The organism is Rhizobium rhizoryzae (assembly GCF_011046895.1).
In the GTDB taxonomy this organism is placed as follows: domain Bacteria; phylum Pseudomonadota; class Alphaproteobacteria; order Rhizobiales; family Rhizobiaceae; genus Neorhizobium; species Neorhizobium rhizoryzae.
Genome location: NZ_CP049250.1, coordinates 3,178,161 through 3,290,681, shown reverse-complemented (window position 1 = coordinate 3,290,681; position 112,521 = coordinate 3,178,161). Strand labels below are relative to the sequence as shown.

Below are 112,521 nucleotides of genomic sequence, written 5' to 3'. Positions count from 1 at the left end.
ACATGGGCATGATGACACCGATCATCGATGGGAAAACCCATGTGGACCTCGGTCTTGATCTGAAAACCTCGGGACTTGCCGACAAGCTGGCCGGGATCAAGATGAATCCCGAGACACTGGCAGAACTGAGGGCATTGGGTGTTTCTGCAAATCTTGCGCAGGACGGCTTGACTGCAACCTTCTTGCCCAGTGTGATCCAGATGGCCAATTCGGTTTTCGGAGCCGGGGAGGCAGAAAAGACCAAGCGCGCCCAGTTCACCGAAACAGTCCTTCAGGAACTGCGGCCTCTTATCGGCAGGCTCGATACCGGCATGACCGCCATGGATCTCAATGGTGCGCTTGAACGTGTTCGATTGTCGTTGAAGATGAGAAACAACCCGATGGCAGCCTATGCCAACGAAGTCACGACTGCGTTGAACGGGTTGGTGCGCGGCGCCAATCTCACCGGCAATCATCTCATGATGGGTACCTACGGGGCAGGTACGGGCTATGACCTGGCGAAGACGCAGGCACTCATGTCGCTTGGCGTCGGTTATGAAGGCCGCGGCCTCTCGGCGGGCAACGATCCTCAGGGATCGCTCAGAGATACCGGAACCGATAACAGTGCTCTGGCCAAGAAAATCTTTGGCACCGAAGGCCGTCAATGGGAAGCTGGCCTGATCAAGCGCTACGGCATTGCGACTCTGGAGCCGCTTTCTTCCAAAATGGCAGACGACATCCAGGCAATCCTGCCGAATAGCACCGTCCAGAAGCCTATTATAGATGGAGTTGCGCACGGTCGGAAAGCAATTGACAATATCGTGGAAACCTATGCTACCGCCGTGGCGAAAGGTCTCTATGGGCAAGATGCGGAAGGCGTGAAGCAGTTTTCCACCAACATGGTGCGCATGATGTACAACATGTGGGGAATGAACAAGCCGGGCGGCTCGATGCAGAAGCTCTTCGCCACGGCAACGCAGCTGGCGCAATCGGGAGGTTATACCTTCAAAGGGTCCATCAGTGTCGAGGAGCAGCAGAAGGCTCTGGCGAAAATGGGCACAATGTTCATCAGTGGAACCCGCACCATTCATGGGTCCGTCATGCTGGGACAGGGCAGTACGCCGGAAGGCATTGCCAGCCACGTACTCACGGCAGCGGCAACAAGTGGCCACCTGATGGACTTTGTGTCTTCCAAGATGTCGCCGGCCTTCAAGGGATCCAGGCCGCTGTCGGACAAGGCCATTCTGCTTTCGGCAGGTCTTGTCGCCGATCACGCCAAGGAAGTGGCACGCGTTGGTCTTGCCAAGGGCGGTTCCATGATGGGCGGTCTGGTCGATATCGCCTGGCTACCGGTCGATATCTTCACCTTCGTGCAAGGTCTGAAGGCCGGCAGGCTCGATACGGCGGAGAAAATCTTCCACGGCATCATTATCGGCACTGACATCGGCGTTGCCGTCGATGGCGCGATTTCTCTGACCCGAGCCCTGGTGCCCGCGGCCATCCTCAAGGCATCGCGCTTCGCAACCCTGTTCATGGGTACCAGCGGGGCCATCATGGCCTCGCTTGGAGCTGCCTTCAATCTCGTCAACGCCATGGCGCTCGTCGGTCTGGCGATCTGGCAGAATTTCAAAACCGAACAGGCATTCGACAGGGCAGGCGATCGTCTTGATGAAAACCTCCTCAAATATACCAACAACACGACGAATGATTACCTTCAGGAATTTCCGTTTGCGCCCATCTGGAGCGGCAAGAAGGGAGAGGAAGAGGCCTGGCAGAAACATCTCGACAGTATGTACAAGCACGACATCACGCCGTTCGACTGGGCTGCCGTGCGGGATGCCAACCGCAAGAGGTTCGAGGCCGCGGCATGATCCCCTGCCAAAATGTCGCGGGGGAAAACGCCTGAGCATTGGATGACAGCACGCAGAGCCTGTGGCAAAGCTGCACGCCATGGGGATTGAAGAGAAAGCACCGGCGGGTCTGCTGGGCAGGAGCCTGACGGCGCTTCTGCTCTCCTATGCGCTCGTCCTGCAGCTCTTCATCGGTGCCTATTTCCAGCAAAGCATGGTGGTACAGGCGCTGAACGGCGACTTTACCATCTGTTCCACCCACCTGGGCTCCGCTGCCGGAGAAGATCCGGCAGGCTCCGAGGGGAAAGCGCAATGTCTGGCGCTCTGTCAGCTGGCCTGCGGCATTGCGCCCGGTCTGGCCAGCTTCCTGCGCATTCTTCCGCCGCATGAACCCACGGCTCAGACCATTGTCTGGCAGGCTCAGGCAGAAACACCGCTCTCTGCCAAACCCTTCCATGCGCCGCATGCCAGAGGGCCACCACAGCTTTCATGATGCCTTGAACGCGGGGTTTTCCCGCCTCTTTTCAAGCTCATGGAGCAAATCATGTCATCTTTTCCGTCAGGCGGATGTGCCAGTCCGCGCGCGCAGCTCTGCGCCAGTCTCGTTGAAACCATCTCCCTTTCTGCTGGAGGTCAGCCATGACCGCAGCACAGTCAAAAAAGATAACGCAGAAGCCCGTGGCATCTGCCACAGGAGGCGAGCTTCGCGCCTTCCTCACACGCTTGCATTTCTACATCGGGCTCTTCGTCGGGCCGTTCATTCTGGTCGCGGCCTTGTCGGGCACGGCCTATGTGCTGACGCCGCAGCTCGAGAACTACGTCTACAGAAGCTATTTGAACGGCGTCTCCTCCGGCCAGCCGCAAAGCCTTGAGGCGCAGGTCAACGCGGCCCGTGCCTATCATGGTGCGGACAAATCCCTGTTCGCTGTTCGCCCCGCAACCGAAATGGGCAAGACGACCCGCGTGATGTTTGCTGATCCGACGCTCGGCGAATCCGAAACGCGCGCAGTCTTCGTCGATCCGGTCACGCTGGATGTGAAGGGCGACCTCGTCGTCTACGGTACCAGCGGCGTGCTACCGATCCGCTGGGTCATCGATATCTTCCATCGCAATATGCTGCTGGGGGATTTCGGCCGCAACTACAGCGAACTGGCGGCCTCCTGGCTCTGGATTGCGACCCTCGGCGGCTTCCTGCTCTGGTTCTGGCGCCGTAAGACAGACACTGCAAGAACGCAGTCCAAGGAAGGCGCAACCGCCAGCCTCCGTCGGGTTCATTCCACCATCGGGGTCTGGATCGGAATTGGTCTTCTGTTCATTTCCGCAACGGGACTGACCTGGTCGAAATATGCGGGCGATAACATCGATGCGCTTCGCCAGTCGCTGAACTGGGTCACGCCATCGGTTTCGCTGAAGCTGGAATCGGTTGCTGCGCCCGCCGCTGATCACGCAGGCCATACGGATCATTCCGCCCATGCCGATCATGGCAAGGCAAGCACTGCGCCCACCACTTCAGGTCTGCCGGATCCCGCCACGCAGATCGATCAGGTTCTGGCAACGGCAAGATCCTCCGGCATCATCGACAGTCCGCTGGTGGAAATCCGTCCGTCCAAGTCCGCCGACAAGGCCTGGATGGTACGCGAATATGACCGCTCCACGCCTACGCAGGTGGATACGGTTGCCGTGGATCCACGTTCGATGACAGTGACCAGCCGCGCTGACTTCGCCACCTTCACCATCGTGCCGAAGCTCATCCGCTGGGGCATCGATCTGCACATGGGCATCAAGTTTGGACTGGTGAACCAGATCGCGATGGTGATGATCGGCGCGGCCCTCTCGGTCTCCATCGTCTATGGTTACATCCTGTGGTGGAAGCGCCGCCCCGCCGCCGGTGCGCCAGCCCGCACGCTCGCGCAGTCCTGGCTCTATCTCGGCTGGCCTGCAAAACTCGGCGTGCTGGTCGTGGCCACCGCGCTTGGCCTTGCCTTGCCGCTGATGGGGCTTAGCCTGCTCGCTTTCGTGGTGATCGATCTCCTCCGCTGGAGGCTTGATAAGTCCCGCCGCGCGGGTCGCCGCATGCAAGCTGCTCCTGCGGAGTAGGTTGAGGGAAGGGGCTTCATCAAACTGCTGAGGCCCTGATACCCCCCTCTGGTCTGCCGACCATCTCCCCCTTGAAGCGGGGGAGATTGGCTAGCGTAACCCGCTCGACCTATCGCACCTTATCCGTTCTCCGCAATCGGCAGCTTCGCCAGATGCTGAACGAGAGCCACGAGTCGATCTCCCCCCTTGAGGGGGAGATGTCCGGCAGGACAGAGGGGGGTGAAGCTCCGCGCTCCAAGTAAAAAAAGCGGCAGTACTCAAAGCTGAAAATAAGAAAACCCGCACGGGCTGGACAGCAATCGTGCGGGTCAATTTCTTCATCTAAGCGAAACTCTCCCGGCAGTTACCGCTGTCGGGAGAACTCCTGAAGACTAGCGCGGAACGAGTAATTCCGCAAGATACTAGAGAATTCCCAGGAAAAGTGTATTTGCGGTTTTCCGTCCGGGAATTCGTAGAGCAAAGCCTCACATCTTGCCCGCAACCTTGATGGCGAAGGCATATTCGAAGGCGATTTCTTCCAGCCGCTGGAAACGGCCGGATTTACCGCCATGGCCTGCCGCCATGTTGGTTTTCAGGAGATAGGGTCCAGCCTCCGGAGCTGTCGCCCGCAGCCGCGCAACCCATTTTGTCGGTTCCCAGTAGGTCACGCGCGGATCGGTCAGGCCCGAGATTGCGAGGATTGGCGGGTAGGGCTTGTTCGCCACATTGTCGTAAGGGGAATAGGCGGCAATCCAGTTGTATTCCTCTTCCGACTCGATCGGGTTGCCCCATTCCGGCCACTCCGGCGGCGTCAGCGGCAGCGTGTCATCCAGCATGGTGTTCAGCACATCCACGAAGGGAACGGCGGCAATGATGCCGGCGAACTTCTCCGGCGCCATATTGGCAATCGCCCCCATCAGCATGCCGCCGGCCGAACCACCTTCGGCGATGATGTTGTCGAAGCTCGTGAAACCCTCCTTCACCAGATGGTCGGCTGCCGCGATGAAGTCCTTGAACGTGTTCTGCTTCTTCTCCATCTTGCCGTCTTCGTACCAGGCAAAACCCTTGTCCTTGCCGCCACGAATATGCGCAATGGCATAGACGAAACCGCGATCGGCAAGCGACAGCGCATTGGTGGAGAAGGAGGCGGGGATCGTCACGCCATAGGCGCCATAACCGTAGAGCAGGCAGGGCGCGGAGCCATCCAGAACCGTATCCTTCCGGTAGAGCAGCGAGACAGGAACCAGTTCGCCGTCATGGGCAGGCGCCATGACGCGGCGCGTCACATAATCATCCGGGTTGTGGCCGGAGGGAACCTCCTGCGTCTTCAGCAGCACCCGTTCACGCGTCGCCATGTTGTAGTCAAACAACTGGCTCGGCGTCGTCATGGAGGAATAGGAGAAGCGAATGACGTCGGTATCATATTCCGCCGCACCGTGCAGGCCCAGCGAATAGGCCTCTTCGTCGAAGGCAATGGCATGCTCCGCACCCGTTGCCCGCTCGCGCACCACGATGCGCGGCAGCCCGTCGCGCCGTTCCAGCCATACCAGATGACGCGCATAGGCGGCGTGGGAAAGGATGAGGCGACCCGGCTCATGCGGCACGGTCTCGGTCCAATTTTCCTTGCCCGGTGCCGTCACCGGCGCTTCCACGATCTTGAAATCCTTGGCATCGTCGTCATTGGTCAGGATGTAGAACACATCGCCGCCCTCGGTCATCGAATATTCGACGCCTTCCTCGCGCTCCGCCACCAGCATGGGTTCCGCGGTCAAATCCTTGGTGGAAAGCAGCCGGTATTCGGACGTCTCGTGGTCATGAATGTCGATGAAAATGAAATCGTCGAGCAGCGAGCCACCGACGCCCATGAAGAAGCCGGGATCCTTTTCCTCGTAAACAAGTCGATCTGCTGATTGCGGCTGGCCGATGATATGGTGGAACACCTTCGAGGGGCGGTGGTTCTCGTCCTGCAGTGTGTAGAAGAAGCTCTTGCCATCGGGCGCCCAGACACCGCCGCCAGAGGTGTTTTCCACCACATCGGCAAGATCATCCCCGGTTTCGAGGTTGCGCACACGCAGCGTGAAGTATTCCGAACCCTTGTCGTCATAGCCCCAGATGCCGTGGCTGTGGTCGCTGTTCTGCCCAAGGCCGCCCAGACGGAAGTAATCCTTGCCCGCCGCTTCCTTGTCGCCATCCAGCATCACATGGCGTTCGCCGCCGTCGCGAGGTGTTCGAAAGTAATGCGGCTGCTCGCCACCGGTGACGAACAGCGTACCGTAGGCGTATGGCCCGTCCTTCACCGGAACCGAGCTATCGTCTTCCTTGATGCGGCCCTTCATTTCGGCAAACAGCTGCTTCTGAAGCTCTGCCGTATCACCCAGTGCCGCTTCCATATAGGCGTTCTCGGCCTCCAGATGCGAACGAATCTGCGGGTCGAGAATGGAGGTATCCTTGAACATCGCCTGCCAGTTGTCAGCGCGAAACCACGCGTAGTCATCCGTGCGGGTCAGGCCGTGGCGCGTGTCGGTCTGCGGCTTCCTGGCGGCAACGGGGGCTTGCGGAAGGTTGGAAAAGGCTTTGCGGTTATAGGCCAAGGATCATCTCCGGCATCAATGTGAATGTGCCCCAGAGATAGGCGGAACATCGCGTCATAACAAGCGGGCATCCCGCGTGCTTTCAGCCGACGCCTGCGCCAAAACCTGATCACGATTTACATTTTTTCAGTCTGATGGGTAGCCAAGCGGGGGTCGCTTGCCTAGTTTCCGGCCCGTCCGAGTCATATTGGATGGAAACCGACATGATAAAAACCATGACTGCCGCGGCACTGGTTCTGACCGGTGCGGCGGTCCTGCCTGCCTATGCCCTGGATGATAGCATCATTCGCCAACTGGATCGCCTGACCCCGGAAGAGCGGCGGGAACAGCGCTGCGATATCGAAGCCATGAGCCGGATTGCGAAGCAAGGCGAGGGCTACAAGCCCGACAAGGTAATTGCCTACACCTTTGCCGATACGGAGGAGACCGAAGGCCTGCTGAGAGCCCCCGGTGCCGTGTTCCGCAGCGCGGGCGATTGGTATCGCCTGAAATACAAGTGCAAGACAGCGGAGGATGGTCTGACCATCCAGTCCTTCGATTACAAGGTCGGCTCCAAGGTCCCGCGCGAAGAATGGGGCGAGTATTATCTGTATAATTAGGAAAAGCCGGGGTATGTGTGCCCCGGCATTTTCCCATTTACCAATTCATCCCGGCAGCTGCGGCGCCGTTTTGCGTTCGGGGAAGAGTTCCTGCGCAATCGTCATCACGATCAGCGAGAGTGGCAGGGCCAGCATCGCGCCGATCGCGCCCCACATCCAGGTCCAGAACAGGATGGCGATGAAGACGAGGAACGGGTTGATCTCCCATTGCCGACCCATGACGGCCGGAAACAGCAGGTTTTCCATGATCAGGTGAATGGTGAAGAAGGCAAAGGCCGGAAGAAGCCCGATCAGCAGTGTATCATGCGAAAGAACGCCCGCCACAGCAACGGAAAGCGTCATCAGCGTGATGCCGAGATAGGGCACAAAGCTGGAGAGGAAGGCGAAGATGCCCCACAGGATGGGCATGGATAGCCCGCCGAAATAGGCAATCAGGGTCATCACCACGCCGAGGCCGAGATAGATCAGGCTGGCTGTCGCGAAGTAATAGCCAAGCACTTCCTCCACCGCGTTGAGAATGCGGATCGTCAGCAAACGCTGGCGGCGTGAGGGAAAAGCCATGATGATGGCGCGGCGCAGTTTCAGTCGACCGTATAGAAACAGAAGAAGACCGGCGAAGAAGATGAGCGCCTGAATAATGGCCGGTGTGACGCTGGAAGACAGGACCCCTAATATATTGGTGCTGTTTTCCATCAGCTTTTCCATGGACATCGGACCGGTCTCGAAGGTCGCTGGCGTAATGTTCAGCCAGTGATGCTGCTCGAGAAAGGGCGTGATACGCGCCAGCGCCTGCTCCACGATCGTTGGGCCTGACTGGACGAAGGTGGCGACGGGTTCCGCCAGCGCGTTCACGATCAGGAAGATCGACACCATCACGAGGCTGGAGAGAATGAAGGCGATGCCGAAGCGGGGAATGCCATATTGGCCCATGCGCTCGGCCACCATGCCGAGAATCATGCCCACCACGATGGCGAGCGTTACCGGCTTCAGAATGAGCGAAAGGTGCTGCACGACAGCAAAGCCGATGATCAGGAAAATGCCGATCACCGCCCAGGCCTTGGCCACTTCCAGCGCTTCGCGACCAAGCGGGGAGAACTCGGTTGCATCGCTATTGTAGACCGCAAGCTCGTCCTGGCGCGCAGCCTCGTGTTCCAACACCTGACGCTTGTGCCTGGCATTCTGCCGGTTTTGACCGGCGATCGTCGTACCCATGGAAGACCCCCTGAATGATGGCCGACAACGCGCGAACAGGAGACAGGTTCCAACTTGTGGGTGAGGGAGGATTAGGGTGCAGTTTACCTCAATAATCCGCCGAATAACCCCCTCTGTCCTGCCGGACATCTCCCCCTCAAGGGGGAGATTGGCAAGACGCACTCTCTCTTCCCCTCTCACAACCTCAAAGACTGCGCTTTTCTAATTCGTCGAGAAGGGCAGGTCGGTAACCGCGATTCGATCTCCCCCCTTGAGGGGGAGATGTCCGGCAGGACAGAGGGGGGTGTTGAAAGGGATCGATCAAGACTGGGACATGCCATGTCTTGCGGTTACCCTTAAGCCACGAGATTGAGCCCGATGCCCCAAGGGTCTTTCAGCGCCCAGCCGGAGGCCGTCTTCCGGGTGGCAATTTCCAGTTTTTCAAGCGCAGCCAGAGCCTTTGTCAAAGCCGCCTCATCGGCAAAACGCAGGGTGTAATCGGAAAGGCCGCTCATCGCATCCTGTCGAGCCGCCGCCCCTCGGCTGTTCCAGATATTGGCCGCCACATGATGGTGATAGCCACCCGTGGCAAAGAAGCTGGCACCCGGATAGCGCGCCATGATCTTCAGGCCCAGAACGTCGCGGTAGAAGACATCGGCTTCCGGAATATTGCCCACCTGCAGGTGAATGTGGCCAATGGCCGTACCAGCCGCCATGCCGGCGAAACGCTCCTGGGGTGCGCTGTCGTAAAGCGCCTGGAGATCGAGCCGATCGGTTGCCATTTCGACCGTGCCATCGTCGTGATAGGTCCATTCCAACGGCGAGCGATCCCGATAGATCTCGATGCCGTTGCCCTCCGGATCAGACAGATAGATTGCCTCGCTGACGAGATGGTCGGATGCGCCCTCTAAACGGATACCGCTATGAGCGGCATGTGCCAGCCAGGCGGCAAGCTCCCGGCGGTTGGGCACCAGAAAAGCGGTGTGAAAAAGCCCGGCTGCATTGCGTGGCGCAGCCTTCACCTGCCCACCCGTGGAAAGCGTGAGAAGCGGTGTGCCATGGGCACCGAGAACCACGCCGCTCGTGTTCTTCTCCAGCACCGACAGGCCAATTGCCTGCTGGTAATATCCGCTCACAAGGTCCAGATCGCGCACCACCAGATGCGCCGCATCCACATGCGCGGGTCGGGTCAATGCAAAGGGCAGGGTCGTATCGGACATCGGATAAGCCTTGGGCCGTGTTCAAGATGACCTGAATATGCGCGCACGCGTGCGTTCAAGAAAGATGGTTGGTTGGCGAAACTTCGTTCACCAATAACGAACGATGATCGGCTGTCCGGAGTTTGATTTCCATCAAGGCGCCTCCTGCTTTCAGGCCCGAGAATGGGTTCATCAAATCTCGGGAGATCACGCACATGTACGCATCCATCGTCGTCGCCATCGATATCGCCCAGCTGGACCGTGGCGAGCAAATTCTGAAGAAAGCCGTCGCGCTTCTCGATCAGGGTGGCAAGATCGCTCTCATCAACGTGGTGGAAGAACTGCCGAGCTATCTGGCCATTGATGTTCCCACGGATCTTCTGGGGTCGGCGCGGCAGGAAGCAACGGCGAAGCTTCAGGACCTGCGCGAACGTGTGGGCACCTCAGCCAGCATCGATGTGCGCACGGGCGCACCGGCCCACGAAATTCTGGCCGCAGCGCAGGCTTATAGCGCAGATCTCATCGTGCTTGCCTCGCACAAGCCGGACTTCTCCAACTATCTCATCGGTGCGACGGCGGACCGCGTCGTGCGCCATGCCAAGTGCTCGGTTCTCGTAGACCGCTGATCAGGAGGCCCCCAATGGATACGCAACATTACCAGCAGGTGCTCGAAGCGCGCCGCAACGAACTCGACCGCCGTCTGCACAAGATCGAGGCGGACCTCGATCAGCCCGGCAATCCCGATGATGACGACCGGGCAATCGAGCGCAACAATGACGAGGTGCTCGAAGGTCTGGGTGAGGCGGGTCAGAAGGAGCTTGCCTCCATAGAGGCAGCCCTTGCCCGCATCGAGGCTGGAACCTTCGGTGCCTGCGCCAAATGCGGCGAGCCGATCAGCGAGGCGCGCCTTGCAGCGGTTCCGCATGCGGCGCTCTGCTGTACCTGCATGAAAGAGCAGTGAAAAACGGGAACGACGGCCCTGTTTACATCAAGCTGCTTTTAGACGTCTGAACACCCTATTCCGTCATGCTCGGGCTTGTCCCGAGCATCTACAGCCGCGTGATTTTATTGAACGTCAGCAGATCCTCGGCAGAAGGCCGAGGATGGCGCCGTGTGGCAGGGAAGCTTTGTCCAGATGGGGAGAAACTGACGCTACCGTCAGTTTTGACGATGTTTGAACGCGCATGACACAAAGTGATGCGCGTCTTCATATTTCCTCCGTTGCATCATTTTATGCTCTTCGGCATCTTGAGGGCTGATTTGAAGAGTGTTGGGACGATATGACGGAACTGTTCGCCTTCGGGCGCAGATATGATTTTCATGAAATCGTGGCCGATGGCGTGGTGCACGGCATTGGCATCGTGCTGGCCCTGATCGGGGTCACCGCGCTGATTTTCTATGCAACGCTGTGGGCAAGCCATGGCGAACTGGCTGCCGCCTGGGTCTATGGCATCGGCCTGCTGCTCTGTCTGTCCGTGTCCTTCACCTACAATATCTGGCCGCACACGCGCACCAAATGGATATTGCGCCGGTTCGATCACTCAGCAATTTTCGTTTTGATTGCAGCGACTTATACGCCGTTCCTGCAAAAGGGCGCGAATGATCCGCTGATCTTCGGCATGCTGATCTTTGTCTGGGCGGTGGCGGCACTCGGCATCACGCTGAAATGTGTCTTTCCGGGGCGGTATGACCGGCTCGCCATCCTGCTCTATCTCGGCATGGGCTGGAGCGGCATCGTGGTCGTGGCACCCCTGTCTGAGCTTTTGCCGTCCATCACGCTGTGGCTTATCGTCATTGGCGGCGTCATCTATTCGCTCGGCGTCATCTTCCATGTGTGGGAACGCCTGCGTTTCCAGAATGCCATCTGGCACGGCTTCGTCATCTCCGCCGCCATGGTGCATTATTCTGCAGTGCTCACCTGCTTCAGCCTCACGCCCGCAAGCGCGTGAGGCCTTTGCCAAATTTCATTTGATCAGTAATTTTTTGTATGTACAATAATGCTCAAGATAGTTTGGGACGAGCGCAAGCGTCTCGTCAATCTCGAAAAACACGGTCTCGATTTCGAGGACGTTATCGATTTTGAGTGGAGTTCCGCCAAGATCGTGCAAGGGACAACGGACGATTTCGGTCGTCGTCGTCTTAAGGCGATCGGGCGTTTCAGAGACGGTACGACTGTAGTAATTTTTGCACATCTTGGCACGGAGGCGATTTCCATTATCAGCTTTCGGCACGCAGGTTCGCGGGAAAGGGTCTGGTACAATGGTTACGACACCTGATCGATCAAATCACTTCGTCGAAGGGCGAGGGTATAGCCAAGCTGACTGGGACAGTGTCGACTCCGCGCCTCTGACAGAAGAAGAGCTTGAGGCTATGCGTCCTGCACGCGAAGTTCTCCCTGCTCAGTTTTTTGAGGCGCTCGATCTTGCACGCAAACGCAGGGGCCGGCCCGTTTCTGATAGTCCCAAGATCGCCGTGACCCTTCGTGTCGACGCTGATGTTCTTGAAGAATATCGCAAGCAAGGGAAGGGCTGGCAGACGAAGATGAACGAAGTCCTTCGCAAAGCAGCAGGCCTCTGAGATCCGCTGGACGCGTCCCCACATCATCTGATAAGCGAGACGAAACGTTTATCATAGTGGACAACCCCATGAGTGCTGCGCCCGTCATCCGAGAGGCCACCGAGGCCGATATTCCCGCCATCCTTGCCATCTATAACGATGCCGTGGCGAACACGACGGCCATCTGGAACGATAACCTGGTCGATCTCGAAAACCGGCGCCAGTGGTATGCGGTGCGCAAGGCCAAGGGGTTCCCTGTTCTGGTCGCAGACCGTGACGGGGAGGTCGCCGGTTATGCGGCCTATGGCGAATGGCGCGCCTTCGAAGGCTTTCGCCATACGGTCGAACACTCGGTCTACGTGCACAATCAGCATCGCGGCGCGGGCATCGGTCGGCTGCTGATGACGGAACTGGTGGAGCGCGCGAAAGCGGGTGGCATCCACGTCATGGTCGGCTGTATCGAGGCGGAAAACAAGGCCTCCATCCGCCTGCATGAGGCGCTGGGCTTCCGCCATGTCGGAACCTTTGCGCAGGTCGGCGTGAAGTTTGGTCGCTGGCTGGATCTCACCTGCATGGAACTGAGAACCGGCAGCGGCGATCCGGGCTGAGCGTTTGGAACGCAAGGCGGAGGCCCGAGAGTTTGGCGCGATGCTGAACCCGCCTTCTGCCTTGTCAGGCATCTCCCCCTTGAAGCGGGGGAGATCGGCAAAACGGTTGACGCTCGCTCATCATCTCCTGTCGAGGAAATCTTCCTGCATAATCAAAGCAAAGCTTGGGGACGAAGGGCCAACCACGAGTCGATCTCCCCCCTTGAGAGGGAGATGTCCGGCAGGACAGAGGGGGGTTAGGTCTAGGAGAGGTTCGTGCCTTTGAAAAATCGTGAAACGCCTTAATCGCCATCCTGCCGGTCAAGGATATCTCGCGCCCGACGCAGCGCCTCTTCCGGGCTGCTGCCGCGATGATACTCGTCCGTGATGATCCGGCGAAGCCGGGATTTCAGGTCTGATTGTCCGTCCTCGCCCTGGGTTGCTGTAGGCGCGGGAAGAGAGCGAGTTCCGCCGGAACGCAACCCGCTCTGAAGATCGTTGCGCAGATCGATCAATGCGCCGAGCACCTGCTCGCCAACTGGCTCCCCCGGTGCATAGGCCGCAGGCGGTCGATGAATGGCACCTGTGCCCAAGCCTGTGGCCATGCCTATGCCCAAGCCTTTGACCTGAAGACGATACCACAGTTGAAGAGCAAGAATGCCAATCAAGCTTGCGGGCGGCGTGAGGATTGTCAGCGCCTTGATCCAGTCGGATGATGCCTGCCACGTATCCAGCAGGTCGGCCCAGAAATTGTAATCCGGCATTCCCTCTATCTCCCCAAAATCACCTCGCAAGACGAAGCGACCACCGGAGGCGAGAACCTCTGGTGGCCGGGGAGCTAGAAAAATCGTAGTAGAACGACCGCCCTGACCTTTAAGCCGAAGCTCTGGACATAGTCAGAACCTCCCCGACCATAGAGACTGGTGGGAAGTGGATCTTATAGACATAAGACCACCGCCTCAGCCACGAACCTATGGCTGAGGGGTGTCATTTTAACGGTCGACACCGACCGTCTACCACGGAGTTTTCTAGGCTCCGGGAAAGGCCCGTTACCGCCCTTCCTGCCACAACCATAGGATATACGCGCTCAGCGTGAAAATGAATTTTCCTGACAGCGGGTGCTCGCCAGTTGCAGAACACACGGCGGCTCGAGGCGTAAATTTGTCGATCTGCTTGGGGCCGTAGACCGCTTTGTCGAACCGACCGGAAGACCGGTTGCCAGTTTGTTGACCAAGGGCTTGCCCCACATTTCCGTCATGCTCGGGCTTGTCCCGAGCATCTGCCACCGCTTGATTGTATTGGACGTCAGTAGATCCTCGGCACAAGGCCGAGGATGACGTCGCGGGGCGTAGGCAAGATTGTCACCGGTCGAAAGTGACCGGAAGACCGATCGCCAGTTTGTTGACGAAGGGCTTGCCCCACATTTCCGTCATGCTCGGGCTTGTCCCGAGCATCTGCCACCGCTTGATTGTATTGGACGTCAGTAGATCCTCGGCACAAGGCCGAGGATGACGTCGCGGGGCGTAGGCAAGATTGTCACCGGTCGAAAGTGACCGGAAGACCGGTCGCCAGTTTGTTGATGAAGGGCTTGCCCCACATTTCCGTCATGCTCGGGCTTGTCCCGAGCATCTACAACCGTTTGATTGTATTGGACGTCAGCAGATCCTCGGCCCACGGCCGAGGATGACGTCGCGGGGCGTAGGCAAGATTGTCACCGGTCGAAAGTGACCGGAAGACCGATCGCCAGTTTGTTGACGAAGGGCTTGCCCCACATTTCCGTCATGCTCGGGCTTGTCCCGAGCATCTGCAACCGCTTGATCTTATTGGACGTCAGCAGATCCTCGGCACAAGGCCGAGGATGACGTCGCGGGGCGTAGGCAAGATTGTCACCGGTCGAAAGTGACCGGAAGACCGATCGCCAGTTTGTTGACGAAGGGCTTGCCCCACATTTCCGTCATGCTCGGGCTTGTCCCGAGCATCTGCCACCGCTTGATTGTATTGGACGTCAGTAGATCCTCGGCACAAGGCCGAGGATGACGTCGCGGGGCGTAGGCAAGATTGTCACCGGTCGAAAGTGACCGGAAGACCGGTCGCCAGTTTGTTGATGAAGGGCTTGCCCCACATTTCCGTCATGCTCGGGCTTGTCCCGAGCATCTGCCACCGCTTGATTGTATTGGACGTCAGTAGATCCTCGGCACAAGGCCGAGGATGACGTCGCGGGGCGTAGGCAAGATTGTCACCAGCCAAAAGCGCCCGGAAGACCGGTCGCATCGCTATCGAAAATGTCATTCGGCCCAAGTACAGGCAATGGTCGCTCCCGGCACGACCGGTTCACACCGGCTCGAACACCATGGAATGGCCGTTGATGCAGTAGCGCAGGCCGGTCGGTGGCGGACCATCGGGGAAGACATGGCCGAGGTGCCCGTCGCAAGATGCGCAGCGGATCTCGATCCGCACCATGCCATGCGAGGTGTCGCGCAGTTCACGCACGGCATCGGGCTTCACCGGCTCGAAATAGCTCGGCCAGCCGCAGCCGGAATCAAACTTTGTATCGGAGAGAAATAGCGGCTCATCACACCCGGCGCAGCGATAAAGTCCCGTGTCCTTGGAATTCCAGTAGGGGCCGGTAAAGGCGCGTTCTGTACCCTGCTGCCGCAGAATGCGATATTGCTCGGGCGTCAGCTGCTCGCGCCATTCGGCATCGCTCTTTTCGACTTTCGTCTTGACGTCGCTCATGGGTTTCTCCTTCTCTTTGTCCCTAAGATAAGAAGGTAAAGGGCGATCACAAAGACGCCAGACGGGTGTTTTTTGCCTAAAATCATTGAGCCAGCTGTTTTGTTGCCGTAAGAAGTCTGCTCCCGACCCGAGGGATTCTCGTCAATAGTGTGCCGTCCGGCGCATGCATCGCAGCAATTTCCAGAAAGGAAGCACACACAGTGATCACCCTGTTTTGTCTCCTGCTTCCCTTGCTAGCCGCCGTCGTTGCTTCGCCATTGACCCGGAAGTTCGGACACAATTCTGCGTGGATTCTGGCGCTGGCGCCCGCCTGTTCGTTTTTCTACTTCGCCTCCCATCTGCCGGAGATAGCCAATGGTGAGGTCGTCACGGGTGGCTATGCCTGGGTGCCGAGCCTCAACCTGTCCTTTTCGTGGTTCATCGATGGGCTTTCGCTCACCTTCGCGCTGCTGATCACCGGCATCGGCACGCTGATCGTGCTCTATGCGGGCGGTTACATGAAGGGCCATCCGCAGCAGGGGCGCTTCTTTGCCTTCATCCTGCTGTTCATGGGCTCCATGCTGGGCGTGGTCGTGTCGGATAGCTTCCTCATGCTGTTCGTCTATTGGGAGCTGACATCGATCACCTCCTTCCTGCTGATCGGCTTTGATCACACGCGGGAAGCAGCACGGCGTTCGGCCCTGCAGGCGCTGGTCATCACTGGCGGCGGCGGTCTTCTGCTGCTGGCGGGCCTGCTGTTTCTCTGGAACATCAGCGGCATTACCCAGCTGTCGCTCCTCATCCATGGCGGTGATCTGGTGCGCGAAAGCCCGTTTTATCTCGCGGCACTGCTGCTCATTCTGGGCGGCTGCTTCACGAAGTCGGCGCAGTTTCCGTTTCACGCCTGGCTTCCCAATGCCATGGAAGCGCCAACACCGGTTTCCGCCTATCTGCATTCGGCAACCATGGTGAAGGCGGGTGTCTATCTTCTGATGCGGCTCAACCCGGTTCTGGGGCAAACACCCGCCTGGGAAATCCTCTTGCCCTTCTTCGGCGGTATCACGCTGATTGTGGGAACCTTCCTGTCGCTGCGGCAGACGGATCTGAAGCTGATGCTGGCCTATACAACCATGGCCTCGCTCGGCCTTCTGGTCATGCTGACGGGCTTTGATACGGAGCATGCCATTTCCGCCGCCGTGCTGTATCTCGTGGCGCATTCCCTGTTCAAGGGCGCGTTGTTCATGGTGGCGGGTATTGTCGATCACGAGGCAGGCACACGCGATGTCACGCGGCTTGGCGGTCTGCGCTCGGCCATGCCCATTACCTTTGGAGCCGCGCTTCTGGCTGCCCTTTCCATGGGTGGTCTGCCGCTGTTCTTCGGCTTTCTCGCCAAGGAAGAGATCTACTACGCACTTGCGGGCGGCAATCCTCGCGCCATCCTGTTCACCGCTGTTGCCGTTGTCGGCAATGCCCTGATGTTTGCCATTGCCTTCGCCGTGGCGCTGAAACCCTTCCTCGGCAAGCCGGTGAAGACGCCGAAGCACGCGCATGAGGGTCCGGTTCTGCTGTGGCTTGGCCCGGTCGTGCTGGCGGGCCTTGGCCTTCTCGCGGGCCTGTTTTCCTCAACCGCCCATCGCTTCATTTCGTCACCCATGGCCAGCGCCATTGAGGACAAGCCGGTTCAGGTGACGATGTCCACCGTGCCGCATCTGGGCGTGCCGCTTCTGCTCTCCGTCGTCACCGTGGCGCTCGGCGCACTCGTCTTCTGGCGGCTGGCTCAGGCGCGCTTGCTGATGACGAAATTCATCGATGCGCTGGGACCGGGACCGGACCGCGCGTTCGATGCCTTCATTGCCGGTCTGGTGAAATTCTCCGCGGCCGTCACCCGTTTCGTGCAGCCGGGGCGGATGGATGTCTACGTGACGGCCACCTTCGTTCTGGTTGCCGTAACCCTCCTTGTTCCGCCCATCGTCTATGGCGAGCTTCCGGCGCTGCCGGCATGGCCTGCCGATGTCATGCTGCATGAATGGGTCTTTCTTGCCATTGCCGCCATCGGTGTCGTTGCCGTGCTCACGGCCAGCAACCGCCTCACGGCCATCGTCGCGCTCGGCATTCAGGGCTTTGCCGTCGCCGTTCTCTTCCTGCTGTTTGGTGCGCCGGATCTCTCCTTCACCCAGTTCATGGTCGAAACGCTGTCCGTCGTCATTCTTGCGCTGGTCATGGCGCGGTTGCGGCTGATGCCCTCCGATCATCGCCCGCTCCTTCAGAGGCTGGGGGATGGGACGGTCGCCGTCGCCTGCGGTCTGGGCTTCATGCTGTTGTTGCTGAAGGCAACGCAAGGCACGTTCAACAACAGCCTGACGGAATTCTTCAACGCCTATTCCAAGGTCATCGCCCACGGCGCCAATGTGGTTAACGTCATCATCGTCGATTTCCGCGGCACGGATACGCTGGGTGAAATCGCGGTGGTCATGATCACCGGCCTTGCCATCCTGGCGCTGATCCGCATCCGCACCGGTTCCTCCACCCTCAAGCCGCGCGACAACGATCCCGATGCACCGGAAGGAGAAGGCGCATGAACACGCTGATTTTCCGCACTGTCGCCCCATTCCTGACGGCGCTGATGATTGTGTTTTCGATCTTCGTGCTTCTGCGCGGCCATAACGAACCGGGCGGCGGCTTCATCGGCGGGCTCATCGCGGCATCGGCTTTCGCGATCTACGGCATCGCCTATGGCGTGGCGGCGGTGCGTCGCGCGCTGTGGTTCCATCCGCTGTCGATAGCCGGGGCAGGGCTGATGCTTGCGGTCGTCTCGGGCCTTATTTCGGCTTTCGCTGGCGTGCCCTTCATGACGGGTCTGTGGATCTATCCGCATCTCTTCGGCGTGGAAGTGCCGCTCGCCACCGTCATGTCCTTCGATATCGGCGTCTATCTCGTCGTCGTCGGGTCCATCACCTCCATTGCGCTTGCTCTGGAAGAAAAGGATGATGCGTGATGGAAACACTCTTCGCGGTACTTGTCGGCATCCTGTTTTCCGCTGCCATCTATCTCATGCTGTCAAAGCAGTCCGTGCGCGTGCTGCTTGGCATCGCGCTGCTCGGCAATGCGGTCAATCTGCTGCTGTTCACCTCGGGCAGGCTGACGCGGGAAGTGCCGCCCATCATTGCAGCGGGGCTGGATGCGCTGCCGGGTAACACGGCCAATCCGTTGCCGCAGGCGCTCATCCTCACGGCCATCGTGATTTCCTTTTCCTTCTTCGCCTTCCTGCTGGTGTTGACCTACCGCGCCTTTCAGGAACTCGGCACGGACAATACAGACGAGATGCGTCTGGCCGAACCGAAGAACGAACCCATGCCACCAACCGGTTATTGAGGACGGACCATGGCCTCTCCATCCTCTTTGTCTGTCGATCTGTCGCAAGCCTTCGTCATGGCTCCTCCGGGCCTTGGCGAGTGGCTCGTCATCCTGCCGCCCGCGCTGATGATCACCGCAGGCGCTCTTCTGATGATGATGCGCCACCGCGTTGATCGCCACGGCTTCATTGCCATCCCGGCGCTTGTGGCTCTGGTGCTCATTGATGCAGCGCTGCTGTGGAAGGTTTCCACCGGCGGTCCTGTAACCATGATGATGGGGCGCTGGCTGCCACCCTTCGGCATCGCCTTCACGGTGGATGTGCTGGGGGCGCTGATGGCGCTTGTCTCAGCCCTTGCGGGCCTGGCGGCGGGTATTGCGGCACTGACGGATATCAGCGATAGCGGCCGCCGCTACGGCTTCTTCCCGTTCCTGATGCTGCTGATGGCCGGCGTTTCCGGCGCCTTCCTGACCGGAGACATCTTCAACCTCTACGTCTGGTTCGAAGTGCTGCTCATCTCGTCCTTCGGTCTGCTGATTCTGGGGTCTGAAAAGCAGCAGATCGATGGTGCGCTGAAATACGCCGTTCTCAACCTGATCGGCACCACGCTGTTCCTCATCTCGGTCGGCTATCTCTATGCCATCTTCGGCACGCTCAACATGGCGGATATCGCGCTGAAGGCGCGGGAGATCAACGGTGCGCCGCTGATGACGCTGTCGGCCCTGTTCATTCTCGCCTTCGCCATGAAGGCGGCGGCCTTCCCGGTCAATTTCTGGCTGCCCGCCTCCTATCACACGCCGCGCATCACGGTGTCGGCGCTTTTCGGCGGGCTGCTGACGAAGATCGGCATCTATGCGCTGCTGCGCGTCATGGTCATGCTGTTTCCGGTGCAGCGGGAAGAGTTGAGTCTCGTGCTGGCGATTGTTGCGGTCCTCACCATGGTCCTGTCCGGACTTGGCATGCTGGCCCAGAACGATCTTCGCCGCATGGCAGGCTTCGCCGTCATCCTCGGCATCGGCAACATGCTGGCAGGCATAGCAACCGGCACCATGGTCGGCCTGTCCGGTGCCGTGCTCTATGCGCTGCATTCCATTCTGGCCATGACTGCGCTCTATCTCGTAATCGGCCGGGTGAAGGCGCTGACCGGTTCCTGGACGCTGTCGGCGGGCGGCGGTATTTATAGCATGGCGCCCGGCTTTGCCTTCGTATCGCTGGCGCTGTTCCTGGCGGTGGCAGGTTTACCGCCATTCTCCGGTCTCTGGCCGAAGATCATGCTGGTCAAGGCATCGGTGGATATCGGTGCCTGGTGGCTCGCGGCGGGCATTCTCATCTCCGGCTTTCTAGCCACCATCGCGCTTGGCCGCACCTTTCTTCTGGCCTACTGGCGGCCTGCTCCGGAGAGCGCTGCCTCTGTTATCGCTGGACCGCTCACGCAGGACCGGCTGGCCGCTGTCGCCATTCTGGGACTGGCGGCTCTCATCGTGCTGTTCGGCCTGTTTCCCGAAGCGCCATTGTCCCTGTCGCAACAGGCAGCGACCGGTCTACTCGACCCTCAGTCATATGTCCGTTCGGTCTTCCCGCAAGGAGGTGCGCAATGACGGCGCTTGGCCTCAACCTGCTTCTCGCCGTCTTGTGGATTGCCGTCAGCGGCAGCGCCACCTTTGTCAACTTCCTGTTCGGGTTTCTGGTGTCTGCGCTTGCCATCGGCTTGATCCGCGAACAGGCGGAAGGCGTCAGCTATCTGCGGCGTGTTCGCTTCATCCTGTCCTTGACGATCCTCTTCTTCAAGGAACTGGCGCTATCGGCCTGGAAGGTCGCAACCCTCGTCCTGCGGCGGGATATGGACCTGAAGCCCGGCATCTTCGCCTTTCCGCTGACGGTGGATCGCGATTTCGAGATCACGCTGCTTGCCAACCTCATCACGCTGACGCCGGGCACGCTGTCGGTCGATGTGTCGGAGGATCGCCGCACACTCTATGTCCACGCGATTGATTGCTCGGACCCGGAAGGAACGAAGCGGGATATCGCCGAAGGGTTTGAGCGCAAGATCATGGAGGCGTTCCGCTGATGATGGCAGCAACTCTGTTCAATTTCGCAGTATGGCTGGGTCTGGCGATCTTGAGTGTCGCCTTTCTTCTGACGGTCTATCGGGTGGTGAAGGGGCCGACGCTTGCCGACCGCGTTGTCGCACTGGATATGCTGGTTGGCATCGTCATCGGCTTCATCGCCATCATTGCGGTGAAAACCGGCTTCACGCTCTATATCGACATCGCGATTGCACTCGGTCTCGTCGGCTTTCTGGCAACGGTTGCCTTCGCCCGCTTCATCCTGTCGCGCCAGACGGCGGACGAAGAGGGCGACAAGGCAGACGGGGCACGGGCAGAAACGGCCTCGCACACTGATACAAGAAGGGTGCGCTGATGGCCGACCTCATCAACTCCCTGTTTTTGCTGGCTGTTGGGGCCATCGTTGTTGCGGGAAGCCTGTTTTCGCTGATCGCGGCAATCGGTCTCAATCGGTTGCCGGATGTGTTCACGCGCATGCATGCAGCCTCGAAGGCGGGAACGGTGGGCTCCGGTCTTCTGCTGCTTGCGGCAGGCCTTCACGCAGGCGAACTGTCCATCCTCTTTCGCGCGCTTGCCGGGTTCCTGTTTTTCATTCTCACGGCGCCCATTTCGGCACATCTTCTGGCCCGCGCCGCGCATGAGGTTGGCTACAGGTTGCATGAAAAAACAGTGATGGACGAATTGCGGCGCGACAGACCTCTTGAATAACGTTGTTACCGTTCCAAATAGAGGGACCCTTTGCGCTGCATCGCTTTGGTCAGTAAATACTATAGCCTCTTTATTGAGCCAGATCAGAATAAACACATGCAAATTGTATTTGGACTTTGTTCGGAACGGTGTTATTCGCATTGATGCAGAGTACGAATATTGACGTCCGCTTCGCTCACCCGGCAATCTGCCACTTCCAAGATCTGTATTCATGGTTGTGGCCGTTCTAGTGTTTGTTGAGTCTTGCGGAATGCCAAGTAATCCGATCTCGTTCTATGGTTGTCCCTGTCGAGCCTAGGGGTGGGTTCGGATCATCTTGAAGCAGGTGCAACAGTCGGGCGAGGTCGCTGTGTAAATGGCGAGCGGCTTGCCGTTTGCCGAGCCAACAAAAAACAGGAGATCTACGATGACTGAACTTGCAGCAGGCAAGGCGCCCGATTTTCTGGTGGAATTGACCGCCGATATCGTGGCTGCCTATGTCAGCAATCATGTCGTGCCGGTGGGTGATCTTTCGAACCTGATCGCCGACGTGCATTCCGCCCTCAGCAACACCACGTCGCCTGTTCCGCAGCCGGCTGCTGTCGAAAAGCCGAAGCCGCCTGTTCCGATCCGCAAGTCGATCGAAGACGACTATCTGATCTGCCTGGAAGACGGCCAGAAGTTCAAGTCGCTGAAGCGCCACCTGATGACGCACTACAACATGACGCCGGAAGAATATCGCGAAAAGTGGGGCCTGCCAGCCGACTATCCGATGGTTGCTCCGGCCTATGCGGAAGCCCGCTCCCGCCTTGCCAAGGAAATGGGCCTCGGCCAGCGCCGCAAGCGCGCCAAGTAAGTGTCCTGTCCCCGGGCCCGATCCGTCGGGCGCCGGGAGATATGCCTCGGCCCGCGCGACCTGCGCGTTCACCGCCGCCAGTTTTAGAGGGTGAAGATCCGACCATTGTGCGACCCGCGCAGTGGTCGGGTCTTCACCCTTCGTCGTTTAGAGCTGGGTTCGACCTTGCAACTTCCCATCCTGACTCGAAATAGGAAAAAAATCGTATATCTTGCGCAGAGTTGGGCCTGAAATCCCAGAAAGATGTCAGCGGCCTCTTCCCAGTCCGGGGTGGATGGCGATATGGTATATGAATTAATTCCTAGCTCGAGGAGTTGTTCATGTTATTCGACGATTCAATTTCGGCCTCTGCCTCCGCATTTTTGAGCCACGATCGGTCACAGGCCTTTCATTCGGGCAAGATGGCGCGTTCACGTTTACCATCGCCACCGCGCTCCCGTCTTCTGCACCATTGCCTGCAGATGGAACATACGGTTCTCGCCATCGAGGATCTTCTGCCCATCGTCAGCCGGTCCCGTCATCGCGTCCGCGAGCGCAACAGCCGACTGATCACGCTCTATCTCTGCCATGTCGTGCTGGGCCTGTCGCAGGTCGCTATCGCCCGCATCTTTGGCATCTCCCGAACGTCGGTGCGTGAGGCCTGCCAGGCGGTCGAGAACAGTCGCGATGATCACCATCTGGATGTGGTGCTCGAAATCGTCGGTCGTCTTGGCGCTCGTATTGCCCGACAGCAAGAAGTTTCGTTGGAGGTCGATGCAGATGACTGATGGCGTTCAGTTGCTCAGGCTATTGCGTACTCTGCTGGCCGCGCCGGATGGGCTTGCTGCGGCGCTTGGTGCAGACGGACTTGTTTTGACTGTAGGGCAGGGCGGAAATCGCAGTTTTCCCGGAACGGTCTACGACGTTGCGCTTTCCTCCGGCCTCATCGGGTGGTCTGGCTCCATGCTCCAGGCGCGACCCGAGGCTCGCGCCTATCTGCGCCGCGCCATGGCTGAACGGGAAGAGGAAAGCTTTGCCACCCAGCACCGGCAGGAGGTGCGCGGCGAGGTGGAGATCGGCGGCGAAAGACAGGCGGTGATCCGCAATCTGCTGGAATCGCCGCTCGGACATCTTCGTCGCCTGAAGGATCGCACCGGCGCACCGTTCCTGCCGCAGGAGGCGGTGGATGCGGGCGACCGGCTGGCCGCGGATTTCGAGCGCGGACAATTGCAGCCCAGCATCACCTCCACTTGGGAGCCTCGACTGGCAACGCGCAGCGCAGGACAGGGTGGCGGCAAGCAGGATCTGTCCGACAGCGCAATGATGGCGCGCGACCGTCTTTGGCGCGCGGTGGACGCCATCGGGCCGGAACTTGCCGGTGTGGCGCTGGATGTCTGCTGCTTCTACAAGGGGCTGGAACAGGTGGAACGCGAACGCGGCTGGCCCAGCCGTTCCGCCAAGCTCATGCTGCGCACAGCGCTTCTGGCGCTTGCCCGTCACTACGCGCCGCCACCGGCCAATCCCCGCCGTCACCAGTGGGGAGCCCAGGACTACCGGCCTGCGATCGATCGCTGAAAAGTCATGCTGCCGCGCGGGCTGCCTCGTCGCGAATGCGCTTGACCATGGAGCGCAGTCCGTTTGCCCGCTGGGTGGACAGGTTCTCCACCAGACCGATGCGGTTGAAGATGTCGATCACATCGGTCGCGGCGATCTCGGAGGCGCGCTTGCCGGAATAGGCGGCAAGAACGATGGCCACCAGGCCGCGCACGATATGCGCGTCGGAATCGCCCTCGAATGTCATGAGAGGGTCGGCGCCCCCGTCTGTATGCGAGACGAGCCACACCTGGCTGGCACAGCCGTTGACCTTGTTCTCGGCGGTCCGCTTGTCTTCGCTCAGGTCGGGCAGCGCCTTGCCGAGTTCGATCACATAGCGATAGCGATCTTCCCAATCGTCCAGGAACGCAAAATCGTCGATGATCTGGTCGATGCTGGTCATGCTGTCTCCGCCAAGCCTGTGGTCTTTCCATATAGGAACTTACCCTTGCAACGGAAACGGAAAAAAACGCCGCAGGAACAGGATTCTTGCGGCGTCAGCAAAGCTGAAAGTCAGGGGCAGTAACAACCTTCACCGGGAATGCCCGGTGCCGGGATCAGTCAAAATTCGATGTGAGAACCGAGCATTCTACCGGTCTGGCCGCTTCAGCGGCAGGGGAACCACGGTTCCGGTCACGACGGCATCGGGTTTCGGCGGCATCGGCTGCAGGTCAGGTCTGGCAACCGTGTTCGTCACGGTGTTGCCAGGAGGATTGCCAGCGGCGTTGCCAAGGGTGTTGCCAACTGCATTGGCAGCCAGTTTCGGCTGTCCCGCTTTCTCTTCCGCCAATTGCTTGTCCAGGAATTCGAAGGCAACGCGGGCACCTTCCTTTGCGCGAGCGGTCAGGGCAACGAAAGCCTCTCCGCCTTTCTCGCACACCTCGGGTTTTTCGGTGCAGAGCGAACTGATGTAGCTATAGGCGCCGCTCGCTGCCGAGATGGCTTCGGTCAGCTGGAGCTGGTTCGCTCCGGCTTCACCGGCTTCGGGCGTGTGGGTGCTGAAGTAGGATAGCACCACCAGCCCCATGCCGAAAACCACACTCGTCTTGAAGAGGAACCACATTGCTGTTCATCCGCCCGTTTGCTTGCCACCGGCCTGTTCTCGCCGGATCTGTTCTGACACCCACACTAGAACGCAGGCAAAAACGTCCCGTTGCGGTAAAAGCCAGCATTTGGATCAATATTGTCTCGAATTTTAGTGATCACGTCGCAAGGCACCGATTTCGCCAATTTGAAGCGCATTTTAGGCGTCGGTGTTAAGCATAAATGTGGCAAAGGCTCACAGTTCCCGGGCCTTCCACAGGTCATTGGCGCCCCACTGGTTAACGAAACCGTGAAAATTGAGGGAATTCCGATGCTTACCCTCGGTTAACCACGACCGGAATTGCACCGTTCCGAGACATTCAAAACCGCTTTTCGGGCCTCTTAAAGGGGGTTTTCGGGGTCTGCTTTTATAGTTTCCTTAAACCCCCGGGGCCTATGGTCGCTCCATCGAGATTCGCGATTAGGTATTGGTGTGCGCGTATTCAGAAACATCGGCGGCAAGGCTCTCCAGACGGTAGACCGTGCGGCCCGGCATTGGCTGCATCTGGTGGCCGATCGCGATGACGTGCGCGCAGCCGATGTGGTCGCGCTCAGGCTTCTGGCGTTGGTGTGCCTGGTCAGTCTCTTCGTTCTGCCTGTTCTTTCGGTCCTGCTGTTCAGCCCAGCACTGGCTCTGCCGGTAGCAGCGGCGCTGATGCTCGCCTGCCTCGTCTGCGTCACCGCGGCGGGCCTGGTGCTCGTGCGCGACCGCACGCATTATAATGACACTGCCGAAGAAGCCCTGCCGGAATTCTCTGCTTTCGAATGTGGACCGGGCATTTCCTTCCTCTGCGATATGCAGGGCAGGATCAGCCGCACCGGTGGCCGCGACCGGCATCTTCTGCCCGCCTCGCGCGCGGAACCAAAGGGCTTGACCCTTGCCGAACTCGTGCATGTTTCGGATCGCATCGGCGTGGCCCAGGCGCTGGATCGCCTGCGCCAGGGTGCCGAGAGCGCTACCGTGGAAGCGCGGTTGGAGCATGGCCTGGATCAGCAGGGCGGTCGCCAGTTCCTGTCCACCATTCTCGATATGACGGCCGTCTTCAATGGCGATGGCGAGTTGAGCCAGGTCTATGTCCAGATGCGCGACCAGACCGATGCGGTGACGCTGCGCGAACAGGTCGCCTTGCATTCGGCAGAGGCACAGTCGGCCAATGAGGCGAAGTCGCGTTTCCTCGCGGCCGTCAGCCATGAACTGCGCACGCCGCTCAACGCCATTCTCGGTTTCTCGGATGTTCTGATCGGCGAGTATTTCGGCAAGCTGGAAAACGATCGCCAGCGGGAATATGTCGGCCTCATCCGCCAGTCCGGTCACCATCTGCTCGGCGTCGTCAACGCCATGCTGGATATGAGCCGTATCGAGGCAGGACGCTATGAACTGCTGACGGAAAGCTTCGAGCTCGCAGAGGTCGTGGAAAACTGCCGTGCCATGCTGGATCTTCAGGCCCGCAATCGCGGTGTCACGCTCGCAGCGCGCGTCCCCCGCAATCTCGGCGAACTGGTGGCCGATCCGCGCGCCGTGCAGCAGATCCTCATTAATCTTGCCGGCAATGCCATCAAGTTCACCGAAGCAGGCGGCGTCGTCACCATCGATGCCCTGCGTGAAGGGCGTGAGATCAAGCTCGTGGTCAGCGATACGGGCATCGGCATTCCGGCGGAAAAGATTTCGCTGCTGGGCCAGCCTTTCTGCCAAATTCAGGATGGTTACACCCGCAACTTCGAAGGCACGGGTCTCGGGCTTTCGCTGGTCAAGGGGCTGGTTGGCCTGCACGGTGGACAATTCACCATTGAAAGTCGCCTGGGCGAAGGAACCGTGGTAACGGTGGTTCTCCCGGCAGAAGGTTTATCGATGGACGCCAACGCGCCATCTCATGAAAATGCCGCCCGGGCTGCGGTAGAAGAAGCCGTCGAATTTCCTCCCCGTTTGCATGCAAAGGCAAATGTGGCTGTAACGAGTAGACAGGGAATTGCGCATGACCGCGCGGAAGCGAAAAGCGCCTGATCGCAGAAAGGCGCCGGTAAAACAGCCGGGCCTGCTGGTGCAGGCTCTCACGGCAATCAGCCGTGCGCTCACCCGGCATCCGCGTCGCGTGGCGGGTCTTCTCAGTGTCTGCGTGGCGTCCAGCTTCGTGGCGGCCAATGCGCTGTGGTATCAGCCGGAAGGCCACCCCGCGCCCTTCTTCAGAACGCGCGATGCAACGGACCCGAACGGCATTGCCGGTTATCGTCCGCTGTCCCGTCCGCACGATAGCGATGTGACGACCATCCGCATCCAGCGCGCAACGGATGAGGATCTGCGCCAGATCATCCGCGCAGAAGCGCCGGCTCCGGCAAAACAGTCTGCCCCCGCTCAGGCCGCTCAAGCTCCCGCGACACAGGCACCCGCTGCGCAAGCACCCGCCACTCAGCCTGTCGCGCAGCCCATGTCGATTGCCGCAGCCATCCACGCCGCCGAGCCGCAGGCATCTGTCCAAAATGCACAGGTGAATGGAAGCCCAAATGTGGGGCATCCCGTTCCGGAACAGCCGGTCGGCTCCATCAAGGGCCCCATTGCGGTGCCGGTGCAGCGGCCTTCCGGCAGCCTGAAGGGTGAGGATCCCGTGGCCGCCGCCATTCGTACCGCAGAACGTGGCGCCCCTGCAGCGCAGGCCATGCCGCGACCACCGGCGGACATTCCAGCCGCGTCAAAGGCCGCGAAGCCGGATCAGGCGCCGCTGAAGCCGCAACCGGTCTCAGCCACGCCGCGTGTTCCGGCAGCCAACGGCCTGCCTCCGGCCACGGTGCAATCCCCGGCCAAGCAGGCGGCCAGCGCCCAAAGTCTCGCAGCCCAAACCCAAGCAGGCCAGATGCCCGCATCCCTGCCTGCGGGCGAAAACGCCAATCTTATCATGCAGATCCAGCGTGGCTTGCTGAACATTGCCTATACGGATGTCACGGTGGATGGCGTAGCGGGAGCGCAGACGAAAGCCGCTATCCGGCATTTCCAGAAGCATTACCGCCTGCCGGAAAATGGCGAGCCCTCCGAGCTTGTTCTGCGCAAGCTCAAATCCATCGGCGCGCTTTGAAGTATTTCGTGCAAACTATCCGGTGATCAGGTCTTACTTCGGATGCTCCTGCGCAAACACCAGCAGGTTCCATGTCACAGGGCCGAGTACGATGTGTTCATGATGATGGGTCGGAATAGATTGTCCCTTGCCAAGGGCAATCTCGTTGCCGCAGGCCTTGCAGCGATAGATGCCGCTGTTGAACACGATTTGTCCGGGCTTGTAGGTCTGGTCAAACGCCCCGACATCGCTCTGGCACATGTGGTGGGCATATTTGTACTTCGCCATTGGGTCTCCGTCATGGATTGCGCTCGCCGGTGACAGAAGCTTAAGCGTGTATTTCTTAAGCCTTTTCAAAATCATCCGCTCAATTGCCCCGGATTGGTGCGAATTTACGCTTCCTGAAGCGGAAACCGCCGCGCATTGTCTCATTCCGCGTCGGTGGTATAGAAAGCACCCATGAGACTGAAATCGGAAATCTTCATCGCGGCCTTGACCCGGCGCGTCTTCGGGCAGGGTGGTTTTGCCGCCATCGAGCAGCGGGGCGCGGACGAGGCGGGCGCCATCTTCATTCGCCAGCGCCATCGCGATGGCCGGGAAACGCTCTATGCGCCAGCACCGCAGATGATGGTGGAAGAGCCAGGCGAGCGCCGGTTCGAAAAGCGTCTGGAGAAGGTTGATCCCGCGACGGTCGACGATGCTCTCGCCCGCGAACGCCGCTTCGACAGCGATCTCTGGCTGGTAGAGCTTGAAATAGACGAGATCGGCGATGTCATTTCGTTTGTCGATGGTTCGTAGAACCGTTTATGCCGCGTCCTTTTTCTCATCGAGATAGGGCTTGGCGAGAATGGCCTGCGGTGCGCTGGTGGTCTCGCCGGTCTCTTGCTGCGCACTATCCAGAACCAGCGTTTTCACCACATCTGCCATGGCCTTCAGCTTCACCGCTTCCGGGTCTGGCGTTTCCGCTGCTTCCTTGGCGGCAATGGCGTCATCATAGGCCTTCTGCTTGGCTGCCACATCCTCGGCAAAGCGTGCGAGCTTTACATCCTCGGCGGAAGGTATTGTAACGTGCATCGATGCGCCGTCAGGCAAATTTGTATGGATTTCAAATTCCCCTGGCGGAAAAGCATCTCGATTAGCCATAATGACTTCAATGAGAGCATTATGGCTCGCATTATTGGGATGGATGTGGCTGCCATCCGGGGCAGTCCATTCCATCTGCTTCTTGAACTCCTTGTTGAATTGCTCAACAAAGTTGGGGTTCTCGGCAAAGGCAGTGAGAATGCCTTTGAACACGGCGGGCGAACTCGCCTTGAAACTCGATGAGCCGAGAAGCCCCTCGACGGATGATGCATTCTGCCCCGACCGCAAAACAGTCAGCGCAGCAGTATTATTGACAGTTGAAATGGATGTCATTCTTGTCCCTCCCGGAAGCGCCATGCGCCATTCATGGCAAGACGCCCGAGCTGGGGGAGCGAGCCTCATGCCTCTCCGGTTTTAACCAGACGAGAGTAATAGAGATTCGGATTCGATACAACCGATGAGATGCATCAATAAATTTGAATACTCTATAAGTAGAAACTCATCAAGCGCGGAATGCAAGACACCGCGCGTCAGGCTCGTCTGACTTTGGCAGCCACCTGTTCGGCACCATCGTTGGCGGCTGCCGTGGTGTGTTCGGTCTCCGACATCTCATGCTTGTCCGCATAGGTGTAGCGGTCGGCGCGGCACCAGGCTTCCAGGCGGCGAATGCATTCGTCGTCCTGCAGACTGTCCCACAGGATTTCGCCGCGGGAAACGCCACCGACGGATTCCTTCAGGTGTCCATAAAGCCGTTCGAGAATGAAGAAGGCCTCCTGCGCATCCATGCCCAGCGCCTTCAGCGTCGTCGCCAGTTGCAGGCCGGAAATATCCATCATGATGCGCTCTGCCAGCCAGCGGCTGGCGCTCAGCGTATCGGCAAGGCAGGTGGCGAAGGCATCCGCATCCCGGCTGCGGGCAAAGCGCACCATCAGCGCCTCCTGCACATCGGTTGCCGTGCGAAGCCCCAGCCTGTCGCTCGTCGGGCGCGCCTGCATGGCCGCCAACTGCTTGATCTTCTGGCGCAGCGCCTCATCGCGCTGTGCCGCTTCCGCCGCCTCTGTGGAAAGCGGTTGCTGTGTCGAAGGCACAGCAGCGGGCGTCGCGGGCTGTTCGGCGATCGGTGCCTTGTCCACCGCCACCGGTGTCTTGTCCGCTTTCGCAGGCAGGCGGGCATGGCGCATGCTGACCAGCGCATCGATCACGGCGGGCGAAAGGGCAGGGCGGCGCACGATGGCGCGCGCGTGTTCGGCACCCTGGCAGCGGGCGATCGCGATCAACTGGTCATCGTCGAGACAGGGCGATGCCATCAGAAAGGGCGCGGCAATCGCAATCGGCTGGCTGGCGATGAAAAAGGCAACGCTGGACGGCACCTGCTCGCATTGCGAAAGGGCGGAAACGGCCTGACGCCGCGCCTCTTCGCTGGAGGCGGTGTAGAGCGGCGAGAAAAGCTCGGCGAACTGGCGCAGCTCCGATTTCGTCGGATGTTTCAGGTCCTCGAAACTGGTGACCGTAGCCATCAGCACCACATCCTTTTTACGCAAAGCCTGCGGCTTCTCAAGTTCCCGATAGCGGTCCACGCTCATATCCACCGACGCATGACTAACAACAGACGTTTCAAGCTTATGCCGCAGCGCTTCATGCGCCGGGAAAGTCTCAGGAAGGGCAGGGAAAGGTCGTTGCTCCACCCGCTTCATGGTTAAGGCATCGTAGGGCCAACGGGGTTAATGGCTGGTGAAGATTAGCAAACTGTGCCGAACTGTTGCACATCTGTCTCGCGTTCCCTGTGCGCGAGCGGACACAAGGTCTTGCAACCTGTGGAGGGAAAGTTTCGCACAAGCTGGCAGCCAAATGCTTCTCTACGCTTGTGTATTAACGGAACGTCAACAATCTTATGTCTGAAATGAGACTAGACCGCATGAACCGCCCCTCGGTTGCAGGGGATCGAAAATGTAATTCCGGTTTGAACCCGGCCTTGGCATTTCGGAAAGGTGAAGAAAACCACCTGCGGATTTCCTGCGTAGAAAATATGTCGGTGCCCCGTGAATATGTCAGGCCGACACTGAACAGCTTTGCCGGACGGACCGGCCAAACGGCTCTTTCCGGCAGAACAGAGAACGGCGCAAATGCCTCGCAAGAGGTTGCGTCAGCCCCGATCAGGGGCAGGGTGAAACTGTCTGGTCCTTCATCCGTCTCATCCCCTCAATGGAGACGAGCATGGCAGAGATAGTCGTACTGAAGAAATGGCGTGAAACCCACCCGGGCAAGGCCCCGCTGCGCATGCAGCCGGCGGGTCTGGCTCAAAGCCCGGCGCAACTGGTCTTCTTCATGGGCGTGCGTTACGAGCGTATCGAAGACCTGACCCACCGCAAGATGGACGAGATGGCGCTGGCCTTCGACAAACATTGAAGCGGTCATACGAGCGAAACGGAGCAGCCTCCCGCAAAAGCATGGCGCGCAAAAGTGTGCAGCGGTTTTGCGATAACGACATGCGACAAGAAAACTTAAAGCGTTAGGAGCGAACTTGAAAGATCGCGACGCGCTTTACAGGTCTTCTGTTGCTCGTCCATGAGATGGAATTGTCTATTCCCATTCCATCGGGCTGCAATCAGCCTTGGTCAGGAATTGAAGGGCCGCCTCGCGAAAACTCTGCTGAGGCACAAGTGCGCGCAGCACGGCATAGCCCTCCACCTGCGCCGTCTCCACGATGATTGGCTGAACCTGCGTCGACGCCAGCGCCTTTCGAAGCGCCGTCGCCTGTACGGGCGTTGCCACGATCACATCCAGCGTCCGGTCGGCGGCCGTGCGGTCATTGATGCTGAAGGTCTCGTTGGAGGCACTGTCGAAGGTCGCCATGGACCAAAACGGCACGCCATTGGCAGAGGTCAGGCGAACGGGCTGATCCGTGATGTCGAAAGCGCAGACGGCGATTTCCAGAAACGGATCCTGTTTGGCAAGGCCTGCCCGATCCGGCTTGGCGCCCACGATGTGAAAGCGAAATTCCGGCCCCTCGTTCATCACCTGGCTATGGGCATCCCGCTCGCTGAAACTGGGCAGCGAGAAGATGATGACGAGGTGCAGCAGTGCCGCACCGACAAGTCCGGTCAGGATCGCCAGGAGTACTCTAAGCATGGCTGCAACCGGTCTTTGTCAGCTTCGGCATGGTGAGATCGATCAAGCCCGAGCTTCCCGCCGTTGGCGTGTCCAGAAGCGTCAGCACAAGGCGAAACGGCTGGTTGGGCGTGGTGGAAAGCCAGTTGCCGGGAAAGGCGGACGGCGCAACTGTGACCTCGAAACTGCCATCGGCCCGTCTCAGAACGATGCGCGAATTCAGCGCCTGCGGCCGCTCGGCATCCGGGGAGGGTGGCAGGCGGTCTTCGCCGGTCACGAAAAGCGTCCAGGCACGGGTGGGCGGCGTCTGGCCGGAAATCACATAGGTGCAGTTGCCGTCCAGGCGCGCGCCTGCATCATCCACGCTGGCCGTAAAGCTCAGGCCCTCGGCGCTGCCCAAAAGCAGCTTCCCGCCATTGGCCCGGTGCGCCTTCGCGTAAGGATCGGCATTGATGGTCTGCGCCTGCGGAAAGGCTTCCCACGCGCCAAGCTTGATCGCGCCGAAGCCCACGGTCGCATCAAGCGCGACGAGGGTCGACCATATGCCGCCGCCGAAGGCGATCAAAAGGCTCAATGCGACAAGGAGAGGGAGGCGAAACAAGCGGAAGGCAACCTTTGAATTTCAGGCCTGCATCCTACCACCCATCGCGGGTGAACAAAATGCCTTTTTGGCCGCTGCCCAGGACGGGATGCAGACCCCGATCACGAAATATTGAATGCTACACATTGCCGCCGTTCGAGTGAAGGAGGGCGTCAAGCAAGAGAAAGTCATACATTTTAACACGCGTATAAAGTGTATTTCTTATGTGTTCAAGTATAATTCCTGTGCATGTGGTCACGCCCCTTTTTTCTCAATCCCTTGGTTCTAAAGGTTTGCACGTGACATCTAACGTCAAATATAAAAATATGCTTTTGGATATAATTGATATATAACCGTTTTTACGAAAAATATAACCGTCTATATTTTGGTATACAGATCGTTCACTTTGCGCCTATTGTGCGATTAATACTTATACGATTAGCAGAATTTATTTTTTAAAAAGACCTTAAGGAGAAAGTAATGGCAGACCTTATGTCGCGTCCTGCTTCCGCAGAAGTTGTATTCGAGGGCCTTCAGCCCGTCCTTGGCCGGGGGGATGTTGCAAGCACCTCACTCCTGGCCTCCCTCAACCGGCAGGATCGGCAGCGTTTCCTGTCCTTTGGCTGGGGCGAGGCGGCGTCCCCGCGTTTTCATACGGTGCTGGACGCCATCGCGTTCCAGTTCGCCCACCAGCCGCATGAACGTGCCGTGATGTGGCAGGGACGCGCCATGACCTATGGCGAGCTGGATCACGCCTCGAACACACTGGCTGCGGCGCTGCAGGCAAAGGGCGTCGGTCCCGGCAGTGTTGTCGGTCTTTATCTCAAGCGCTCCATTCCCATGGTGGTCGGCATCGTGGCTGTGATGAAGCTGGGAGCGGCCTATGCTCCGCAGCATGTCGGCGTAGCACCAGATGAAATCCTCACCCACGTCGCAGCCGTTTCGGCAGCCCCGGTCGTACTCACCATGCGCGATTGCTTCGCAGCACTTCCCCCCTTCGAGACGGCAAGCGTCCTTGTCATCGAGGATGTTCTCGAGGCGGAAGCTCTCGCATCTGTTCCGGATCTGGCCCTTCGTCCGAAGCCCGAGGACCGTTGCATCCTCCTGTTTACCTCCGGCACGACGGGACAGCCGAACGGCGTACAGGTCACTCATGCCAATCTGGCCAATGTTCTGTTCACTGCTCCGGGCGATCTCGGCATTCGTCCGGGCCAGAAGGTGGGGCAGATCCTGTCCATCGCCTTCGATATGGCGGCCTGGGAAACGTTGGGCGCGTTGGGCAATGGCGCAACGCTGGTCATTCGCGGCTCTTCCATTCAGGAAACGGCGGAACAGGTGGATGTGCTCATCGCAACACCCTCCATCCTTGGCAAGCTGGATGTGGACCGCTGCCGCCAGATAAAGACTGTGGCCGTGGCCGGCGAGCCATGCCCGCGTCCGCTGGCCGATCTCTGGGGCAGCTTCTGCACCTTCATCAACAGCTGCGGCCCGACGGAAACGACCATCATCAATACCGCCGCCGTGCATCGCCCGGAAAAGCCGGTGCTTTCCATCGGCAAGCCCACGCCCAACAACACGGTCTATGTTCTCGACGAAAACCTCATGCCGCTGCCGATCGGCGAGGTGGGGGAAATGTGGGCGGGCGGCGCGTGCGTCAGCCTCGGCTATCTTGCAAACGAGGCGCTGACGTCAGAGCGCTATCGGCCTGATCCCTTCCGCCCCGGCCATATGATGTTCCGCACCCGCGATCTGGGACGCTGGACGGAAGATGGCGAGCTGGAGCATTTCGGCCGCGTGGACGACATGGTCAAGATCCGCGGCTTCCGGGTGGAGCTGGATGGTGTCTCCCGCGTCATCGAAACGACGCAAGGCTGCCAACAGGCTGTTACCCTCAAATATGATGACCGCAGCCTTGTCGCCTTTGTCACGCCCGCCAGCGTGGATGTCGAGGCCGCGTCCCGCGCGGTTGGCGATCATCTGCCTTACTACTGCGTTCCTGCCGCCATTCTCCCGCTTCCCTCGCTGCCGCTCACTCCTCGCGGCAAACTCGACAAGCGCCTGCTGCTCTCCATGGCACGGGATCATATCGAAGCACAGGCTTCGGAGCTGAACTGATGACCCTCGAACTCTCTGAATCGCCTGCGGCCAGCTTCAACCTGCGCCGCATTACCCGGCATCCGCTGGCCATGGAGTACCACCGCCTCTATGCGCTGGTTGCAATCGTCAATCTCGTCCTCGCCGTTCTCTGGTGGCAGGATGGAAGCCTCCTGCAGAGCGGGGTGGCCAACCTCGAACTGCTGGCGAATATGGCGCTGGTCAATTTCAGCCTCGGTATCCTCATCCGCCAGCAGCGCGTGGTGAACCTCCTCTTCTGGCTCGCCACCCGCATTCCCACCAGCTGGCCGCTATGGATCCGCTGGCGCGCCGCCAAGGTGTTCCACTTCGGCGGCCTGCATTCCGGTGGCAATACGGCCGGCAGCCTGTGGTTTTCCCTGCTTCTGGCGGGCATGGGTTTCAACCGCTTTCAGGGGCAAAGCCTGCCGTCGGATCTGACGCTTGGCCTCACCGGGGTCATGCTGGCGCTCATCGCGCTGATCGTCACCTGCGCATTGCCATCCATGCGCGCCCGCTATCACAACCTGTTCGAAAAAACACATCGCTTTGCGGGCTGGACGCTTCTGGCCCTCTTCTGGGCGCAGACGCTCTCGCTTCTCCACGATCAGGGGCAGCCGGTTCTTCAGCAGCCGTCGATCTGGGCGCTTACCGTCATCACGCTGTCGGTCGTCTCGCCATGGCTCACGCTGAAACGGGTGAAGATCGAGGTGGTGAAGCCCTCGAACCACGCCGTCACGGCGCGCTTCGATTATGGGGATACGCCTTTCCCGGGCTCATCGAATGCCATCAGCCACACGCCCTTCGGTGAATATCATGCCTTCGCAAACGCACCGAAACCGGGTGAGAGCGGCTATCGCCTCGTCATCAGCCGTGCAGGCGACTGGACGGGCCGGTTCATCGATAATCCGCCGAGCCATGTCTGGGTCAAGGGCATCACCACCTCCGGCGTGGCGCGCATCGAAGTGCTGTTCAAGAAGGTCGTCTATGTCGGCACCGGGTCCGGCATCGGCCCCATCCTGCCGCATCTCTTCGCAGGAGAGGTTCCGAACCGGCTGATCTGGTCCACCCGCTCGCCGCGCAAGACCTATGGTGCGCTGGTGGATGAGGTGGAGGCCTCGACCGAAAACCCCCTGATCTGGGATACGGACCTGCGCGGTAAACCCGATCTCGCAGCGCTCGCCCTGCAGGCTGTGCAGGAAACCGGTGCGGAAGCCGTCATCGTCATCGCCAACCAGAAGGTTACCAGACAGGTTGTCTATGCCATGGAATGCCAGGGCATTCCGGCCTACGGCGCCATCTGGGACAGCTGACAGGAGAGAATGCGAACACTGCCGCCGGAGCCAGAACTCCGGCGGATTTTTTCAGATCAATCCATTTTATTGAGGATAAGCCCATGAATGCCCCCCATGTGCCTAACCATGCGCCTAACCATGCTTTGAAACTGAATGGCCAGACGCAACAGCAGCCGGAAGACGACCTGATCGTGTCCGTGGAAGGCCGCGTTGCCACCATCCGCATCAACCGTCCGCAAGTCTTGAACGCCCTGAACAGCCAGTTGATGCACCGCATTCTGGAGCTTGCCACGGGCTTCGATCGTGACCCGTGCATTCGCGCCCTCATCATTGCCGGCAGCCGCAAGGCCTTTGCCGCCGGGGCCGATATTGCCGAACTATCCGAACACACTCACGCAACCATGTATGAGGCCGATGTCTTCCACGAATGGGACCGTTTCGCGGATCTGCGCCTTCCCAAGATTGCAGCCGTCAGCGGCTATGCGCTGGGCGGCGGCTGCGAGCTGGCCATGATGTGCGATATCGTTCTGGCGTCGGAAACCGCAAAGTTCGGCCAGCCGGAAGTCAAGATCGGCTGCATTCCGGGCATGGGCGGCTCCCAGCGTCTGACCCGTCTGGTGGGCCGTGCCTGCGCCATGGACATGATCCTCACCGGCCGCATGGTGGATGCGAACGAGGCGCTGCGCATGGGGCTGGTCAGCCGCGTTCTGCCGGTTGATGAGTTGGAACGGGAAGCAGCGACCGTTGCCGCCACCATAGCGTCTTACGCCCATGACATCGTGATGATGGCGCGTCAGGCAGTAAACGCCGCCGAGGAAACCACGCTTTCGGCGGGACTGCGCTACGAGCGGCAGATCTATCACGGTCTCTATGGCAGCGCCGCCCAGCGCGAAGGCATGGCCGCTTTCCGCGAAAAGCGTGCTCCGAACTTCTGAGGCGGAAAGAAACCAACGGTCCGGAAAGGCGCGGCAATTACTTCCTTAGCGAAGCCGGGAGCCTGTCCGGTATGCGCCGGAAAGGCTCGGAGAATGTTCAGCCTTACGGCAGTCTCTTCACCGTCTGGTTCGGCTTGTCCTCTATGCTTCCGCGAACGCTCGCTTCTGCCACTTTCTGCGCAGAGGGCAGGGGTGCAGCGTCGCTCAAATCCTTCGAGATCCGTCGCAGGATACGGGTGCTGTCGGCAGAAAGCGAACGGGGGCGCACCAGCTGCGCCATGCCGTTCGGCGTCGCGTTCGCGCCGTCCTTGGCACTCGCCAGCGGCAAGCCAGGGGCATGGTTGCCACGCGGAAGCGGGTTGTCGATACCGGGAATAGGCTTCAGTTCGATGCCCTGATGGGCGTAATCCATCAGCTTCTTGAAGGTCATGGCCGGAAGCGACCCGCCGGTCATGTTGTTCATGGAGGTGAAGTCGTCGTTTCCGAACCAGACAGCAGCCGTGTAATTGCCTGTGAAGCCGATGAACCAGGCATCGCGGTAGCTTTGGGATGTTCCCGTCTTGCCGCCGGTCACGATGCCGCCCTCAAGAGCGGCGCGCTTGGCGGTGCCGATCACCGGAATCTGCGTCAGGATGCGGTTCATGGAAGAGACCGCCTGTTCCGAAACAATGCGCTTTGCGGCAGGCTCGTCGCGGTTGAAATCATAGAGGATTTCGCCCTCGTAGTCGCTGACCTGCGCAATGGCATGGCGGCGCGCTTCCACGCCCCCGGCGGGCATCACTGCATAGCCGGTTGCCTGGTCGAGTACCGTGACTTCCGATGTGCCGAGCGGCACGGTCTTGTCGCTGCGCAGGGGCGTTGCAACACCCATGGTTTTCGCCAGTTCGACGATGGGTTTGACGCCCAGCTTCTCCTTGGCAAGGCGAACGGGCACGGTGTTCAGGGATTGCGCCATGGCAGAGAGCATGGTCACGCGGCCCTTGTAGGAGCGGGCATAGTTCTGCGGCGACCAGTTGTTCCAGGTAATCGGCGCATCCGAAATCATGGTATCAGGCGTGAAACCGTTCTCCATGGCAAGCGTATAGGTGTAGAGCTTGAAGGATGAACCGGGCTGGCGCAGTGCCTTGGTGGCGCGGTTGAACTGGCTTTCGCCATAGTCACGCCCGCCGACCATGGCGCGCACATCGCCGCCATTCTCGATCATCACCAGCGCGCCCTGCTTGACCTTGTAGCTCTCGCCATATTCACGAAGCGAACTTTCCACCGCCTCCTGCGCCGCCTGTTGCAGGCCCATGTCGATTGTGGTGCGCACGATGAGCGAGCGTTTCTTGATCTTGCCTTCATCCGCCAGCCGCTGCACTTCGTCAAACGCCCAGTCGAGGAAATAGTCAGGTGCGGCCAGTTCCGCGCGGTCGATCACGCTGGCCGGGTTGCGCCGTGCCGCCACCACCTGTCCCTCGGTCATCATGCCGCTCTGCACCAGATTGGTCAGAACTTCGTTTGCACGGCCGCGGGCGGCAGGCAGGTTCACATGCGGGGCATATTTGGCAGGTGCCTTGAAGAGGCCGGCCAGCATGGCCGCCTCCGCGAGATTCACATCTGTAATGCTCTTGCCGAAATAGAACTGGGCCGCCGCCGCCGCACCAAACGTACCGGCGCCCATATAGGCGCGGTCCAGGTACAGCCGCAGGATCTCCTTCTTGGAAAGGTTTGCCTCCAGCCACAGCGCCAGGAAGGCTTCCTTGATCTTGCGTTCCAGCGAGCGCTCATTGGTGAGAAACAGGTTTTTCGCCAGCTGCTGCGTCAGCGTGGAGCCGCCCTGAACCACGCCGCCTGCACGGGCGTTTTCGCTCATGGCGCGGGCGAGACCAAAGAAATCGATGCCGAAATGGTCGAAGAAGCGCCGGTCTTCGGTGGCCAGAACCGCCTTCACCAGATGATCCGGCAACTGGTCTATCGGAACCGCGTCTTCGTGAATGATGCCGCGATGGCCCACCACATTGCCGTAGCGATCAAGAAAGGTGACGGCAAAATCGCCGCGCGAGCGCCAGTCTTCCTTGGTTTCCTCGAAGGCGGGCATGGCCAGCGCCAGAAGCAGCACAAAGCCTGCGGTGCCGAAGGTCAGGCCCTCATCGGCAATCTCGACAACGACGCGCTTCCAGCCGCGAACCCGGAAACGGCGCGAAAAGATGGTGATCTCTTCCCAGATTTCGCCAAGCTTGAAGCCCAGGTTCCAGACAGTGGAATCGATCCAGCTGTCTATGCGCAGCAGAAGGTGGCGTCTGCGGCGACGCTTCTCTTCTCGCACATCTGGCTGTCTCGGATCGGGATCGTCCTGCACGTCGGAATTCCTGTTGAGCAACCGTTTTGCTTGACGCCTTCCTCATGAAGGACCAAAAGCCAAGGGCAACGCCTTTCGCCAGCAATGGCCGACAAATGGTGAATGCACCCTTAACTCGCCTGTCAAACCGATCCTTATCGGCTAAATTATGCCCGTCGTGGCCAAGAAAAGACAAGATGGAAAATCCTTTCTGGAAAGTGAAATCGCTGGATCAGTTAACGCAAGGCGAGTGGGAAAGCCTCTGCGATGGCTGTGGTCTCTGTTGCCTCAACAAGCTGGAGGACTGGGACACCGGCGAGGTGGCCTTCACCTCCGTCGCCTGTCGCCTGCTGGATGGCGACAGCTGTCGTTGCTCGGACTATGAAAACCGTCAGGCGACCGTGCCGGACTGTATTCAGCTCACACCCCAGAGCGTGCGCGAAATCCACTGGCTGCCACCCACCTGCGGCTATCGGCTCGTGCGCGACGGGCTGGATCTCTACTGGTGGCACCCGCTCGTCTCCGGCGATCCGGAAACGGTGCATCAAGCTGGCATTTCTGCTCAAGGCCGCACCATTTCCGAGGAGGACGTGGATGTGGACGATTTCGAGGACTACCTCGTGGAATGGCCGCTGACTGTGGGCGAACACGCCAAGACGAATTGAGGGGGAGAGGGGGCTTGCGTCAAGCCGTGGCCCCACCAGACCGCAACCATGTTATGATAGAGACGGGTACGCTGCACCCTGTGCAAGGCGCCGTTAAAAAGGCGCGTCTGAAGGACGCCACCGGAGTCAGATTTCGGTTGACGTGAGTGAAAATCAGGTTGTACTCATTACGTGAGAAAATCAACCTTTAGTTTAAATTCTCATTGATTAGCATGTCTGAAAAACCTGAGAAAACTTTCGCAGGGTGTATCTCAAATGGCTTTGGCAGCATCGATCTACCTCGCGACACACATCCTGTTGCAGGCTTCGGCTTCTCCATCCGCATTGCTCGGCGAGGGGGCAGCGCAGACCCTTATGGAGACATCAGGTGGAAGCCCGGTTGCACCTGCACCGCCCCCCGGGAGTGGTTTACCCTCAGCGCCGGTCCAGCCGATCCAGATTGCGCAGGTTCAGCCCCAGCAACAGGCCGAGACGCATGTGCAGGCCCCCGCGCCGCGCGATCTCTTCATTGAGGATTGTTACGAGATCGATGCCGAAGGCCGTGGCCACATCGACTGGTATGGTTTGGGAAGCGAAGCCGAAGCCGAAGAGTGTTTCAAGCAACTGGCCACAAAAGCGGGCACTCCAGATGCATTTGCAGAGATACTGCGCAGTAATGGGTTAAAAGTTTATGCAGGAGAATTCTTGCAAGGTCCTGTTGTAGAAGGCTATAAATTCATACCCAATTATATCGAAGCTGGGCAATATTTCGGCTACTTCTCTTATCTTGCACTTAGAATGTTTCATCCGGTCGCGCTTATCGCTACTTGGCTTACTGGCCATAAGTGGACTCTCCGGGTGCAAGTTAGCTACAAAGTATCGCCGGAGGTTAAGCCTGATGAAGTCAATTTCAGGTACGATATATCATTTAAATAGCATAATAAATTAGGAGAGGAAGGAATGGGTAAAGTATTTCTTGCAGCAAATTACGTTAGCGCCAGTGGTAGCTTGTTTACGCCAGCAGAACTCGAAAATTCCGGTCACCTGCAGATTGTTTATCTTCAGGACTCTGGTGTCTATGAAGAGATAGAGGTCCAGGCGCGCATGATTTCTAAGGAAGAGGTGGGCGAATACGCCAAGACGAATTAAGGTGGACCTGAGAGTTGTCCTAAAATATTTTGTAGCATCAGGACTCTGCTAGAACTCAGTGCTAGTTACCAACGCACGGAATGATTCTGAATGGGTCTGTCCATCCGTGAACCACGCCCTGAATCGCAATAGCTTGTTTATTTGCCTGTTTCAGTTTCAAAACCAATGGCCTATCCGGTGTGATGGCTCCACCCATCGGCGCTATTGAGAATCCGTTTGCTTCTATTGCGGGGAACGGCCGTTTGTAAAATCCATTCAACATTGACTGCCCACCATTTAGTTCGAACCTGACGTCAGGTTCGTCATTAGCTAGCATTATTACAAAATTCGGGTTGGGTTCCATTAGATGTGACGCTTGGATTTGAATCGTGATTTCTTCCTTACCGGCTTTCAAGAACTTCCAAGTAAGATTACTGAAGCCTTCATGTGAAGGAGTAAAAGAACTGTTACCTTGGACTACATTGACGATCTGGTTGAGGCCAGCTTCAATTCCAACGGAATAGAGATCAATATAAAGATTTTGTTTCAATACTTCTGGCATAGGGACGTTGCCAATTCGAACAGGAACAAGTCGAGTTTCTCCTCGGCTTGATTTTAAGAGTGCGTTCTGCCATTCCATTCTTACAAGGCCACTTTGCAAGGCCAGTTCGGAAACAAAGAAAAAAACAAATTTTGGAGCTGTCAGGCCTTCATTCATCTTTTCGATGATGCCGTCACCGGGTTTTATTGACCAGGAGTCATAAAAAATGGCCTCCTCGCCAAAGATTTCTTTGAGGCGGATTGCTACCGGCTCAACAACCGGCTTGTCCTCATGTTTATGGCTAAGAAAAATTTGATGAGCCATGATCTCTTGGTTGCTAGATGATTGAGAATGCCTCCATTAGATGCATTCTAATCGAATTTGCAATCTATTTCATTGCGGTCACGTTTTACTAAAACAGGTGCTTTTGCGTCGAGCAGAAGCACAGTTGGAATAACAAGGCAGAATAACATTCGGTCGTTTTTGCAATCCCACCCCCGCCACAACTTCGCCCATAAACCTGATCACTGCTCCCATCGCAAATGGGAGTATGAAACATGCACATAAGTCGTCTGGCGTCGGTCACTCTTGCCGTGGCCTTTACCTCGGCGCCTTTCGCACAAGCCGATGACTTCAAGGCAAAGGCGGCAGCTGCGTTCCAGCCGGTCGTGAAGCAGTATGATATCCCCGGCCTCATCGTCGGGATTACCCGCAACGGCACTCACGAATTCTACGCGACCGGTCTTGCCTCCAAGGCCGACCGCCGCGACGTGACGCCGGAAACACTGTTCGAGCTCGGCTCCATCAGCAAGCTGTTCAATGTCACGCTGGCGGCTCTGGCGGAGCAGCGCGGCACGTTGAAGCTGGAGGATAAGGTCGCGCATCATCTCTGCGCCGATAAATGCCGGATCGGCGATGATCTGACGCTGATGGATCTCGCCACGCACCACACCGGCGGCATGCCCTTGCAGGTGCCGGATTCGGTTTCCGATGTGAACGGCCTTGTGGACTGGATGAAGGACTGGAAGCCAACCAACCCCGGCGCGCGCAGCTATTCCAATGTCAGCATCGGCATGCTGGGCCATATCAGCGCGAAAGCCATGGGCATGCCTTATGCGAAAGCCGCCGAAGGCACGCTCTTTCCCGCATTGGGGCTGAAGAACACCTTCGTCACTGTTCCGAAGAGTGAGATGAAGCTCTATGCCTACGGGTACAACAAGGCAAATGAACCGATCCGGGTCGGCAAAGGTGTGCTTGATGCAGAAGCCTATGGCGTAAAGTCGAGCGCGAGCGACATGCTGGCCTTTCTGGATGCGGAACTCGGCACCCGCTCCGTTTCCGGCGAGCTGCAAAAGGCGTTCGAGCGCACCAGGACCGGGCAGTTCAAGACAGCCTATTTCTCGCAGGCCATGGTCTGGGAAGAATATCCCTGGCCGGTGAAGCTCGATCAGATGGTTGCGGGCAACAGCCCCGATTTCATCCTGAAGCCGCAGCCGGTCGAGAAGATCGCTGAGCCCGCAAAGCCGGGTGAAAGCACTATCCTCAACAAGACCGGTTCCACCAATGGCTTTGGCGGCTATGTGGCCATGATCCCGCAGAAGAAGCTGGGCATCGTGGTGCTCGCCAATCGCAACTATCCGAACGAGGCCCGGATCCGCGCAACCTATGCGCTGATCACGTCGCTGGGCGAGTAGCCGCACCCTCGGCAGCGGGCACCGCAATCCTTAAGGACCGCAAGGCGTTGAGGATTGTCGCAACGTCGATTGCCTCCTGCAACAAGGCACCCTGAACCGGCCGGAGATAGCCGAAACCGGCGGCCAGCATGGCCAGAACGGAAAGGCCTATGCCCACCACCACGCTTTGCAGCGCAATGGCGCGGGCGCGTCTTGCAATCACAAAGCCGGTGCGCAAGCGGTCTATCCGGTCCACCAGCAGCACCACGTCCGCGGCTTCGGCAGAGGCTGCGGCACCCCGCGCGCCCATGGCAACCCCCACCTCCGCAACGGCAAGGGCGGGCGCATCATTCACGCCATCGCCCACCATCATCACCGGACCCAGCTTGCGCTCTTCCAGCACCACGTGAACCTTCCGATCAGGCGAAAGCTCCGCGTGAATGGCGTCGAGCCCCAATCCGCCTGCAATGCGCTCAGCCACGGCGGCGCGGTCTCCGGTCGCGAGAACCAGCCGCTTCACACCGTCGCGCCGAAGGCCCGCCAGCATCTCGCCCACATCGGCCCGCACCGGATCGGCCATCAGAATAGATCCGGCGAACTGTTTTTCCACACCCACGGCTACCAGAACGGAACCCGCTTCCGTTGCCGCAATGGCAGAGCCCGCATCCCCCGTTCGCGCCGTCACGAAACCATGGCCGCCTACGAAAACGGTTCTGCCTGCCAGCATGCCCGCTACGCCTTCGCCCGGCACTTCCTCCGTCTGCGCGGGCAGGTGAAGCGCCAGTCCGCGTGCCTCAGCGGCCGCCACCAGCGCCTGCGCCATCGGGTGTTTTGAAAGCTGATCCACCGACGCGGCAAGCTCAAGGAGCTCGGCCTCGCTGAACCCCGGTTCTGCATGAATACGCGTAATCTGCGGGCGCCCGTCGGTCAGCGTGCCGGTCTTGTCCAGCACCAGCGTGTGAATGCGCGCCATGCTTTCCAGGGGTTTCGCGCCCTTGATGAGGACGCCGAACTGCGCCGCGCGCGAAAGCCCCGCCACCAGCGCCACCGGAACCGCGAGAATGAGCGGGCAGGGCGTGGCGACAACCAGCACGGCGACGGCGCGAATGGGGTCTCCCGTGGCCCACCAGGCGGCAAATGCAATCAGAACCGTCACCGCCAGAAAGCCGATGGAGAACCGGTCGGCCAGACGCGACATCGGCGCCTTCGAGCGCTGGGCCTGTTCCACCAGCCGCACAATGCCCGCATAGGTGCTGTCCTTTGCGGCCTCTGTCGCCAGCATGTCGAAGGCATCGCCCGCATTGGTGGAACCGCTCAACACCTCGGCACCCGGTTCAAGCGAAACAGGCAGCGATTCCCCGGTCAGCGCGGCCATGTTGAGATAAGCCGAGCCTGTCTCCAGCCGTCCATCGACGGGCACCACATCGCCCTGGCGGATCAGCAGCCGGTCTCCGGGGGTCACCTCCTCGACGGGAAGCTCCTGCAGGCCGCCATCGCGGTGGCGGGTTGCCGTGCGGGGTGCGCGTGAGAGAAGACCGCGCATCTCGCGCCGCGCCCGTCCTTCGGCAAAAGCCTCCAGAAACGTGCCGCCCGTATACATGATGGCGACAATAGTGGCCGCCAGCGCCTCATCGAACAAAAGCGCCGCCGACATGGAAAGGGCTGCCACCACATCCAGCCCCACTTCGCCGCGGGCAAGGCTGCGGGTGATTTCCACCACAAGCGCCGCCAGCACCGGAAGCGTGGCGGCGCTCCAACAGAGCCGCGCCAGATCCGCTCGGCCCAGCAGGAACTGCAAGGCCAACCCGCCGATCAGGCCCGCCACCGCCACGCACAGCAGCAACACCTTCATGCGGTCTTCTGTTGTGCTCTCCATGCGCCTTGGTCCCCTCATCTATGCTGAGGCTCACCCTAGCGGCCATGCGAACCAAAGCACATTGATTTCCGTCATGTGGGGCGCGGTTGCTGATATCATCCCTCGCAGGAGACGATGTAGAATAAATCCGCAGATCACCCCCCTCTGCCTTGCCAGGCATCTCCCCCTCAAGGGGGGAGATTGGCAGAGCGGCTAGCCGCTCGACCTCCTACTCAAGGTGGTCAATTAGGATTCAGACGGTGCGGCAGGTCGATCTCCCCCTTGAGGGGGAGATGGTCGGCAGACCAGAGGGGGGTCTAAAGCGCTACACAATCTGACTAACACCCCCATTCCAATTCCGCCCGCCACACCCTATCTCTGTCCCCGCATATCAGCGGAGGATTACTTATGGGCAAGCGGATCATCTTCACCGGCGGCAGTGGCAAGGCGGGGCGGCATGCCATTCCCTATCTGCTTGAGCAGGGCCATACTGTTCTGAACCTCGATCTGAAGCCATTTCCGGACGGCTCCGTGCCGACGCTGATCACCGATCTCACCAATTCCGGCGAGGTGTTCAACGCGCTGTCGCAACATTTCGGCTTCGAGGGGCTGGAGACGGGTGAGGGCGTGCCGAAGGTGGATGCGGTGGTGCATTTCGCCGCGGTCCCTCGCATTCTCATCCAGCCGGATAACACGACATTTTCGGCCAATGCCGTTTCCACCTACAATGTCATTGAAGCGGCCATGAAGCTCGGCATTCGCAAGGTCGTGGTCGCCTCCAGCGAAACCACCTATGGCGTCTGCTTTGCGGAGGGTGACAAGGATTACCACGAGTTTCCGCTGACCGAAGGCTATGACGTAGACCCGATGGATAGCTACGGCCTCTCCAAGGTGGTCAACGAAAAGACGGCTCGCGCCTTCGCCATGAGATTCAAGGCGGATGTCTATGCGCTTCGTATCGGCAATGTCGTTTCGCCAGAAGATTATGCCAAGTTCCCGGAATATCTCGCCAATCCGCCCATGCGCAAACGCAATGCCTGGAGTTATATCGATGCGCGCGATCTCGGCCAGATCGTGCATCTGTGCATCGAGAAGGACGGCCTGGGCTTTCAGGTCTTCAACGCCGTCAACGATACGATCACCGCCAACGAGCCGACACGGGAATTCTTGCGCAAATACGCGCCCGGAACGCCCATCACCGGCGAGTTGGAAGAATTCGGCGCGCCCATCAGCAACAAGAAGATCCGCGATCTGCTGGGCTTCAAGGAGCAACATGACTGGCGCAAGTATGTGAAGGTCTGAGGTCTAGCCTTGCCGCCTTACGCCGCACCCCGCTCCAGAACCTGCCAGCTTTTCTCATCCGCCATCTGCGCCACGTTGAAGCGCATGAAGCGGCTGGCGGTCTGCGCCGCGCTGAACACATTGCCCGGCGCCATCACCACGCCTTCAGCCATCGCTGCCTGCGCGAGGGCCGTAGATGAAACACCTTCCGGCAATTGGCACCAGAGGTAAAAGCCGCCGCGTGGTTCAAGCCATGGCTCGATGCCGAGCGTCGTCAGTCTGGCGATGACACTGCGGCGGGTGCGGTTCAGGCGGCGGCGCACCTCTTCCATGTGTTTGCGATAGCTTCCGCCGGTCAGAACCTCGCCGATGACATGGGTGACGATAGGGCTCGGGCCGCCAAATTGCGCCGCGATCTGCAGGTCCACCAGCCCTTCGATCCACTCAGCACGCGCCGCAATATAGCCGCAACGCAAGGAGGCAGACAGCGTCTTCGAAAAGCTGCCGATGCGGATGACCCGGTTCAGCCCGTCCAGCGCCGCCAGCCTGACGGAAGGTTCCGGTTCGAAATCGGTGAAGATGTCGTCTTCCAGGATGAGCAGATTATGGGCTTCCGCCAGTTTCAGCAGCCTGTGCGCTACAGGCGGCGAAAGCGTGGCCCCGGTCGGGTTATGCAGAGCGGAATTGGTGAGGTAGAGCCGCGGCGCGCTTGCCTCAAGTGCGTTTTCGAATGCGGTGAGATCCGGACCCGTGGGCGTCATGGCGACGCTGATCACCTGCACCTGATGCGCCTTCAGCAGAGCGCGGAAATTGAAATAGCACGGGTCGTCGACGAGAACCGTATCGCCGGGTTTCAGCAGCAGCCGGCAGATGAGATCGATCGACTGGCTGCCGGAGCCGGTCAGCATGATATTGGCAGGGTCGAGCGCCAGCCCTTCCTCCGCCGCGCGCCGTGCCAGAAGCCGCCGCAGATCGAAATCGCCCTGCGTGCGGCCATAGTTCAGGAGCACGGCATCCTCCGCGCGCGCCACATTGCGAAGAGCACGCCGCAGTGCCGCCTGCGGCATCCAGTCGGCAGGCAGCCAGCCGCATCCGGGCTTCGGGCTTTCGTCATCGGCATCGAGAGACTGGCGCGAAACCCAGAAAGGATCCACCTCCCGCGGGCCGGGCAGGGTAGCCCGCGCGCCAAGCGGCAGGGATGCAACCGAACTTGCCTGCACGAAAAAGCCGGACCCGGCACGCGCCCGGATCAGCCCCTCTGCCGCCAGCCGGTCATAGGCTTCCACCACGGTGGATGGCGATACGCCAAGGCTTGCGGCAAACCCGCGAATGGAGGGCAGGCGGTCGCCATTGGTGAGCGCGCCAGAAGCGATGCGGCTGCGGATCTGCGCCATGACATGCGCGGTGCGGCCTGAAGCTCGGGCGTGTGTTTCAGCGGTCATCGGTTCATCCGTATGGGTGACGCATTCAGTACAGTTTGGTTGAATTGTATGGCTGTGTGCCTGTCTGCGCCAGCCCCGCCGACCTATGATCCAAGCAAAAAGGATGAGATGATGAAAGCAGCAGCGCAGACAATTCGAACTGGAAGCATGGATGGCCTCGTCAGCGGGCTGATCGGCGTCATCATTTTCAGCGGCTCCCTGCCTGCCACCCGTCTTGCAGTGCTGGGCCTGCCGCCGCTCTTTGTCACCTCGGCGCGTGCCGCCATGGCAGCCGTGCTGGCGGCGGTACTTTTGCTGATATTGCGGCAGAAGCGGCCGCAACGTTCGGATCTCCTGTCGCTTGCCGTCATCGCGCTCGGTGTCGTGATCGGCTTTCCGCTGCTGACCGCGATGGCACTGCGCTCCATTTCCTCGGCCCATTCCATTGTCTTCATTGGCCTTCTGCCGCTCGCCACCGCCGCCTTCGGCGTACTTCGCGGGGGAGAAAGGCCAAAGCCTCTGTTCTGGCTGTTCTCCGTGCTCGGCAGTCTCCTTGTGGTGGGCTTTGCCCTGTCGAATGGCGGGCAGGCTTCTCTGCAAGGCGATCTTCTGATGATCGCCGCCGTCATTGTCTGTGGCCTTGGCTATGCGGAAGGCGGCAAGCTGGCCCGCAGCCTGGGCGGCTGGCAGGTCATCTGCTGGGCGCTGGTGCTATCCATGCCGCCCATGGCTTTGCTTTGCCTTTTCACCTGGCCGCAAGAGCTGGCAGCCGTACCCGTCACGGCCTGGGCCGGGCTCTCCTATGTCACCGTGTTCAGCATGCTGGTTGGCTTTATCTTCTGGTATCACGGGCTGGCGAAGGGCGGCACAGCCTCCGTCGGTCAATTGCAACTTCTGCAACCCTTCTTCGGGCTTCTTCTGGCGGCACTGCTGCTGGGCGAGGCGGTGTCCTGGTCCATGCTTGCAGCAACCACCGGTGTGATTTTGTGTGTTGCAGCAGCACGTTATTTCGCCCGGCCGCAAAAGCTTCCAAAAAGATGAGCTCAATCAAGGGTATAAAGGCAGGAGCGCGATCCGGAAGATCTTTCTTATTTTATGTTATATAACAGGTAGATATCCTAGACGAAAAGTGAGACTATTCGAATTAATGGAAAATTTAAAATGCGCTGCAACTTTGAGGTATTCCCTGGAGGTTGGTAATGCGCTTTTCTGATTTGTCCATCGCGGTTCGACTTTGCATCTGTGCGTTGATCCCGCTTGTCGCCGTCACGGCCTTGGCATGGCATCTTGTGGTTGATCAATATCAATCTTATCTGCTGTCGAAACAGATTGCCGCAGCGACGATCGACATCGAAATCATCAGTCGCAATGTACAAAAGCTCCAGGTGGAGCGGGGCCAGACAGCCGGCTTCCTGGGCTCCAAGGGCAAATCCAACCGCGATGAGGTTGCGGAGGCCCGTCGCGGCACGGATCTGGAACTGCCCAGGCTTGCGGAAATTGCCGGAAACCTCGGCGCCTTTGGCGTCAAGGCAGAGACGGTCTCGCAGATCAGCCGGGCGATTGGCGAGATCCACACGTTTCGCAGCGGCATCGATCAATTGACGACGGCACCGCCGCAATCCTTTGCCTTCTATACGGGGTTCATCACCAACCTTCTGGATGTAACCCGCCGACTGTCACTCTCCGGATCGCAGGGCAGTCTCGTCAGCCGTCTTCAGGCATCGCTCAATCTTGCACTGGCGAAGGAACTCGCCGGTCAGGAGCGCGGCATGGGCAATGGCTTCATTGCCGCAGGCAAGATTCCGCCTGAGCAATATATGACCTTCGTTCGCTTTTCCGGCGCGGGTGACATTCTTCTGCAGGAATTTGCAAAGCTCGATCCGGATCTTGCCAGCTCGGCGCTGACGACATTCCGGGAGAGCGCTGATGGGGCGCAGATCGAGCGCTTCCGCCAGCAGATGCTGCAGGCCAACGGCGAAAACGTGCTGAATGGCCTTGATGCCAAGCTCTGGTTCGGAAAGACGACTGCCCGCATTCAGGTGATCCACGATGCCGAGATTGCGGAACTGGCGGTCATCCGCAAGATGGCCGAAGAGGCGGCGTCCACCGATCTTTCGGAACTCAGAGTGGCGAGTGCCATCGCCATTGGTTCTGTGGCGCTGACCCTCGGTCTGGGTGGCGTGACGCTGGTCAGCGTGGTTCGCCCCTTGCGCAACATGGTGAGGGTTGTCGAGCGCCACGCGCGCGATGAAGATGGCGAGATGCTGCAACCGACCCAGGGTCGCGACGAGATTGGCCAGCTGAGCCGTGCGATCGTCATCAGCATGGAAAATCATGCCCGCAAGGCAAGGGAGGATGCGCAGGAGCGCCAGCGTCAGGCCGAGCAGCGCTGGAAGGAAGATCAGGAACGCCATGCCATCGATGCAGAGCGCGCCAAGGCGGTGGATTTCGCCGTGTCGGAACTCGGCCGCGCGCTGAACGAGCTCTCCGCCGGCAATCTGACCTATCAGATTTCGGCCCGGTTTGCTGCGGAACTTCAGCCGCTCAGTGACGCCTATAATCGCTCGGTGCAGGCGCTGGGGGCCACAATGCATGGTGTCGGTTCAACCGTTCTAACGGTGTCCAACGGCGTCAGCGAGCTGCGCTCCGGTGCAGAAGAGCTGGCGGAGCGCACGCAGCGCCAGGCGGCCTCCCTTGAAGAAGCCTCTGCCGCTCTGAGCGAGGTCACCACGACACTGGAGGAAACCACCAATCGCATGCGCACCGTCACAGGCATGACGACCGGTGCCCGCAAGAGTGCCGAAATGTCGGAAACCATCATGCAGGATACGGTCAACGCCATGCAGCACATCGAGGCCTCTTCCGGCCAGATCGTGCAGATCATCGGCGTTATCGACAATATCGCGTTTCAGACCAACCTTCTGGCCCTGAATGCAGGTGTCGAGGCGGCACGTGCGGGTGAGGCGGGCAAGGGCTTTGCGGTCGTGGCACAGGAAGTGCGCGAACTGGCCCAGCGTTCGGCGGCCGCCGCCAGCGAGATCAAGGGGCTCATCCAGAATTCGGCAGATGCTATCCAGCGCGGGGTCGATCTGGTGCAGAGTTCCGGTCGCTACATGACGGAGATCCGCAGCCATATCCAGACGATCGATCAGGAAATCGGCACGATCACCGAAGGCGCACGTCAGCAGGCCACCGCGATTTCGGAAATTTCCGTCGCCGTCCACGACATGGATCAGCTGACGCAGCGCAATGCGGCCATGGTGGAGGAAAGCAATGCCGCCACCTACGCCATCGAACAGGAAAGCCATGCCCTGCGCGAAACGGTCAGCCAGTTTCGGGTGAGCGCGAATGAGGAAGGTTTCCGGCGCACCTCCCGCGCTGCCTGAACCATCACACCCCGATATGGCGGATGACGATGAAATTCATAGCCGCATGGAAAAAGATGGGCAGCCCGATGCCGCCGCTGAAATAGCGGATGAGGCTGAAAGAAAGGCCCATCATCAGGTAATGCGTAAATAGAATGAAATTGTCCGGTGTATGAGCTGCGGCAAAAAGGAGGGCTGTGCATATGGTGACGAGTCCATCGCCATATCCTCGCGCCTGAAGCCTTGCCCAGAGATAGCCACGCCAGAACAATTCTTCGACAATCGGAGCGGTCAGGCAGATATCCACGGTCACTAAAATGGCGCTGAGGGAGAGATCCAGTCCGACATAGGATCTGCCTTGCACCGCCGCAAATTTCATCACCAGCCATAGGCCGCCAATCGTTAAAGCAGCAATCATCGAGCGAGGAGAGCGAATTGATTGTTTGATTGGCTGAAGACGTATCAGGCACGCGGCCAGCATCGCAGAATAGGCTACAACACCGACAGTTACGGACGCGCCGCGCTTGCTGACCACGGGCCCCAGCTTCTCGCCGGTGAGAATGATACCCATGAATGCACCCAGCGTTTGGGCGACAACCGCAACGATGACGATGAACACAATCGGCACCGCGCAATCGATGAAGATCATGCGCAGAAGCGTCAGCATATTGCGGGGAATGCTTTTCAGGGCGGGGAAAAGGTACTGCATCGCGTCTCTACCGCTGTACCGCTTCACACGCCGATATGACGGATAACGATGAAATTCATTGCTGCATGGAAAAAGATGGGCAGCCCGATGCCACCGCTGAAATAGCGGATAAGGCTGAAGGAGAAGCCCATTCGCAGATAGTTGAAGAGCGAAGCGAAGTTATCGGGCAAATGTATCGCTGCAAACAGAAGCGCGGTGCAGATTATGATCGAAACCTCGCCGTATCCCCGCGCTTGAAGCCTTGCCCAGAGATAGCCGCGAAAGAACAGCTCCTCGACAACAGGCGCAAGAACGCAAGTAGCGACGATTTTTAGGATTGCGCTTAGTGAAAACTCAAGACCGACATCGCTTACTCCGAGTTGTGCAAGCAAGTTCACACCAAGCAGGCAGACGCCGATTGCTAGGGCTATTTTTATTGATCGGGCGGAGCGAAATGACTGCACGATGGCCAAGCGGCGGCTGAGGCATATTGACAGAAGCGGAAGCTTTGCTGCCGCCATGGCAACTGTGTAGCCAATTCGATGATTAACTACCGTCTCAAAGCTCCATCCAGCGAGTATGATAGCCGTTAATACCTTGGCAATTTGTGCAATGAAATCCATCGCAAACAAAAACAGGATCGGCACCGTGCAATCGATGAAGATCATGCGCAGGAGCGTCAGCGCAGATGATAGGAAGTATTTTAAGGAGTAAATCATTATTTATATTCAACATACGATAACCAGATATAAATGGACATAGCCTCCGAATAGCATTGGAGGCTATGGTTGTTTCAGTTTTGGCTTAATTTTCAGTCGTACCGCTGACCGGGCTGGCCGCCGTAATCACCCATTGCTGTATAATTATCGTAGTCTGGATGAATGCCGCTGTTCATGCTGTTATTCCAAGCATCCTCAGCAGCGCGACCCGCAGCAGCCCCGACCTCACGGGCCGCCGCGCCTGCGATGGGGCCACCTAATCTTGTTGCGGCGTAATCGAAGACATCCGCGCCAATTCTTTCTCCCCAGCCGCTATTCCCGGAATCGCTAGAACCACCCATAAAACACTTTGAAAAAATAAACTGCGGTAGACCGCGAGTTGCATTTACGCAAAAATTTTCAGTGACGCAATTTAAAAGTGTATATTAGATGAAAAATCCATCTGTGGGTGAAAAGCCCGCTGCTTTTTCGTGGTTTACCCAGACAACAGGCCGGTACACCGGGCATATTGCCGAAATCGCAGTCATATCAGTGGTTCTGCGTCTTCTTGGTTTGGTGCAGCCTTTCGTTTTTCAAGCACTCATAGATCGAATCCTGCCATATCAACGGCAGGAAAGTCTATATATTGTTGTCGGGCTTCTGACTCTGGTAGCTATATTTCAAGGATCTTTCAAAGCTATTTCAGTTTATCTTGGAGGCGATTTGGTAAACCGGCTGACCCGCGAGTTCAGCAATCGAATATATCAGCATGTACTTCACCTGCCTCTGCGTACATTGCAGACATGGCAGGCTGGCGAATTGTTCGCACGCATGCGAGAAATCGAAGTGGTTCGGCGGTTCCTGACCGGTACGGTTTCCGGCGTCGTGATTGATATCCTGTTTTCATTCATTTATCTCGCCGCGCTCTTTTCGATCAGCCCGTCACTGACGTTGATTATCATTATTCTACTACCCAGCCAGATGGCGGCCATGGCTGTTGTCGGCCCCTTTCTGCGCCACCGTCTCAAGCAGTCTTTCGTCGCAAACTCGGCGCATCAATCGCGACTGATCGAGACCTTCCGCAACGTGGAAACCGTGAAGGCGCAAGCCGGAGAGCATCGCTATGTCCGAAGGCTGGACGCCACTATGGCCGCCTCATTGGCCCTGAGTTTCAAGATTACCAGACTGCATGTTGTCAATGGCTTGATTCGCGATGCATTCAGCAATGCCTTCGACATCATGATTCTGTTTTTCGGTGCGATGCTGGTTCTCGAAAACAGCATCACGCTTGGCCAGTTGGTGGCTTTTCATCTTCTGGCGGGGCATGTCTCTGGCCCGATCCTGGGCCTCGCGTCCCTGTGGGAGCATTGGCAGGGCATCCAGGTATCTCGCATGCGGCTTGGTGATGTGCTGAATGCTGCGTCCGAGAATGAAGCGGGCAAGCAGACGCTCTCGCTGATGAAGCCAGCCGTTCTGCGCATGGAGGCCGTGTCCTTTGGATATTCCGCTGACCGACAGGTCATTCATAAGTTGAGCCTGATGGTTTGTCCCGGTCAGCCTACGGTGATTGTCGGGCGATCCGGCTTCGGCAAGTCCACGGTCGCGAAGGTTTTAGCAGGACTTTATCCACCGGATGCCGGAAGCGTTCTGATCGATGATCAGCCGATGACGAATTTTTCACCTGGCAGTGTCAGGGCCGCCATTTGCTATCTTCCGCAGGAGCCTGCTCTTTTTAGCGGGACGATCCGGGAAAATCTCCTTCTGGCTAATGAGAATGCGACAGAAGACGAGATAGAACGGGCGCTGGAGAATAGTGCCAGCGTCGACATCATCAAGCGCCTTCCAGAGGGGCTCGATACGCAAATCGGTGAACACGGCTCATCCCTTTCGGGCGGCCAAAGACAGAGATTGGCTCTCGCTCGTCTGCTGCTTTGCAATCCGAATGTTTTGATTGTCGATGAACCGACAAGCGCCCTGGATGAGGTTTCTGCATCCATCGTCACGCACACATTGATGCGGCTTGCTCAGTCCCGGGCCGTTGCGATCATCACGCACCGACCAGACGTGTTCGGCCCTGACGCGCGCATCCTTGATCTTGAACAACTGCAGGGACAGAAATGACCTCTACAATACCTGCGAATGAAAGCGCGGTTTCGCCCACACTACGCATCACTGTCTGGCTTCTCCTGCTTCTCTTTGCTGCCATTCTTGGCGGTAGCATTCTAGCGAAGACTGAGGTGGTTGCTCGCGGTGCCGGAAAGTTGGTGCCGGTCGCGCGCGTTCAAATCGTGCAGCCGCTTGCTGATGGCAAAGTCGTCGAGTTGGCCGTAGCCGAGGGGCAGTCTGTGGCCAAAGGCGACATTCTGGTGCGCCTTGACCCCACATCTGCGCAGAGCGACATCCAGCGTATACAGGCCGAAATTGATCAGCAATCACTCGATGCCAACGTTGCAGCAGCCGTTTTCTCGTCGCTGATGGCGCGTGATCCTGCTGCGGCAGGGTTCATGGAGTATGGGATCGCGGAGTTCCGGGGAAGACGCGGTATCAATCCGGACGGAAGTGCAGTCGGCGAAGATCTGGTGCGCGCTGCGCTAGGGTCAAAACTCAATCAGGTTTCGGGCGTGGCGCGAGCGGATTTTGTTGGCGAACAGGAGAAGAGGCTGCCGTGGAGCACTACTCCACAAAGCCTTTTCGACGCCTTCGCAGAGAAAATCCGCCGCGTCCCGAAGGGATATGGCGAAAATCGCTCATTTCTGCGTCGCGAAACCTTGATGGATATCAGATCCACCTTCGGCTTCGCTTCTATAACTGAACGATTTTCTCTCATACCACGCTCCAAATCCTGATTGAGTTTTGACCCTAGCATCCCTGCGCGACCAGGTGCTGCAGCTCGACGCCAAGCAAAAGCAACTGGAGTTTCAGCAGCAGGCACAAGGAGCGCGGGTAGACAAGGCAAAAGTTGACCGCGATATCGTTTCGCAAAACCTCGCAACTGCTGAAAGTCTGATGAGCCAAGGCATTCTCAGTCGAACCGCTCATCTTGAAAGGCTGCGCGAGCTTAGATCCATTGATGGAGACGCGGAGGTCAGCGCGCGCGAATTGTCGGCACTTGTAGCGTCGGGAGAAGCCACCAGGCGCCAACGTATCTCAATCATTTCCGACAACCTTGCAACACAAAGTCGGCGGCTGCGTGAGGCGGAGATTGCCTTGAGTAGTTCACATGCTTCGCTGAGAGCGGCAGAAGACAAGTTGCGGAATCTCACGCTCCGTTCTCCTGTCCATGGTCGGATCGAAAACCTCAGCATTCACACCATTGGTGGATTCGTATCAGCAGGAGCAAGTCTGATGACTGTTGTCCCGACCAACGGAGGTCTGGAGATCGAAGCATTTTTCGATAATCGAGACATAGGCTTCCTCAGAAACGGACAAAGCGCCTACGCGAAGCTAGACGCGTTTCCCTCTGAGCGTTTCGGGGTTATTCCCGCTACCGTGATAAATTTGGGAGCGGACGCGCGCCAAAGCGGCGGCACGAACTGGGTATATGCGGTTCGGCTGAAGGCAAACAGATCCCACATGCTGGTTGATGAAGCGCCGGTGCCATTTTCTCCCGGCATGACTGCCACAGTTGACGTGGTTACATCCGAGCGACGCCTGATATCATACTTTTTTGAACCGATCACCAAAGCATTTCAAAATGGTCTCAAGGAGCGATGAAGCATTATGAACGACACATTGGCCGTAAAGAAGCTCGGTGCCATGGAGGCCCTCGGGAGCATGACAGCTCTGGCGCTCCAGTCTCCGCTGCATCGATATTGGCGCATTAGTGATATCCAAGCTAATTTTCTGCCTGCGCTAAAATCGGGGCAGTGCAAAATCTACTTTGATGGACCGAATGACCCAATTGCCTTCGTCACCTGGGCGCTTCTGGATGATGCTGCACATGAGAAATTACTAAGCGATGGGGTAACCCCCAATGCCGGGCAATGGTCATCGGGGAGTTATCTTTGGTTCATTGATATCGTAGCGCCATACGGTGACGCAGCTAAGGTGATCAGAGATATGCGTGAGAACTACTTTAGCGGGAAAAATGGCTACTCTATAAAGCGTAATCTCGATGGCTCGATCAACCGTATTAAGCAATGGCGAAACATCCGCTGATTGGGCCTGCCCCTTCAAGCGCATAGCAGCGAAATAACCGTAGCTCACCTCTTGACCTTCCCATGATGGGAAGCCCTATCTGTGGATGGAAGACAAGGATTCCATCCCATGAACCAGACCGTCAGAACCGACCATCTCCATGAGCCGCTCATCATTCCGGTAGAGGGCATGAGCTGCGCTTCCTGCGTGAAGCGCGTGGAAAAGGCTGCGGCAAAGGTGCCGGGCGTGGCGACGAGTGCCGTGAACTTCGCGACCGAAAGCCTGACGGTGGAGCCATCGGAGGGCTTTTCCGCAGCAACGCTGGCCGAGGCGATCCGCAAGGCAGGCTATGAGCCTAAGGCGGATATGTTTGCCTTCACGCTGGAAAAGCCACTGAAGGAAGGGGATGCGGAGCGCCTCAACGCGGCGCTCTCACATGTTGCCGGGGTCGTGTCCGTCACGACAAGTGAGGGCGAAAGGCATGTGAGTGTGGAAGCCTTCGGACGCGATGCGAAGCGGCTGGTTTCCGCTGCCATCCGCTCTGCAGGCTTTGTGCTGGAAAAGCCGAAGCCTTCCACGGGGCATGATCATGAGGGTCACGAAACCCATAATCATCATGAGGAGGATGCGGGCGTCCTGAAGCGCGATCTGGCGATTGCCGCGGTGCTGACGTTGCCGCTCTTCGTGCTGGAAATGGGCGGTCACATCTACGCACCTTTCCATCACTGGCTGATGGGCGCGGTGGATATGCAGTGGCTTTACTATGGTTACTTCGCGCTTGCGACGGCGGTGATCTTCGGCCCCGGTTTCCGCTTCCTGAAAACGGGTCTACCAGCGCTTTTGCGCGGCCACCCGGAAATGAATGCGCTGGTCGCCATCGGCGTTCTGGCCGCCTATTCCTATTCCACCGTCACCACCTTTGCGCCGCAGCTTTTGCCGGAAGCCGCCCGCTTCGTCTACTTCGAAGCCGCCACGGTGATCGTCACATTGATCCTGCTGGGCCGCCTGCTGGAAGCCCGCGCACGGGGGCGAACGGGAGCGGCCATTCGCCGCCTGCTGAACCTTCAGGCCAAGACCGCACGGGTGGAACGTGGCGGCCAAGCCATTGATATTCCGACCGATGAGGTGGAAGTGGGTGATGTGCTGATCGTGCGTCCCGGCGAGCGTATCGCAGTGGATGGTGTGGTGCTCGACGGCTCTTCCAACGTGGATGAGTCGATGATGTCCGGCGAGCCTCTGCCCGTGGAAAAGCATGCGGGGTCTCAGGTCGTGGGCGGCACCATCAATGGCAGCGGCAGCTTCCGGTTCCGGGCGGAGAAGGTGGGTGCCGATACCATGCTCTCGCAGATCATCCGGCTGGTGGAACAGGCGCAGGGCGCAAAACTGCCCATCCAGGCCGTGGTGGATCGTGTGACCGGCTGGTTCGTGCCCGCCGTCATGGGGGTCGCGCTGCTCACTTTCCTTGTCTGGTATGTTGTCGGGCCTGAGCCGGTTCTGCCGCATGCTCTGGTGGCAGCGGTTGCGGTTCTCATCATTGCCTGCCCCTGCGCCATGGGGCTGGCAACGCCCACCTCCATCATGGTCGGCACCGGTCGCGCGGCAGATCTGGGCGTGCTGTTTCGGAAAGGCGATGCGCTGCAGGCCCTTCGCGATGTGAAGACGGTGGTGCTGGACAAAACCGGCACCGTGACCAAAGGCCAGCCGGAACTCACCGATGTGCTGACCGCGCAAGGCTTTGACGAAACGGAGCTTCTGCCGCTCGTAGCCGCCCTGGAGGCGCGCTCGGAACACCCGGTGGCGGAAGCCATCGTGACATCCGTGAAGGCGCGGGGGCTTTCCATTCCCGCCGCCGAGAGCTTCGCGGCTCGCGTGGGTTACGGCATCGAAGGCAAGGTGAATGGCAGGACAATTGCTGTCGGCGCAGACCGGCTGATGGTGGAACTTGGCCTGTCGGTCGAAACCTTCGCGGGCGATGCGGCACGGCTGGCGGATGAGGGCAAGACCCCGCTTTACGTGGCACTCGATGGCAGGCTTGCCGCCATTCTGGCCGTCGCCGATCCGCTGAAGGAAACGAGTCGGGACGCGATCCGGCAGTTGAAGGCCATGGGCCTCAAGGTGGCCATGGTGACGGGCGACAATGCCCGCACGGCAAAAGCCATTGCCGCGCAGGTGGGCATTGACGAAGTGGTGGCCGAAGTGCTGCCGCACGGCAAGGTGGAAGCGCTGGAACGGTTGAGAGCGGCGGGACCGGTAGCCTTTGTCGGCGATGGCATCAATGATGCACCGGCACTGGCAAGCGCTGATATTGGCATCGCCATTGGCACGGGCACCGATGTGGCGATTGAAAGCGCCGATGTGGTTCTCTCTTCCGGCGCGCTGACAGGCGTTGCAGATGCCATCGCGGTGAGCCATGCGACAATGAACAATATTCGCCAGAACCTGTTCTGGGCCTTCGGCTATAACGTGGCGCTCATCCCGCTGGCGGCCGGCGCGCTTTATCCCGCATTTGGCATTCAGCTTTCGCCAATGATCGGGGCGGGCGCCATGGCGCTGTCCAGTGTTTTCGTTCTGACCAATGCGCTGCGGCTGCGCAGCATGAAGCTGGGAGCAGTCTGATGAACATTGGCGAAGCGTCCAAGGCGTCCGGCGTCTCATCCAAGATGATCCGCTACTATGAGCAGATCGGCCTGATCCATCCGACCGCCCGTTCGGACAACAATTACCGGCTTTACACGGAGGACGAGGTGCATGTGCTGCGCTTCATCCGCCGCGCCCGTTCACTCGGCTTTTCGCTGGAGGAAACGCAAAAACTGCTGGCGCTCTGGCAGGACAAGGCACGCGAAAGCGCTGCCGTGAAGGAGGTTGCCACCCAGCACATCGCGGATCTTGAGCGACGCATTGCCGAAATGCAGGGCATGGTGAAGACGCTGAAGCATCTTTCCCATTGCTGTTCCGGCGATGGCAGGCCCGATTGCCCCATTCTGGAGGATCTGGCGACAAGCGCTGCGCCGCCGGTGAAACCAAACCGTCGAAGACACTGAATTATCAGCATAAGGAGACTGACCATGACCACATTCCACGTTCCCGACATGACCTGCGGCCATTGCGAAAAGACCGTGAGTTCCGCGCTTAGCAAAGCGCTGCCCGGTGTGCCGGTCGCCATAGATCTTGCCAACCACCGCGTCACGCTGGATGGCGGCGATGCGGCAAAGGCGGAAGAGGCCATTCGCGATGCAGGCTATTCGCCGGAGAAGCTCGGCCTGGCGTGAGGGCTTGCATTGGCGAAGGCTGTGCTTGACGGATTCTTTTCGAGTGAGGAGTCTGTCAAGTCTTCGGATGCGCCGGTACTTGATCGGCCAGCGTTCGCAGTCCATAATGGGTTGCAAGGAGACATCGGATGGTTCAGCGTAAAATTGATACTGCGTTTGCATACGCTGCGGGACTTTCTGCGACGCGGAAGGCGCAAAAGCGCGCTCCGGGTCCATCTGCGTGCGACGAAGATTTCGTATCTGCCGATGTCCAGCGCGCCAACAGCTTTGGACCCGACTATGATCCGGCCTATTTCGCGAAGCTTGACGCCTTGATCGAAGAGCATTACGGGCCGATTGTGGACTACAAGATCGTCAATAATTGATCTCGCGGGCAAGCGTGAAACTGCTGCCTCCGTATGACCTTGACGAGTTGCCGCTTCCTCTGAAGTGGGATTTTGTCTGGTGCAATTTTCCCCACGCGGAAACACCTTTTAAGCCGGGGCCCTATTTCAGGCCCGGTCTTGTGCGTAATGCGGGATTTGTGCGGACACAGGATGATCGAGAATTTCCATTTGTCAGCGTTGTTTACTGTACAACGCAACTCGATCTTTTGAACGATAAGAGTTTCATTATCGACAATCCGGCGCACCTGCAGCAATGCGGGCTGTTTCTTGAAACCCTGGTTGTAACGAACCGCATCATTCGTCTGCCCTGGTCTCCCTCGTTCTTTACGCGTCGGCAAAGAGATAATAGGGGCCCTGTGGTAGGGCAGTTGCCGGAAGAACTGAAGCCAAGGGTCTTGGGACTCGTTTCCGAGTTCTGAGCAATGAAAACAAAAACCCCCTCCCGTTGCCGGGGGAGGGTTTCTTCAGGCAGCCAAAACTGTCGATGATCAGAACTTCACGCCGATGCCGACATTGACGACGTGCTGGTCGAAATCGGCATTGATGCCGCCGATCGTCTTGTCGCCGTAATCGTTGTAGCGATATTCCAGACGGCCAAACACGTTGTCTGTGAAGGCATAGTCGACGCCAGCGCCGAGCGTCCAGCCATGGAAGGTCTTGCTGGTATCGCCAATCGGCGTATCGACGTAACCGTTTGTGCCGGTATAACCGCCTGCCGCAAACAGCAGGGCGCGGTCGAAGGCATAGCCGACGCGGCCACGAACGGAACCAGACCAATCGGTTCCGGCATCGATGCCACCCGCATAGGAATTCTCATTCCAGTCATAGTTTACATCGCCTTCGATACCGACGACGAAGCCGCTCGCCATGGCCCAGTTATAGCCGACGAAGGCGCCCATGCGGCCACCATCGAAATCATCGCTGGCGCTGATGCCCGGTGCGGACGCATCCGCATTGCCCCAGCCGTAACCGCCGAGCAGACCGACATAACCACCCGTCCAGGTGAAGGACGGTACGGCAGCCTCAACGGCCATGGGCGCTTCCGGAATTTGCTCCACGGCATCTGCAGCAAGCGCCGCAGAAGAGCCTGCGAAGCCCAGAGCGGCGGCGAGAAGAAGAACTTTTTTCATGGATGCACTCCTTTAATTCAGTAGAAGCTCAGTTAGCTAGTGCGCCGCGCTGGGAAGGCTGTAGCGGAAATGCAACAAAGTATCGCATTTTCAGGAGCGCTTGCCGGTGACACGTCAGACTGCGCCCATAACGCACGAGACCGGTTCTGGTTCATCCCTTGCGAATAAAGCTTTTCACCCCATTTGCGATGGAAGACATTGGGTGCGGCGCAGCGTATGCCGCCGACGTGATTTCGGGAGTTAAGATATTGTTTCCATTTGATAATAGCTACGCACGTCTGCCGGAGCGATTCCATGCTTCCGTCTACCCGGAAGCGGTGTCGGGGCCTGTTCTCATCAAATTCAACGAGGCGCTTGCGAAAAATTTATCCCTCGACCTTGACCCGAAGGACACCAATCGGCTGGCCGCGATCTTTGCAGGCAATGTTTTGCCACCGGGAGCGGAGCCGCTGGCCATGGCCTATGCCGGTCATCAGTTCGGCAACTTCGTTCCACAATTGGGCGATGGCCGCGCCATCCTGCTGGGCGAGGTGGTGGATGTGGAAGGCGTGCGCCGGGATATCCAGCTGAAAGGGGCAGGGCCGACACCGTTTTCACGGCGGGGCGATGGGCGTGCCGCCCTGGGGCCGGTTCTGCGCGAATACATCATCTCGGAAGCCTTTGCCGCACTTGGCATTCCCGCCACACGGGCGCTGGCTGCCGTGCTGAGCGGCGAGCCGGTCTATCGCGAGCAACCGGTGCCCGGTGCCGTGTTCACCCGCGTTGCTGCAAGCCATGTGCGCGTCGGCACTTTTCAATATTTCGCGGCGCGGGAAGACCAGGAGGCGATCCGCCTATTGGCGGATTACGTGATCGACCGGCACTATCCGGATCTGAAGCAGGAGCCAGAACCCTATCTGGCGCTGCTGCAGCGGGTTTCCGACCGGCAGGCTGCGCTGATTGCCCGCTGGCTGAGCATCGGCTTCATCCATGGCGTGATGAACACCGATAACATGACCATCTCGGGCGAAAGCATCGATTTCGGCCCTTGCGCTTTCCTTGATGAGTATGACCCGATGAAGGTGTTTTCCTCCATCGACCGGCAGGGTCGCTATGCCTATCGCAACCAGCCTGGCATCGGCCAGTGGAACATTGCGCGTCTGGCGGAATGCCTTCTGCCGCTTTTGGATGCGGACGAGGAAAAGGCCGTTGCCAAGGCGAACGAGGTACTGAAAAGCTTCGGCGAAACCTTCCAGTCGCACTGGATTGCCGCATTCCGCCGCAAGCTGGGGCTGGGTCTGGAGGAGACGGGTGACGCTGAACTGGTGCAGGATCTGCTGACGGCCATGCACGAGGGCAAGGCGGATTTCACGCTGACCTTCCGGCGCCTGACGGATCTGGCTGCGGCGGAAGAAGGGCAGAAGGCGCTTGCCGCAGAGGCCGCGTTTACGGAAGGTTTCATGCCATGGGAAAAGGCTGAACAATGGCTGCCGCGCTGGCGGGCAAGGCTGGTGCGCGAGCCGGAGCGCCATGATGCAGCATCGCTCATGCGCAGCGTCAACCCGGCCATCATTCCACGCAACCACCGCATCGAGCAGGTAATCCGCGCCGCGATGGAAGGCGACCTCAAACCCTTCGAGCGCCTGCTGGAGGCTCTGGCCGAGCCTTATGCTGATCGTGCCGAATTCGATGAGTATCGCGAAGCGCCGCTGGATGAGCAGAAGGTGCGGCTGACGTTTTGCGGAACGTGAGCGATTGCGATCCAGTAAAACTGGAAGCCGGTTTTCGGCAAACCCGATGCGCTGGGAGCCTTCTCTTGTGAGGATATCCTTCCGAGGATATATTCATATCCAACAAAGGATATCCCATGGCGCTCTACATCAAAGACCCCGAAGTCGATAGGCTCGCAAATGAGCTTGTCAGCCTGACAAAGACCTCCAAGGTCGACGCGGTAAAGGCCGCTTTGAAGCGGGAAATCGCTACCCGAAAGGGTAGCTTGCCCATTCGTGAGCGACTTGCGAAATCCCTCAAGATGGCGCGCGAGGCAGGTCCCTACGCGCCAGGCGACCACAAGCAGGAAGCAGACGAAATGTGGGGCGAGGCCTGATGCTGTTTATCGATGCCTCTGTGGTTGTTGCCATCCTTGCGGGGGAAGAGGATCGTGATGACTTGCTGGACCTTCTTGCTGAGCATGAAGGCCCTTTCTACGTTTCACCGATAGTACGTCTTGAAGCATGCTTTGCACTGACGCGCCGCAAAGCGGAAGCGACCGGCCGCGACAAGCCGGCAACACCTGAAATGCTGGAAGAGTCGCGGCGGTTGGTCGATCAGTTTTTCCTGGATCTTGAGGCGAAGGAGATCCTGATTTCGGCGGATGTGGGCGCAAAGGCGCTTGATGCGGCGCAGCAATTCGGCAAGATCGTCAATCATCCGGCCAAGCTGAACATGGGTGACTGCCTGTCTTACGCATGCGCCAAAGCCTATCGCACCCGGTTAGCCTATAAGGGCAACGATTTCGCTTTTACCGATATCGGTTGGTAAAAAACCTACGACTAGGAAAACACCAAAATAGGAAAATAATCCTAATATTATCTTTGACAAACCCAAACGCGTGTGAGATAACAAACTCAATAAGTTAGGTTTGTTGGGTTAATTCCATGTCGGTTCTGTCGAGAGAATATTTTCACAATGAAGCAGCGGCTTTCGAGCACGTTGAAAGCATCATGTGGCCGGAAGGCCCTGTATGCCCTCATTGCGGATGCGTGGGCCGCGTCTACAAGCTTGAAGGTGTTTATTCAAAGCCATCCAAAAAGAACCCGGAAGGCGTTGAGCGCCACGGCTTGAAGAAATGCGGCGAATGCCGGAAGCAGTTCACGGTTCGCATCGGTACGATTTTCGAAGAAAGTCATATCCCGCTTCACAAGTGGCTCCAGGCAATTCACCTGATGTGCTCCAGCAAAAAGGGCATCAGCTCTAACCAGCTTCATCGGGTTCTGGAGATCACGCTCAAGTCGGCATGGTTTCTTTCGCACCGCATCCGTGAAGCAATGCGTTCTGGCGATCTTGGCCCAATGGGTGGCAACGGTAAGATTGTTGAGGCAGATGAAACATACTTTGGCAAAAAGTCCGGTCCTGCTCCTACGGTAACGACGAGCGGTCGCCCATTCACAAAGTCCGGTAAGACAGGCCCCGCCCACAAGCGTGCGGTTCTCGGTCTTGTTGAGCGTGGGGGTATGGTCCGCACGTTCCATGTTGAGAAGGCAAACAAGGATAACGTTGCGCACCTCGTCAGCGAGAATGTCAGCAAGGAAAGCGTCCTGATGACCGACGAAAGCCGCCTGTATGAAACGGTTGGCGCTTCTTTCGTTGACCATCAGACGACGAAGCATTCTGCCAAGGAATACGTTCGCTACGAGGGCGATATGGTTATCCATTCGAACACGATTGAAAACTACTTCTCGATCTTCAAGCGCGGCATGAAAGGCGTGTATCAGCATTGCGCTGAGAAGCACCTGCACCGTTATCTGGCTGAATTTGATTTCCGCTATAACAACCGCATCGGCCTTGGCGTGGATGATAGCGCCCGCTCGTTGAACGCCTTGTTTGGTGCAAGAGGTAAGCGCCTGACATATAACCAAACTGGTATGTAAGAAGCCTTATAGAGGCTTTTCTAGACAACTATCGCTAGAATTTCTTGACAAATCGTGATGACTCAATTATGAGTTAGTCAACCCGATGCTAACGCGATCGGTGAACGGATGGTACATAATCCATCAGGCGGGGCGAAAGCCCCGCTTTTGTTTTATGGGAGCCACTTATAGCCATAACCCCGAACGAAGCCGGACTGCGATCTGTCGTACTTATGTTGTACGAGAACTGGCGTAACTCGGTTGCAATAATCCCCTGGTGTCACGGCATGGCCCATGCGCTGCCTAATGTAAATGTGGCTTGGGTGGGCCAAAAGATCGCAAAGTTGCAATCCGGCTATATTGTTAGGCTTGTATCTAATTTTCAGGGTTTGGCTAGATATCCGCTCGTTCATTCTAGTTCGCGAAACATAGTATGTGCCCCGCGAAAGAACACCTGTGAAAGCCTTCTGGAGTTCAGCGTCTTTCTTGCCTTTTCTGCCTTCCGGCATGATATCACCAATGTCGTTCTTTCGTTCTAAAAACTGAACGAATTTTTCTACAAGTATCTCCATGAGGTAGTGGTATGGGTGCTGATTTCGCCAGTTTGGTTGGTTGACCATGCCATGCTTGTCAATCAGGGCAGTTATGACAGTATACGGCACGTCCGACATCGCCCCGAGTACGTGCGCGTCAAATGTCGCTCGTTTCGTATCGTCGTTCAGCACCCCAAAAGCTCGTTTCCGTTGAACGATATCTGATCGATGGAATATCAAAGGGTCATCTGGATCATGATCAAAGACATTAGCTTTGATCCAATCGAAGCGTGGCGTAAGATCGTCACGAGCATCAGTGACCTTCATCGCTATGCCGGTTAGGCTGAGATAACGATAATTGTCTTCTTCAAGGTTGGTTAAGTCGTCATGTCCGACTTCATCGACGTACAATCTATACATGAGGCGAAATTGGCAGAAAAACCCGCGAAAGTGGAGTCTCAAATTGACAAATTCCGCGAAGCCGCTCGTCAACTGGAAACAGACGACAATGAAGCACGCTTCAACGAAAGACTAGGCAAGTTGGCAAAAGCGCCGCCTGCAAAAGATCACAAATCAGACGACAGCAAACCCGCCAAGTAGGCGGGTTTCTTTCTAGGGTCATGCGAGTGCTAGTTCAACGTATTAGACGCAGCTTGTTGCGGTATGGACGCCTGCTCAAGCATTTGCAGACTATTGTTAATGGCGTCCCTCAAAGCCAAGGCTGCCGCAGGGCTGCATCTCAAGTGGCCGTTAATCAGAAACTCGATTTTGGGGTCGGGGTCGCCAGGAATAATTATGCGGCTAGCCAATTCGATCTGAATTGCACCGTTAAAAATTCCATTTGTTGGGACGACATCAAAGTAAATGAACGGAGCGCCGCCGTCACGAGAGAATGGTGGAACACTTGATTGGTCTGACATTGCACGTCTCCAGTTGTAGCTACCATGATGACGGGAATTGCGATTGCGGCTGTCTAGATTTGACAGCGTATCCATTGCATAGCTGGGTCGCCACGTTTGTACCCGTGACGGGCCGCTTCGGATTTTTCATCGGTGATGTGGGCAGAGAATGCTTCATCGATCCGCATTATCTTCCAGCCAGATCGCTCGCCGCTGTTGCTACCGCCGCGAACCTGCCAGACGCGCATAACTTCGTTGCCGTCCTTAGTTGTCCCGACAGCGTGGACTTCGACAACGCGAGAGAAGCCGTCATATCGCAGCTCAAGGCAAAGACCATTAGCGAGGGCATCACAAGCGGTTTGTGTGTGCAATGGCAAATTCCTGCTTCAACCATAACGACTCGCAGCATACCACAAACTCGCGTGGGTGTGTGAAAGATAATGTTAGGAAAATAATCCTTGACGGCGTGACGGTCGTTTGATAGGGTTTGGGCATAGTCGAAGAATTGCGACTGGCGCGATGGTTCGCAGAGGCTCGTTAAAGAGCGCTGGGAACGGTTGGGGCGCTGGGTCGCACTATCAGTTTTATGAAGAGCTTCCAGTCGGCGGCCTCGGTTTTACAAAAACCGGGGCCGTTTCTTTTTGGCTGGCAGCATGAGGGGTTTTCGCGGGGTGGCGGATATGGATGCGCTGGATGAAATCGATCTGTCACTGTTTGGTTTTCCAGGGGCAGGCAGCGGCCTGCCGGACGCAATGCGCGCGCAGGCGGATGCGGTTTTGCTGGAGCTGAAAAGCGCCGATGCGGCAGCGGGGGCAGAGGAGCAGCGCGCACTTCTGGCCGAGATGATGCGCGAGATGCGAGCGCAATTCATTGCCTTTCGTGATCTTCGTGCCAAAGCGGCAGAGCTTTGCGATGGTGGCGACGAGGCAGTCCAGAAGCTGGCGCGAGCCGACCTGAAGGCCGCCACCGATGCCATGAGCCTGATTGTCCGCACGATCGAGAAGGTCGACAGCCTGCAACGTCAGCTGATGCTGGACCTCGAGCGCGAAGAGGAGCGGGCGGCGAGCGAAAACGGCTATCCGGAGGCAGTCCATGAAGTTGCCAAGCTTATCGAAGACCGCGCCCGCGAACTGTTTGACGACTGGAAGCGCCGCGAATGCGCTGGTACTGGCGAGGGGAGTGCGGCTGGCGCCGATCCGCCCGCCGATGATGCAGCAGGCCGTGGAGATTGCGCAGACATTCGAGCAGGACATGAACCGCATTCTGGATGAGCGTACGGCGGGTCTTCGTTTTGGCCGTTACCTGTTGGGACACATGCAGGCTTCGCAGGCCACTATTTTGCAACGATCCATGCCGGATCGACGCGATGAAATGGCGGAAGATGGACCCTTATGGCAGCGACACGCCCTTCGTATGCGCCACAGCTGGGCGCTGCAGGGGCGGCTGGACCAGCAGCCGCCGACGGGTGACTGGCGCACCTGGCTGATCATGGGCGGACGAGGGTCCGGCAAGACACGCGCCGGGGCCGAATGGGTGCATGCGCTGGCCAGTGCCGGGCAGCGAAGCGAGCTTCGGATTGCGCTGGTGGCGGAAACGCTGGGCGATGCCCGTGAGGTTATGATCGATGGCGTTTCCGGTATCTGCCGGATTGCCCGCAGACAAAGGCCGGATTTCGAACCATCGCGGCGCAGGCTGATCTGGCCGAACGGCGCGATGGCGCAGGTCTTCTCCTCCGAGGATCCGGAAAGCCTGCGCGGGCCACAGTTTCATTTTGCCTGGTGCGATGAACTGGCCAAGTGGAAATATGCCGACGACACGTTCGACATGCTGCAATTCGGTCTGCGACTGGGCGACGATCCGCGCCAGCTGGTGACGACGACGCCAAGGCCGGTGCCGATTTTGAAGCGGCTGATCGCCGAGGAAGGCACGCGTCTGGTGAAGATTTCCACCCGCGACAATGCGGCCAATCTTGCGCCCGCTTTCGTGAAAGGGCTGGAGGCGCGCTATGGCGGCAGCCGTCTGGGTCGTCAGGAACTGGACGGCGAGTTGATCGACGACAGGCCAGACGCGCTGTGGAAGCGGGCCGACCTCGACGCGCTGCGCATTCGTTTCACCGGCGCGCTGCGGCGGATCGTGGTGGCGGTGGACCCGCCGAGCGGTTCCGGTTCAAACTCCGTCTGCGGCATTGTGGTGGCGGGCGTGGAACAGACAGGCCGCGCCGTGGTGCTGGCCGATTGTTCTGCCGAGGGCCTGAGCCCCGCCGGATGGGCGCAGGAAGTGGTGAAGGCTTATCGCCGCTTTTCCGCCGATCGGGTGGTGGCGGAGGTAAACCAGGGCGGCGAGATGGTGGCGGCCATGCTGAGAAGCATAGACCAGACACTGCCGCTGACTGAGGTGCGGGCAACACGAGGCAAGTTTACCCGCGCCGAACCGGTGGCCGCACTCTATGAACAGGGGCGGGTGGCCCATGCCGGACGGTTCTCAGCACTCGAAGACCAGATGTGCGATTTCGGCCCGGACGGGCTTTCCGGCGGGCGCTCTCCCGACCGGCTGGATGCATTGGTCTGGGCGCTGACGGCGCTGATGCTGGAGGGAAGCAGTGAGCCAAGGGTGCGGGGGTTGTGAGGTCGCAAGTTGCCATTTGGCAAAATGAGGTTATATTTATGCCAGAAGGAGAAGGTATCATGCAGCTTCAGCCGATAGCCTCCACACCTGCCGATGCGATGTCTGCCGAGATTACCGATGCGGAAGCGGCAGCCTTGGCGCGCACCACAGTGAACCTGTTCAAGGTCTGGGATATAACGGATGCGCAAGCCTGCACGTTGCTGGGCGGAGTTTCCGCACGCACCTGGGCGCGGTGGAAAGAAGGGAACACGGGGCGGATTCCGCGTGATCTGAAGATGCGGATGGCGCATCTGATGGGTATTCACAAAGGTCTGCGTTACCTTTTCAAGGAGCCTGCGCGGGGCTATGCCTGGATCAAGACGCCGAACGCAGCCTTTGGCGGACAATCGGCACTCGATCTGATGCTCCGTGGCGAGCTCTCCGATCTCTCCGCCATGCGGAAATGGCTGGATGCGGAGCGGGGTGCCTGGTGAGCGGTGACGCCGTGCTTTGCCATGTCGAATGGCCGCAGACTTTCCGGATCATACGCTCCATCTACCCGCCGATCGATCTGTTTGAAGACATTGCCGACCCGCGCGACTGGGAGGCGCTGGTGGCGGTGGAGGCGAAGACCAACCCTCGCATTCGCTTCGAGGTGGGTGATCTGGGCAAAGTGCCCGCGCACAGGCGGGTGAGCGGACCGGGCGCAAGCCTTGTGATGGCGCCCTTCGTGCATTGCTCCACGGCAAGGCCGGGGCGTTTCTCCGACGGACGCTATGGCATCTATTACGCAGGCGACAGGGAGGACGTGGCGCTGGCGGAAACGATCCATCACCACCAGAACTTCATGGCGGCGACGAACCAGTCTGCCGGATGGACTTCGGATTTCCGGGTGCTGGTGGGAAGCGTGGACCGGTATCTGCACGATGTAAACGCCGTGCCTGACGTTCTGAACGAAGCGGATTATGCGGCTTCGCAGATTGAGGGCCGCAGGCTTCGCGATGCGGGCAGTGACGGACTGTTGTGGGATAGCGTGCGGATGCCGGGCGGCCAATGCATCGGCCTATTCTGGCCCGATGTCATCCCCATCCCCACGCAAGGACGGCATTATTGCTACCACTGGAACGGTGCGCGCGTGGATTTCGTGCGGCAATACGATACCGGCCAGGTGCTGGCGGTGAGTTGAGGTGAGGGGGCATCTTGCCGATGGTGGAGGTTGGGATTATATTGAGAGCTGGAGTGGAGACAGGGCGCTAACCCCGCCTCCGTTGCTCTTAGATTATGAAGTTAACCCGCACGTCAGCCTGCCAGCCCGTGCGGGTTTTTCTTATTCTATGAGTGAAGCTGAATGGAAATAACCACATAGCTCACCTCCAGTTGATGACGAGGCCTTCGCCTTGGCTCGGGTGGCCGATCCTCCCGAGTATGCATGGCAGTGCATATCTGCTTTCGTCACCAAATCTATGAGCGCCCTTTGTATGGGACGCTGAACGTATCAAAAAAGCCGCGCCTCCGAGGTCGGGGAGGCAGCGGCTTCAAATCTGGATCTTGTGCATCAGTCTGCCTTGAAGGCCAGCTTTCTTCTCAAAGCGGCGCAGCCGATGTTCTTGATGTAAACGGGATTAGCGCTTGACCGGGATAGAGATGACCGGTGCGGAAGCGGTTTCGCGCATCTGGCGCCATTCGGATTCGAGGCGATCGACCAAATGCTGCGGAATCTGTTGCTTTGGTGTGGTCACAGCGGGTTGAACCGGTGCTGGCTGCTGCATCATCATGATCTCCTTCCGAACAGTCGCAGGCCCAATAACTGCCGCGCTGGCCGTTGGTTCCATACAGTTATCGGGAAGTAAATAGGGTGCTAACCACCTAAACCGATTAGCAATTTTTAAAATCGATTGAAACATTTGCATAAGTTCTGCCAAGAAGATGCCGTTACGGTTAATCCCGGCGCTGCAGCTTCAACGCGCAGACGCTGACGGAGAGATTCGCATGAGAGTTGAACGGGCGCGCTATTTCGATCAGGTGCGGGCAAGGCTGCATGAAGGGAAGCTAACGGATGCGGCAAGGGCAGGGCACGAGGTGCTCTTAAGCGCCTGGGAGGCGAAGTATGCAAAGCACGATCCGCGGTTTCTGGCCTATTGCCTCGCCACCGCCTTTCACGAGACGGGAGGGGCCATGCAGCCGGTGGAGGAGAACCTCAACTATTCCGCCGAGGGTCTTCGAAGAGTCTTTCCGAAATACTTCCTGCCGGGTGAGGAACATGAGTTTGCCAGGAAGCCGGAGCGCATTGCCAACCGTGTCTACTCAAACCGCATGGGCAATGGGCGCGGCGAGAGCGGCGATGGCTGGCGCTTTCGCGGGAGGGGTCTGGTGCAGATTACCGGGCGGGACAACTACCGCACCTATGGCATAGACGATGCGCCGGAAAAGGCCATGGAGCCGGAGAGGGCAGTGAAAATCCTGTTCGACGGCATGATTGCCGGCAAGTTTACTGGCCATGCACTGTGCGATTTCTTCAACGACCACGCCAGCGACTGGGTGGGTGCACGGCGTGTGGTGAATGGCCTGAACCGTGCCGAAGAGATCGGCCTGTTCGGCGTGATCTTCGCGACCGCCATCGGTCTGCGCCTGGGTTGATTTCCCATTGGGCTGATTTCCCACTGAACTGAATTTAGGGATACATCAATGAACCTGTTTCGATGGCCGTGGGCTTCCACGGACAAAGGCAAAGCCGTGGCCGCTTCCGAGCGAAAGGCGCAAGGAGTGGTCGCAGGACTGGGAGCAGGCGGGGCTCTGGCGCTGCTGACCGGCGAGAGGGGAAATCCGGGTGGTGGGCGAAGCTATGCGAGCCTTGCCCGCCATGGCCTGATGCGAAACCCCGTGGCCTATCGCGCCGTGCGCATGGTGGCAGAGGCGGCGGCAAGCGCCCCCTAGCTTGTTTATTCCGGCGAGCGGGAACTGAAGGAGCATCCCGTCCTGACCCTTCTGGCGCGGCCCAATGCACGGCAGGCGGGGCCGGAATTTCTGGAAATGCTGTTCGGGCACCTGCTTCTGTCCGGCAGTTCCTACCTGGAACCTCTGATGCTGGCCGGAACGCCGCGCGAACTGCATCTGCTGCGGCCCGACCGCGTGAGCGTGGTGGCAGGCAGCGATGGCTGGCCGGTTGCCTATGACTACCGGGTGGGGCCACGAACACGGCGCATTCCTGCCTTCTCGGAGGACGGGGCAGGGCTTCTGCATCTGAAGCTGTTTCATCCGCTGGACGATCACGGCGGGCTTTCGCCGCTGGGTTCCGCAGGCTCTGCCATCGACCTGCACAATGCCTGTGCCCGCTGGAGCAAGGGGCTGCTGGACAACTCGGCGCGCCCATCCGGTGCGCTGGTCTATCAGCCGAAAGAGGGCGGCAATCTTTCGCCCGACGCCTACGACCGGCTGAAGGCGGAACTGGAGGCGGGCTATCAGGGGGCTGTGAATGCCGGGCGTCCGCTGCTTCTGGAGGGCGGGCTGGACTGGAAGGCGATGGGGCTTTCCCCGAAAGACATGGATTTCGAGGCCGCCCGCAACGGGGCCGCGCGCGACATTGCCTTGGCACTGGGTGTGCCGCCGATGCTGATGGGCATTCCGGGTGACATCACCTATGCCAATTATCAGGAGGCGAACCGTTCGCTCTTCCGTCTGACGGTGGTGCCGCTGCTGACGCGAACCGCGGCGAGCCTTTCCGCCTGGTTCTCCGATCTCTATGGCGAGCCCCTGCGCCTGCAGCCGGACCTCGACCAACTGCCGGGTCTTTCTGCCGAGCGCGACGCGCTGTGGAGCCGGATCGGGGGCGCGAGCTTTCTCAGCGACGAGGAAAAGCGGCAGGCCGTCGGCTATTGAATCAATCTGTGAAGCGGCTGAATCAGAGTGTGAGGGGCTGGGGGTAAGGGGTTGGCGCGACTGAGGTTTCGCCGACTTCTGTTGCCGCTTTACCCCCCTCTGTCCTGCCGGACATCTCCCCCTCAAGGGGGGAGATCGACTCGTGGCTCGCTCTTTGCACCTGACGAAGCTACCGATCGCGGTGCGCTTAGAGATGAGAGAGATCGAGCGCTTGCCTCCTGCCAATCTCCCCCCTTGAGGGGGAGATGGTCGGTAGACCAGAGGGGGTTGCTTTATCCTCCAATATCCAATCCCAAAAATTCCAATTGAGGTGAACGACGATGGCTGACCTTGGCCACGATGGCGGCATGCTGGCCGCGCGCATGGTGGGAGCGACGGCGGGGGCATGGGTGTCGCTCGTCTATCTTCTGCCCGAAAGCTGGAAGGAGGCGGTGAGCCGCTTTCTGACCGGCGCCTGCTGCGGCGTGATGTTTGGCGCGCCGGTTGGCATATGGCTTTCCGAACGGCTGGGGCTGGTGGGCCAGCTGACAGCGTTGGAAACCGCCCTTTCCGGTTCTGCCGCGGCCAGCCTTTCCGCCTGGTGGGTGCTGGGCGCTCTGGTGCGCGTGGCCGGACGGTTCGGTGCGAAGCCGGACGGCGAAAAACAATCCTGAAGCGATTTCATTTTTGCAGGAGACCTTCATGCACGCTTATCGCGGGCCACGCCCGACCGTGCGCAAATTTGCGAGCCTGACGCTGTCCGAACTCGGCGGTGATGGCAGCTTTTCCGGCTATGCCAGCGTGTTTGGCGAGGTGGACCTCGGCAAGGACGTGATCGAGCGCGGAGCCTTTCTCAACAGTCTTGTGGAGCGCGGCGCAAAGGGTGTGCGCATGCTCTACCAGCACGACCCGAACGAGCCGATCGGCGCGTGGGAAAGCATTCGCGAGGACAGTCGAGGCCTTTACGTGGAGGGCAAGCTTGCCCCCGGCGTGGCCCGCGCCCGCGAGGTACACGCGCTGATGAAGACCGGCGCGCTGGACGGGCTTTCCATCGGCTTTCGTACCATACGCGCGAGACAGGACGCGAAGACGGGCGTTCGCCGTATTCTGGAGGCGGACCTCTGGGAAATTTCCGTTGTGACCTTTCCGATGCTGCCATCGGCCAGGATTTCCAACGTGAAGCAGGCGCGGTTCTTCCGCGACCGTGACACCGAGCTTGTGCGCGCCCTGCGCCGGGCCAGCAAGACCATGTTGACCAGCCATATGAGAGGATAAATTTGATGCAGGATATTGCCCTCAACGCTTCACTGAGCGCTTCACCGGAAACCAAGGCGCTGCCGGAAATCAAGGCCGTGCCAGATACGATGATGGCGGCCTTCGAAGAGTTCATGGAGGCTTTCGAAAGCTTCAAGGACGTGAACGACCGCCGCCTTTCCGAGATCGAGCAGAAACTGACCGCCGATGTTGTGACGCGGGAGAAGCTGGAGCGCATCAACCGCAGCATGGACGAGCAGAAGCGGGTTATCGACCAGCTGGCGCTGAAGAAGGCGCGACCTGCGCTGGGTGGCGCTCGCGAGGCGGGGCCTGAAGCTGCCGAGCACAAGGCAGCCTTCGAGGCCTATGTGCGCCGTGGCGACGAGGGTGCGTTGCGCGAGCTGGAGGCCAAGGCGATGAGCGCAGGCTCGACCAGCGATGGCGGCTATCTGGTGCCGGACGAGACGGACACCGAGATTGGCCGCCGCCTGAGCGTGGTTTCCCCCATGCGCGCACTTTCCACCGTGCGCACCGTTTCCACCACGGTGCTGAAGAAGCCGTTTGCCCTGAGTGGCCCGGCGACGGGTTGGGTTTCCGAAACGGCGGCCCGCCCGCAGACGACATCGCCGCAGCTGGCGGAACTGAGCTTTCCCACCATGGAGCTCTACGCCATGCCCGCCGCCAGCCAAACGCTGCTGGACGATGCGGCGGTGGACATCGAGAGCTGGCTGGCAAGCGAGGTGGACACGGTGTTTGCCGAGCAGGAGGGCGATGCCTTCATTCGCGGCGACGGCGTGAACAAGCCGAAGGGCTTTCTGGCCTATGACACCGCAGCCGACAGCGCCTGGGCCTGGGGCAAGCTCGGCTACGTGGCAACGGGGCAGGCGGGAGCCTTTGCCTCGTCCGGTGCATCGGATGTGCTGGTGAACGCCATTTATGCGCTGAAGGCCGGACACCGCCAGAACGCGACCTTCCTGATGAACCGGCGCACACAAGGCGAAATCCGCAAGCTGAAGGATGCCGATGGTAACTACCTGTGGCGTCCACCGGCAACGGCAGGCCAAGCCGCGACGCTGATGGGCTTTCCCGTGGCGGAAGGCGAGGAAATGCCGGACATTGCCGCCGGTTCGCTTTCCATCGCCATCGGTGATTTCAAAGCCGGATATCTGGTGGTGGACCGCGCGGGCGTACGCATTCTTCGCGATCCCTATTCCGCCAAACCCTATGTGCTGTTCTACACCACCAAGCGCGTGGGCGGCGGCGTGCAGAATTTCGAGGCGATCAAGCTGGTGAAGTTCTCCGCGAGTTAAGGTGGGGTGGGGGAGCTTCTTCCGCTTCAATCCTTGGCTTACCCCCCTCTGCCTTGCCAGGCATCTCCCCCTTGAAGCGGGGGAGATCGGCAAGACGCACTCACACATTCTCTCGCAGCTTCAGTGATTGCCGCACTCTGTGACGTTGCGATGTATGGCGAGCCAACCACGGGTCGATCTCCCCCCTTGAGGGGGAGATGTCCGGCAGGACAGAGGGGGGTACTCCCTCTCGACACATCAGGCGGCTCATACCTTTCCCAAAAAGGAATTTTCCATGACCTATGCATTGATCGATCCGCCAGCCGCGGAGGCGCTGACGCTTGGCGAGGTGAAGGCGCATCTGCGGCTGGATGGAGCGCAAGAAGATGCGCTTCTGGCGCAACTGATTGCGATTGCCCGCGAGCATCTGGAGCGGGAGACGGGGCTTTGCCTGATCGAGCAGACGCTGCGGCTCTATCTCGACCAATGGCCGAAGGACGGCGTGATTCAGATTGCGAGAGGACCGGTGCAAGCCATTGAGGGAGTAACGGTTTACGCCGAAGACGGAACGGCCTCTCATCCATCGCTTGAAGACCATCTGCTGGATGGACAGGCGCGCCCGGCCAGACTGTGGCTGCGTGATCCGCTTCCGCCGGGACGCGCAATCAATGGCATCGAGATCGATTTCACCGCCGGTTTCGGCGAGGCGGGCACGGATGTGCCGGACCCGCTGAAGCGCGCCATGCTGATCCATATCGCGCTGATGTTTGCCCATCGCGGTGTCCTGTCCCCCGATCAGCAGCCGGGGGCGATGCCGGATGGCTATGACCGGCTGGTGGCGCCCTTCCGCATGAGGAGGCTTTGAAATGAGCGCCCTGCCTCTGGACCCCGGCCAGTTGACCCACCGCCTGGCACTGGAAGCGCCGAACGACGAGAGCGACGGACAAGGCGGCAGCCTTGGCGGCTGGGTTCAGGCGGGTGAGGTGTGGGCGCGCATCGAACCGATTGCCAGCCCCTCCTTCACCGACATGGCAGGGGGCGAACGGGCCGTGGTGACCCACCGGATTCTGCTTCGTCATCGCCACGGCATCGGCGCCGGTCAGCGGTTTCGGGAAGGCGAACGGCTCTTCCGAATTCGCCTTGTGCGCGATCCTGACGAAACCAGACGCATGCTTTCGTGCCTCTGTGAGGAGGAAGCACAATGAGAGGTGGACAGGCACTTCTGAAGGCAATCCACGAGCGCCTCGCAAACGATGTACAACTGCGTTCAACCGTAGGAATCCAAGGCTTCAGGGACCGGATTGCAGGGCGTGTAAGCCTTCCTGCAATTACCTATGGGGCCCTTGAGAGCCGCGACTATTCCACCGGGACTGAAATTGCGGAGGAGCACCTCCTGACGGTGGAAATCTGGTCTGATGGGAAGGGACGCGCTGAAGCACAAAGGCTGGCCGCTCAGGTGGCGATATTGCTGGACCGCACGGAACTGGCGCTGGGAGAGAACCAGCATCTGGTGAACCTGACGGTGACAGGCATACGCCACAGGCAGGACGCGAAAACCCAGGCGCAGGTGGCGGAGGTGAACCTGAGGGGCGTGACGGAAGAGACGTGAGACTTTTTTCAGGACCAGATTTTTCAACAGGGATTTATTAGAATGGTGGCACAGGCAGGACGTGACCTTCTGTTGAAGGTGGAAAATGGCGCAGGCTGGCAGACGGTGGCGGGTTTGCGTTCCAAACGCTTGGCATTCAATGCCGAAACTGTGGACATTACCGATGCCGAAAGCGCCGGACGCTGGCGTGAGCTTCTTGGTGGGGCAGGCATTCAGCGCGCCTCGTTGAACGGGGCGGGCCTCTTCAAGGACCAGACCTCCGATGCGCTTGTCCGCAGCGCCTTCTTCGCCGGCAGTATTCTGAATTTTCAGGTGGCGATCCCGTCCTTTGGCACGATCAGCGGACCCTTCCAGATGACCTCGCTGGAATATTCCGGGGAGCACACTGGCGAAGTGCGCTTCGAGATCGCGCTGGAATCCGCCGGTCAGCTGACGTTCGGAGCGATCTGATGCAGACGACCGAGACGACGGGCAAGGGACTGGGATTGCATCGCCGTGCCAACCGGCAACGCGGCGAGGTGGAGGCGATGATCGATGGCGAGCGGCGCATTCTGTGCCTGACGCTGGGCGCGCTGGCCGAACTGGAAACCGCTTTCGGCGTGGCCGATCTTTCCGAGCTGGCGGCCTATTTTGCCAGCGGACGGTTGAAGGCGGCCGATCTGGTGCGGGTTATCGGCGCCGGACTGCGCGGCGGCGGCAACCTGTTTCCCGACGAGGAAGTGGCCGATATGAATGTGGAAGGCGGCGTGACCGCCTGCGCCCGCATTGCCACCGAACTGCTGGAGGCGGCCTTTAGTGACGGAATGACGACTGGCGCGCGAGGGAACCAAATTCCCCGCCCTTGAGCGCCGCAACGGGCGCCCCGCATGACGGCGCGACGGCTGGATGGCCGGGCGTGCTGCATGTGGGGCTGTGCCTGTTGCGGCTTCCTCCCGACATCTTCTGGCAGCTTTCGCCACGTGAGTTCATGGGGATGGCAGGGGCCTACCGTCCCCACCCGCCCGGACTGGACCGCGCAGGGCTTGCGGCGCTGATGGCTGCCTTTCCCGACTTGCCACTTTCTTCCGACTGAGGTGACCGATGACCGACAGTGTTTCCACGGGCCGTGGACTGGATGACGCGCTTTCCACCAGTGAGGCGCTTTCCCGCTCGATGCAGGATCTGCAGGCGCGTTCGCAAAGCTTCGGCTCAGCGCTTTCCGGTGCTTTGCAGGGAGCGGCTCTCAACGGCAAAGGCCTGGACACTGTGCTGCGCGGGTTGGGACGACGCCTGAGCGACATTGCCCTTGCCGCTGCGCTGAAGCCGCTGGAGAACGCCATGTCCGGCATCGCGGGAAGCCTGCTCGGCTCCCTCGGTTCGGGCGTAGCCGGAAAGGTGACGCCCTTTGCCGATGGTGGTGTGGTGAGAAGCCCGAGCTTCTTTTCCATGGGGGCAGGCGCAACCGGCCTGATGGGCGAGGCGGGGGCGGAAGCCATTCTGCCGCTGAAGCGCGGTGCCGATGGCGCGTTGGGCGTGGCGATGTCCGGCGGCTCCGGTGCGGGCTCCGGGCAGATCGTGTTCAACGTGACGGCGACGGACGCGGCCAGCTTCAAGCGCAGCGAGGGACAGATTACCGCCATGCTGGCCCGTAGCGTGGCGCGCGGACGGCGGGGTGTGTGAGGGCCGTTTTGACGTTTAAAATGATACCCCCCTCTGCCTTGCCAGGCATCTCCCCCTCAAGGGGGGAGATCGACTCGTGGCGGGCTCTCGGTCCCCAGTAGGGTTACCCTTTGCGGCAACCGCTATTGGTAAGGAATGCGAGCGGATGCGTCTTGCCGATCTCTCCCGCTTCAAGGGGGAGATGGTCGGCAGACCAGAGGGGGGGTGAGTTCCCGCATGAAGCTTTTCAAGAATAGAAGAGACTTAAACCATGACCGGATTTCATGAGGTGCGCTTTCCGCTGCGGCTGGCGCTGGGAACGAGCGGTGGGCCGGTGCGGCGTACCGACATCGTGAACCTGTCCAACGGGCGCGAGAACCGCAACGCCCGCTGGCGCAATGCAAGGCGGGTCTACGATGCCGGTTCCGGTGTCCGCTCGATTGCCGATCTCTACGAGGTGCTGGAATTCTTCGAGGCGCGGATGGGCGAGCTTTACGGCTTCCGCTTTCGCGATCCGCTGGACTGGAAATCCTGCGGGCCGACGGGAAATGTGAGCGCCGACGACCAGTGGATCGGCACCGGTGACGGCGTGCAGCGCACATTCCAGCTGATCAAGACCTATGGCGACAACGGCGGTGAAGCGCGACGGACCATTGCCAAGCCGGTGGCGGGAACCGTGCGGGTGAGCGTGGACGGGGAGGAGATCTCCTCCGACCGCTTCACGCTTCAAGCCGCAACGGGAACGGTGACTTTCGAGGCCACCCATGTGCCGCCGGAGGGGGCCGAAATCCGCGCAGGCTACGAGTTCGACGTGCCGGTGCGCTTCGACACCGACCGCATCGACGTAAACCTTTCCGCCTTCAATGCCGGTCGAATTCCGGCCATTCCGATCAAGGAGATCCTGCCGTGAGACACATACCGGCGGAACTGGCGGCCCATCTGGCGAGCGATGTCACGACGACCTGCCATGCCTGGCGGGTGACACGGGCCGATGGCCTGGTGCTGGGCTTTACCGACCATGACGACGACCTGGCGGTGGATGGTACGCTCTGCCGCGCGGCAAGCGGCTTTTCCGCCAGCGACAACGAGGCCGAAAGCGGCATGGCGGCCAATGCGGGCGAGGTGCAGGGCGGCTTTTCCAGCGACACCATTGCTGAAGAAGAGCTTGCCGCAGGCCGGTTCGACCATGCGCGGGTGGAGCTTTTTCTGGTGAACTGGGCAGACCCTTCGCAGTTCACGCGGCTTGATGTGCGGGAAATCGGCGAGGTGACGCGGGCAGGCGGCGCCTTTACCGCAGAACTGCGCAGCATGGCGCATCGTCTCGACCAGCCGCAGGGCCGCGTTTATGGCCGTCGCTGCGATGCAAGCCTTGGCGACGGCCGTTGCCGGGTTTCACTCAGCGCGTTGCAGTCTGCCGCGATGGTGAGCGCACAGCGCGACCGCAGCCATCTGACCGTGACAGGGTTGGTCGAGCGCGAGAGCGGCTTCTTCGATCAGGGGAGTTTGCGTTTTGCCGATGGCTCGACCGCCATGATCGAGCGGCATGTGGCGGAAGAAGGCGGCGTTGGGCGGCTGACGTTGTGGTTGCCGTTGGAGCGCGACGTGGCCGAGAGCGAGGCGGTGCTGCTGACGGCTGGCTGCGACAAGAGCTTTGCGACCTGCCGCGCCCGCTTCGCCAATGGCCTGAACTTTCGCGGCTTTCCCCACATGCCCGGAAGCGATTTCAGCTATTCCTATGCAGATGGAGACGGCCAGCACGATGGCGGCGTGCTGTTTCCATGATGGGGCAGCTTGTGGTGGCGCTGGCGGAAAGCTGGATCGGCACACCCTATCGGCATCAGGGTGCGACGAAGGGTGTGGCATGCGATTGCATCGGTCTCATCCGCGGGGTCTGGCGCGAGCTTTACGGCTGCGAACCACCGCTGGCCGTGCCGCCCTATGCGCCGGACTGGGCCGAGCGGGCGGGCGAGGAGCGGCTGCTCAAGGCGGCGTTGGCGCTGTTCGGTGCCCCGGTGCCGGGCAGTGACATGCAGGCGGGCGATGTGCTGCTGTTTCGCTGGCAGGCGGGATGTGCGGCCAAACATGCGGGCATTCTGGCCGATGAGACGAGTTTCATCCACGCTTACGAACAGGCGGCGGTGACCCGCTCCAGTCTCGTTCCTGCATGGCGACGGCGGATCGTGGCCGTGCATCGCTTTGGGGTGGGTGTTTAGGGACCTGTCACCCCGGCCAAGCGTGCCAGGCGTGAAGCACCCCCCTCTGCCTTGCCAGGCATCTCCCCCTTGAAGCGGGGGGAGATCGGCAGGAAACATTCGCTCGCCTTCTCTCAGCTGCAGTGATTGCCGCGATCTGTCACCCCACCCGGCGCTCTGCGCCGACCTCCCCCTCAAGGGGAGGTGGGTGAGCGCGGCATCTGCTTGTCTATCTCCTGTCCACTGCGGCTGGTGGAAAAGACGGCAAAGGAGCGGCCAGTTCCCACCTCCCCTTGAGGGGGAGGTCGATGCGTTAGCATCGGGTGGGGTGATACTGACATTCTCTGAAGCCTCCCAATAAACCCAAGGACTTCACAACCATGGCTACCATTCTGTTTCAGGCGGCGGGGGCGGCGCTCGGCTCCGTCTTCGGTCCTGTGGGCGCGATGCTGGGGCGTGCGGCAGGCGGGCTGGCCGGCGCGGCGGTGGACCGGGCGCTGCTTGGTTCGCCCACTGTCACGGGCCCACGCCTTGCCACAGCGCGACTGGCCGGAGCGGATGAAGGCACGGCCATCCCCCGGCTTTACGGCACGATGAGGATTGGCGGCACGCTGATCTGGGCAACGCGCTTCGAGGAAGAGGTGCGCACAGAGCGCAGCGGCGGCAAGGCGACCGGCGGGCAGAAGGTGAAGAGCTTCGCCTACTATGCCAACATCGCGCTTGGGCTCTGTGAGGGCGAGGTGGCGCATGTGCGGCGCGTGTGGGCCGATGGCCGCGAACTGGACCTGACGACAATTCAGATGCGGTTCTACCCTGGCAGCGAGGACCAGCTGCCTGATCCGCTGATCGAAGCGAAGCAGGGAGCAGGAAACGCGCCTGCCTTTCGGGGCCTTGCCTATGTCGTGTTCGAGCGATTGCCGCTCGGCGATTTCGGCAACCGTATTCCGCTGCTGCAGTTCGAGCTCGTGCGGCCCATCGGCATGCTGGAAGCGCAAATCCGGGCCGTGACGATCATTCCCGGCTCCAGCGAGCATGGCTATGCAACGGTGCAGGTGACGCAAGACACCGGTGAGGGTAGTGCCCGAATTCTCAACCGCAACAACCGCATGGCCGCGACCGATTGGGAAGCATCCCTCGACGAATTGCAGGCGCTGTGCCCGAACCTTGAACGCGTGGCGCTGGTCGTCAGCTGGTTCGGCACCGACCTTCGGGCTGGCGAATGCCGGATCGTGCCCGGCGTTGAATTCCTTGCGCGTGAGGGAGAGAGCATGCCCTGGAACGTGGCGGGCATCGAGCGAGCCGATGCACATCTGGTGAGCCGCAGGAACGATGCGCCTGCCTATGGCGGCACGCCTTCCGACGAGAGCGTGAAACAGGCGATTGCCGACCTGAAGGCGCGGGGCATCGAGGTTTTTCTCTATCCGTTCGTGATGATGGATGTGGCGGAAGACAACACGCTGCCGGACCCTTATGGCGGGTCGAAACAGGCCGTCTATCCGTGGCGAGGGCGCATCACCTGCCATCCGGCGCCGGGGCAGGCAGGCTCTACGGACAAGACGGCAGACGCAGCGAGCGAGATTGACCAGTTCTGCAATCGCGCCGAGGGCTATTGCCGCATGGTGCTGCATTACGCCGATCTGGCCGCTACAGCGGGTGGCGTGGACGGCTTCATCATCGGTTCGGAATTTCGCGGGCTGACGACAGTGCGCGGGGCGGGAAACAGCTTTCCCTTCGTGGCGGAACTGGTTCGACTGGCAGGCGATTGCCGTACCAAGCTCGGGCCATCCATCAAGCTGACCTATGGATCCGACTGGAGCGAATATTTCGGCTATCACCCGAATGACGGGACCGGCGACGTGTTCTTCCACCTCGATCCGCTCTGGGCCTCGCCTGCCATCGATGCCGTGGGGATCGACAATTACATGCCGCTTTCCGATTGGCGCGATGACGACCTGATGGGCACAAACCCGGATGGCATGGCAAGCGCCGAGGATGTAGCGGCAATACAAGCAGCGATCAGGCGCGGCGAGGGCTTCGACTGGTATTATGCCAGCGACGAGGACCGCAGGGCGCGGCTGCGCTCGCCCATCACCGATGGACTGGCGGGCAAGCCCTGGGTGTTCCGCTACAAGGATCTCTCCGGCTGGTGGGGGAACCATCACTTCGACCGGACAGGCGGCACCGAGAGCGCCAGCCCGACCGCCTGGGTGCCGGGTTCGAAACCGATCTGGTTTACCGAACTGGGCTGCCCCGCCATCGACAAGGGGGCGAACCAGCCGAACCTGTTCGTGGACCCGAAATCTTCCGAGAGCGGCTGGCCCTACTTCTCCAGCGGCGGACGGTCTGACGCGATGCAGCGCCGTTTTCTCGACGCGCATCACGGGTTCTGGCAGGGCAATGGCGCGCCCGTTGGCATGGTGGATGCAGGGCATATATTCGTCTGGAGCTGGGATGCGCGGCCTTACCCCGCTTTTCCGCAAGCCACATCCATCTGGAACGATGGCGAGAACTGGCGGCTGGGCCACTGGCTGACGGGACGGCTGGGGGCAGGGACGCTTGCCGACACCATTGCCGCGATCCTGACCGATCACGGATTGACCGATTTCGATGTGAGCCAAGTCTGCGGCGACCTGACCGGTTATGTACAGGCAGACATTGCCTCTGCGCGCCAGATGCTGACGCCGCTGGTGGAAGGTTTTCTGCTGGATGTGACGGAAGTGGAGGGGCGGCTGATTTTCCGCTCGCGCAGCAAGGCCAGCTTGGCCGCGACGGCAATCGATGTGCTGGCCGAGCGTGAGGGTGAGGCGGCCTGGAGCGAGACGCGCGGCCATGACAGCGATTTTGCCGCGGAGGCCGTGCTGGGCTTTGCCAACCCCGATCTGGACTACGAGCAGGCAGCCACGCGCTCCCGCCGCATTCCGGGGGCGACGAACCGCGTGTTGCGGGCAGATATTCCGGGCGCAATGGCCGATGAAGCGGCGCAGGCAGCCACGGAAGCGCTGCTGCGTGACAACCACCTGTCCCGCCGGACCATTCGATTCTCGCTTGCGCCGACCGATGTGGCGCTGACGCCGGGGGATGGGGTTCAGATAACCGATGGGCCGGACGGCATCTACCGTGTGATGCGGATCGAGGATGGCGACATGCGGCGGGTGGAGGCGCGCAGGCACGAATCGGTTGCGAGTGTCGCAAACCGCCCCGCGCCCCGGGAACGGGTGAGCGCTGTCGCCGCATCCGATGCATTTGCACCGCTGATCGCCTTTCTCGACCTGCCACGCTTCGACAGTGGCGAGGCGGAGAGCTTTGCCCGTGTTGCGGCCTATGCGAAACCCTGGACGCGCATGCTGGTTTCAAGCTCTGCCACCACGGAAGGATTTCGCAGTCGGGTGCTGGTCGATCGGCCGGCCCGCATTGGGCGGCTGACCGCGGCGCTGGTGGCCGGTGCCTGGGGGCGGTTCGACAGGGTGTCGATGATCGAGGTGGATCTGCCGTTCGGCGGGCTTTCTTCCGCGAGCGAGATTGCCGTACAGGCTGGCGAGAACCGGCTGGCGGTGATGGCCGATAACGGCGTGTGGGAATTGCTGGCCTTTGCCACAGCGCAGGAAGTGGCACCGGGGCGGTTTCGACTTTCCAACCTGCTGCGCGGTCTCGCCGGGACCGAGGATGCCATGGCGGCAGGCGCGGCAAGCGGAGCACAGGTGGTTGTGCTGGATGAAGCCGTGGTGCCGCTGGGGCTGACGGAGAGCGAACGCGGACTGGCGCTGAACTGGATCGTCGAACCGGTTGGCGCGAAAGCCGGTCGCTACGGACCGCGTCAGACTGTCGCAGGACTGCGAGCTGAGACACCGCTGGCGCCTTTTCACCTGAAAGCTGAACGGCGGGAAGACGGCGTGTCCTTCCGCTGGGTGCGCCGGAGCCGCATCAATGCCGATGACTGGGACGCATACGACATAGCCCTCGATGAACCGGAAGAACGCTATCGGCTCGAACTGCTGCATGCTTCAACCGGCGCCGTGGTGGCCCAGGCCGAGGTCGATGCGTGCCTTCATCAGTATGATCTTTCTCAGGAATTGAACGATTTCGGATTTATTCAAACAAGTTTCCGTGTGCGCCTGGCGCAGCTGGGGCGCGCGGTGCCTCGGGGCATTGCCCGAGATCAGGTTATTATCGTGAAAAAGCAGGGAGTTATTTAAAATGGATAATGCAAAGACATGGTACGAATCCAAGGCTGTCTGGGGCGGGCTGATTGCGCTTTTCGCCTCAATTCTTCAGGCGCGGGGACATCTGTTTCCCTATGAGCAACAGGCAGCACTCGTGGATGCACTGACCAGCGCAGGCGGCGCTTTCGGCGCGCTTCTGGCCATTTACGGGCGGCTGGCGGCCACCAAACCCATTGTCGGAACCTGACGTATAAGCATTGTCTGCATGACGGCTGAGGGGCACATTCATTTGCCATTCAGCCGTCATTCGATACATAATTTGCCAGTTGGTTTGGGTTATCAGGCCTAGCATTTTGTAATCGGAAGTCGTCGTCATGGCATCACTCAAGGTAATCGCGATGGTCGCGGCAGGTTTGTTCAGCCTGTCTGCTGCTCATGCCTTCGCCCGCGACTACCTGATTCTGGTTGCCGGAGATTGTGGCGACGCCGCATCCAAGGTTGTGCGGGAGACCGGCGGCGAACTTCTGTCGGCGCAACCGTCGAAGGACGGAGCGACCTGCATTGTGACCGTTCTGGTGCAGGGTAGCGGAGAGCGCCCGCGCAAGGTGACTGTTCGGGTGCCGATGTAGTAGAAGGCGAAAAGCCGCTTCTCGTATTCCATCGAATCAAGGATTTCCATGCGCATTCTCGTGGTCGAAGACGACAGCAACCTGAACCGCCAGCTGACCGATGCGCTGAAGGAGGTCGGCTATGTGGTCGATCAGGCCTTCGACGGCGAGGAAGGGCATTATCTGGGCGAGACCGAACCCTATGACGCGGTCATCCTCGACATCGGCCTGCCAGAGATGGACGGCATCACGGTGGTCGAGAAATGGCGTGCGGCAGGCAAGGCAATGCCGGTGCTGATGCTGACGGCGCGCGACCGTTGGAGCGACAAGGTGGCCGGCATTGACGCCGGTGCCGATGATTATGTGGCCAAACCCTTCCACGTGGAGGAAGTGCTGGCGCGCGTTCGCGCCCTCATTCGCCGCGCTGCCGGACATGCTTCTTCTGAAATCACCTGCGGGCCGGTGAAGCTCGACACAAAGGCCTCCAAGGCGACGGTGAACGGCGTGGCGATGAAGCTGACGTCGCACGAGTTTCGCCTGCTGTCCTATCTCATGCACCATATGGGCGAGGTCGTCTCCCGTACCGAGCTGATCGAGCACATGTACGATCAGGATTTTGACCGCGATTCCAACACGATCGAGGTATTTGTCGGACGTCTTCGCAAGAAGATCGGTGTCGACCTGATCGAGACCGTTCGTGGTCTTGGCTACCGCATGCAAGCACCATCCGATGTACGTTAGATCGGTCACGGCGCGCGTTCTGCTGCTGGCGACTGCCTGGTCGGGCGTGGCGCTGGTGGTGATCGCGCTCGTGATCTCGGCGCTCTACACGAAATCCGCCGAACGCGCCTTTACCGATCTGCTGCGTGCGCAGCTCTACAACGTGGTGAACTCCATCACCATTGGCGAAGACAACGCGCTTGCGGGCAATCCGCAACTGGGTGACCTGCGCTTCTCCCAGCCCGAAACCGGCTGGTACTGGATCGTCGAGCCGCTTGGCACCTTTGCCGCGACGCCGCTGTCATCTTCGTCGCTCGGCACGTCGAACATCAAGGTGCCGTCCATCCTCAACGTACCCTTCAACAATCGCTATGAGCGCTTCTATCCCGCCATCGACGCCTTCGGGAACAATGTGCTGGTGGCGGAAACAGAGGTGGTGCTGGACAGCGAGGGCAGGGCGGCGCGCTTTCGCGTGACAGGCAACCTGACCGTGGTAACGGAGGATGTGCAGGCCTTCACCCAGAGCCTCTACATCGCGCTGGTGGTCTTCGGCCTCGGCAGCCTCGTGGTCAACGGTCTTGCCATTCTCTTCGGTCTGCGACCGCTGGACGAAGCGCGCCGAGCGCTGGAAAAGGTGCGACGCGGGGAGGCGGAGCGTCTGGAAGGCGAGTTTCCCCGTGAAGTGCATGCGCTGACCATCGAGATGAATGCACTGATCGACAGCAACCGCCGCATTGTCGAGCGTGCCCGCTCGCAGGTGGGAAATCTGGCCCATTCACTGAAGACGCCGATTGCCGTGCTTCTCAACGAATCGCGCCTCATCGACAAGGGCCGTGGAGACGTGGTGCGCGGGCAGGCGGAAGCCATGCAGAGCCAGGTGCAGAGCTATCTGAACCGCGCCCGCATTGCCGCCCAGCGCGAATCCATGCTGGCGCGAACCGATGCCGAGCCGGTGCTGGAGCGCCTGATGCGGGTGATGCGGCGCCTCAATCCCGACAAGACATTCGAACTGATCGCGACACAGGCCAATCTGGCACTTGCCATGGAGCAGCAGGATGTCGAGGAAACGGTCGGCAACCTTCTGGAGAATGCGGCGCGCCATTCTAAGAGCGGCGTCTGGCTGACCATCATGCCGTCACTGGCACCCGAGGGGGAAGATCCGGCCCGGCGCAACTGGGTGGAAATTGCTGTTGAAGATGATGGGCCGGGCCTTAACCCCGACGAAATCAAGGAAGCCATGAAGCGCGGTCGCAGGCTGGATGAAAGCAAGCCCGGCACGGGTCTTGGACTTTCGATCGTTGGCGAAATCGCCCGTGAATATCAGGGCCGTTTCCGGCTTTCGCGCGGGCGTCGCGGGGGCTTACGCGCTGTGCTGACACTGCCGGGAATTTCACGCGACGCGGCATGAGTTGCATCCTGGGACCGACGCAGTGCGGTATAAATGGCACACTGATCGCTTTCCGGCTCGACACTCTGTGCCAGCACGCTACAAACAGAGTTCAAACCTTCGCTTGGTTTCGCCACAGTCGACGTGCATGGCCAGTGACGTAATGGGCCGAGTTCAGGTTTGAAAATCAGGTGCGTAGATACCAGATAACTGTCTACGCAAGCACGAAACGGTTGGAGTAGAATGGAAGTCCGCGCTGTGAAATTCGTCGTTTGGCCTGTTCTTGCTGCAAGCCTGCTTTCGGCCTGCACATCGACCGGAGGCAATCGTGGCGGGCTCTTTGCCAAGGCGCCGCCGAACAATTTCATTGTGGCGCTTCAGGGGGGTATCGTCAGCCGTGCCGGGACACAGCTCAGCGAAAGCGACCGCCAAAGGGCGCTGGAAGCGGAATATCGCGCGCTGGAGTTTTCCGAGGTCGGACAGTCGACCGAATGGAAAGGCCGCAATATCAGCGGCGAGGTGGTGGCAGCAGCGCCCTATCAGGTGGGTTCACAGAACTGCCGCAGCTACACGCACACGCTGACGATCAACGAACGTGAGTTGAAGGCGCGCGGCACGGCCTGTCGCAATGCCGATGGAGCCTGGACTCCGCTGAGCTGAACCGCGTTCTCCTTCCCATTGAACCAATTGTGTTTCGCGCCCTTGCTTGACGCAAATCAAGGCCCGTGTCAGGCAGTCCGTCCATAGGAGAGAGGAGACTGTTCACGAAGTTGCGGCCAAACGCCTCAAATTCGTGTCATCGTCCCCGATCCGATTGGAATAGTGGTGCGCTTGACGTAATTGGCTTCAATGATTTTCTGGATTCTTATCGCAGTACTGACGGCTGGAGTGGCAGGTCTTCTGATCGCGCCGCTGATGAAGCCAAGGCCGCAACCGACGACGGCCCGTGAAGACGAGGCTGCGGTTTACCGCGACCAGATGAAGGAGATCGATCGCGATCTCGCGCTCGGTCTTCTCGGCGAGAAGGAGGCCGACTACGCGCGCGCCGAAATCGGACGCCGTTTGCTGGCTGCCACCGACGCGCCGCAGCGGGGCCTGACGCCCGCGGCTCTGCCGCGCCCGCATCGCATCACCACTCTGCTGGTCATTCTCTGTCCGCCTATCGTGGGACTTGCAGGCTATCTGATGCTGGGAAGCCCCGGCATGCCCGACCAGCCGCTGGCGGCACGCCTTGCCAATCCGGGCAACAATATCGAACTTCTGATCGCCAAGGCCGAACGACATCTGGCACAGAACCCCAATGACGGGGCCGGTTGGGATCTGCTGGCGCCGATCTACATGCGATCCGGCCGCTTTGCCGATGCGGATCAGGCGTTTCGCAACTCGATCCGTATTCTGGGCGCGACACCGCAACGGCTGGCGGGCTTGGGCGAAACCATGGTCGCCGCCAATCAGGGCATCGTGACCGACGAGGCACGCGGCTTCTTCGAGAAGGCGGTGGCGCTGGAACCCGACAATATGCGCTCGCGCTTCTATGTGGCGCTCGGGCTGGAGCAGGCGGGTCGCAAGGCGGAGGCGCTGGCCGCCTTCAACGCCATCAAGCGAGATTCGCCCCCCGGAGCCGCATGGGAAAGCCTCGTGAACCAGCACATTGCCGCCAATAGCGAGAATGCACCCGGGAATCCGAGCGCTGCCGATGTTGCCGCCGCCCAGAACCTTTCCGGGCAGGACCGGCAGGCAATGATTGCGGGCATGGTGGAAAGCCTTGCCGAGCGGCTGAAATCTGACCCGAAAAACATCGAGGGCTGGCTGCGGCTGGTGCGCTCCTACATGGTGCTGGGCCGCGAGCAGGACGCCCGCAATGCCCTTCAGACAGGGCTGAAGACATTTCCCGCAGAGACGGGCGAGGGTCAGCGGCTTGTGGCGCTGGCGCGTGAGATTGGACTGGGCGAGGGGATCGTGCAATGACGCGCAAACAGAAACGCATGGCCGTGATTGCTGGCGGCATGAGCTTCATCCTGATTGCCGTGCTGCTCGTGATGTTCGCCTTCAGCCAGTCGGTCGCCTATTTCTTCATGCCGAGCGATCTTGCCAAGAACGAGGTATCGCCGGGAACGCGCATCCGTCTGGGTGGACTGGTCGAGGCTGGTTCCGTTCAGCGTGGGGCCGGATCGACCGTGAGCTTCAAGGTGACCGATGGCTCGGCGAGCGTACCTGTGAGCTATACCGGAATTCTGCCGGACCTGTTTCGCGAGGGCCAGGGCGTGGTGACCGAAGGCGTGTTCACGTCTTCCCGTGCCTTCGTTGCAGATTCGGTGCTGGCCAAGCATGATGAGAACTACATGCCGAAGGAAGTGGCGGATCGCCTGAAGGCGGACGGCGTCTGGAAGGAGGGCGAAGGCAGCCCGACCACCGGCGCCAAAGGGAGTGTGACGCGATGATTGTCGAGATCGGCCATTATGCGCTGGTTCTGGCGCTTGCGATTGCCCTGATCGTCTCCATCGCGCCCGTTGTGGGTGCGCGGCGGAACGATGCGGCGCTGATGGCGCTGGCACCCTCGGGCTCCATCATCCTCTTTGGCATGGTGACGCTTTCGTTTCTGGCGCTGACCTGGGCCTATGCGGTTTCCGATTTTTCCGTGCGCAATGTCTGGGAGAACTCCCATTCGCTGATGCCCATGGTCTACAAGCTTTCCGGCGTCTGGGGGAACCACGAAGGTTCCATGATGCTGTGGCTGCTGATCCTGACGCTGTTCAGCGCACTCGTTGCATTCTTCGGGCGCAATCTGCCGGAAACATTGCGGGCCAACGTGCTGGCCGTGCAGGCCTGGGTGACGGTCGCCTTCCTGCTGTTCATTCTGCTGACCTCCAATCCCTTCATCCGCCTGATGCCGGCACCCGCGGAAGGGCAGGACCTGAACCCCGTTCTTCAGGACCCGGGTCTGGCAGTGCATCCGCCGTTGCTCTATCTCGGTTATGTCGGCTTCTCCGTCTGCTTCTCCTTTGCCGTTGCTGCCCTCATCGAAGGACGCATCGACGCGGCATGGGCGCGCTGGGTTCGCCCCTGGACGCTGGCTGCCTGGACCTTCCTGACGGCTGGCATCGCCATGGGGTCCTACTGGGCCTATTACGAGCTCGGCTGGGGCGGCTGGTGGTTCTGGGATCCGGTCGAAAACGCTTCCTTCATGCCGTGGCTTGCGGGAACAGCACTTCTGCACTCGGCGCTGGTGATGGAAAAGCGCGAGGCGCTGAAGATCTGGACCGTGCTTCTGGCGATCATCACCTTCTCGCTGTCGTTGCTCGGAACCTTCCTCGTCCGCTCCGGCGTTCTTACCTCCGTGCATGCCTTCGCGACAGACCCGACCCGCGGCACCTTCATTCTGGCCATCCTCTCGATCTTCGTCGGCGGAGCTTTTGCACTGTTTGCCTGGCGCGCACCGCAGCTGAAAAGCGGCGGAATCTTTGCGCCCATTTCCCGCGAAGGCGCTCTGGTTCTCAACAATCTGATCCTGACGGTATCGACCGCGACGGTGCTGACCGGTACGCTTTATCCGCTGGTTCTGGAGACGCTGACGGGTGAGAAGATTTCCGTCGGCGCGCCCTTCTTCAACCTGACCTTCGGCCTGTTGATGATTCCGCTTCTGCTGATCGTGCCCATGGGGCCGCTTCTGGCCTGGAAACGGGGTGATCTCCTGGGCGCCATGCAGCGGCTCTATCTCGTTGCGGGGCTGGCGCTGGTTGTAGGGCTCGGGATCTACTACGTGGAAAATGGCGGCCCTGTTCTGGCCTTCCTCGGTCTGGCGCTCGGCATCTATCTCATTCTCGGTTCGCTGGTCGACCTCTGGTACCGCGCCAACTTCGGCAAGCTGGCTTTTTCCATTGCCCTTGCCCGGTTGAAGGGGCTTCCACGCTCTGCCTTCGGAACGGCGCTGGCGCATATGGGCCTTGGCGTTACCGTGCTGGGCATCGTGGCGGTGACGGCTTTCGAGACCGAGCACGTGCTGGAAATGAAGCAGGGCATGACAGCGGATGCAGGCGGCTATACGCTCGTATTCGATGGCATGAAGGAAGCGGTCGGCCCGAACTTTACCGAAGAGCGAGCGCATTTCACGATCAGCAAGGCGGGCGTTGCCGTTGCCGACGTCTGGTCCTCCAAGCGAATCTATACCGCGCGCCGCATGCCGACGACGGAAGCCGGTATCGTTAGCTTCGGTCTCAGCCAGCTTTATGTGTCGCTGGGCGACCCGATGGCCGATGGCGGTATCGTGGTACGCATCTGGTGGAAGCCTTTCATTCTCTGTATCTGGCTTGGTGGCTTGATCATGATGATTGGCGGCTTTGTTTCGCTCTCTGACCGCCGCCTGCGTGTTGGCGCGCCAAGCCGCAGAGCAAAGGCGGCAAAGCCGGCCAAGCCCGCCATGGAGCCTGCGCAATGAAGAGGCGTTTTCCTCTCGTCCTGCTGGCGAGCCTGATGCTGGCGCCGGTGACTGCTCTTGCCGTCAATCCCGATGAGGTTCTGAAGGACCCGAAGCTAGAGCAGCGCGCCCGTGACCTGTCAGCTCAGCTTCGCTGCATGGTCTGCCAGAACCAGTCCATCGACGATTCGAACGCCGAGCTTGCCAAGGACCTGCGCGTGCTGGTGCGCGAGCGGATAACGGCGGGCGATAGCGACGAGCAGGTGATCAACTACCTCGTCTCGCGCTACGGCGAATTCGTGCTGCTGAAGCCACGACTAAGCGCCCGGACGATCGCGCTTTGGGCAACCCCTGCGGTCCTTTTCATCATCGGCGGAATTGCCGTCTACCGGCTGTCTCGCCGCTCCCGTCCCACGACGGGTGCTGAGAAGGCCCTGACGGCGGAAGAGCAGGCGCGACTGGCGGAACTGCTGCGCAAGGAAGAGGGCTGAGCGGCGTTTTTTCCGCTCTCCGCAACATTACAAACATTTCACCCATCGGACACGTGCAGTTAAGGTCACGGCACCTATATCTTCAGTCATCCACCGCCGCCGGACCTCCGGCAACCAGTCTGAATGATGATAAAGGTATCGAACCATGAGCAAGATCGGACGCCCCTCCCTGAAGACCATTCTCAAGGGAACCACTGTGGCGGGCCTCGCAGCCGTAATGCTTTCGACCGGCATTCCCGCACAAGTCTATCAATCCTATGCTGAGCCGGTGACTGTTGCTTCGCCGCAGGTTCCAAGCTTCGCAGATGTCGTTTCCGCCGTATCGCCTGCCGTTGTTTCCGTTCGCGTTAAATCCGATACGACGCCAGCCTCGGACGATGCCAGCAATGGCTTCTCATTTGGAGGCCGCGGCTTTGACGAGCTTCCGGACGACCATCCGTTGAAGCGCTTCTTCCGTGAATTTGGCGGCCAGATGCCGAACGGCCGAAACCAGGAGCGCGCCGAGCGCAACAACCGCAACGGCAACCGCCAGCATTACATGCGTCCTGTCGCACAGGGCTCCGGCTTCTTCATCTCGGAAGACGGCTATCTCGTCACCAACAATCACGTCGTGGCTGACGGTTCGGCCTATACGGTGGTCATGAACGACGGGACCGAACTCGATGCGAAGCTGATCGGCAAGGACAGCCGGACGGATCTCGCCGTCCTGAAGGTCGATACCAAGCGCAAGTTCACCTATGTGAAGTTTGCCGATGACGCGAAGATCCGCGTCGGCGACTGGGTCGTTGCCGTCGGCAACCCCTTCGGTCTCGGTGGCACAGTCACGGCCGGTATCGTCTCTGCCCGTGGCCGCGATATCGGTTCCGGTCCCTATGACGACTTCATCCAGATCGATGCGCCGGTCAACCGCGGTAACTCCGGTGGCCCGACCTTCAACCAGAACGGTGAAGTGGTCGGTATAAACACCGCGATCTTCTCGCCCTCCGGCGGCAGCGTCGGCATCGCGTTCGCAATTCCCGCCTCGACCGCAAAGGATGTGGTGGCCGACCTGATGAAGAGCGGCAAGGTGGAACGCGGCTGGCTTGGTGTCCAGATCCAGCCAGTGACACAGGAAATCGCGGAATCGCTCGGTCTTGCAGAAGCCAAGGGTGCGCTGGTCGTGTCTCCGCAGAACGGGTCTCCGGGCGCAAAGGCTGGCATCAAGCAGGGTGATGTGATCACCGCCGTCAATGGCGAGCCGATCAAGGATGCCCGTGACCTGGCCAAGAAGGTTGCAGCCATCGGCCCGAACAAGAAGGTGGATGTTTCCATCTGGCGCGGCGGCAAGGCGCAATCCGTTGAAGTGACGCTCGGCAATCTCGCAAGCGACGAAGCCTCCAAGGCCGAAACGCAGCAGAGCCAGCAGCAGGCGCAGCCTTCGAGCGAAAAGGCGCTTGCCAACCTTGGCATCACCGTCGGCCCTTCCGATGATGGCACGGGCGTTGCGGTAACCGATGTCGATCCGGACTCGGAAGCTGCAGCCAAGGGACTGAAGGAAGGTGAGAAGATCACCGCCGTCAACAACCAGCAGGTCGCAACGGCAGCCGACATTACCAAGGCCATCGCCGCCGCCCGCAAGGATGGCCGTACCCGGGCGCTGTTCCAGATCGAATCGCAGAGCGGCAGCCGCTTCATCGCACTTCCGATCAAGGAAGGCTAAGGGACCGGTCAACTCCTCTTGTTTGGGGCGCCGGACCAGCAATGGTTCGGCGCCATTTTCATTTTCGATTTCAGGGAGACACCAATGCCGTTACAGCAGGAAAGCATGGAGAAGCCCGCTGAAACCCCTTCCACCGGGCAGGGTCGCGAGGCTATTGTCCCGCACATGAAGATTCTTGTGATTGAAGACGATCTCGAAGCCGCCGCTTACATGACCAAGGCCTTTCGCGAGACGGGTATTGTGGTCGATCACGCCAGCGATGGCGAAAGCGGCCTCTTCATGGGTTCTGAAAACGCCTATGATGTCATGGTCATCGACCGCATGTTGCCGCGGCGCGATGGGCTGTCTGTGATCAGTGAATTGCGCAAGCGCGGCATCAATACGCCCGTTCTCATTCTCTCTGCACTTGGACAGGTGGACGACCGCGTGACGGGCCTGCGTGCGGGGGGTGACGATTACCTGCCCAAACCCTATGCGTTCAGCGAGCTTCTGGCGCGCGTGGAAGTGCTGGGTCGGCGAAAAGGGACGCCCGAGCAGGAGATGACCTACCGTGTCGGCGATCTCGAGCTTGACCGGCTTTCCCATGAGGTTCGCCGTCAAGGCAAGGAGATCCTGCTGCAGCCGCGCGAGTTTCGGTTGCTGGAATATCTCATGAAGAATGCCGGTCAGGTTGTGACCCGGACGATGCTTCTGGAGAATGTCTGGGACTATCATTTCGATCCGCAGACGAATGTCATCGACGTGCATGTTTCGCGCCTGCGCTCGAAGATCGAGAAGGATTTTGACAAGCCGCTGCTGAAGACCATTCGCGGCGCCGGTTACATGATCAAGGACGAAGCTTGAGCATGAGCCGTCTTCGCCTGCTGTTTCGCTCGACCAGCGTTCGGCTGTCGGCGCTCTACATCATCCTGTTCTCGCTCTGCGCCGCCTTTCTGGTCGTCTATGTGACGGCCATGTCAGAGCGAATTCTGACGCAGCAGGTTCGAGAGAGTATCAATCAGGAAGCCGCCGATATTCGCGCAGCCTATGATCGCGGCGGCATCAACCTGCTTCTGAGGACCATGGAGCGGCGTGCACGGCAACCGGGCGCCAATCTCTATGTCATTGCAAGCCCAACGGGCGAGATGCTGGCCGGGAACGTAGCTTCCGTGGAGCCGGGCGTTCTGGATCAGGAGGGCTGGACGCGGATGCCGTTCCGCTATGAGCCCTTCACGGAGCAGGGGCCGCCGCGTCCGCATGTTGCAACGGCGAATGTATTTTTCCTCGACAACGGCCTGCGGGTGATGGTGGGACGCGACCTGGGCGAACCGGGGCGTTTCCGAGGCATTGTGCGCCGCGCGCTGATGGTGGCGTTGGCCATCATGGGTCTCGGTGCACTGGTGATCTGGTTCGGTATCGGGCGAAACGCCTTGCGGCGCATCGATCGTATGTCGGCGGCAAGCACCAAGATCATGGCGGGCGATCTGTCGCAACGGCTGCCGGTCGGCGTTTCCGGCGACGAATTCGACCGGCTTTCCGAGTCTCTCAACGCCATGCTCGAGCGCATCGAGAAGCTGAATGAGGGGCTGCGGCAGGTTTCCGACAATATCGCCCACGATCTGAAGACGCCTTTGACGCGGCTGCGCAACAAGGCAGCCGACGCGCTGGATGAGGATGATGGAGAGGTTCGGCGTGTGGCGCTGGAAGGCATCATCAGCGAGTCAGACCAGCTGATCCGGACGTTCAACGCGCTTCTGATGATCTCCCGGGTCGAGGCCGGTTCGATTGCAGCCGAAATGACGCCGGTGGACATCTCCGCCATCTGTGCCGATTCCGCCGAGCTTTACGAGCCGGTTGCGGAAGAGGCCGGACTTTCGCTGGTGACTGAAATCGAGCCCGGCCAGGCCGTGCAGGGAAACCGGGAGCTTATCGGGCAGGCAATGTTCAACCTGCTCGACAATGCCATCAAATACGCAGCCGAAGGCGAGCAGGACCGCCCGATCCTGATGCGCCTGAAGCGACAGGGCGAGGAATTGCATCTGTCCGTCTGCGATCACGGGCCGGGCGTGCCGGAGGACAAACGCTCCGAGGTGGTGAAGCGCTTCGTGCGGCTGGACGAGAGCCGCTCAAAGCCGGGCACCGGTCTTGGCCTATCGCTTGTTGAGGCGGTCATGGAACTGCATGGCGGGCGTCTGGAACTGTCCCAGACCAATGCCGGGGCAGATGTCCATCCGGGTCTGACCGCGACCATGGTATTTCCGGCTTCAGCGCGAAGCATGTAGCCTATTTATGCAGCATCTGCCTCTTTTGTGGTGAGAACGGGCTGACAGATTGCCATCCCCGCGCTACAGCCTGAAGATATGCGGCAGAATTGGGAGGTTCGTATCGTGGCTGAGCAGGTGCACTCTCTGGGCGAGCTTCGCGACAACCCCTTGCGCGCCTTCAACCAGACGGAGGCGAGGGCTGCCAATGCGGTTCTGAAAGAGATCGCCGGACAGGAGCCCGTTGTCGCCGAGATGCTGAAGGATGGCGGCGTACTGAAGGAATTCCTGGCCGCAGCGCTTTCGCTTTCTCCCTACCTGCGTGAGAGCCTTTCCATCCGTCCCGCGATGCTGGCGCGCTACCTCTCTGCACCGGTAGAACAGCTGCTGGCGCAATGCGTGGAGGCCGCGCGGCAAAGTTGGGAACCGCGCTCTGATGGATCCATGCCCACAGAAGCCGAAGTGATGACGGCGCTCCGAAATGCCAAGAGGGAGGTCAGCGTTCTTCTGGCGCTGGCCGATCTGGCGCGTCTGCACGATGCAAGACAGACGACCCGCTGGCTGACAAGGCTGGCGGATGTGGCCGTCGCCGCATCGATTGACCATCTGCTGGTGACGGCGCACCACGCAGGCAAGCTGACCTTGAACGATCCCGCACGACCCAGTGAAGGGTCCGGGCTGATCGTGCTCGGCATGGGCAAGCATGGTGCGGAGGAGCTGAATTACTCCTCAGACATCGATCTGGTTGTCTTCTATGACCCGGAGAGCGGCATCCTGCCGGACCCGCTGGAGGCGAGCGAGCTCTACGGTCGCATGATGCGCCGGATGATCCGCATGCTGCAGGAGCGCACGGGCGATGGCTATGTGTTCCGCACCGACCTGCGTCTGCGGCCTGATCCGGGCTCGACCCCTCTGGCCGTCTCCGTCGAAGCGGCGCTCGTCTATTACGAAGGGCGGGGGCAGAACTGGGAACGTGCCGCCTACATCAAGGCAAGGCCCATTGCTGGCGACCTTCAGGCAGGCACCGATTTCCTGCGCCAGCTGGTTCCTTTCGTTTTCCGCAAATATCTCGACTACGCAGCGATTGCCGATATTCACTCGATCAAGCGCCAGATCCACGCGCACAAGGGCCACGGCGCCATTGCCGTGAAGGGCCATGACGTGAAGCTAGGGCGGGGCGGCATTCGGGAGATCGAGTTCTTCGTGCAGACCCAGCAGCTGATCGCGGGAGGCCGCATGCCCCCCTTGCGGGCGCGCCGCACCGAGGATGCACTTTCCGCACTTGCCGATGCGCAGTGGATACGGCCCGAGATCGCCATGGAACTCACGGAGGCCTACTGGTTTCTGCGGGATGTGGAGCATCGCATCCAGATGGTGCGCGACGAGCAATCGCACCGCTTGCCCGAGGGCGAGGCGGAGCTGAAGCGCATTGCCTTCATGATGGGCTTTGCCGATACCAAGGCGTTTGGCGACAGGCTGGAAGAGATCCTGCGCACCGTGGAGAAACGCTATGCACGGCTGTTCGAGCAGGAGACAAAGCTTTCCGCCGCCGATGGCAATCTGGTTTTCACCGGCCAGAACGACGATCCGGAAACCCTGAAGACATTGGAGCGGATGGGCTTCGAGCGGCCTGCCGATATGTCCCGCGTCATCCGCACCTGGCATTACGGACGATACCGCGCCACGCAATCGGTCGAGGCCCGCGAACGGCTGACGGAACTGATGCCGGAACTGCTGATGGCCTTTGGCAAGAGCAAGCGCGCTGATGAGGCGCTGCTTAGGTTCGATGGCTTTCTGAAAGCACTGCCAGCCGGTATCCAGCTTTTCTCGCTTCTTGGCAACAATCCCAACCTGTTGAGCCTGGTGGTAACGGTCATGTCGGCGGCACCTCGTCTTGCGGATATTATTGCCGCGAGGCCGCATGTATTCGACGGCATGCTGGACCCCGGCCTTATGGCGCAGATGCCGACACGCGATTACTTGCAGGAACGATTGACGACCTTTCTCGGCGGCGCGCGGCATTATGAGGATTTGCTTGACCGACTGCGCATCTTTGCCTCGGAGCAACGCTTTCTGATCGGCATAAGATTGTTGACGGGCAGCATCAGCGGCATTCAGGCGGGGCATGCCTTTACCGATCTGGCTGACCTGATTATCGCCAAGGCGCTGGAGGGCGTGCGCAGCGAGATCCGGCAGGCGCATGGGGACTTTCCGGGCGGGCGGATCGCGGTGATCGGCATGGGCAAGCTTGCAAGCTTCGAGCTGACCGCCGGTTCCGATGTCGATATCATCCTGCTCTACGACTATGATGACGGCGCCCTTGAATCGGACGGAGATAAGCCGCTCGATTCACTCCGCTATTTCACACGCATCACGCAACGGCTGATCGCAGCGCTGTCGGCGCCAACTGCGGAGGGCATCGTTTTCGAGGTGGATCTGCGCCTGCGGCCTTCCGGCAACAAGGGGCCGGTTGCCACACGGATCAATTCCTTCCGCAAATATCAGGAAGAGGAAGCCTGGACCTGGGAGCATATGGCGCTGACGAGAGCACGGCTGATCTGCGGCGACGACAGCCTGATGCGGGAGGCGGATGATGTGATCGCATCGATCCTCAACCGCCCACGGGAGCGTGACAGAATTGCAGCCGATGTGGCCGAGATGCGCGCGCTGATCGAACAGGAAAAGCCACCACGCGACCAATGGGATCTGAAGCTTATACCGGGCGGCCTGATCGACATTGAATTTCTGGCGCAGTTTGCCCGGCTGATGAACGGGCGGGCCAGCAGCCTGACCGCTGAGGAGCGTCAGTTGACGGGCACCGGCAGAAGCCTGATGCTCTATGCGCAGGACATGATCAGCCGTGACGATCTTGATCTCTGCCTTCAGGCGCTCGCCGTCTACACGGAGCTTTCGCAGATCATCCGGCTGTGTGTCGGCAGCGAGTTCGACCCTAAGGATGCGCCCGCAGGTCTGATCGAGCGGCTATCCACGGCTGTGGATGCCCCGAACCTCAAACTGGTGGAGGCAGACCTCAAGCGGCTGTCGAAGGGCGTGCGATCGGTTTTCCAGTCGACGACGCGCCGGCGCCCCCCGGGATCGTAAGCGCGACGACCGTGCCGTGCTTCATGCGGGAACGGATGCGCATGGAGCCGCCATGGAGTGTGACCAGCGAGCGGGAAATGGCAAGCCCAAGGCCGGAGCCTCCCTTGCTCTTGGCATACTGGCTCTGAACCTGCTCGAACGGCTGGCCGATCTTCCCAAGCGCCGCCTTCGGAATTCCAATCCCCGTATCGGCAATGGTGAGGCGCAGGCCCTTGGCCGTCTCGCGGGCGCGCAGTTCGATGCGTCCGCCTTCGTTGGTGAACTTCACGGCGTTGGACAGCAGGTTCAACAGGATCTGCTTCATCGCACGGCGATCGCCCACCATGCGCAGATCCGGGCTGAGACGCTGCGTCACGATAATCGATTTTTCCTCAGCCGGGATTGATGTGAGGCGTAGGCTCTCCTCGATCAGGGGCGCCAGATCAATCGACTCGCAATGGATCTTCATGTGGCCTGCTTCGATCTTCGACATGTCGAGAATGTCGTTGATGACGTTCAGCAGATGCTTTCCGCTTTCGTGGATGTCCTTGGCATATTCGCTGTATTTCGGCGAGCCGACCGGGCCGAACATGCCGTTCAACAGGATTTCAGAGAAACCGAGAATCGCGTTCAAGGGTGTGCGCAACTCATGGCTCATATTCGCAAGAAATTCCGACTTCGCCTTGTTCGCGGCTTCCGCTCGATCCTTCTCGGCCAAATAATTGGCATTGGCGACGGACAGTTCTGCCTTCTGGCGCTCCAGCTTCTTCTGGGATGACGAGAGATCGCCGATCGTTGCCATCAGTCGGCGCTCGGATTCACGCAGGCGCTCCTGATGCCGCTTGAGCAGTGTGATATCTGTGCCAACTGACACAAGACCGCCATCCCGCGTGCGCCGCTCGTTGATCTGGAGCCAGCGTTCATCGGCCAGTTGCACTTCGATTGTGCGCGAAAAGCCGTTCTGGTCGGGATCCGCAATCCGCCGCTCTACCACGGGCCGAGAGGCCGCAGCCGTCACGATGGCCTTCTCCGTGCCGGGAACGAGTACGCTGTCGGGCAGGCCGTATGCCTGTTGGAAGTGCGTGTTGCACATGACCAGACGGTCGTTCTTGTCCCACAGGACGAAGGCTTCCGAGGTGCACTCGATGGCGTCCGCCAGACGCTGATCCGCCTCCGCATAGCGCTGGGCAAGACGGTGCTGTTCCGTCACGTCCATGGCGATGCCGATGACGTGGGTCCGACCCATGCCTGTTTTGACTACCTGTGCGCGGGCCCGCATCCATACATAATGACCGGCCGCATGGCGCATGCGGAAAACCTGGTCGACCTGCTTTGCATTGCCGCGACCGACCGCACGGGCAAGCGCGAAGAGGTTGCCATCGGCCGGATGCATCATCCGGGCAGCCTCGCTGAAGGACAGCACATTGTTGCCGGGCGGAAGTCCCAGCATTTCATACATGGAGCGCGACCAGAACAGCTTGCGGTTCGTGAGATCGAAATCCCAGAGACCGCAGCGTCCACGCGAGAGAGCCGTTTCGACACGCATGTTGGATTCGAGAAAGATCTCGTCGGCTTCGCGGGCCCGTTTGGCCTGCACGTAGTAAGCGTAGAGGATAACCAGCATGACCGAAGAAATGCCGGTGAAAAGCGTCACATTCAGCGAGACCTGCTGGCGCCAGTATTGATCGATCTCGTCCAGAGAGTGACCCGCCACCAGCAATCCGCCGCCGATGCTGCGAATGGCTGCATAATGGGGCGCGCCCTCAAAGGTGGTTTCGATAATGCCATTGCCTCCGCCGAAGCGGCGCAGGGCCACCATTTCCGGCAAAAAGGAATCGAACCGCGCCCCGATGAACGACTTGGCGCTGCCCGTCGCACTGAAGATCCGACCGGTGCTGTTGACGAGAAGGATGAAGCTCTGCCGATCCAGATCCTGCGGCAACGTTTTGAGGCGCTGCTCAGCGGCTGCCTGATCGGCGGCAACGAAAATCTCGTCGTGACCCTGAAGGGCGGAGGTGCCGATGGCGGCCAGAAGCGCCGTGGTTTGCCGGGCATCCTCTTCCATCCGGGCACGTTCGGACACAAGACCCATCAGTCGGGAAATGGCAATGACGCTGAGAAAGGCGATGATGAGGACGGGGATTGCGCGTTTCAGCCAGACATCCAGGTTCGGAATGGCCTGCAGACGCTGACCAATGCGCAGCGATCGGTCTCCGATGGCCAGCAGCCACAGCAGCACCCGATCCCAGAATTTGAAAAACAGCCGCCCTTCGGCCGCGGTTTCCCGCTGCACGTCCGCCATCGCTTTGCTTGATCCCTCGTGAGTGATTCGCAAATCATGTTGCGATCCGAGGGCAGTGAATCATTGCTGATTCGCCTTGTCCAGATGCGGTTTTAAGAAAAATTTAACCATATTGCGGAAATGGCGCCCCGCGATCCTGCAGGGGCGCCAGGCTGGCTGATCTCAGCTGTCTTTCAGCATCCGCTCGATGAGGTCCCGAACATCGGTCGAGAGCTTTGATGTGCGGTCGATTTCCAGTAGTGCCGCACGCGCATGGTCGGCGCGGCTGGCATCCAACGCCCGCCAGGAGCGCATGGCGGTCAGCAGTCTCGCAGCAAGCTGCGGATTGCGCGGATCGATCTGCGTGACCTGAGCGCCCAGCAAACGGTATCCCTCACCATCGGCGCGATTGAAGGCAGTTGGATTGGCAAACGCAAGTGAACCCACCAGCGAACGAACTCGGTTCGGGTTCGTCGCAACGTAGAGCGGATGCTCCATCAGGGCGTTGACACGGTTCAGCGTATCTCCGCCCGGAATGGTGGCCTGCAGTGCAAACCACTTATCCAGAACAAGCGGGTTGTTTTCGAAACGTTTGACGAAGGTTGCCAGTGCTTCTGCCGTTGCCGCATCCTCCGGGAAGCGGTGCGCCAGAACCGTCAGGGCCTGAACCATATCGGTCATGTTATCCGCATCCGCGAAGGCCTTGGCGGCGCGCTCGGTGCCGCCCGTGACATAGGCCAGATAGCCAAGCGCGCTGTTGCGCAGTGCCCGTTTGCCAGCGCTTGCCGCATCAGGGCTGAAGGCGCCTTCCGGCTTCATCGTGTTGAACAGGTTCTCGAAAACAGACTGGCCGCTTTCGGCAATGGCCTTCAGGATAGCCTGACGGCCCTTATGGATGGCGTCAGGATCAATGTTGCTGCCAAGCTCACGGGCAATGTCCGCCTCGCTGGGAAGAGCGAGCGCCTGAGCACGGAAAGCCGGCTCGAGTGCTTCATCGGCTGCCGCTTCCAGCAAGGTGGAGATGAAAACCGGATTGCAGGTGATGGCCTTGCCTTCACGCGCATCCTTGGCTGCCTGCAGGAGGTTGGGCAGCGCCAGATCCGTCAGCGCCTGCCAGCGGGCAAACAGGTCCGTATCGTGGCGGGCAATGCGCACCAGATCCTCGGTGCTTTGCTTGAAATCGAGATTGATCGGAGCAGAGAAACCGCGGTTCAACGAAAGCACCGGACGTGTCGGTACATTTTCGAAAACGAAGACCTGAGCCTTTTCCGTCAGGTGCAGAACATCGGCCGTGACCTGACCGCCGCTGACCTTGGGCGCATCAAGCAGGGCGCCATTGTCCTGAATGAGGGCATAGGACAGCGGGATATGCATCGGCTGCTTGGTGGACTGCCCCGGCGTGGCCGGGATCATCTGCTCCAGAGAGAGCGTGAAAGTCTTGGCCACCGCATCATAGATGCCGGATGCCGTCACCAGTGGCGTTCCCGCCTGATGGTACCAGAGCGAGAACTGCTTGAGATCGACGCTGTTGGCATCTTCGAAGGATTTCACGAAATCCTCGACCGTTGCCGCCTCGCCATCGTGGCGCTCGAAATAGAGGTCCATCCCCTTCTTGAAGCCATCCTTGCCAAGGATCGTCGCGATCATCCGCGTGACTTCGGAGCCCTTCTCGTAGACCGTGGTCGTGTAGAAGTTATTGATCTCGCGATAGGCCGTCGGACGCACCGGATGCGCCAGCGGGCCGCCATCTTCCTGGAACTGTTCGGCCTTCAGATGGCGCACTTCTGCAATGCGCTTGACTGCACGAGAGCGCTGATCGGCGGAGAACTCGTGATCGCGATAGACGGTCAGGCCTTCCTTCAGGCAGAGCTGGAACCAGTCGCGGCAGGTAATGCGGTTGCCCGTCCAGTTGTGGAAGTATTCGTGGGCAATGATGGCTTCGATATTGGCGTAGTCCTGGTCCGTTGCCGTTTCGGGATCTGCCAGAACATACTTGTCGTTGAAGACGTTGAGGCCCTTGTTCTCCATGGCCCCCATGTTGAAATCCGATACGGCGACAATCATGAAGATGTTGAGGTCGTATTCGCGACCAAAGACTTCCTCGTCCCACTTCATCGACCGCTTCAGCGCATCCATGGCATAGGCTGCGCGATCTTCCTTGCCGTGTTCGACATAGATCTTCAGCGCAACTTCGCGTTCCGACATCGTGACGAACGTGTCTTCCACGACACCAAGATCACCGGCGACGAGCGCGAACAGGTAGCTTGGCTTGGGGAAAGGATCGAACCAGGCGGCGAAATGCCGGCCTTCGTCGTAATTGCCGCCGCCCAGGAAATTGCCGTTCGACAGCAGAACAGGATTGGCTGCCTTGTCGGCAATGATGGTCACCGTATAGGGCGCCAGTACGTCCGGACGGTCCGGGAAATAGGTGATGCGACGGAAACCTTCCGCCTCGCACTGCGTGCAATAGACGCCATTGGTACGGTAGAGACCCATCAACTGGGTGTTGGCCTCCGGATTGATGGTCGTAATGACCGTCACTTCGAACGGTTCGCTTCCCGGCAGGTCGCGGATTACCAGCTGATCGGGAGAAAGATCGTATTGGCTGGCAGGCATCTCGTTCTGGTCGAGACGCAGTTCGGTGAGAACCAGTTCGTCACCATCCAGAACCAGAGGCGCCGACGCGTCCACGCCCTCACGCCGATGGAAGATGAGCCGGGATTCCAGGCGCGTTGCCTGCGGATCAAGTTCAAAGGTCAGATCGACGCGTTCCAGGACGAAATCGGTGGGGCGATAATCTGCCAGATGTACGATCTGACCCGTGTCTGTACGCAGCATGTTGCTTCCTGAAATGGAATGACCGATCGGTTTTGACGAGCTCTACTTGCCCAGTTTCGCGGCACTATTGCATCCAAAACTGAACGATTGCTAAAGCGGTCCCAAATAAAAACACTAATCCCTCAACACGTCCGCTAAAACCTGCGTGTGATTTCCGGAAATCATCATTCTATCAAAAGTCGTGATGAAACGTTTCACCAAATCAGGTTACACTTCTGCCCAGCCTGCCTGATCCCCGAAGTTTGCGAATGGCTTGGATCTTTGAAAAACAAGCCGCCACGAGTGAAGCATGAGTTCCGAAGCCCCGGATCCCTTGAGGGGGATCCTCATGAAACTGTTGTCCGTCATGGCTTTTCTTGGCATGCAGACCTTCATTAAGGCCGCAGGCGCAGGCATTCCGGCAGGGCAGATTACGTTCTATCGCTCGTTCTTCGCGCTCATCCCCATTTTCGTCTATCTGGCTATGCGAAAGGAACTGGCCTCTGCCTTCCGGACGTCCAGCTTCACAGGCCATCTCAAGCGCGGCACGCTCGGAATGATCGCCATGGTCATGGGTTTCTTCGGCCTGATCCATCTACCGCTGCCGGATGCCATTGCCATCGGATATGCCTCGCCGCTGATGGCGGTGATCTTTGCCGCGCTGATCCTGAAGGAAAAGGTGCGAATCTATCGCTGGACTGCGGTTGCGATCGGGATTCTCGGCGTTCTGATCATTTCATGGCCGAAGCTGACCATGTTCGAACAGGGCGGAATGGGAGCCAACGAGGCGACGGGGGCCATAGCGGTTCTGCTATCGGCAGTGATCGGCGGTCTCGCCATGGTTCAGACCCGCCAGCTCGTAAAGACCGAGAAGACGTTTACGATTGTGCTCTATTTCTCGCTTCTGTCTGCGGCCTTCTCGCTCATCAGCCTGCCTTTTGGATGGAATGGGCTTTCCTGGGAGACGAAGCTGATCCTGATCTGTGCAGGCATCTGTGGCGGGCTCGGCCAGATCTTCCTGACGCAGAGCTACCGGCTGGCCGATGTCTCGACCGTCGCTCCCTTCGATTATTCGTCGATCATCTTCGGGATCGCAATTGCCTATGTGCTTTTCGGCGACGTCCCAACCTGGCAAATGCTGTTGGGAACAGCAATCACTGTTTCGGCCGGGATCTTCATCATCTATCGCGAGCACCAGCTTGGGCTGGAACGCAAAGCGGCGAGGAAGGCATCCTCGCCGTCAACATGATTGATCAATGGCCGTTGATCAGATCGGGATACCGGCGAGCGGAGAATGGTCACGCCCGCGGCTTTCCGCGCTCTGGCCCGCAGAGCGGGTGTATTCGTGGCTCGCACGAACAGCGACAGAGATCGAGGCAAGGTTATCGCGGATCTGGCGAAGTCTGTACTTCATTGGTTCACACTCCTTGATCAGCGTTCACGAAAATCGGCGAAGATCGCCGTCGGACGGGAGAGGCCGCCGCGACGCGCATAGGCCGTCGCCGTCAGCTGCTCATTCGTAGCAGAGCCGAAGTTGTGGTAGCCCGCAGTTGAGCGAGGCGATAGGCCTGCAAGACGAAGCGTCTCGAAGCCGGAATGAATGGGGCGAATGCGTGTGCTCATGGCCTTGGTTCCTAAACGTTCCTCCCAAGACACTTCTGTATATTGCACCGCAACATGATGAATTCAACAGCAGCTACCGTGATGCAGCCATGCAAATTACGCATACCACATTTCATAAAAGTTTAAGACTCGGATTTACGACTCGTTGAGCGAGATGCGCTGGCGGAACGTGAGGAGATCCTTCCAGGCCAGCGCCTTGTTGGCCGGTGCCGTCAAAAGATCCTGCGGATGCAGGCTTGCAATGGCTGGGATGGCACGGTCACCGACCTGCACATCCCTCCAGGTGCCGCGCATGGCAAAGATGGATTGCTCTTCTGCAAAGAAGAAACGCGCCGTGAAATTGCCAAGGATCAGAAGATGGTTAGGAGCCGCAAGCTCGATCTGGCGCTCGATGAACGGGCGGCAGATGTCCATCTCTGCGGGCGAGGGCGGACGATTGCCCGGCGGCCTCCACGCGACGACATTCGTCAACAGCACCTTGTCGCGATGAAGTCCGATGGCAGCCAGCATTCTGTCCAGCAATTGGCCCGGCCGACCAGAAAAGGGAATACCGTCCCGGTCGCACTCCGCCGAGGGCATGGGACCGATGACCATGATGCCGGAGGAAGGGTCGCCTGATGCAAATACGGTGGAGCGCGCACCATTCTTCAGGTTGCAGCCGGAAAAGCCCTCCAGCGCCGCTTTCAGCGCGTCCAGGCTGTTGGCGGCAGCGCAAGCCTGCCGGGCAGCCGCCACGGCATCCGCGTCGGGCACGGCGACATTGACACCGGGAGCGGGCGTCCGGGCCGCGGGCGACGGAGCTGAACGCCCGGCATTGGCAGGCCGTTCGCTTGTCTGCGGGGCGGCCTGCTGGCGATTGCGCATTTGCGCCTCGCGCTCAAGACGCTGGGCCTGGAACTCGGCAATACGATCAACGGCCTCGTCCTCCAGAAGCCAGTCGCATCCGGAATCCGCATAAAAGTGCAGAAGGGCTGCGAGTTCTGCTGGGGCAAGTTCCGAGGCTGAGGTCATGACTTCACTCTATCCGAACCCGGTTGCCGGATAAAGCCTCTGGCCTCATGCAACCCACTGCTCAATGTCCTTGCTCTCGCCGATCAGCGACAGTCCGTGCGCGATGGACAGCAACTCGCCGCCGCTTTCGATCCGTTCCGTGCCGAAACGGTTGACGAACAGCTGGCGCACGGCCGGCACGAACGAGGTGCCGCCGGTCAGGAACACCTTGTCGACCTGGTCGGCAGATGTATTGGTCTTGACGAGAACTTCGTCCAGCGCCTCTTCGATGCGCGCGAGATCCTCCGAAATCCAGCTTTCGAAGTCGCTTCGCTTCACGGTTCGGCGACCGGCCTTGCCCAGCGGCGAGAAGTTGAACTCGGCCTCTTCAGCGTTCGAAAGCGCCATCTTGGTCGCGGAAATCGCCTGATAGAGCGGATAGCCTTCATCATGCTCGATAAGCTCGATGAACAGTTCCAGCTTGTCCGGCTCCGTTGCAGAGCGAACCAGCGACTGAAGATCCGTGAACTCGCGCGTTGTCTTAAAGATCGACAACTGGTTCCAGCGTCCGAAGTTTGCGTAGTAGCCCGCCGGAACCTCCAGCAGTTTGTCGAAGCTGCGGAAATGGCTGCCCTTGCCGATTTCCGGCGAGACGAGATTGTCGATCAGCCGATAGTCGAAGTGATCGCCCGCGATGCCGACACCGGAATGACCGATCGGAATGGCGCGCAACTGCCCCGCATGGCGTTCGAACCGGATCAAGGAGTAGTCGGTAGTGCCGCCCCCGAAATCGGCAACGAGAACATTGGCATCCTTAGTCAACGACTGCGCGAAGTAATAGGCGGCGGCCACTGGCTCGTAGACGAATTGCACTTCCGGGAAATCGAAGCGCTCCAGCGCGGTGCGATAGCGCTGCAAGGCAAGCGCCTCATCCGGGTTTGCGCCGGCAAACCGGACAGGACGCCCCACGACCAGCCGTGAAATCTCGTTCGGCCACGCGTCCCCTGCATAGGCCTTCAGCCTGCGCAGGAAGATCTCCATCAGATCCTCGAACTGCTGCCTGCGCGCGAAAACGAGGGTGGCCTGGAATGCCGCACTGGCGGCGAAGGTCTTGATCGACTGCAGGAAACGGCAATCGCCTGGATTATCGATGAACTGGCGGATGGCGGCCTGTCCGGCCTCAACCTTCAGAGCCTGCGCACCGAGCGCCTTGTCCTTCATGAAGGAGAGGGCGGTTCGCATGCTGTCGCTTGTTCCCGCGCTACTGACGAAAGGCACGGAATGGGTGGCATTGGCACCCGGTTCACCGAGCGCGAGAACAGTATTGGTCGTGCCGAAGTCGAGCCCGAGCGCACGTGCCATGGCCGCATCCTTTCTGAAAGTGCTGGATACGAATGCGACTGGCGCATCCGATGGAGGCGCAAACGGCGCCGCTGAAAAATAGGGAGGCGGGCTGATCGCACAGGATCGGCTGCTTGGCAAGAAAAAAGGGGCACGAAAAACGGGTCAGCAAAAAGGGGCGAGAAAATCCCGCCCCTCTTTGTAAATGCTACGCGTGATTTGCCTATTCGGCGGCAGCTCGGCTTTCCTGCTGGAAGGTGCTGTTGGCCGGATCGTCATGCCCCTTGCGGCGGAATAGGCGCCCAAGGGCTTTGCCCAAGCGATCCATCTCGACGAAGATGACCGGCGTGATGAACAGGGTCAGCAATTGCGAGACGATGAGCCCGCCGACAACGGCGATGCCGAGTGGCTGGCGCAATTCCGAACTGGCGCCCTCACCAAGCGCAATCGGCAGCGCACCGAGAAGGGCGCAGAACGTCGTCATCATGATGGGCCGGAAACGGCGCACGCAAGCCTCGTGTATGGCACGCGCGGTCGTTTCGCCCTTGTCGCGGATGAGTTCGACCGCAACATCGATCATCATGATCGCGTTCTTTTTCACGATGCCGATCAGCATCAGAAGACCGATGAGGGCGATCACGGACAGGTCGAAGTTCATCACCTTCAGTGCGATCAGCGCGCCGAAAGCAGCCGCTGGCAGACCGGACAGGATGGTCAGCGGGTGGATGAAGCTTTCATAGAGCACGCCCAGCACCACATAGATGGTGAGAACCGCCGCAAGGATCAGCATGCCGGTATTGCCCTGGCTTTGCTGGAAGATTGCCGCGGTTCCGCCATAGGATGTGAAGACATCGCTTGGCATGTTGATGCTGGATCTGATCTGGTCGATCCGCGCCGTTGCCTCCGAAAGCGCGACGCCTTCAGGCAGGTTGAAGGAGATCGTGGTGGAGACGAGCTGACCAGTCTGGTTGATCGTGACGGGTGCAGCGCGGCGCTCCACCGTTGCGAAGTTCGAAAGCGGAACCAGCGTTCCCGTCTGCTGGGACATGACGTTGATATTGCGCAGGAACTCGTCGTCGTAGGGACGGCTCTGGTCAAACTCGACAATCACGTCGTAGCTGTCGCCCGTCGACTGGATTTGTGCCGCCGCATAGCCACCGAACGCCATTTCCAGCGTCTTGCGAAGCTGGTCATTGGTGATGCCGTAGGCAGCTGCCTTGTCCGTATCGATCTGGATATTGGCGGCAATCGCACCGTTCTGCGCATCGGTCGCGAGATCGGTGAACATCCGGTCCTGGCGCATCGCGGCCATCATCTTGCCAGACCATTCCGTGGTCGTGGCGGTATCGAGCGCCTGAACAACCAGCTGATACTGGCTCGCAGTCGAGCGGCCGCCGAAGCGCAGGCTCTGCTGTGGCGTGATGTAGGTCTTCAGGCCCGCCACTTTCGCCGTCGCTCCACGCAACTGGTTGATGGTCTCCGTCAGTGCCCCGCGTTCTTCCTTCGGCTTCAACTCCACGAACATCGTACCGTTGTTCAGCGGGCTACGCGCGCCGCCGCCAACAATGGAGGTGACATGCAGCACCGCCGGGTTCTTGCCAATGATGTCCGCCACCTGCTGCTGCAGGTCACGCATCGCCTCATAGGAAATGTCTTCTCGGGCGCGGGTAGAGACCGAAAGTCTGCCTATGTCTTCCTGCGGAAAGAAGCTGGACGGAAGCGTCTTGAACAGATAGCCGGAGGCCGCAACGCTGCCGATGAAGAGCAGCAGGACGAGGCCGCGGTGACGCAGGCACCAGGAAACGGCCCGATCGTAACCGCGCAGTGTCCAGTCGAACCCGGCATTGAACCAGCGGATGATGAAGGGCGGCTTGCCGGAATGATTGGAGAGGCGCGAACCCAGCATAGGCGTCACCGTCAGCGAGACGATGGCCGAGGCCATGATGGCCATCGTGACCACCATGCCGAACTCGTTGAACAGCCGACCCACGACGCCGCCCATCAGCAGAATGGGAATGAACACCGCCACCAGCGAGACGGACATGGAGATGATGGTATAGCTCACCTCGGCCGCACCCTTCAGCGCAGCCTCCCGCATGGACATACCTTCTTCCGAAAGACGCAGAATATTCTCCAGCATGACGATGGCATCATCCACCACCAGCCCGACCGACAGAGTGAGGCCCAGCAGCGAAATATTGTCGATACTGTAGCCCAGAACATACATGCCGCCGAAGGTGGCAATCAGCGATAGGGGCACCGCAAGGCCCGGAATGAGCGTCGCGGTCAGGTGGCCGGTAAAGAGGTAGATGACCAGAATGACGAGCGCGATGGTCAGAAACAGCGTGAACTGAACGTCCGATATCGCATCTTTGATGGAGGTCGAAGCATCGTTCATGACGTTGAGATGCACGGATGGCGGCAGTTGCGCCTTGAGCGCGGGCAGTTTCGCCTTGATCTCGTTCACGACGTCAACGGTATTGGCATCCGGCTGGCGTTGCACCGCGAGAATGATAGCCTGCTTGCCGTCATACCAGCTGCCGCCTTTCAGGTTTTCCACGCTGTCCTGCACCGTTGCCACGTCGCCCAGATGGATGGGCGCACCACCTTTGTTGGCGATGACGAGGGTGCGGAATTCCTCCGCATTCGTGCGCTGCGTCTTGGCATCGATGGTGAGCTGCTGGCTGCGGCTCTGAAGCGTCCCGACCGGAGTCTGGTTGTTGGCATTGGCTATGGCGCTGGTAACCGTATCGACACCGAGATTTCGTGCCTGAAGCTTGGAGGGATCAAGCTCGACGCGCACCGCATAGGTTTGCGATCCATAGACGCTGACCTGCGCCACGCCCGACAGCGTGGACAGCATGGGCGAAATCACGTTCTGGGCGATCTCGTCCACCTTGGAGCGTGGCATTTCATCGGAATTGATAGTGATCAGCAGGATTGGCGCATCGGCCGGATTGGTTTTGCGATAGCTGGGCGGCGTCGTCATGTTGGACGGCAGCTGCCTTGTGGCGTTGGAGATCGCCGCCTGCACGTCTGCCGCCGCCGCATCGATGTTTCTGTTCAGATCGAACTGAAGGACGATGGATGTATTGCCGAGCGAGTTCGACGCGCTGATTTCGCTGATGCCGGGGATCGTCTCGAACTGCTTGATGAGCGGTGTCGCGACCGAGGTTGCCATGCTTTCGGGCGAGGCGCCGGAAAGGGAGGCGGAAACGTTGATGGTGGGAAAATCCACCTTCGGCAGGGCCGCGACGGGCAGCTGCTTGTAACCGGCAAGACCTGCGAGAACCACGCCGATGGCCAGCAATGTCGTGGCGACCGGGCGGCGAATGCAAAAGGCCGGGATCATGGCTTGGCTCCCTCGATCAGCGCCGCCTGTTCCGTCCGGGCGGGCTTTGCCGCCGTCTGGCTGCCAGAGAACTGCTCGACGATCGTCTGGCCATCGGCCAGCTGCACCTGTCCCTCGACGACGATATGCTGACCCTCGGTGAGGCCGGACGCAATCGCGGCCTGATCGCCATTCGTGCGCGCAA

At 59.6% G+C, this 112,521-nt stretch carries 111 protein-coding genes and 1 pseudogene (2 of these 112 running past the window's edge); 82 read left to right on the top strand and 30 right to left on the bottom strand.

From position 1 onward, the window contains the following. The 3 genes from G6N80_RS21765 to G6N80_RS21755 all read left to right on the top strand — a co-directional run. On the top strand, window positions 1-1,850 hold the 3' portion of the coding sequence (locus tag G6N80_RS21765; protein ID WP_165136768.1) for a hypothetical protein. 862 nt of this gene lie to the left of the window's left edge; only the last 1,850 of its 2,712 coding nucleotides appear in the window; the start codon falls outside the window, past its left edge; the stop codon is at window positions 1,848-1,850. Between the two features lie 61 nt (window positions 1,851-1,911). Then, entirely contained in the window at window positions 1,912-2,322 is a 411-nt protein-coding gene (locus G6N80_RS21760) for a hypothetical protein (protein WP_156379012.1), read from the top strand. A 146-nt stretch (window positions 2,323-2,468) separates the two neighbouring features. Then, window positions 2,469-3,926: a PepSY-associated TM helix domain-containing protein gene (locus G6N80_RS21755; RefSeq protein ID WP_165136765.1), complete on the top strand. Its 1,458-nt coding sequence runs from the start codon at window positions 2,469-2,471 to the stop codon at window positions 3,924-3,926. A gap of 464 nt (window positions 3,927-4,390) precedes the next feature. Here the strand turns inward: G6N80_RS21755 and G6N80_RS21750 are convergent, their stop codons facing one another. Then, window positions 4,391-6,496, bottom strand: a complete 2,106-nt coding sequence (locus G6N80_RS21750) for a S9 family peptidase (RefSeq protein ID WP_165136762.1) — start codon at window positions 6,494-6,496, stop codon at window positions 4,391-4,393. Window positions 6,497-6,699: 203 nt separating this feature from the next. On the opposite strand from G6N80_RS21750, the gene G6N80_RS21745 reads away from it, so the two are divergent. Then, window positions 6,700-7,095: a DUF930 domain-containing protein gene (locus G6N80_RS21745; RefSeq protein ID WP_062552890.1), complete on the top strand. Its 396-nt coding sequence runs from the start codon at window positions 6,700-6,702 to the stop codon at window positions 7,093-7,095. A 45-nt stretch (window positions 7,096-7,140) separates the two neighbouring features. Here G6N80_RS21745 and G6N80_RS21740 read toward each other — a convergent pair whose 3' ends face one another. Both G6N80_RS21740 and G6N80_RS21735 read right to left on the bottom strand, forming a co-directional pair. Then, on the bottom strand, window positions 7,141-8,307 hold the full coding sequence (locus G6N80_RS21740) for an AI-2E family transporter (RefSeq protein ID WP_165136759.1): 1,167 nt from the start codon (window positions 8,305-8,307) through the stop codon (window positions 7,141-7,143). A 335-nt stretch (window positions 8,308-8,642) separates the two neighbouring features. Beyond that, the gene (locus G6N80_RS21735; RefSeq protein WP_062552888.1) at window positions 8,643-9,506 is read right to left on the bottom strand and encodes a VOC family protein; all 864 of its coding nucleotides are present in this window, start codon (window positions 9,504-9,506) and stop codon (window positions 8,643-8,645) included. Window positions 9,507-9,700: 194 nt separating this feature from the next. On the opposite strand from G6N80_RS21735, the gene G6N80_RS21730 reads away from it, so the two are divergent. The 6 genes from G6N80_RS21730 (at window position 9,701) to G6N80_RS21705 (ending at window position 12,649) form a co-directional block, all read left to right on the top strand. After that, window positions 9,701-10,111 (top strand): universal stress protein, encoded by a 411-nt coding sequence (locus G6N80_RS21730; RefSeq protein WP_165136756.1) that lies wholly within the window; start codon window positions 9,701-9,703, stop codon window positions 10,109-10,111. 14 nt (window positions 10,112-10,125) lie between these two features. Further along, complete coding sequence (locus tag G6N80_RS21725; protein WP_062552887.1) at window positions 10,126-10,446, top strand: TraR/DksA family transcriptional regulator; 321 nt, start codon at window positions 10,126-10,128, stop codon at window positions 10,444-10,446. A 319-nt stretch (window positions 10,447-10,765) separates the two neighbouring features. Next, window positions 10,766-11,434, top strand: a complete 669-nt coding sequence (trhA, locus tag G6N80_RS21720) for a PAQR family membrane homeostasis protein TrhA (RefSeq protein ID WP_062552886.1) — start codon at window positions 10,766-10,768, stop codon at window positions 11,432-11,434. Window positions 11,435-11,482: 48 nt separating this feature from the next. Continuing rightward, window positions 11,483-11,761: a BrnT family toxin gene (locus G6N80_RS21715; protein ID WP_165136753.1), complete on the top strand. Its 279-nt coding sequence runs from the start codon at window positions 11,483-11,485 to the stop codon at window positions 11,759-11,761. Then, window positions 11,745-12,062, top strand: coding sequence for a BrnA antitoxin family protein (locus G6N80_RS21710; RefSeq protein WP_165136750.1), 318 nt, complete (start codon window positions 11,745-11,747; stop codon window positions 12,060-12,062). Before G6N80_RS21715 ends, G6N80_RS21710 begins: the two co-directional genes overlap by 17 nt. A gap of 68 nt (window positions 12,063-12,130) precedes the next feature. Beyond that, window positions 12,131-12,649 carry a GNAT family N-acetyltransferase gene (locus G6N80_RS21705; RefSeq protein ID WP_062552885.1) on the top strand — a complete coding sequence of 173 codons (519 nt, stop codon included), beginning with the start codon at window positions 12,131-12,133 and terminating at the stop codon, window positions 12,647-12,649. 281 nt (window positions 12,650-12,930) lie between these two features. Here G6N80_RS21705 and G6N80_RS21700 read toward each other — a convergent pair whose 3' ends face one another. Both G6N80_RS21700 and msrB read right to left on the bottom strand, forming a co-directional pair. Next, window positions 12,931-13,392 carry a protein kinase gene (locus tag G6N80_RS21700; protein ID WP_165136747.1) on the bottom strand — a complete coding sequence of 154 codons (462 nt, stop codon included), beginning with the start codon at window positions 13,390-13,392 and terminating at the stop codon, window positions 12,931-12,933. A gap of 1,567 nt (window positions 13,393-14,959) precedes the next feature. After that, on the bottom strand, window positions 14,960-15,364 hold the full coding sequence (gene msrB, locus G6N80_RS21695) for a peptide-methionine (R)-S-oxide reductase MsrB (RefSeq protein ID WP_062552883.1): 405 nt from the start codon (window positions 15,362-15,364) through the stop codon (window positions 14,960-14,962). A gap of 200 nt (window positions 15,365-15,564) precedes the next feature. Here msrB and G6N80_RS21690 point away from each other — a divergent pair, with 200 nt between their 5' ends. From G6N80_RS21690 to G6N80_RS21645, 10 genes are all read left to right on the top strand, one after another. Then, window positions 15,565-17,922 carry a putative monovalent cation/H+ antiporter subunit A gene (locus G6N80_RS21690; RefSeq protein WP_165136744.1) on the top strand — a complete coding sequence of 786 codons (2,358 nt, stop codon included), beginning with the start codon at window positions 15,565-15,567 and terminating at the stop codon, window positions 17,920-17,922. Then, window positions 17,919-18,338 (top strand): Na+/H+ antiporter subunit B, encoded by a 420-nt coding sequence (locus G6N80_RS21685; protein ID WP_062552882.1) that lies wholly within the window; start codon window positions 17,919-17,921, stop codon window positions 18,336-18,338. The genes G6N80_RS21690 and G6N80_RS21685 overlap by 4 nt, the downstream gene beginning before the upstream one ends. Next, window positions 18,338-18,715 (top strand): Na+/H+ antiporter subunit C, encoded by a 378-nt coding sequence (locus G6N80_RS21680; RefSeq protein WP_062552881.1) that lies wholly within the window; start codon window positions 18,338-18,340, stop codon window positions 18,713-18,715. Before G6N80_RS21685 ends, G6N80_RS21680 begins: the two co-directional genes overlap by 1 nt. Before the next feature lie 9 nt (window positions 18,716-18,724). After that, window positions 18,725-20,293 (top strand): Na+/H+ antiporter subunit D, encoded by a 1,569-nt coding sequence (locus G6N80_RS21675; protein ID WP_165136741.1) that lies wholly within the window; start codon window positions 18,725-18,727, stop codon window positions 20,291-20,293. After that, window positions 20,290-20,763 (top strand): Na+/H+ antiporter subunit E, encoded by a 474-nt coding sequence (locus G6N80_RS21670; protein WP_062552879.1) that lies wholly within the window; start codon window positions 20,290-20,292, stop codon window positions 20,761-20,763. Before G6N80_RS21675 ends, G6N80_RS21670 begins: the two co-directional genes overlap by 4 nt. Further along, window positions 20,763-21,116 (top strand): cation:proton antiporter, encoded by a 354-nt coding sequence (locus G6N80_RS21665; protein ID WP_062552878.1) that lies wholly within the window; start codon window positions 20,763-20,765, stop codon window positions 21,114-21,116. The genes G6N80_RS21670 and G6N80_RS21665 overlap by 1 nt, the downstream gene beginning before the upstream one ends. Further along, the gene (gene mnhG, locus G6N80_RS21660) at window positions 21,116-21,469 is read left to right on the top strand and encodes a monovalent cation/H(+) antiporter subunit G (protein ID WP_062552877.1); all 354 of its coding nucleotides are present in this window, start codon (window positions 21,116-21,118) and stop codon (window positions 21,467-21,469) included. Before G6N80_RS21665 ends, mnhG begins: the two co-directional genes overlap by 1 nt. A gap of 406 nt (window positions 21,470-21,875) precedes the next feature. Then, entirely contained in the window at window positions 21,876-22,304 is a 429-nt protein-coding gene (locus tag G6N80_RS21655; RefSeq protein WP_062552876.1) for a Ros/MucR family transcriptional regulator, read from the top strand. Between the two features lie 320 nt (window positions 22,305-22,624). Beyond that, on the top strand, window positions 22,625-23,071 hold the full coding sequence (locus G6N80_RS21650; protein WP_165136738.1) for a hypothetical protein: 447 nt from the start codon (window positions 22,625-22,627) through the stop codon (window positions 23,069-23,071). Further along, entirely contained in the window at window positions 23,064-23,858 is a 795-nt protein-coding gene (locus tag G6N80_RS21645; RefSeq protein ID WP_165136735.1) for a DUF6456 domain-containing protein, read from the top strand. The genes G6N80_RS21650 and G6N80_RS21645 overlap by 8 nt, the downstream gene beginning before the upstream one ends. Before the next feature lie 4 nt (window positions 23,859-23,862). Here the strand turns inward: G6N80_RS21645 and G6N80_RS21640 are convergent, their stop codons facing one another. Together G6N80_RS21640 and G6N80_RS21635 are read right to left on the bottom strand one after the other, a co-directional pair. Then, window positions 23,863-24,279, bottom strand: coding sequence for a SufE family protein (locus G6N80_RS21640; protein ID WP_062552873.1), 417 nt, complete (start codon window positions 24,277-24,279; stop codon window positions 23,863-23,865). A gap of 186 nt (window positions 24,280-24,465) precedes the next feature. Continuing rightward, a complete protein-coding gene (locus G6N80_RS21635; RefSeq protein WP_165136732.1) occupies window positions 24,466-24,939 on the bottom strand; it encodes a DUF5330 domain-containing protein in 474 nt (157 codons plus the stop codon). A gap of 453 nt (window positions 24,940-25,392) precedes the next feature. Here G6N80_RS21635 and G6N80_RS21630 point away from each other — a divergent pair, with 453 nt between their 5' ends. Both G6N80_RS21630 and G6N80_RS23380 read left to right on the top strand, forming a co-directional pair. Further along, window positions 25,393-26,961 (top strand): sensor histidine kinase, encoded by a 1,569-nt coding sequence (locus tag G6N80_RS21630; RefSeq protein ID WP_156379009.1) that lies wholly within the window; start codon window positions 25,393-25,395, stop codon window positions 26,959-26,961. After that, window positions 26,933-28,024 carry a peptidoglycan-binding domain-containing protein gene (locus G6N80_RS23380; protein WP_246251451.1) on the top strand — a complete coding sequence of 364 codons (1,092 nt, stop codon included), beginning with the start codon at window positions 26,933-26,935 and terminating at the stop codon, window positions 28,022-28,024. Before G6N80_RS21630 ends, G6N80_RS23380 begins: the two co-directional genes overlap by 29 nt. A 33-nt stretch (window positions 28,025-28,057) precedes the next feature. On the opposite strand, the gene G6N80_RS21620 is transcribed toward G6N80_RS23380, so the two are convergent. Next, window positions 28,058-28,291, bottom strand: a complete 234-nt coding sequence (locus G6N80_RS21620; RefSeq protein WP_062552870.1) for a hypothetical protein — start codon at window positions 28,289-28,291, stop codon at window positions 28,058-28,060. 171 nt (window positions 28,292-28,462) lie between these two features. On the opposite strand from G6N80_RS21620, the gene G6N80_RS21615 reads away from it, so the two are divergent. Then, complete coding sequence (locus G6N80_RS21615; RefSeq protein WP_165136729.1) at window positions 28,463-28,801, top strand: DUF1491 family protein; 339 nt, start codon at window positions 28,463-28,465, stop codon at window positions 28,799-28,801. A gap of 6 nt (window positions 28,802-28,807) precedes the next feature. Here G6N80_RS21615 and G6N80_RS21610 read toward each other — a convergent pair whose 3' ends face one another. Then, complete coding sequence (locus G6N80_RS21610; RefSeq protein ID WP_165136726.1) at window positions 28,808-29,419, bottom strand: hypothetical protein; 612 nt, start codon at window positions 29,417-29,419, stop codon at window positions 28,808-28,810. Window positions 29,420-29,616: 197 nt separating this feature from the next. Further along, complete coding sequence (locus G6N80_RS21605) at window positions 29,617-30,603, bottom strand: DUF2336 domain-containing protein (protein WP_082547045.1); 987 nt, start codon at window positions 30,601-30,603, stop codon at window positions 29,617-29,619. Between the two features lie 697 nt (window positions 30,604-31,300). On the opposite strand from G6N80_RS21605, the gene G6N80_RS21600 reads away from it, so the two are divergent. After that, the gene (locus G6N80_RS21600) at window positions 31,301-31,492 is read left to right on the top strand and encodes a hypothetical protein (RefSeq protein ID WP_062552867.1); all 192 of its coding nucleotides are present in this window, start codon (window positions 31,301-31,303) and stop codon (window positions 31,490-31,492) included. Between the two features lie 174 nt (window positions 31,493-31,666). On the opposite strand, the gene G6N80_RS21595 is transcribed toward G6N80_RS21600, so the two are convergent. Both G6N80_RS21595 and G6N80_RS21590 read right to left on the bottom strand, forming a co-directional pair. After that, window positions 31,667-32,215: a DUF1254 domain-containing protein gene (locus G6N80_RS21595; protein WP_062552866.1), complete on the bottom strand. Its 549-nt coding sequence runs from the start codon at window positions 32,213-32,215 to the stop codon at window positions 31,667-31,669. Beyond that, entirely contained in the window at window positions 32,208-32,795 is a 588-nt protein-coding gene (locus G6N80_RS21590) for a DUF1214 domain-containing protein (RefSeq protein ID WP_165136723.1), read from the bottom strand. The genes G6N80_RS21595 and G6N80_RS21590 overlap by 8 nt, the downstream gene beginning before the upstream one ends. A gap of 459 nt (window positions 32,796-33,254) precedes the next feature. Here G6N80_RS21590 and G6N80_RS21585 point away from each other — a divergent pair, with 459 nt between their 5' ends. From G6N80_RS21585 to G6N80_RS21575, 3 genes are all read left to right on the top strand, one after another. Further along, window positions 33,255-34,889 (top strand): AMP-binding protein, encoded by a 1,635-nt coding sequence (locus G6N80_RS21585; protein ID WP_246251450.1) that lies wholly within the window; start codon window positions 33,255-33,257, stop codon window positions 34,887-34,889. Next, a complete protein-coding gene (locus tag G6N80_RS21580) occupies window positions 34,889-36,199 on the top strand; it encodes a ferric reductase-like transmembrane domain-containing protein (protein ID WP_165136720.1) in 1,311 nt (436 codons plus the stop codon). Before G6N80_RS21585 ends, G6N80_RS21580 begins: the two co-directional genes overlap by 1 nt. Before the next feature lie 83 nt (window positions 36,200-36,282). Next, a complete protein-coding gene (locus G6N80_RS21575) occupies window positions 36,283-37,116 on the top strand; it encodes an enoyl-CoA hydratase-related protein (protein ID WP_165136717.1) in 834 nt (277 codons plus the stop codon). A gap of 103 nt (window positions 37,117-37,219) precedes the next feature. On the opposite strand, the gene G6N80_RS21570 is transcribed toward G6N80_RS21575, so the two are convergent. After that, entirely contained in the window at window positions 37,220-39,457 is a 2,238-nt protein-coding gene (locus tag G6N80_RS21570; RefSeq protein ID WP_246251449.1) for a transglycosylase domain-containing protein, read from the bottom strand. A 176-nt stretch (window positions 39,458-39,633) separates the two neighbouring features. Here G6N80_RS21570 and G6N80_RS21565 point away from each other — a divergent pair, with 176 nt between their 5' ends. The 3 genes from G6N80_RS21565 to G6N80_RS21555 all read left to right on the top strand — a co-directional run bounded on the left by G6N80_RS21565 (window position 39,634) and on the right by G6N80_RS21555 (window position 41,229). Further along, on the top strand, window positions 39,634-40,101 hold the full coding sequence (locus G6N80_RS21565; protein WP_165136714.1) for a YcgN family cysteine cluster protein: 468 nt from the start codon (window positions 39,634-39,636) through the stop codon (window positions 40,099-40,101). 255 nt (window positions 40,102-40,356) lie between these two features. Next, window positions 40,357-41,016, top strand: coding sequence for a hypothetical protein (locus G6N80_RS21560; protein WP_165136711.1), 660 nt, complete (start codon window positions 40,357-40,359; stop codon window positions 41,014-41,016). Window positions 41,017-41,040: 24 nt separating this feature from the next. After that, window positions 41,041-41,229 carry a hypothetical protein gene (locus G6N80_RS21555; RefSeq protein WP_165136708.1) on the top strand — a complete coding sequence of 63 codons (189 nt, stop codon included), beginning with the start codon at window positions 41,041-41,043 and terminating at the stop codon, window positions 41,227-41,229. A 61-nt stretch (window positions 41,230-41,290) separates the two neighbouring features. Here the strand turns inward: G6N80_RS21555 and G6N80_RS21550 are convergent, their stop codons facing one another. Then, entirely contained in the window at window positions 41,291-42,073 is a 783-nt protein-coding gene (locus tag G6N80_RS21550; protein ID WP_165136705.1) for a toll/interleukin-1 receptor domain-containing protein, read from the bottom strand. 233 nt (window positions 42,074-42,306) lie between these two features. Here G6N80_RS21550 and ampC point away from each other — a divergent pair, with 233 nt between their 5' ends. Continuing rightward, window positions 42,307-43,443 carry a class C beta-lactamase gene (ampC, locus tag G6N80_RS21545; RefSeq protein WP_165136702.1) on the top strand — a complete coding sequence of 379 codons (1,137 nt, stop codon included), beginning with the start codon at window positions 42,307-42,309 and terminating at the stop codon, window positions 43,441-43,443. Here the strand turns inward: ampC and G6N80_RS21540 are convergent. Beyond that, complete coding sequence (locus G6N80_RS21540; protein ID WP_165136699.1) at window positions 43,424-45,298, bottom strand: heavy metal translocating P-type ATPase; 1,875 nt, start codon at window positions 45,296-45,298, stop codon at window positions 43,424-43,426. The two genes, ampC and G6N80_RS21540, sit on opposite strands and share 20 nt — an antisense overlap. 387 nt (window positions 45,299-45,685) lie before the next feature. On the opposite strand from G6N80_RS21540, the gene G6N80_RS21535 reads away from it, so the two are divergent. Further along, window positions 45,686-46,579, top strand: a complete 894-nt coding sequence (locus G6N80_RS21535) for an NAD-dependent epimerase/dehydratase family protein (protein ID WP_165136696.1) — start codon at window positions 45,686-45,688, stop codon at window positions 46,577-46,579. Between the two features lie 17 nt (window positions 46,580-46,596). Here the strand turns inward: G6N80_RS21535 and G6N80_RS21530 are convergent, their stop codons facing one another. After that, window positions 46,597-48,000 (bottom strand): aminotransferase-like domain-containing protein, encoded by a 1,404-nt coding sequence (locus G6N80_RS21530; RefSeq protein WP_165136693.1) that lies wholly within the window; start codon window positions 47,998-48,000, stop codon window positions 46,597-46,599. A gap of 111 nt (window positions 48,001-48,111) precedes the next feature. Here G6N80_RS21530 and G6N80_RS21525 point away from each other — a divergent pair, with 111 nt between their 5' ends. Further along, the gene (locus G6N80_RS21525; protein ID WP_246251448.1) at window positions 48,112-49,020 is read left to right on the top strand and encodes a DMT family transporter; all 909 of its coding nucleotides are present in this window, start codon (window positions 48,112-48,114) and stop codon (window positions 49,018-49,020) included. A gap of 158 nt (window positions 49,021-49,178) precedes the next feature. Continuing rightward, the gene (locus G6N80_RS21520) at window positions 49,179-51,365 is read left to right on the top strand and encodes a methyl-accepting chemotaxis protein (RefSeq protein WP_165136690.1); all 2,187 of its coding nucleotides are present in this window, start codon (window positions 49,179-49,181) and stop codon (window positions 51,363-51,365) included. Between the two features lie 4 nt (window positions 51,366-51,369). On the opposite strand, the gene G6N80_RS21515 is transcribed toward G6N80_RS21520, so the two are convergent. Together G6N80_RS21515 and G6N80_RS21510 are read right to left on the bottom strand one after the other, a co-directional pair. Further along, window positions 51,370-51,993 carry a CPBP family intramembrane glutamic endopeptidase gene (locus G6N80_RS21515; RefSeq protein ID WP_165136687.1) on the bottom strand — a complete coding sequence of 208 codons (624 nt, stop codon included), beginning with the start codon at window positions 51,991-51,993 and terminating at the stop codon, window positions 51,370-51,372. Between the two features lie 83 nt (window positions 51,994-52,076). After that, window positions 52,077-52,751, bottom strand: a complete 675-nt coding sequence (locus G6N80_RS21510) for a CPBP family intramembrane glutamic endopeptidase (RefSeq protein WP_165136684.1) — start codon at window positions 52,749-52,751, stop codon at window positions 52,077-52,079. 531 nt (window positions 52,752-53,282) lie between these two features. On the opposite strand from G6N80_RS21510, the gene G6N80_RS21505 reads away from it, so the two are divergent. The 9 genes from G6N80_RS21505 (at window position 53,283) to G6N80_RS21465 (ending at window position 60,941) form a co-directional block, all read left to right on the top strand. After that, window positions 53,283-54,851 carry a peptidase domain-containing ABC transporter gene (locus G6N80_RS21505; RefSeq protein ID WP_343048877.1) on the top strand — a complete coding sequence of 523 codons (1,569 nt, stop codon included), beginning with the start codon at window positions 53,283-53,285 and terminating at the stop codon, window positions 54,849-54,851. After that, a complete protein-coding gene (locus G6N80_RS21500) occupies window positions 54,848-55,576 on the top strand; it encodes a putative HlyD family type I secretion protein (protein ID WP_165136678.1) in 729 nt (242 codons plus the stop codon). Before G6N80_RS21505 ends, G6N80_RS21500 begins: the two co-directional genes overlap by 4 nt. 7 nt (window positions 55,577-55,583) lie before the next feature. Beyond that, complete coding sequence (locus G6N80_RS21495) at window positions 55,584-56,444, top strand: HlyD family type I secretion periplasmic adaptor subunit (RefSeq protein ID WP_062552846.1); 861 nt, start codon at window positions 55,584-55,586, stop codon at window positions 56,442-56,444. Between the two features lie 6 nt (window positions 56,445-56,450). Then, on the top strand, window positions 56,451-56,888 hold the full coding sequence (locus G6N80_RS21490; RefSeq protein WP_062552845.1) for a toxin-activating lysine-acyltransferase: 438 nt from the start codon (window positions 56,451-56,453) through the stop codon (window positions 56,886-56,888). A gap of 108 nt (window positions 56,889-56,996) precedes the next feature. Further along, window positions 56,997-59,483, top strand: a complete 2,487-nt coding sequence (locus G6N80_RS21485; RefSeq protein WP_165136675.1) for a heavy metal translocating P-type ATPase — start codon at window positions 56,997-56,999, stop codon at window positions 59,481-59,483. Next, window positions 59,483-59,908: a Cu(I)-responsive transcriptional regulator gene (gene cueR, locus G6N80_RS21480; protein WP_165136672.1), complete on the top strand. Its 426-nt coding sequence runs from the start codon at window positions 59,483-59,485 to the stop codon at window positions 59,906-59,908. The genes G6N80_RS21485 and cueR overlap by 1 nt, the downstream gene beginning before the upstream one ends. Before the next feature lie 24 nt (window positions 59,909-59,932). Beyond that, complete coding sequence (locus G6N80_RS21475) at window positions 59,933-60,136, top strand: heavy-metal-associated domain-containing protein (RefSeq protein WP_244484627.1); 204 nt, start codon at window positions 59,933-59,935, stop codon at window positions 60,134-60,136. A 128-nt stretch (window positions 60,137-60,264) separates the two neighbouring features. Next, a complete protein-coding gene (locus G6N80_RS21470) occupies window positions 60,265-60,501 on the top strand; it encodes a hypothetical protein (RefSeq protein WP_165136669.1) in 237 nt (78 codons plus the stop codon). Window positions 60,502-60,515: 14 nt separating this feature from the next. Then, a complete protein-coding gene (locus G6N80_RS21465) occupies window positions 60,516-60,941 on the top strand; it encodes a hypothetical protein (protein ID WP_165136666.1) in 426 nt (141 codons plus the stop codon). Window positions 60,942-61,010: 69 nt separating this feature from the next. Here G6N80_RS21465 and G6N80_RS21460 read toward each other — a convergent pair whose 3' ends face one another. Next, window positions 61,011-61,652: an outer membrane protein gene (locus G6N80_RS21460; protein WP_062552839.1), complete on the bottom strand. Its 642-nt coding sequence runs from the start codon at window positions 61,650-61,652 to the stop codon at window positions 61,011-61,013. A gap of 248 nt (window positions 61,653-61,900) precedes the next feature. Between G6N80_RS21460 and G6N80_RS21455 the strand changes: the two genes are divergently transcribed. From G6N80_RS21455 to G6N80_RS21440, 4 genes are all read left to right on the top strand, one after another. Further along, entirely contained in the window at window positions 61,901-63,382 is a 1,482-nt protein-coding gene (locus tag G6N80_RS21455; protein ID WP_246251447.1) for a protein adenylyltransferase SelO, read from the top strand. A 116-nt stretch (window positions 63,383-63,498) separates the two neighbouring features. Then, window positions 63,499-63,738 (top strand): type II toxin-antitoxin system VapB family antitoxin, encoded by a 240-nt coding sequence (locus G6N80_RS21450; RefSeq protein WP_062552838.1) that lies wholly within the window; start codon window positions 63,499-63,501, stop codon window positions 63,736-63,738. Next, a complete protein-coding gene (locus G6N80_RS21445) occupies window positions 63,738-64,172 on the top strand; it encodes a type II toxin-antitoxin system VapC family toxin (protein WP_062552837.1) in 435 nt (144 codons plus the stop codon). The genes G6N80_RS21450 and G6N80_RS21445 overlap by 1 nt, the downstream gene beginning before the upstream one ends. Before the next feature lie 116 nt (window positions 64,173-64,288). Beyond that, window positions 64,289-65,281: an IS1595 family transposase gene (locus G6N80_RS21440; protein WP_165136663.1), complete on the top strand. Its 993-nt coding sequence runs from the start codon at window positions 64,289-64,291 to the stop codon at window positions 65,279-65,281. Window positions 65,282-65,433: 152 nt separating this feature from the next. Here G6N80_RS21440 and G6N80_RS21435 read toward each other — a convergent pair whose 3' ends face one another. Continuing rightward, window positions 65,434-66,204, bottom strand: coding sequence for a DUF3800 domain-containing protein (locus G6N80_RS21435; protein WP_165136660.1), 771 nt, complete (start codon window positions 66,202-66,204; stop codon window positions 65,434-65,436). Window positions 66,205-66,222: 18 nt separating this feature from the next. Between G6N80_RS21435 and G6N80_RS21430 the strand changes: the two genes are divergently transcribed. Next, entirely contained in the window at window positions 66,223-66,393 is a 171-nt protein-coding gene (locus G6N80_RS21430) for a hypothetical protein (protein WP_165132428.1), read from the top strand. A gap of 29 nt (window positions 66,394-66,422) precedes the next feature. Here the strand turns inward: G6N80_RS21430 and G6N80_RS21425 are convergent, their stop codons facing one another. After that, window positions 66,423-66,713, bottom strand: coding sequence for a hypothetical protein (locus tag G6N80_RS21425; RefSeq protein WP_165136657.1), 291 nt, complete (start codon window positions 66,711-66,713; stop codon window positions 66,423-66,425). Window positions 66,714-67,345: 632 nt separating this feature from the next. Between G6N80_RS21425 and G6N80_RS21420 the strand changes: the two genes are divergently transcribed. From G6N80_RS21420 to G6N80_RS21405, 4 genes are all read left to right on the top strand, one after another. Next, window positions 67,346-67,963 carry a hypothetical protein gene (locus tag G6N80_RS21420; protein ID WP_165136654.1) on the top strand — a complete coding sequence of 206 codons (618 nt, stop codon included), beginning with the start codon at window positions 67,346-67,348 and terminating at the stop codon, window positions 67,961-67,963. 142 nt (window positions 67,964-68,105) lie between these two features. Further along, window positions 68,106-69,317: a DNA-packaging protein gene (locus G6N80_RS21415; protein ID WP_246251517.1), complete on the top strand. Its 1,212-nt coding sequence runs from the start codon at window positions 68,106-68,108 to the stop codon at window positions 69,315-69,317. Between the two features lie 59 nt (window positions 69,318-69,376). Next, window positions 69,377-69,790: an MbcA/ParS/Xre antitoxin family protein gene (locus tag G6N80_RS21410; protein ID WP_062552836.1), complete on the top strand. Its 414-nt coding sequence runs from the start codon at window positions 69,377-69,379 to the stop codon at window positions 69,788-69,790. Then, complete coding sequence (locus G6N80_RS21405) at window positions 69,784-70,482, top strand: RES family NAD+ phosphorylase (RefSeq protein ID WP_082547042.1); 699 nt, start codon at window positions 69,784-69,786, stop codon at window positions 70,480-70,482. The genes G6N80_RS21410 and G6N80_RS21405 overlap by 7 nt, the downstream gene beginning before the upstream one ends. Before the next feature lie 436 nt (window positions 70,483-70,918). On the opposite strand, the gene G6N80_RS21400 is transcribed toward G6N80_RS21405, so the two are convergent. Then, on the bottom strand, window positions 70,919-71,068 hold the full coding sequence (locus tag G6N80_RS21400) for a hypothetical protein (RefSeq protein ID WP_156379005.1): 150 nt from the start codon (window positions 71,066-71,068) through the stop codon (window positions 70,919-70,921). A gap of 217 nt (window positions 71,069-71,285) precedes the next feature. On the opposite strand from G6N80_RS21400, the gene G6N80_RS21395 reads away from it, so the two are divergent. The 29 genes and pseudogenes from G6N80_RS21395 to G6N80_RS21255 all read left to right on the top strand — a co-directional run bounded on the left by G6N80_RS21395 (window position 71,286) and on the right by G6N80_RS21255 (window position 99,954). Next, window positions 71,286-71,933: a hypothetical protein gene (locus G6N80_RS21395; protein WP_165136651.1), complete on the top strand. Its 648-nt coding sequence runs from the start codon at window positions 71,286-71,288 to the stop codon at window positions 71,931-71,933. A 48-nt stretch (window positions 71,934-71,981) separates the two neighbouring features. Further along, window positions 71,982-73,172 (top strand): annotated as a pseudogene (locus tag G6N80_RS21390) (phage portal protein). A 320-nt stretch (window positions 73,173-73,492) separates the two neighbouring features. After that, window positions 73,493-73,825 (top strand): DUF6107 family protein, encoded by a 333-nt coding sequence (locus G6N80_RS21385; RefSeq protein WP_062552831.1) that lies wholly within the window; start codon window positions 73,493-73,495, stop codon window positions 73,823-73,825. 28 nt (window positions 73,826-73,853) lie between these two features. After that, complete coding sequence (locus G6N80_RS21380; protein WP_165136647.1) at window positions 73,854-74,426, top strand: HK97 family phage prohead protease; 573 nt, start codon at window positions 73,854-73,856, stop codon at window positions 74,424-74,426. Window positions 74,427-74,431: 5 nt separating this feature from the next. Beyond that, a complete protein-coding gene (locus G6N80_RS21375; RefSeq protein WP_165136644.1) occupies window positions 74,432-75,715 on the top strand; it encodes a phage major capsid protein in 1,284 nt (427 codons plus the stop codon). A 274-nt stretch (window positions 75,716-75,989) separates the two neighbouring features. Then, the gene (locus G6N80_RS21370) at window positions 75,990-76,559 is read left to right on the top strand and encodes a head-tail connector protein (RefSeq protein WP_165136641.1); all 570 of its coding nucleotides are present in this window, start codon (window positions 75,990-75,992) and stop codon (window positions 76,557-76,559) included. Between the two features lies 1 nt (window position 76,560). After that, entirely contained in the window at window positions 76,561-76,899 is a 339-nt protein-coding gene (locus G6N80_RS21365; protein WP_062552827.1) for a phage head closure protein, read from the top strand. After that, window positions 76,896-77,303: a DUF3168 domain-containing protein gene (locus tag G6N80_RS21360; RefSeq protein ID WP_062552826.1), complete on the top strand. Its 408-nt coding sequence runs from the start codon at window positions 76,896-76,898 to the stop codon at window positions 77,301-77,303. Before G6N80_RS21365 ends, G6N80_RS21360 begins: the two co-directional genes overlap by 4 nt. 42 nt (window positions 77,304-77,345) lie before the next feature. Next, window positions 77,346-77,753: a phage major tail protein, TP901-1 family gene (locus tag G6N80_RS21355; RefSeq protein WP_165136638.1), complete on the top strand. Its 408-nt coding sequence runs from the start codon at window positions 77,346-77,348 to the stop codon at window positions 77,751-77,753. Further along, a complete protein-coding gene (locus tag G6N80_RS21350; protein WP_165136634.1) occupies window positions 77,753-78,148 on the top strand; it encodes a gene transfer agent family protein in 396 nt (131 codons plus the stop codon). Before G6N80_RS21355 ends, G6N80_RS21350 begins: the two co-directional genes overlap by 1 nt. Beyond that, complete coding sequence (locus G6N80_RS21345; RefSeq protein ID WP_165136631.1) at window positions 78,145-78,375, top strand: rcc01693 family protein; 231 nt, start codon at window positions 78,145-78,147, stop codon at window positions 78,373-78,375. Before G6N80_RS21350 ends, G6N80_RS21345 begins: the two co-directional genes overlap by 4 nt. Window positions 78,376-78,383: 8 nt before the next feature. Then, window positions 78,384-78,962, top strand: a complete 579-nt coding sequence (locus G6N80_RS21340; protein WP_165136628.1) for a phage tail tape measure protein — start codon at window positions 78,384-78,386, stop codon at window positions 78,960-78,962. A gap of 250 nt (window positions 78,963-79,212) precedes the next feature. Beyond that, window positions 79,213-79,851 (top strand): DUF2460 domain-containing protein, encoded by a 639-nt coding sequence (locus tag G6N80_RS21335; protein ID WP_165136625.1) that lies wholly within the window; start codon window positions 79,213-79,215, stop codon window positions 79,849-79,851. Continuing rightward, window positions 79,848-80,723: a DUF2163 domain-containing protein gene (locus G6N80_RS21330; RefSeq protein ID WP_165136622.1), complete on the top strand. Its 876-nt coding sequence runs from the start codon at window positions 79,848-79,850 to the stop codon at window positions 80,721-80,723. The genes G6N80_RS21335 and G6N80_RS21330 overlap by 4 nt, the downstream gene beginning before the upstream one ends. Then, window positions 80,720-81,154: an NlpC/P60 family protein gene (locus G6N80_RS21325; protein WP_062552820.1), complete on the top strand. Its 435-nt coding sequence runs from the start codon at window positions 80,720-80,722 to the stop codon at window positions 81,152-81,154. Before G6N80_RS21330 ends, G6N80_RS21325 begins: the two co-directional genes overlap by 4 nt. Before the next feature lie 359 nt (window positions 81,155-81,513). Continuing rightward, window positions 81,514-85,326: a baseplate multidomain protein megatron gene (locus G6N80_RS21320; protein ID WP_165136619.1), complete on the top strand. Its 3,813-nt coding sequence runs from the start codon at window positions 81,514-81,516 to the stop codon at window positions 85,324-85,326. Between the two features lies 1 nt (window position 85,327). Next, complete coding sequence (locus G6N80_RS21315; protein WP_062552818.1) at window positions 85,328-85,540, top strand: hypothetical protein; 213 nt, start codon at window positions 85,328-85,330, stop codon at window positions 85,538-85,540. Window positions 85,541-85,667: 127 nt separating this feature from the next. Beyond that, window positions 85,668-85,922, top strand: a complete 255-nt coding sequence (locus G6N80_RS21310) for a hypothetical protein (RefSeq protein WP_062552817.1) — start codon at window positions 85,668-85,670, stop codon at window positions 85,920-85,922. Window positions 85,923-85,970: 48 nt separating this feature from the next. After that, window positions 85,971-86,642 (top strand): response regulator transcription factor, encoded by a 672-nt coding sequence (locus G6N80_RS21305; RefSeq protein WP_137135305.1) that lies wholly within the window; start codon window positions 85,971-85,973, stop codon window positions 86,640-86,642. Further along, entirely contained in the window at window positions 86,632-88,029 is a 1,398-nt protein-coding gene (locus G6N80_RS21300) for an ATP-binding protein (protein WP_165136616.1), read from the top strand. The genes G6N80_RS21305 and G6N80_RS21300 overlap by 11 nt, the downstream gene beginning before the upstream one ends. A 222-nt stretch (window positions 88,030-88,251) precedes the next feature. Continuing rightward, entirely contained in the window at window positions 88,252-88,668 is a 417-nt protein-coding gene (locus G6N80_RS21295) for a hypothetical protein (protein ID WP_062552814.1), read from the top strand. A 189-nt stretch (window positions 88,669-88,857) separates the two neighbouring features. Beyond that, window positions 88,858-89,976, top strand: a complete 1,119-nt coding sequence (ccmI, locus tag G6N80_RS21290) for a c-type cytochrome biogenesis protein CcmI (RefSeq protein ID WP_165136613.1) — start codon at window positions 88,858-88,860, stop codon at window positions 89,974-89,976. After that, window positions 89,973-90,449 carry a cytochrome c maturation protein CcmE gene (gene ccmE / locus G6N80_RS21285; RefSeq protein ID WP_062552812.1) on the top strand — a complete coding sequence of 159 codons (477 nt, stop codon included), beginning with the start codon at window positions 89,973-89,975 and terminating at the stop codon, window positions 90,447-90,449. The genes ccmI and ccmE overlap by 4 nt, the downstream gene beginning before the upstream one ends. Then, window positions 90,446-92,443 carry a heme lyase CcmF/NrfE family subunit gene (locus tag G6N80_RS21280; protein ID WP_165136610.1) on the top strand — a complete coding sequence of 666 codons (1,998 nt, stop codon included), beginning with the start codon at window positions 90,446-90,448 and terminating at the stop codon, window positions 92,441-92,443. Before ccmE ends, G6N80_RS21280 begins: the two co-directional genes overlap by 4 nt. After that, window positions 92,440-92,913: a cytochrome c-type biogenesis protein gene (locus G6N80_RS21275; protein WP_165136607.1), complete on the top strand. Its 474-nt coding sequence runs from the start codon at window positions 92,440-92,442 to the stop codon at window positions 92,911-92,913. The genes G6N80_RS21280 and G6N80_RS21275 overlap by 4 nt, the downstream gene beginning before the upstream one ends. Window positions 92,914-93,058: 145 nt before the next feature. Further along, on the top strand, window positions 93,059-94,612 hold the full coding sequence (locus tag G6N80_RS21270) for a Do family serine endopeptidase (protein WP_165136604.1): 1,554 nt from the start codon (window positions 93,059-93,061) through the stop codon (window positions 94,610-94,612). 105 nt (window positions 94,613-94,717) lie between these two features. Further along, entirely contained in the window at window positions 94,718-95,455 is a 738-nt protein-coding gene (locus G6N80_RS21265; protein ID WP_062553221.1) for a response regulator transcription factor, read from the top strand. A 2-nt stretch (window positions 95,456-95,457) separates the two neighbouring features. Then, the gene (locus tag G6N80_RS21260) at window positions 95,458-96,873 is read left to right on the top strand and encodes a sensor histidine kinase (protein ID WP_165136601.1); all 1,416 of its coding nucleotides are present in this window, start codon (window positions 95,458-95,460) and stop codon (window positions 96,871-96,873) included. A 102-nt stretch (window positions 96,874-96,975) separates the two neighbouring features. Beyond that, window positions 96,976-99,954, top strand: coding sequence for a bifunctional [glutamine synthetase] adenylyltransferase/[glutamine synthetase]-adenylyl-L-tyrosine phosphorylase (locus tag G6N80_RS21255; RefSeq protein ID WP_165137238.1), 2,979 nt, complete (start codon window positions 96,976-96,978; stop codon window positions 99,952-99,954). Here G6N80_RS21255 and G6N80_RS21250 read toward each other — a convergent pair. Continuing rightward, entirely contained in the window at window positions 99,884-102,235 is a 2,352-nt protein-coding gene (locus G6N80_RS21250; protein ID WP_165136598.1) for a PAS domain-containing sensor histidine kinase, read from the bottom strand. The two genes, G6N80_RS21255 and G6N80_RS21250, sit on opposite strands and share 71 nt — an antisense overlap. Before the next feature lie 162 nt (window positions 102,236-102,397). Continuing rightward, window positions 102,398-105,049 (bottom strand): aminopeptidase N, encoded by a 2,652-nt coding sequence (gene pepN, locus G6N80_RS21245; protein WP_165137235.1) that lies wholly within the window; start codon window positions 105,047-105,049, stop codon window positions 102,398-102,400. Between the two features lie 292 nt (window positions 105,050-105,341). Here pepN and G6N80_RS21240 point away from each other — a divergent pair, with 292 nt between their 5' ends. Beyond that, entirely contained in the window at window positions 105,342-106,280 is a 939-nt protein-coding gene (locus tag G6N80_RS21240; RefSeq protein WP_165136594.1) for a DMT family transporter, read from the top strand. A gap of 18 nt (window positions 106,281-106,298) precedes the next feature. On the opposite strand, the gene G6N80_RS21235 is transcribed toward G6N80_RS21240, so the two are convergent. The 6 genes from G6N80_RS21235 to G6N80_RS21210 form a co-directional block, all read right to left on the bottom strand. Next, on the bottom strand, window positions 106,299-106,445 hold the full coding sequence (locus G6N80_RS21235) for a hypothetical protein (protein ID WP_156379003.1): 147 nt from the start codon (window positions 106,443-106,445) through the stop codon (window positions 106,299-106,301). Window positions 106,446-106,462: 17 nt separating this feature from the next. After that, window positions 106,463-106,654 carry a hypothetical protein gene (locus tag G6N80_RS21230; RefSeq protein WP_137135294.1) on the bottom strand — a complete coding sequence of 64 codons (192 nt, stop codon included), beginning with the start codon at window positions 106,652-106,654 and terminating at the stop codon, window positions 106,463-106,465. 135 nt (window positions 106,655-106,789) lie between these two features. Continuing rightward, window positions 106,790-107,665 (bottom strand): uracil-DNA glycosylase, encoded by an 876-nt coding sequence (locus tag G6N80_RS21225; RefSeq protein ID WP_062552804.1) that lies wholly within the window; start codon window positions 107,663-107,665, stop codon window positions 106,790-106,792. A 45-nt stretch (window positions 107,666-107,710) separates the two neighbouring features. Next, the gene (locus G6N80_RS21220) at window positions 107,711-109,006 is read right to left on the bottom strand and encodes an Hsp70 family protein (RefSeq protein WP_165136591.1); all 1,296 of its coding nucleotides are present in this window, start codon (window positions 109,004-109,006) and stop codon (window positions 107,711-107,713) included. 202 nt (window positions 109,007-109,208) lie between these two features. Continuing rightward, entirely contained in the window at window positions 109,209-112,337 is a 3,129-nt protein-coding gene (locus G6N80_RS21215; protein WP_165136588.1) for an efflux RND transporter permease subunit, read from the bottom strand. Further along, window positions 112,334-112,521 carry the 3' portion of an efflux RND transporter periplasmic adaptor subunit gene (locus tag G6N80_RS21210; RefSeq protein ID WP_165136585.1) on the bottom strand. It continues 1,165 nt past the right edge of the window, so only the last 188 of its 1,353 coding nucleotides appear in the window; the start codon falls outside the window, past its right edge; it ends in the stop codon at window positions 112,334-112,336. The genes G6N80_RS21215 and G6N80_RS21210 overlap by 4 nt, the downstream gene beginning before the upstream one ends.

Excerpts from the sequence above, each read along its gene's own strand:
- G6N80_RS21755 (WP_165136765.1), top strand. The coding sequence starts at position 2,469 with ATGACCGCAGCACAGTCAAAAAAGATAACGCAGAAGCCCGTGGCATCT.
- G6N80_RS21745 (WP_062552890.1), top strand. The coding sequence starts at position 6,700 with ATGATAAAAACCATGACTGCCGCGGCACTGGTTCTGACCGGTGCGGCG.
- G6N80_RS21740 (WP_165136759.1), bottom strand. The coding sequence starts at position 8,307 with ATGGGTACGACGATCGCCGGTCAAAACCGGCAGAATGCCAGGCACAAG.
- G6N80_RS21735 (WP_062552888.1), bottom strand. The coding sequence starts at position 9,506 with ATGTCCGATACGACCCTGCCCTTTGCATTGACCCGACCCGCGCATGTG.
- G6N80_RS21730 (WP_165136756.1), top strand. The coding sequence starts at position 9,701 with ATGTACGCATCCATCGTCGTCGCCATCGATATCGCCCAGCTGGACCGT.
- G6N80_RS21725 (WP_062552887.1), top strand. The coding sequence starts at position 10,126 with ATGGATACGCAACATTACCAGCAGGTGCTCGAAGCGCGCCGCAACGAA.
- trhA (WP_062552886.1), top strand. The coding sequence starts at position 10,766 with ATGACGGAACTGTTCGCCTTCGGGCGCAGATATGATTTTCATGAAATC.
- G6N80_RS21715 (WP_165136753.1), top strand. The coding sequence starts at position 11,483 with ATGCTCAAGATAGTTTGGGACGAGCGCAAGCGTCTCGTCAATCTCGAA.
- G6N80_RS21710 (WP_165136750.1), top strand. The coding sequence starts at position 11,745 with ATGGTTACGACACCTGATCGATCAAATCACTTCGTCGAAGGGCGAGGG.
- G6N80_RS21705 (WP_062552885.1), top strand. The coding sequence starts at position 12,131 with ATGAGTGCTGCGCCCGTCATCCGAGAGGCCACCGAGGCCGATATTCCC.
- G6N80_RS21700 (WP_165136747.1), bottom strand. The coding sequence starts at position 13,392 with ATGCCGGATTACAATTTCTGGGCCGACCTGCTGGATACGTGGCAGGCA.
- msrB (WP_062552883.1), bottom strand. The coding sequence starts at position 15,364 with ATGAGCGACGTCAAGACGAAAGTCGAAAAGAGCGATGCCGAATGGCGC.
- G6N80_RS21685 (WP_062552882.1), top strand. The coding sequence starts at position 17,919 with ATGAACACGCTGATTTTCCGCACTGTCGCCCCATTCCTGACGGCGCTG.
- G6N80_RS21680 (WP_062552881.1), top strand. The coding sequence starts at position 18,338 with ATGGAAACACTCTTCGCGGTACTTGTCGGCATCCTGTTTTCCGCTGCC.
- G6N80_RS21675 (WP_165136741.1), top strand. The coding sequence starts at position 18,725 with ATGGCCTCTCCATCCTCTTTGTCTGTCGATCTGTCGCAAGCCTTCGTC.
- G6N80_RS21670 (WP_062552879.1), top strand. The coding sequence starts at position 20,290 with ATGACGGCGCTTGGCCTCAACCTGCTTCTCGCCGTCTTGTGGATTGCC.
- G6N80_RS21665 (WP_062552878.1), top strand. The coding sequence starts at position 20,763 with ATGATGGCAGCAACTCTGTTCAATTTCGCAGTATGGCTGGGTCTGGCG.
- mnhG (WP_062552877.1), top strand. The coding sequence starts at position 21,116 with ATGGCCGACCTCATCAACTCCCTGTTTTTGCTGGCTGTTGGGGCCATC.
- G6N80_RS21655 (WP_062552876.1), top strand. The coding sequence starts at position 21,876 with ATGACTGAACTTGCAGCAGGCAAGGCGCCCGATTTTCTGGTGGAATTG.
- G6N80_RS21650 (WP_165136738.1), top strand. The coding sequence starts at position 22,625 with ATGTTATTCGACGATTCAATTTCGGCCTCTGCCTCCGCATTTTTGAGC.
- G6N80_RS21645 (WP_165136735.1), top strand. The coding sequence starts at position 23,064 with ATGACTGATGGCGTTCAGTTGCTCAGGCTATTGCGTACTCTGCTGGCC.
- G6N80_RS21640 (WP_062552873.1), bottom strand. The coding sequence starts at position 24,279 with ATGACCAGCATCGACCAGATCATCGACGATTTTGCGTTCCTGGACGAT.
- G6N80_RS21635 (WP_165136732.1), bottom strand. The coding sequence starts at position 24,939 with ATGTGGTTCCTCTTCAAGACGAGTGTGGTTTTCGGCATGGGGCTGGTG.
- G6N80_RS23380 (WP_246251451.1), top strand. The coding sequence starts at position 26,933 with ATGACCGCGCGGAAGCGAAAAGCGCCTGATCGCAGAAAGGCGCCGGTA.
- G6N80_RS21620 (WP_062552870.1), bottom strand. The coding sequence starts at position 28,291 with ATGGCGAAGTACAAATATGCCCACCACATGTGCCAGAGCGATGTCGGG.
- G6N80_RS21615 (WP_165136729.1), top strand. The coding sequence starts at position 28,463 with ATGAGACTGAAATCGGAAATCTTCATCGCGGCCTTGACCCGGCGCGTC.
- G6N80_RS21610 (WP_165136726.1), bottom strand. The coding sequence starts at position 29,419 with ATGACATCCATTTCAACTGTCAATAATACTGCTGCGCTGACTGTTTTG.
- G6N80_RS21605 (WP_082547045.1), bottom strand. The coding sequence starts at position 30,603 with ATGGCTACGGTCACCAGTTTCGAGGACCTGAAACATCCGACGAAATCG.
- G6N80_RS21600 (WP_062552867.1), top strand. The coding sequence starts at position 31,301 with ATGGCAGAGATAGTCGTACTGAAGAAATGGCGTGAAACCCACCCGGGC.
- G6N80_RS21595 (WP_062552866.1), bottom strand. The coding sequence starts at position 32,215 with ATGCTTAGAGTACTCCTGGCGATCCTGACCGGACTTGTCGGTGCGGCA.
- G6N80_RS21585 (WP_246251450.1), top strand. The coding sequence starts at position 33,255 with ATGGCAGACCTTATGTCGCGTCCTGCTTCCGCAGAAGTTGTATTCGAG.
- G6N80_RS21580 (WP_165136720.1), top strand. The coding sequence starts at position 34,889 with ATGACCCTCGAACTCTCTGAATCGCCTGCGGCCAGCTTCAACCTGCGC.
- G6N80_RS21575 (WP_165136717.1), top strand. The coding sequence starts at position 36,283 with ATGAATGCCCCCCATGTGCCTAACCATGCGCCTAACCATGCTTTGAAA.
- G6N80_RS21565 (WP_165136714.1), top strand. The coding sequence starts at position 39,634 with ATGGAAAATCCTTTCTGGAAAGTGAAATCGCTGGATCAGTTAACGCAA.
- G6N80_RS21560 (WP_165136711.1), top strand. The coding sequence starts at position 40,357 with ATGGCTTTGGCAGCATCGATCTACCTCGCGACACACATCCTGTTGCAG.
- G6N80_RS21555 (WP_165136708.1), top strand. The coding sequence starts at position 41,041 with ATGGGTAAAGTATTTCTTGCAGCAAATTACGTTAGCGCCAGTGGTAGC.
- G6N80_RS21550 (WP_165136705.1), bottom strand. The coding sequence starts at position 42,073 with ATGGCTCATCAAATTTTTCTTAGCCATAAACATGAGGACAAGCCGGTT.
- ampC (WP_165136702.1), top strand. The coding sequence starts at position 42,307 with ATGCACATAAGTCGTCTGGCGTCGGTCACTCTTGCCGTGGCCTTTACC.
- G6N80_RS21540 (WP_165136699.1), bottom strand. The coding sequence starts at position 45,298 with ATGGAGAGCACAACAGAAGACCGCATGAAGGTGTTGCTGCTGTGCGTG.
- G6N80_RS21535 (WP_165136696.1), top strand. The coding sequence starts at position 45,686 with ATGGGCAAGCGGATCATCTTCACCGGCGGCAGTGGCAAGGCGGGGCGG.
- G6N80_RS21530 (WP_165136693.1), bottom strand. The coding sequence starts at position 48,000 with ATGACCGCTGAAACACACGCCCGAGCTTCAGGCCGCACCGCGCATGTC.
- G6N80_RS21525 (WP_246251448.1), top strand. The coding sequence starts at position 48,112 with ATGAAAGCAGCAGCGCAGACAATTCGAACTGGAAGCATGGATGGCCTC.
- G6N80_RS21520 (WP_165136690.1), top strand. The coding sequence starts at position 49,179 with ATGCGCTTTTCTGATTTGTCCATCGCGGTTCGACTTTGCATCTGTGCG.
- G6N80_RS21515 (WP_165136687.1), bottom strand. The coding sequence starts at position 51,993 with ATGATCTTCATCGATTGCGCGGTGCCGATTGTGTTCATCGTCATCGTT.
- G6N80_RS21510 (WP_165136684.1), bottom strand. The coding sequence starts at position 52,751 with ATGATTTACTCCTTAAAATACTTCCTATCATCTGCGCTGACGCTCCTG.
- G6N80_RS21500 (WP_165136678.1), top strand. The coding sequence starts at position 54,848 with ATGACCTCTACAATACCTGCGAATGAAAGCGCGGTTTCGCCCACACTA.
- G6N80_RS21490 (WP_062552845.1), top strand. The coding sequence starts at position 56,451 with ATGAACGACACATTGGCCGTAAAGAAGCTCGGTGCCATGGAGGCCCTC.
- G6N80_RS21485 (WP_165136675.1), top strand. The coding sequence starts at position 56,997 with ATGAACCAGACCGTCAGAACCGACCATCTCCATGAGCCGCTCATCATT.
- cueR (WP_165136672.1), top strand. The coding sequence starts at position 59,483 with ATGAACATTGGCGAAGCGTCCAAGGCGTCCGGCGTCTCATCCAAGATG.
- G6N80_RS21475 (WP_244484627.1), top strand. The coding sequence starts at position 59,933 with ATGACCACATTCCACGTTCCCGACATGACCTGCGGCCATTGCGAAAAG.
- G6N80_RS21470 (WP_165136669.1), top strand. The coding sequence starts at position 60,265 with ATGGTTCAGCGTAAAATTGATACTGCGTTTGCATACGCTGCGGGACTT.
- G6N80_RS21460 (WP_062552839.1), bottom strand. The coding sequence starts at position 61,652 with ATGAAAAAAGTTCTTCTTCTCGCCGCCGCTCTGGGCTTCGCAGGCTCT.
- G6N80_RS21450 (WP_062552838.1), top strand. The coding sequence starts at position 63,499 with ATGGCGCTCTACATCAAAGACCCCGAAGTCGATAGGCTCGCAAATGAG.
- G6N80_RS21445 (WP_062552837.1), top strand. The coding sequence starts at position 63,738 with ATGCTGTTTATCGATGCCTCTGTGGTTGTTGCCATCCTTGCGGGGGAA.
- G6N80_RS21440 (WP_165136663.1), top strand. The coding sequence starts at position 64,289 with ATGTCGGTTCTGTCGAGAGAATATTTTCACAATGAAGCAGCGGCTTTC.
- G6N80_RS21425 (WP_165136657.1), bottom strand. The coding sequence starts at position 66,713 with ATGTCAGACCAATCAAGTGTTCCACCATTCTCTCGTGACGGCGGCGCT.
- G6N80_RS21420 (WP_165136654.1), top strand. The coding sequence starts at position 67,346 with ATGAGGGGTTTTCGCGGGGTGGCGGATATGGATGCGCTGGATGAAATC.
- G6N80_RS21415 (WP_246251517.1), top strand. The coding sequence starts at position 68,106 with ATGCGCCACAGCTGGGCGCTGCAGGGGCGGCTGGACCAGCAGCCGCCG.
- G6N80_RS21410 (WP_062552836.1), top strand. The coding sequence starts at position 69,377 with ATGCAGCTTCAGCCGATAGCCTCCACACCTGCCGATGCGATGTCTGCC.
- G6N80_RS21400 (WP_156379005.1), bottom strand. The coding sequence starts at position 71,068 with ATGATGCAGCAGCCAGCACCGGTTCAACCCGCTGTGACCACACCAAAG.
- G6N80_RS21395 (WP_165136651.1), top strand. The coding sequence starts at position 71,286 with ATGAGAGTTGAACGGGCGCGCTATTTCGATCAGGTGCGGGCAAGGCTG.
- G6N80_RS21385 (WP_062552831.1), top strand. The coding sequence starts at position 73,493 with ATGGCTGACCTTGGCCACGATGGCGGCATGCTGGCCGCGCGCATGGTG.
- G6N80_RS21380 (WP_165136647.1), top strand. The coding sequence starts at position 73,854 with ATGCACGCTTATCGCGGGCCACGCCCGACCGTGCGCAAATTTGCGAGC.
- G6N80_RS21375 (WP_165136644.1), top strand. The coding sequence starts at position 74,432 with ATGCAGGATATTGCCCTCAACGCTTCACTGAGCGCTTCACCGGAAACC.
- G6N80_RS21370 (WP_165136641.1), top strand. The coding sequence starts at position 75,990 with ATGACCTATGCATTGATCGATCCGCCAGCCGCGGAGGCGCTGACGCTT.
- G6N80_RS21365 (WP_062552827.1), top strand. The coding sequence starts at position 76,561 with ATGAGCGCCCTGCCTCTGGACCCCGGCCAGTTGACCCACCGCCTGGCA.
- G6N80_RS21360 (WP_062552826.1), top strand. The coding sequence starts at position 76,896 with ATGAGAGGTGGACAGGCACTTCTGAAGGCAATCCACGAGCGCCTCGCA.
- G6N80_RS21355 (WP_165136638.1), top strand. The coding sequence starts at position 77,346 with ATGGTGGCACAGGCAGGACGTGACCTTCTGTTGAAGGTGGAAAATGGC.
- G6N80_RS21350 (WP_165136634.1), top strand. The coding sequence starts at position 77,753 with ATGCAGACGACCGAGACGACGGGCAAGGGACTGGGATTGCATCGCCGT.
- G6N80_RS21340 (WP_165136628.1), top strand. The coding sequence starts at position 78,384 with ATGACCGACAGTGTTTCCACGGGCCGTGGACTGGATGACGCGCTTTCC.
- G6N80_RS21335 (WP_165136625.1), top strand. The coding sequence starts at position 79,213 with ATGACCGGATTTCATGAGGTGCGCTTTCCGCTGCGGCTGGCGCTGGGA.
- G6N80_RS21325 (WP_062552820.1), top strand. The coding sequence starts at position 80,720 with ATGATGGGGCAGCTTGTGGTGGCGCTGGCGGAAAGCTGGATCGGCACA.
- G6N80_RS21320 (WP_165136619.1), top strand. The coding sequence starts at position 81,514 with ATGGCTACCATTCTGTTTCAGGCGGCGGGGGCGGCGCTCGGCTCCGTC.
- G6N80_RS21315 (WP_062552818.1), top strand. The coding sequence starts at position 85,328 with ATGGATAATGCAAAGACATGGTACGAATCCAAGGCTGTCTGGGGCGGG.
- G6N80_RS21310 (WP_062552817.1), top strand. The coding sequence starts at position 85,668 with ATGGCATCACTCAAGGTAATCGCGATGGTCGCGGCAGGTTTGTTCAGC.
- G6N80_RS21305 (WP_137135305.1), top strand. The coding sequence starts at position 85,971 with ATGCGCATTCTCGTGGTCGAAGACGACAGCAACCTGAACCGCCAGCTG.
- G6N80_RS21300 (WP_165136616.1), top strand. The coding sequence starts at position 86,632 with ATGTACGTTAGATCGGTCACGGCGCGCGTTCTGCTGCTGGCGACTGCC.
- G6N80_RS21295 (WP_062552814.1), top strand. The coding sequence starts at position 88,252 with ATGGAAGTCCGCGCTGTGAAATTCGTCGTTTGGCCTGTTCTTGCTGCA.
- ccmI (WP_165136613.1), top strand. The coding sequence starts at position 88,858 with ATGATTTTCTGGATTCTTATCGCAGTACTGACGGCTGGAGTGGCAGGT.
- ccmE (WP_062552812.1), top strand. The coding sequence starts at position 89,973 with ATGACGCGCAAACAGAAACGCATGGCCGTGATTGCTGGCGGCATGAGC.
- G6N80_RS21280 (WP_165136610.1), top strand. The coding sequence starts at position 90,446 with ATGATTGTCGAGATCGGCCATTATGCGCTGGTTCTGGCGCTTGCGATT.
- G6N80_RS21275 (WP_165136607.1), top strand. The coding sequence starts at position 92,440 with ATGAAGAGGCGTTTTCCTCTCGTCCTGCTGGCGAGCCTGATGCTGGCG.
- G6N80_RS21270 (WP_165136604.1), top strand. The coding sequence starts at position 93,059 with ATGAGCAAGATCGGACGCCCCTCCCTGAAGACCATTCTCAAGGGAACC.
- G6N80_RS21265 (WP_062553221.1), top strand. The coding sequence starts at position 94,718 with ATGGAGAAGCCCGCTGAAACCCCTTCCACCGGGCAGGGTCGCGAGGCT.
- G6N80_RS21260 (WP_165136601.1), top strand. The coding sequence starts at position 95,458 with ATGAGCCGTCTTCGCCTGCTGTTTCGCTCGACCAGCGTTCGGCTGTCG.
- G6N80_RS21250 (WP_165136598.1), bottom strand. The coding sequence starts at position 102,235 with ATGGCGGACGTGCAGCGGGAAACCGCGGCCGAAGGGCGGCTGTTTTTC.
- G6N80_RS21240 (WP_165136594.1), top strand. The coding sequence starts at position 105,342 with ATGAGTTCCGAAGCCCCGGATCCCTTGAGGGGGATCCTCATGAAACTG.
- G6N80_RS21235 (WP_156379003.1), bottom strand. The coding sequence starts at position 106,445 with ATGAAGTACAGACTTCGCCAGATCCGCGATAACCTTGCCTCGATCTCT.
- G6N80_RS21230 (WP_137135294.1), bottom strand. The coding sequence starts at position 106,654 with ATGAGCACACGCATTCGCCCCATTCATTCCGGCTTCGAGACGCTTCGT.
- G6N80_RS21225 (WP_062552804.1), bottom strand. The coding sequence starts at position 107,665 with ATGACCTCAGCCTCGGAACTTGCCCCAGCAGAACTCGCAGCCCTTCTG.
- G6N80_RS21220 (WP_165136591.1), bottom strand. The coding sequence starts at position 109,006 with ATGGCACGTGCGCTCGGGCTCGACTTCGGCACGACCAATACTGTTCTC.
- G6N80_RS21215 (WP_165136588.1), bottom strand. The coding sequence starts at position 112,337 with ATGATCCCGGCCTTTTGCATTCGCCGCCCGGTCGCCACGACATTGCTG.